Below are 112,304 nucleotides of genomic sequence, written 5' to 3' on the forward strand. Positions count from 1 at the left end.
GGACTGTGCCGTGGTCACAGTGGTTGAACGCCGCCGCGCACCACGGACGGTTCGGCCTGCTCAACACCCTGCTGATCCCGGCCCAGCGGCCCAACGCCACGCAGGTCCGTACCTACGACGAATGGAAGCGAGTGGGACGCCAAGTCGCAGGAGGTGAGACGGGAATCCGGATCCTGTCGCGGCGCGGAGCCCCCTACTCGGTGTTCGACCTCGCGCAGACCACAGGCACGGACCCTGACAAAGACCCCGTGGCAGATCCGGCGTACGCATGGGGACGGCTGCGTAGCCTGGCCGCCGACCTGGGCATCCAGATCGACCGCGGCGAACGGTGGACCTACACCGGACGTCCCGGTCGGCTCATACGCCTACCGGCCGACCTCGACGACACCGCCGCGGCTCAGCTACTCGCCCACCAACTCACACACATCCTCCGTCGCGGAGACCGCCCCGATGCCGATGCATCGGCTCCGGCAGCCGCCTGCCATGGCACTCGCCGAGTCATCGCAGACTCCACCGCCCATCTCGTCCTGGCCTATCTCGGCCTGTCACCTACGCCCCCGCCCCTGCCAGCGGTGATGAGCTGGGCCGGAGCCGACGCGCGCGCTCGCCCCATCAGCACGGTCACAGCCACCGCCGAGCACATCTTGGAGACGACCGCACGGATCCGCCGACGCCTCTCCCAGGTCCCACTCCCACCAGTGCACGCCAATCAGCACTCCGCGACAACAACGCCGGTCAACGCCGCCTCCGATGCGGTCGCCATCCAGCCGCACCGCGACGGCATCACTCCCGTCGAGGATGCCGCCTCCGCCGGACCACTCGCCGACCTGCTGAGCGTCATGACCGACGCGCACCGGATCTTCGTGGAAGCGCTGCCCGCCAGTTGGGTCCCGAGCTTCCTCTCCGGCCGAGGCTTCGACGCCGCTGCCGTACGTCACTGGCAAATCGGGTACGCGACCAAAGACGCCCACTGGCTGACCGAGCAGTTGCGCGCCCTCGGCCACAGCGACGACCACATTCTGACTGTCGGCCTCGCACGTCGCGGCAAGGACGGAAACCTCCACGATCTGTTCCGCGACCGCCTCATACTCGCGATTCGCGACGCCGAAGGAGCCGTCCGCGGCTTCATCGGCCGGCGCACCGACCAAGCCACCGGGCCCAAATACCTCAACACACCGGCGACCCCGCTCTTCCACAAAAGCGAGCTGCTCTTCGGACTGCACGAGATGCGCGAAGCCCTAGCCCAAGGTGCGCGCCCCACCTTGACCGAAGGACCCCTCGACGCCATCGCGATCAACATCGCCCGGCCCGCCGCCCACGCGGCCATCGCTCTGTGCGGTACCGCCATCACAACCGCACACCTGGACCTGCTCGCCGCCCACGCCAATCTCGACAAGACCGGCGTCGTCCTCGCCTTCGACGGCGACCACGCCGGGCAAGCCGCTGCAGTCCGTGCTCAACCGGTCCTCACCCAGGTCAAAGGACCCGTGACGGCCGTGCTCTTCCCCAAGGACCAAGACCCCGCCGACATCCTGAGACACCAAGGACGCACGGGCATACGCCAAGCGTTACAAGCCGACATCGACCTCAGCGAGCTGATTATCGACCTCGCCCTGCAAGGGAACGAGACGAAACTCCAGTTCCCCGAGGGCCGGGTAGCAGCAGCACGCGCAGCCGCAAAGGTGATCGCCACAGCGTCCTCCCTCCACGCCGCTCGACACGTCGCCATGCTCTCCAGCCGGCTCGACATGCCGGTCGAACTCATCAACCAGATCCTCATCGAGACCATCACCGCCGGGATTCCCGGCCATGACGCCCCAGGCTCTCAGGCTCCCCGTCTCGCCGACGAGGACTTTCCCGATCCCAGTCCCACCGCGCCCACCGCCGGCGCGGGAACCAGCCCCCGCCCCAGTTCGGACAAGCGCCACCACCGACCGTCCCAGGGACCGCGCAGGAGGACACCGTGACCGACCAGCACCCCGACCCCATCGCCGAAGGACTCGCCCAAGGCGGCCAGCGCATCGTCCAGCTCGCCGCCCTGGGCACCGCATTCCAGCAATGGGACTCCCAACGCAGGCAACATCAAAAGGCCGTACGCCTAGCCCAAGACAAATCGGCCAAGGCGCAGGCCGAACAAGAACGGCAAGCCGCGTACAACCAGGCCCGCGCCGTCTGGGCCCCAGCACACGACCGCCAATGGCTCCGCCAGGCCGACCTGTCCAACGTGGCCACGGCCTGGTGCGCTGCAGTCCCGTACGCCAGGGATGGTGACGCCGCCGCCGCCTCAGCCGTACGCAAGTGCGAAAAGCGACTCCGTGACCTGCACCCACACGCGATGAGTCACTACGACCGCCAGCGCGCCAACGGCCTCAATCCCCTGGAAGCCATGCGACACGCGGTGCCCTTCTTCGACCGCGACCCCAACGTCCGCGAAGGAGACCCAGTCCAAACCCGCCAGCTATGCCCCGGCGACGGAACACGATGGGCCGCCAACCCACAGGGCCCCAGCCGCGAGGAATGGGAAACCGCCCGCCAAGAACACAGAGCCCACCGCATCCTCGATGAATTCCAAACCAAGCTGACCCGCCAAGGCCGCACCCACATCCCAGCATCCGAGCTGCACACGCTCCTGGACGTCACGACCAACCTGCCAAACCACATCATCGACAAGGTCGTCCAAGCCCGCACCATCACGCCATCCGCAACAGCCGACATGTCCCGCACCGCAGCCGAAGTCTCCGCGGACAACTTCCCAAACCCCATCACCGAAGCCATGGCACAGACGCAGTCGCCCGGCCCCTCATCAACCGCCAAGCCTGCCGCCCCGAGCACCCACCACCGACCGCGCCACGCCCCCTAAGAGAGGCGATCATGAGTCAGTCCGACATGTGCTTCTGGCTGCTCCTCCTCGCAGCCCTGATCGTCCTATTCACCGGACCAACAGTGATCGCGCTGTTCCGCGGCGTGGACGACATCGGCTTCATCATCCTGCTCAACGCAATCGCGTTCGTCACCTTGATCGCATTGCCGGTGGCCTACTTGGCCGCGATCCGCGCGGTGCCGCAATCTCGCGGGCCGTATCCCCCAACGACGCACCACCAGTGATCAAAACGGCGTACTGACAAAGCCGCAGCATGATGTGCCGTTCAACACGATCGGAGGAGCGAGTACCAATATCGAGGCTTTCGAGCATGCGGGGCCGACTCCGTGGACTGCCGGGGAGCGCGGCAATGCGCGGGATGATTCCCGCGAGCGCCTGGCGACGAAAGCTCAACGACTGCCTTCCGCCCCGCCCGGTGACTATCCCCGGTGAGCACGCGTCGACGATCGGCTAGTACGGGATCACCGGGATAGGAGGAACCATTCCCGGATATGTGGAGCCGACGGGATCATCGTCACCATGCACGGCCGAGGCACGGGACCATCCCCGCGCGTGCGGTGCCGACTCGGGTCCCTCCTACGACGCCAGCTACTCGGCGGGATCGTTCCCGCGCGTGCGGGGCCGACGCGGCGGCGATGAGCCGGGCGATCTCCGGACGCGGACCATCCTCGCGCGTGCGGGGCCGACCCGAGACGTCGACGTCCCCGAAGGCCTCATCGACGGACCATCCCCACGCGTGCGGGGGCCGACTCGAGCTCGCCGACGCGATCAGGCGGTACCGGAGGACCATCCCCGCGCGTGCGGGGCCGACGGCGTCGTCCGGTTCGCCGTCGGTCTCGCCCGCGGACCATCCCCGCGCGTGCGGGGCCGACACTTGTTGACCTGAGGGTCCGCGCGGCGGAGGGCGGGTTCTTATTTAGTTCGACATCAAGACCAGTTCGCTTTGTCGGGACCCTCTTTGTTCATCACGAACCGATGCTACGAGGCGTCCCTGACAGCGTCAGTGCTAACTTCACTCGAGGGGCAATTGTCGAACGCCTACCAACGAGCTCTACGCCGCTACACCGAATGAAAATAGTCCATCCGCGAGGTAACGCCGCAGGTCGCGAAGTGTCGGCCCCGCACGCGCGGGGATGGTCCCTGGTCAAGACCCCGGGCCAGAGGCCCGAAGGGGTCGGCCCCGCACGCGCGGGGATGGTCCCCTGGACGGGCCGTACACCCGGGAATCGGCCACGTCGGCCCCGCACGCGCGGGGATGGTCCCTTCACCACGAACGACTTGCATTGCTCGGTGGTGTCGGCCCCGCACGCGCGGGGATGGTCCGGTCAGCCACATCGAAGGCGGACGCAACAAGCCGTCGGCCCCGCACGCGCGGGGATGGTCCCCGAGTGTGAGAGTCGGCGTCGCGCGAGAGGATGTCGGCCCCGCACGCGCGGGATGGTCCCTACGCCGAGGCCTACGGGAGCGGCGTGCGCGGGTCGGCCCCGCATCGCGCGGGGATGGTCCCGACTCACCGGGCAGGATCGGCGCCCACGACCCGTCGGCCCCGCAGGTGCGGCGATGATCCGGCCGCCACGGCCGATGAGATGCGTCGGCAGGTGTCTGCCCCGCACGGGGATGGCGGCTTGTTCGTGACGCCTTGAGAGGTGCGCCGGTCGGTCCTGCACGGGCAGAACGGTCTCTCGGTCACGTCGCTGTCCAGGGGCTGGTGCCTCTGTCGAAGTGATGGCACTATAGAGCGCAAAGGGAGTTAAAGCTTGTCATCGATATTCGGCCGAGGTCGGTGTGTCGACCGGAAGGGGACTTCCGGATGACGGAGCGCGCACCACACCTCGCGGGGTTCGCGCACGAACAGCGGTGCAGCGGGATGAGAGATGACGAAGCACGGCTGACTGTGCCCGCAACGAAGGTCCGTAGCGCCCAGTTCGTCTCGCGGAGCGGGGCTAGCAACGCGACCTTGCTCTGGGCATGACGAGAGGCACGACGGCCTGCTGGCGCGGAGCAAGAAATGGAAAAGGTGCCCTTTCGGTGTGGGACCGAGCGCGGTCCCACAGGTGAAGGATCGAGCGCGATCCGACAGAGGAGGCCAAGCTTGGGCGCAGGTGGGTGCAGACCGGGTGCATCGAGGAACCGCCGCTCGCATGTGAGTCCGCGGCGTTCTCGTGTGGTGAAGCTGCGGTTGTCGGAGGAGGAGTATGCGGTCTTGTCGGCGGCGGCTGAGCGTGAACGTCTCGCTAACGGTGCGTTCGCCGCTCAGGCCGCGTTGGCGGCGGCGCGTGGAACTGCCCGGCCGGAGTACGCGCTGTTGCGCGAGTCGCTGATCGCCGTGATGCATTCGGCCGGTCAGGCCCGTCGCATCGGCATCAACTTCAATCAGGCGGTCGCAGCCCTGCACTCGGGTGAACTCTCCGACCAGCTTCGTTGGTACGCGGAGGTGTCTGCGCGCACCGTCGGCAAGCTCGATGACCTCGCCGAGGAGATCCGGGCCAGGCTTCCGTGACCAGCCGCCGCCGTGCACCGGCTCGTCGGGCCTTTCCTGCTGATGGTGTTGAGCGATGATCGGGAAGGTGCTGCGTGGGCGACGCGTGCAGGGCCTGATCAGGTACCTGTACGGGCCGGGGCGCAACGAGGAGCACCGCAATCCGCGGATCGTGGCGGGATTTCGCAGCCCGGTCGAGTTAGAGCCCGGCGTCCGCAGCGATGGCGCTCTCGACTTCCGGCAGTTGGAGGGCCTGATGACTCAGCCGCTTGCGGCGTTGGGGGAGCGCAATTACCGCAAGCCCGTTTGGCACGTGCCGGTTCGCGCCGCGCCCGAGGACCCTGTCCTGACCGATCAGCAGTGGGCCCAGATTGCGGCCGGCATCATGGCGGGCACTGGGCTCGCGCCTGTCGGCGACGATGATGCGGTGCGTTGGATCGCTGTGCGGCACGCCGACGACCACATTCACATCGTCGCCACGCTGGCCCGTTCCGACGGCGTACGGCCCGAGGTGTGGAATGACGGCTACCGCGTGCGTGACGCCTGCCGTGCCGCGGAGATTCGATATGGCCTGCGCCGGACCGCGCCGGCGGACCGGACCGCCGCCCGGCGAGCCAGCCGCGGCGAGACCGAGAAGGCGGCCCGCCGCGGACGCAGCGAGCCGCCCCGCGTCATCCTGCGCCGCCACGTCCAGTCCGCCGCGGCCGGAGCGCGGACCGAAGGTGAGTTCCTCGCTTGTCTGCAGGCCGAAGGGTTGCTCATCCGCCGCAGATTCAGCCAGCGACATCCAGACCAGCTGACCGGGTACGCCGTCGCCCTCCCTGATGACCACACGGCGGACGGTCAGCCCGTCTGGTACGGCGGCGGGAAACTCGCCATTGACCTCACCTTGCCAAGACTGCGGCACCGCTGGTCCGGGAACAGTCCGGACTCTGGTCCGCGCGGTCCGCAGTCCGCGGACTACCAGCCGGTATCCGGACGGCACCTGTCCGGTCGATCCGCGCAAGCGGTGTTGCGGACCATCGTCGGCCAGGCGGCGGACCAGGCACGGACCGCCGAGGAGTTCTTCCAACGACTCCACCAAAGCGGGCTGCTGATCCGACAGCGCATCAGCAGCATCAACCCGGGCCAGATCACCGGGTATGCAGTCGGATTGCCCGAGCACTCCGGCAGCGACGGAGATCCCATCTGGTACACCGGCGGACGTCTCGCCGACGATCTCACCTGGCCGCGCATCCAACGGAGATGGCGCGAACATCCACGCATTCCGAGCCCCCGCCTCGCCGGTACGACCTTCAGTCACGAAGAACGCCAGGCGATCTATAACGATGCCGCCCGCGCTGCCGCACACGCCACCGCTCAGATCCGCCGCTGCACAGTCATCGACCCTCACGCGGCACGAGATGCCTGCTGGGCAGCCGCCGACATCCTGCACGCCGCCGCCCGAGCCACCGGCAACCAACATCTGCGACGAGCCGCCGACGCCTACGATCGCGCCGCCCGAATGCCCTATGGCCGTGTTCCACCGGCGACGCCGGCAGGAAATGGCCTGCGGACTGCCGCACGCCTTATCGCCCTCGTCGGCCAACTCCAATCCGGCACCACCGGCGTGGTCACCAATCTCATCAACTCGCTCGTCGCCCTCACCGACGCCATCGGCCTACTCCACGGCAGACAACGCCGCGACGCTCAGGCAGCAGCCAGCGCGTCGACCAGCGAGCACCTCCGAAACCTCCGCCATGATCCAACGGCGAGTTGGATCACCGGATCCGTCCCTTCGGCGAACCCGTCCGACCTCGCCCGCAGCGACTTCCCCGTCCCACCAAGCCCGCTCCGCTGGCCCGGCACCCCCGGTACACCGCGAACATCCCGATCGCAGCGGAGACCGCAATCCCCGAAGGTCTAAGGAAATCTCAGAACGTTAGGTGGCCCTGGGAGCTCGCTGGTGGGAGAATATAGAGCGCAAACAAAGTCAAACAACTCCATGTGCTGCCGAGAGCGAGTGGATCCATGAGGCTCCGAGCGGAGCGTCCCACGTCGATGAGAGGCAGGTGACGTGTCCGAGATCGATAAGCGGATCGCTGTGCTGGTGTCCTGGAGCAGGACGCGTGACAGGAGGAAGAGGACGTCGCCGGCGAGGGATGCGTTCCTCGCCCGGTTCGAGCGAGAGGTCGACCCCGACGGCGTTCTGGCGCCGGAGGAGCGGCGAGAGCGTGCCGAGCTGGCCAAGCGGGCCTACATGCTGAAGCTGGCGAAGCGGTCGGCGCAGGCTCGCAAGCGGAAGTGAGCTGACATGTCGAAGCCCCGGGCTGGTGCCCGGGGCTTCGGCTTGGTGGGTCAGTCCTCCATGATGCGGTCGTAGGTGCGGCGGGCTCTGGTGCTTGCGGCGCTCTTGCCGTAGCGGCGCAGCATGAGAGGTGAGGACCAGCCGTTGAGTTCCATCAGGTCTCCCTCGGCGCCGCCCTTGTCGAGCCAGGTGTGGGAGAAGTGGTGCCGGAACTTGTGCGGGTGGACGGTCACGCCGCACTCTTCGCCGCGGCGGACGACCATCTGGTAGATGCCGTTGGCGGTCATCGGTGGGCGGTTGTTCATGCCCAGCCAGAGGTGTCGGTTGGAGGCGTAGGTGTGCTTGCTGCGGACTCGGGTGTAGCGGTCGATGGATCGGGCGGCGTTGTGCCCGAAGCGGACGATGCGTTGCTTGTTGCCCTTGCCGGTGACCAGGACTTCGCGGCGCAGCAGGTCCAGGTCGCTGCGGTCGGGATCCTCGGGGTCGTACTTGATGCCGGCCAGCTCGGAGAGGCGCAGGCCCGTCTCTTTGAACAGGGTGAGGATGGCGTGGTCGCGGCGCTGGACGAAGGTCTTGCCTTCGCAGGTCTTGAGGAGCTTGTTGAGCTCCTCTGCGGTGAAGACGGGGACGACCTTCTCGCTGACCGAGGGCGGGCGGAGCTTGGCCATCGGGTCGGGCAGCTCTTCGTCGGTGGACCACCACTTGAAGAACTGCTGGAGCGCCCGGTACTGGTTGTTGGCGTAGCTGTCGGAGTAGGTGAGCAGCCAGACCATCCAGGCGCGGACGTCGTCGGCGGTGACGTCTTCCCAGTCGTCGTGGTCGGTCTTGCGGAGGTGCTCCGCGGCGAACCACTGCGCTGCTTCGGCGTAGGTGCGGACGGTCTTGGGGGACTTGCCTTCAGCGTTGAGATGGAGCGTGAAGGAGTTGATCGCAGCCTGGAAGAACCCTGCCTTGAGGTTCTTCGGCCGCCGGGTGGAAGTACCCATCGCCAGAAAGTTTTCCTCTGTTCCAGCGGTGTACACCGGGGCTATGAACCCGTTATCGACATAACCGCTGGTCAGAGATCCAGGTGGGCAGGGGCGGGGTCGAACCGCCGACCTTCCGCTTTTCAGGAGTAGCAACCACCCTGCGGCCACCCCTTCGACCGAGGTCAGACGGTGCCCGACGTGCGCCCGTGGTGTCGGTCGGTTGCCCTTGTTGCCGTCAACGTTGCCGTCATTCTCGCGTGCGCTGGGTGGGACCTCAGCCTCTGCTAGCTGGCACCCTTTCCAAAAACACGCCGCTTCTGCTCCTGCTGGATGGCAGGGGGCCGCTTCCCGTACGCCGAGCGGTCGATGGGCGGCAACTGCTCGACGGCCGGCGGCAGGCCCTGAGCTTCGTGCTCGGCGGCCCAGCCACGAACCCACCGCAAGACGGCGCCCCTGCGGAGTCGGAACTCCGTGCTCATCTGTGACAGAACGTCTTCACAGAAGTCTTCCCGCAACCGCTCAGATGGCTTCTGGCCGAGTGCATCGGCCAGGATCTCGTGAGCTGCCGCGCTGGTACCGCCACCGTTGTAACCCCATCCGAAGCGGTTGCCGCCTACTTCCGCTGACTCCTCCAGCGTGCGCAGCACGTAAACGCCCGTGCGTTCCGTGGGCCCGAACTCAGCCAACTCCACATCAATAAGCGAGCCGCCATCCTCGCTGCGGAAGCCGTGATAGACGCGATCTTCGTCGTATGTCCAACTGACCATGAACGGTCCTCCAAGCGAGCGCAACTGCGATGGCAAGGGTACGTCAAGTGACTGGATGATCACAGAGCAACCAGCATCACGGTCCCGCCCACAAAGGGGTATAGCTCCGAACCGGAGCAGCACACTGCGTCGACACCGTCTGATCCGTAGCAAGATCAGAGGCATCCAGGTCCATCCACATTCATCCTCTGACCAGCGGCGCAGCCTCCCGCACGTCCACGCCTGTCCAAGGTCATTCAGGACCGTTGTTAGCACTCGCGTTAGCAGGCACGCCGTACCGGAGGGTGCGCCCGCGCGAACGGCGAGACGGTGTGACAGACAGTTTCGCGCGGGCGTACCCTCCGGCCCGCGGGGGGCTGGGGGCTGCGAAGCCCCCGCTTCGGGCACGCCCAGTGGGTAGCCGAGCCGAGCATCCTCCGCCGTGATCAGTAGGAGACCCCGAGGGCACACTTTCCAGACCGGCCCGCTTACCGCCAGTGGGATGGACGTGCATAGGACTGGCTGCCAGCAGTGACCTGCTCAGGAAGCTGCGACTGACGGACCTTCGCCATACCGATCGGAATGGTCGCATCACAGAGCCCCTGGAGGGCAAATGATCTCCGCTTTGGCGGCAGCGCTGCAACTACCCTGACGGAGGGACGAAGGCGCTTGATCGCCCGCACCGCAGGACACATGTCGCTGTCGGCCGAAACGATCAGGGCCGTGTCGTACAACCCGTTAACACCGTCTTCCACGAGAGAGACAGCCAGTGAGACGTCAGTCTCCTTCTCCTCGTACTCTGACCAGGACGACCGACATGCTCGACACTGCTTGGTCTTCTCCTGGAAACGCCCCAGCCTGATCTCAACCTTGCTGCTGTGGGCCGACAGAGCGTTGAGATAGAGCTGCTGGCGCTGCTCAGCCGGGGGGTCGTTGCGCACACTAGCCGTGAAGTACCTTATGGCAACGAGTTGCTGCTGAGACGAGAGGAGGCTCTTGACCAGGGCCTCCAGATCGAGCCAGAGGTGGCGACGCCCCTTCGCGCGTATACCAAAGTAAAGGTTGAAGCCATCAATATAGGCAACAACACGTTCTGTGGCGCTCACCGGTCTCAGCCTTCTTGCTAGACGGCCCTGAGGACCGTATGATGTGGCCATACCCCGCCAGGGGTTCACGCCCCTGGCCCGACGACCCTCGGCTTCGCCGAGGGTCGTTTCTTTTGGCGCTGCCGCCATAAGCTGGCCACAGCCCCCCGTCACTAGGGCTACTCGCTCACCAAGAAGCTACTCCCGCAAAGCCAAGTTACGCAACCGTAGCTCGACATATAGCTCCGGACCTGGAGCTATATGGATGCTAAGCTCGAACTATGGCAGCTACCGAATCTCCTTCGGGAGGAGTCAAGCGCAGCAGGAGCCCAAGCTACCCGGGGATTTCGCTGGATGTAGCCATCCAGCGAGCGAAGAAGCTCTACGACATCGAGAAGCGTCATGCTGCGCCTGTAGCGACGATCGCGGCGCACTGGGGCTACAAGTTCGGCACCTCCTCGTCCAACACCAGCATCGCGGCCCTCAAGAAGTTTGGCCTGCTAGCTGACGAGGGGGCGCGCGACAGACGTATGGCTCGGCTTACCGATTTGGCTCTGGAGATCCTGCTAAACCCGCAGCCAACTGGGTCGATCCGTATGGCTGCGCTCCTGCCACGTATCCATAAGGAGCTGTACGACAAGTATGGGGCTTCGCTGCCCTCCGACGCTTCGTTGAAGCATGAGCTGATCATGACGAGGAACTTCACCGAGTCGGGGGCCGATGACTTCATAAGTCAGTACAAAAAGACTCTCGCCTTCGCTGGATTGGATGAGGAACCAACGGCCCCTGCTGAGAGCGTGGCTCCGCTGCGACACGACGAAGCGGCTGTACAGGAACGATCTCCCAGCCCGACGCCCTCCGCATCCACGGTGACCCCGACTGCCGTTGACGGCACCACCATCCCAATTCCGCTGGTAGGCGGGATGTCCGTGGCAATCACCGCCCAGTTCCCGATCAGCGAGGCTGCTTGGCAGCAATTTATCCGTGTGCTCGATGCTATGAAGCCGGGCCTAGTCGTGGAGTCGGAAGACTCTTAGAGCTAGAGGGCCACGAGCGGACGGTCGGCCCGGCGCGGCGGGACCGGACGGAACAGGCCGCACGCCCGGCGCGCCGGGGCGGGCGGCCGCCGGCGCGGCGGAGCGGCGCCCTTGAAGACGTAATGAAAGTTCTCATCCGGGTGGCTTGGCCGGTGTCTGGGCTACCGGCTTTGGACTGCTAGGAGGGCTCGCATGGTTTCGGCTGGGGTGACGCAGCGGAAGCCTGTGTCGTCGTCGAGCATGTCGGCGGCTGCGTCGTTGAAGGTGGATGGGGTGCAGCGCAGGAACGGGCTGGTGAAGGCGCTGCCCTTGAGTTCGTAGCGGCCTGGTTCGGACTCGGTGGAGCACCATTCCCAGGTGTTGCCGCACATGTCGTAGACGCCGTAGGGGCTTACGCCGCTGGCGTAGCAGTCGACGGGGGTGGTGCTGCGCTTGCCGCCCTCGCGGCAGTTGCACTTGGCCGGGGTCCGCTGGTTGCCCCAGGGGTAGATGTCGCCTCGGGTGCCTCGGGCGGCCTTCTCCCATTGCTTGCTCGTCGGCAGGCTCTTGGCTGACCACTGCGCATAGGCGTTGGCGTCGTGCCAGGTGACGAAGACCACGGGGTGGTCTGACAGCGTCGCGGGCATCTCGCCGTTCTCCCAGTGCTGCGGCGGCTTGGCGTCGGTCGCTGAGAGGAACCGGGCGTAGTCGACGTTGGTGGTCGGGAACACGTCGATGTAGAACGCGGGCACGTAGGCAGGTTCGTTGTCCGGGCCTGCGAAGTAGACGCCGGCGGGGACGAGGGTCATGAGCTTGCCGTCTACGGGGTGCCTGACTTGGTCTTCGTCCCCGACGGGGATGGACTCTTCAGACTCAGGCTGTGCTGACTGCTCGGAGGTCACGCCCGGATCTTGCGGGGACGCGGGCGACGGAGTCAAGCCGACCATCTCGGCGAAGCGCGTCTGAACCTCGATGCTGGCTGCCGCAAGGATGTCGTCAAGGGCTTGCTGGTTTACCGGGCGCGGGATCATCTTCTCGCCGCCCTTCTCCCACTTGGCTATCAGGCGCTCGCTAACACCGACCTCTGCGGCGAAGTCTCTCTGACTGGCTCGTTTGGCCTCACGCAGTGCACGGGCTTCCAGGCCGGACCAACGCTGAACTGTGGGGGGCATCTCGTGAGTCTCCGTGGGTGCGCTCAGACGGCTTCGGCGGGGATCTCTTCGTACTCCTTGCGGAGCGTCTCCAGGATCGGATGCTCGCCGGGAAACTCGACGTCGTTGATGGCCGTTATCGCACGCACGCCGATGGCGGTGTTGGTGGCGAATGCTGCTTCCATGCGCGGGAGGTCAGAGATGTTGACCGGTGCGAGGGACGTCGCCTCGTGGACCTGCTGGATCAGGCGCATCGTGACGCCGAGCAGAATCTCGGCGTTGGGCCATACGACCTGGTGACCGTCGAAGAATCCGACGTTCCACGTGGCGCCCTCAGACACGAATGAGTCGGCATCGGTGAACAGGCAGTCGTCGAATCCGTCGAGCTGGGCGTTGCGGCGGTGCCAGAGTGCACCGAACAAGCCCACATGCTTGACCTCGGGCAGATCCCTCACGTAGGTGGCGGTCTGCACGCGCAAGGGCGATGCTGGAAGTGACCCTGCGGGGCGCGTGGTGACGAGCACGTTGGGTTCGGCCGGGCCGCCGGGGCGCCCCAGTTCGAGGGCCGGGTCAAAGACCGTCACGCGAACGACGAACGCTCCTTCTCGTCCTGAGATGGCCTGGCGAACGTACTCGCGCACCTGGTCCCTGTTCAGGTCGGCGCCGAAGAGGGTCCGGCAGTCACGAACGAGGCGCTCAATGTGGTGCGAATAGCCACGTATCCCCTGATTCTCCACGCGCATAGAGGTGAAGTGTCCATAGTTCACCAGGGCGAGAGCCTTGAGTTCGTCCTGACTGACTGGTGCACCGTTCAGTTCGGCCATGGCCTTGAGTCTGTCAGCACCGATTGCCTGATCACAGGGGTGGGTGCAGTGAAAGTTCAGTGCTGAGGCAGTGCCAGGACATTGGTAAGGGCGCTGCGGGTGAGCAAGCTCGGACTATGACCAGCTCACCGCGCTCAGACACCAACGTTGTGAAACTTGTGCGCCCTCGCACCGTCAACCAGGTGGGAACGAGGCCCATCAGTCTGACCGAAGAGGAACGCCAGCTTCTCCTAGAGCAGCTTGCCGAGGTCACGGCAGAGCTGCATGAGCTTCAACACCGGACGGTCGATCTCGCTGCTCGGATCCTCGGTCCGACCTACGCGGAGCAACCCCGGTCAGCGTGAGAAGCGGCGGGGCCGGTGACGAGTAGGCGGCCAGTCTCCCGGCTCGGGTCCCCGTGCGGGCTGTGAGGAGGACGGCTACACCCCGCATCACCGGTCCCGCCCCCGGCCCTGGAGGAACGGATGAAGAAGACGGCGGACCTGGGGCGTGCAGCTCGCAAGGCCAAGGATCTGGCGGATCGCCGCACCCTGGACGAGCTACAGGCGGAGTTCTCTGGCTGGAAGATCTGGCGCTCTCGGCGAAGCAGCGATGGCCGTCCGGGTGAATGGCTCGCGACGCTCCATGACCCAGAGGTCGGGGTCTCTCCCACGCTCATGGAGCGCACTTCGGACGACCTGCGGGCGGCGCTGGTGAAAGAGGCGGGCTTGCACAGTCCCCTAGGCGAACGCACGCGCACATGCGCCTGTGAGCTTTCCCGAACAGACGGACGACGATCAGGAATCAACATGAGCTTTGAGCGCAGACGAGGAACGACGGCTGATGCACCGGCAGTCACCAACCCTCGACGGCAGCACCTGGAAGCGCTGTGCCTGAGAATCAACGCGCATCCGAAGTTGGCTGCTGGCCTGGTGGAGCAGTACGGCGTCGCACTCGTGAACGTGACCTATGTCGGCGCGGCCGGCGGGCGCGGCCTGACTCAGAACATCGGCTGCGATCGGCTCGGTGAGACCTGGTGGTTCATCTGGGCGAACGACGGCATGAGGATCGCCCCGGTCTCGGCCTCTGGCGCGGCGGTCGTCGAGATCGCTTACGAGATGGGGGCTGACTCGTGAGCGGCCTTCTCCCAATGGCGCTGACACTGACCGGCTATGGGGCGGCCTGCCTGGTGTTCGGGCTGGTCTGGGGCTTCCTGCTGGGCGGCGGCTGACATGGAGCCAGCAACATGACGAGGTCAGCCCGGCACAGGAGAGCACAGGGATCTAGGCGCCGGAGCGCAGAGCCACCGCAGAGCCTTGATGGGACGCTCGCACTTCTGTGCGGCATCTCCAAAGGCATACAGGGCCTGAACCCATCGAGCGGGTTCCCCTTCTTGCATCTCTTCGCCGTGCCGTACTCACCCGCCGAAGCCCGCCATGCAAGGAAGTTGATGGCGCGTTACCTGGCCGTCCCCGGGATGCTGGTGGGCACGGTGAACCGGCATCCGGACCTGGATCGGCTGCCCTTCGCGGTGGACTTGGTCGGCTTGGACAGGATCGTGTTCACCCTGGAGGGGCACCGCTTCGAACGCCGGTCTCATCCGCGCTGGGTCGAGTTCGCCCGCGAAACCGGGGCCTGCTGCCTGGAAGTCATCGGCCGTCCCTGGCCCTGGGAGTACGAACTGCGACACGACCTCAGGTACACCGATCCGTTCCTCAACGATCCCGAGACTCGACCTCGCGCTGGGGTCGTCATCCCGATCCCTCGGCCGTGAGCGGCGGCGAGATGAGGGCCGCGGCTTCCCTCTTCGCTGACACGGTCGGGGTCGGCCGATGGCCGTAGGCCACCCCGAAGGGGCGACCGAAGGGAGTCAGCCGGCGCCGTTGCGGCAATTCCGTCTCAAGCGTCATCGCGCCTAGAAGCCGCTGCCCGGCCCGGAACAGCGCTACGAACCCTTCGTACGCTCGTCGATCTCGTCGAGCCGCTTGGAGAGACGGCGAACCTGGGTCCGTATGTCTTGCAGGTGCGAGAAGAGGAGGTTGAACTCCTCGCTTCGTTCCTGCGGGCCGCCTGTCTCGGCACCTACGTCCCCTGGCGTGGCGATCACCGTCGCCCCTCGGGCTCCCTGGCGCGTCATCACTAGACCCTCTTCCTTGAGCACCGCGATCGCGTTGCTCACGGTCATCCCGGAGACGCCGTACTGGTCGGCGATCTGACCGGCCGGAGGAAGCGTCTCCCCCACCGGATACCGTCCCGTTGCGATCTCCTCCCGCAAGCCATCAGCGATGCGGACGTACGGCTTGCGTCGGTCAACCGGGCCTTTTCCCATGTCAGCCAGTGTACGCCCGCTCCTAGGTCTCTAGGTACCTGAGGAAATTATCGGCCACTCGCTTGACTTCACAACATACCTAGGTATCTTTGTATGTAGGCAAGGAACCTCGACCCCTGGAGGGGCAATGCGCAACATCCCCGTCGACACTTCGGCCCTGACCTTCGTGTGTGTCTCCCCGCCACGCCCCAAGTTGATCAACCAGGACACCGGCGAGATCAAGCGAGACAAGGAGGGCAACGACGTCTACCAGGTCGGTCTGTCGGCCGCCAACGAGATGGGCCGCGTCGACCTGGTGAACGTCGCTGTGACCGGTGACCCCGGTGTCACCATCGGCCAGATCGTCAACCCGGTCGGACTGGTCGGCTTCTATTGGGAGCAGACCATCAACGGCGAAAAGCGCGCGGGCGTCTCCTTCCGCGCCGAGCAGATCGTTCCGGCGACCGTTGCGGCGGCTGCCTGATGGACGTGCAGACCGGTTACCTGGTGCTCGGGGTCCTGGCCGCTGCGGCGGCCGGGCTCTGGGCCTGGCGCCACTGGCACCCGCTGTCGTTCTGGTACGGCATCGGCTACCCGCTCCGCGTCGTGCACGTCTACCTGACCTGGCGTGCGGTCACTTCAGGCTGCAAGCTCACCCGTAGCAAGCGCGCCTTCCGCGTCACCCTGGACGCTCTCCCGGTCGTCGGTCCGGCGGCGCGGTCAGCCGCGAACGTGGTGGAGTACAAACGGCGCGTCCGGCGCGTGGATGTCGAGCAGGCGCCACGGCTCGGGCTGGTGCTGCCGACGCCGTACGGGTGGCGGGTGCGGGTCAAGCTGCACGACGGGCAGATCCCCGACGACTACGCCAAAGCCGCCGAACGCCTCGCCCATGCCTGGCGTGTGCACGGTGTGCGGGTCCTGGCGCGCAAGCCGGGGAAGATCACGCTGCTGGCCACGCGCCGGGATCCGCTGGTGCACATTGCCCCGTCTGGTGGCTGGTCGGGGGAGCTGCTGGTGGTGCGGCTGGGCAACCTGGAGAACGGTGAACCGTGGGTGATCGACTTTCGGGCGGTGCCGCACTGGATCAACGTCGGCGCCACCCAATCGGGCAAATCCAACCTGTGCAACGCCATCATCAAAGAACTGGCGCCCCAGCCGGTCGCGCTGGTCGGGTTCGACCTCAAGGGCGGCGTGGAGTTCACCCCCTACGCGCCGCGCCTGTCGGCGCTGGCCACCAACCGCAAGGAATCGGTCGACCTGCTGGAAGACCTGCTCGGTGAGGTGCACAACCGGATGGCGCTGTGCCGCACCCACGGCGCCCGCAACGTCTGGAAGCTGCCCGAAGAGCTGCGGCCGATGCCGATCGTCGCGCTGGTGGACGAGGTTGCCGAACTGTTCCTCATGGCCGACAAGTCCGAGAAAGACGAGGTCGCGCGCACCGGAACGGCACTGCTGCGGATCGTGCAGCTCGGCCGCGCGTTCGCCGTCTACCTCATCATCTGCGGCCAGCGCATCGGCTCCGACCTCGGCCCCGGCGTCACTGCCCTGCGTGCACAGCTTTCCGGCCGCATCTGCCATCGAGTGAACGACCCCGAAACCGCCAACATGGCGCTCGGTGACCTCGACCCCGCCGCCCTCGACGCGGCCCGACTGATTCCCGCCGAAGCACCCGGCGTCGCCATCGCCGCCGGACAAGACGGCACTTGGCATCGCGCCCGGTCCGAGTACGTGAGCGAAGAGGCCGCCGAAGCCGCCGCCTACGCCTACGCCACGCTCGCCCCGGCCTGGGATGAGTTGATCGGCCGCGACCTCACCGCCGCCGCATAACCCCTCGCTTTCCTTCGGGCCTGGCGCCCCGTGATCGCGCCACGTCCCTACCCGACCCATGCCACAAACCGCCCTGGAGGCACTCGTGACCACCATCGTGATCGCGCTTCGTCCCCGTCCCGTCCTGCCGTCCTCGCCGTCCTCGCCGGTCGTTCCCGTCCCGGACGTGGAATGGGACGACTTCCGGGGACTGCACATCGCGCACTGCGCGCGCTGCACCGACACCTACACCTCTCCGCTGCTTCACCGCGCCGACTGGTGGGCCGACAGCCACCGCTGTGACCTAGAGCTGGTCGCGCTGCTCGACCAGACCACCTCTGGGCGGGCGGCATGACCCGCCGCCTTGCCGGGACGGTCGCTGACTCCGGGCCGGTCCTGGTGCTGGCCGCCATCGCGGCGGCTGGGTCGTTCACCCACATCCGTGACACCGCTGACGAGCACGGCCAGCACGGGTGGATGGCCTGGGCGATCGCGGTCTGCATCGACCTCACGTGTGTCATGGCCGCTCGCGAACGCCAACGAGACAAGCGCCTGGAACGTGAGACCGCACGGTTGTCGTGGCCGACGCTGGTCCTGGTCGGCGGCATCCTGCTCTCCCTGGCCGCCAACCTGGCCCAAGCCAACCCCACCGCTTGGGGCTGGATCACCGCCGCCACCCCCGCCGGCGCCTTCCTGGTCGCCGTCTCCATGCTCGAACGCCGCTCCACCCGGTCCGAACGGACTGAGTCGGAATCCGCGGTGCCCTCGGTCGCGATGGCGGCGCCGCCGTCCTTCGGCCACCACGCCGAGCCCGGCTCGTCCCGGCAGAAGCAGGACGGTCCTCGTCCTGAACTTCCCGCCGTCCCGGCCACCGGACGGCAGGACGAGCAGACCAGGTTGCCCGTCCCCGACTCCACGCCACCGTCCTCGGCGGGATCGACCCCGGCGCCTCAGCTCGTCGCCTTCGCGCGGCGCGTGGCCGACGAACACCAGACCAAGCACGGACGCCCCATCACCCGCGACACCCTGCGCGCGCGGCTCGGGGTGTCCAACCAGCTTGCCTCTGACCTGCTGCGCCACGTCCGCACCGACACCGCCGCCTGACCCAAGGAGAGACCCCCATGACCAACCCCACCACCCCCAACCGCCCCGTCGTCCCCGGCGACCTGTTCGCCCGCCACCAGATCATCAACGGCCTGGTCGACCTGGCCGCCTTCCTGGAAGCCAACCCCCAAGTCCCGGTCGACGAGTACGGCGAGAACTTCACCGTCTACGTGCGCAACGACTGCGATGCCGCTGCCCGTACCGAGGTAGACCGGCTGGCCGCGCTGCTCGGCGTGCCGGTCGAAGACGACACCGCGCGCGATGGCCACTACACCGCGACCAAACGATTCGGCCGCATCCGCTACCGGGTCGTCCACATCCCCACCCGCGCCAAGCAACGCCACGACGCCGTGTACAGCTACGCCAGAAACATCCAGGTCGACGGCCCGGCGGAGGGGCGGGCCGCCTGATGACCACTCAAACCTTCGCGTGGCGGCTGCGGTGCCGAGTGTGCAACGCCTCCGCTGACACCAACTGGACGGTCATGCTGGCCCGCCGCGTCGGCCCGTCCTGCGCCGAGTGCGGGTCGGCTGAGGTCACCGCCCAAGAGACCGGAACCGGGGTGTCGGTGGCGTTCCCCCGGCCGCTGGTCCCGCCGGTGGAGTGGTGGCAGTGCTGCAACTGCGGTGGCGGCGGCCTGGACTCCTACGGCGACACCTGCCCCCACTGCAACGGCTACGGCAACTGCTGACCCGAGGAACTGCGATGCGCCGCTACTGCCTGCTCGCCTGCTTCTGGATCGTCCTGTTCCTGTTCCTGCTCCGCCACCCCACCGCCGCCGCCACCACCGTCAATGCCATCTTCGACGGCCTGACCCTCATCGCCGACGCCCTCGCCGCGTTCGCCTCCGCCCTCTGACGCCACCGCCAAGAGCCCGCCCCGCCGTGGTCGCACACCAGCCCTCGCTTGCGGCCACGTCGGGTCGCACCCCAGAAACCACCTCCGAGCAAAGGAGACCTGTCGACCGTGTCGAGCACCCTGGTAACTCCAGAAGACGCCCGCCTGATGGCGGGCATCCTGGGCCGCTTTGACTTCGACCAGTGGGCCGCCCGTGCCCGCGCCACCGGAGGATGCGCGCAACCGGTCTACCTCAAGGGCACCGTCGACCACGTTCACGCCACCACCGGCGAAAGCCTGCACCACTACACCACCGACTCCGAGCCAGACGGCGCGCTACCGGTCGCATGCAAGACCCGCCGGGCCTCCCGCTGCCCGGCCTGCGCCGAGATCTACCGCGCCGACACCTACCAACTCATCCGCGCGGGCCTGGTCGGCGGCAAAAACGTCCCCGACACCGTCACCGCCCATCCGGCCGCATTCGTCACCCTCACCGCACCCTCCTTCGGCCCCGTCCACACCCGCCGCATCAAAGACGGACGCATCCAGCCCTGCCACCCCCGCCGCGACGCCACCGCCTGCCCACACGGCGTCACGCCCTCCTGCACCACCCGGCACACCACAGATGACCCCCGCCTCGGCGAACCGCTGTGCGCCGACTGCTACGACTACACCGGCTCGGTGCTGTTCAACGCCCTGGCGCCAGAGCTATGGCGGCGCTTCACCCTGGCACTTCGCCGCCACCTGGCGCGCGCCGCCGGACTCACACAGCAAGAGTTCCGGGACGCGCTGACGGTGTCGTTCGCCAAGGTCGCCGAATACCAGCGACGCGGCGTCGTGCACTTCCACGCCGTCATCCGCTTCGACGGCCCGGACGGGCCTACCTCCCCGCCACCCGCATGGGCGACCTTCGACCTTCTGCAGGACGCCGTCCGCCACGCGGCCGGAGCGGTCTCGATCACCTCACCTGGCGCCCCTGACGCGCCTGCCCGCGCGCTGGACTGGGGCGCTCAGGTCGACGTACGCGCCATCACCACCTCCGGCGACCTCACCGAGACGGCGGTCGCGGGCTACATCGCCAAGTACGCCACCAAAGCCACCGAATGCCTGGGCACCCTGGACCGCCGCATCACGCCGAGCGAAGACCTTGAACGGCTGCCAGTCACCGGACACGCCCGGCGACTCATGCTGACCTGCTTGCGACTCGGCGCACTGGAAGAGCTGGCCGAACTGCGGCTCACCGCCTGGGCTCACATGCTCGGCTTCCGGGGCCACTTCTCCACCAAATCCCGCCGCTACTCCACCACCCTCGGCGCGCTCCGCCAAGCCCGCATCGACTACATCCGCCAGCAACAACCCGGCTGGCAACCACCAGGCGACATCGACCCCGCCCAAGTCCACGTCGTCGCCGAATGGCGCTTCCACGGCCAAGGACTCACCCGCGCCGAAGCACTCGTCACCGCCGCCCTTACCGGCAGACAACTCCCCGCGCCCGACTCCACCCGCGTCGGCGCCAAGTTCCCCGACTCGCTGTGACCTCGGACGAAAGGTCTCGATGACCCCTCTCCTGCTCACGGTTGACGAGGCCGCCGAAAGGCTCCGCGTGAGCCGGTGGTCCCTCTACAACCTCATCCGCTCCAACCAGCTCCGGACGGTCAAGATCGGCCGTCGTCGTCTCGTACCTGTCGCCGCACTTGATGAATGCCTCGAACTGCTCTCGGAGGTTGCCGCCTGATGGCCGTCGTTGCTCTCGCCTTCCCCGAGGAACCGGAAGACCCGAAAGACGCCAAGCCCCGTCGCTCCCGCTCGCGCAAGCGAGCTAACGGGGAAGGAACGATCTACCAGCGCAAGGACGGCAGGTACGAGGGTGCAGCCTTCGTGCCCACCACGGCAGGCACCTTGAAGCGTGTCCGGGTGTACGGGCGCACCCATGCGGAAGTCCGCACGAAGCTGACGAAGGTCCTGGAGCAAGCCGACCAGGGCATCCCGGTCGCTGCGGAGAGCTGGACCATCGCTCAGTACCTCACGTACTGGCTGGAACACGTGGTCCGTCCCGAACGAAAGCCCAAAACGGTCCAGGGGTACGAGAGCGTGATCCGGCTCTACCTCATCCCTGAACTGGGCACCAAGAGGCTCGGCAAGCTTGCTGCACGTGACGTGAGGGCCTTCGTCTCCCGCGTCCGTGCGCAATGCCTGTGCTGCAAGCACGGGGTGGACGCTGCCCGCGACGTTCCGCGCTGCTGTGCTCGCAAAGGCGGGGAGTGCTGCGAGTCGCTCATGTCCATCCGCATGGTCCAGTCGATCCACGCCGTACTCCGCAACGCCCTGGAATCGGCCGTCCGAGAGGAAGTCGTGCCCCGCAATGTTGCCAAGCTGGTCAAGGTCTCCACACCTAAGTACCGGGTCAACCGGGGCCTCTCGGTCGACCAGGCGCGCGCAGTCCTCCAGGCCGCTAAGGACGAACGCCTCCACGCGCTGTACGTCCTGGCGCTCTGCCTCGGCCTCCGCCGTGGCGAACTGCTTGGCCTCCGCTGGGACGACGTCACCCTTGTGACATGCCGAGCCTGTGCGGGGGAGGGCGGCGAGATCGACGGCCCCGACTGCGAGAGATGCTCTGGCCTCGGAGTTGAAAGCGGCACTCTGGAAGTCGTCCAGACGCTCCAGCGGGTCGGCGGAGGTCTCCAGTTCGTCCGGCCGAAGACCGTCGACTCAGAACGCACCGTCCCGTTGCCGGCGCTCTGCATCGCCGCCCTGGCCGAACACCGTGCCCGGCAAGCGGAGGAGCAGGCGGACGCGTGGCCGAACTGGCAAGATCACAGCCTCGTCTTCCCGTCACGCCTCGGCACGCCCATGGAACCGGACAACCTGCGCCGTAGCTGGGGCCGGGTACGCGAAGCGGCTGGGCTGGAGGCGGTCCGGTTCCATGACATCCGGCACACCTGCGTGTCGCTGCTCCTGCACCTGGGCGTGGCTCCCGATGTCGTCCGGGAGATCGTCGGGCACTCGGACATTGAGGTCACGATGACGATCTACGCCCACACGTCGCTTGAGGAGAAGCGGGCAGCGCTCGGGAAGCTGGGGGATGCCCTCGGCTGAGGTCGTTGCCCGACGTTGCCGTCAGGGTTGCCGTCAAAAGGCCCCGGAGCATGAATGCTTCGGGGCCTTTTGGCTGCTTGGAGAGGTGGGCAGGGGCGGGGTCGAACCGCCGACCTTCCGCTTTTCAGGCGGACGCTCGTACCGACTGAGCTACCTGCCCATGACGCGCGTGCGCGCCTGGCGGTCCTGACGGGATTTGAACCCGCGGCCTCCACCTTGACAGGGTGGCGAGCACTCCTAACTGCTCCACAGGACCTTGCTGGTTAGAGCTTAGCTGCTCTGGGGGTGTCTCCTGACCGGCTGGGCCGTTCTTGGCGACGTCCGAGAGCATACGCGATGGCTGAGGTGGGCGCCAACTTGATTCGGGGGTGGGGGCGTGGAGGGTGGCTGGCTGGCATGAGGGGTGGTTGGGGGTGTTTTTCGCTTTTGGGGTGGAAGTTTCTACCATGGCCGAGGTCGCGCTACCCGCGTGATCCGGCAGTGGAACGCTGTCCCGATCGGACGGCGTGGGACGTGAAAGGCGTTTATGTCTGAGGGGTATCAGCGGGGGCTCGGCACCCGGCAGATCCAGATGCTGGCCATCGGCGGGACGATCGGCACCGGGTTGTTCCTCGGGGCGGGGAAGAACATCGCGAAGGCGGGTCCCAGCCTGATCCTGACGTACGCGGTGGCGGGGTTGATGCTCTTCTTCGTCATGCGGGCGTTGGGGGAGCTGCTGACGTACCGCAGGGCCGAGGGTGGGTTCGCGGGGTACGCCCGGGAGTTCCTGGGGCCGTTCTGGGGCTACGCCACGACGTGGACGTACTGGATCATCTGGGTGACGACCGGGATGGCGGAGCTGACGGCGGCGGGGCTCTACATCCAGAAGTGGTGGCCCGGGATCGAGCAGTGGCAGACCGCTCTGGTCGCGCTGGTGGTTCTGTTCGTGGTGAATCTGATCTCGGTGAAGCTCTTCGGTGAGCTGGAGTTCTGGTTCGCCATGATCAAGGTTGCCGCGATCGTGATGATGATCTTGGTCGGGGTGGCGGTGCTGGCGTTCGGGTTCGGGGACGCGGGCGAGACCGCCAAGGTGAGCAACCTGTGGTCGGACGGCGGGTTCTTCCCTGAGGGCGTCAGCCCGACGTTGATGACTCTCCAGATGGTGCTTTTTGCTTATCTGGGCGTGGAGTTGGTGGGGGTCACGGCCAGTGAGGCCAGGGATCCGGAAAAGAATATCCCCAAGGCCATCAACGCGTTGCCGGTGCGGTTCGGGCTGTTTTACCTGGGGTCGCTGCTGGTGATTTTGTCGGTGGTGCCTTGGGGCGAGTTCATGGGCGGGGCCAGCCCGTTCGTGCTGGCGTTCGACAAGATCGGCATCCCGGGCGGCGCGGACATCGTCAACTTCGTGGTGCTCACCGCGGCGCTGTCCTCGTGCAACGCGGGCGGTCTCTACTCGACGTCGCGGATGTTGCGGACGGCGGGTGTGAACGGGGACGGGCCGAAGGCGCTGGGTCGGCTGAACGGGCGGGGTGTGCCGGTGCTCACGGTTGTCATTTCGGCGTTGGTGATGGGCATCGGTGTGGTGGTGAACGCGATCGTGCCGGAGAAGGCGTTCGAGTACATCACCTCGGTCTCTACCGGCGGTGCCATCCTGGTCTGGGCGATCATCGTGATCTCGCACCTGGTCTACCGGCGCAAGGTACGGGCAGGGGAGATCCAGGGGTCGGCCTATCGCATGCCTGGCGCCCCGTACACCAACTGGCTTGTGCTTGGTTTCTTCGCGTTCGTCACGGTGACGATCGCCTGGGAGCACGACACGCGGATCGCGCTGTATGTGATGGCCGGCTGGATGGCGCTCATCGTGATCGGCTGGCTGTTGCTCGGTGGTTTCGGCCGGAAGGCGGAGAGCTCTGCGGGTGAACGCGCTGTGCAGCGTTGAGAAGGGCGCCCCGTCTGGGCGCCCTTTCTCGGTGGCCCGGGCAGGGCGTCCTTCTCGGCGGGGTGGCCTTCTCGGTCAGGCGGTCAGGCGGCCGGCTTGGAGTTCCGCGCGGGTGCCGGTGAAGGTGGTGCGGAAACGTCGGTCATGTGAGACCACCAGTAGCGATCCCTTGTACGAGTCGAGGGCCTCTTCGAGTTCCTCGATCAGGGCCAGGGAGAGGTGGTTGGTGGGCTCGTCCAGGATGAGGAGATCCGCTGGACGGGTGACCAGGCGGGCCAGCTCTAGGCGGCGACGCTGCCCGGCCGACAGCGCCGAGACTGGACGGGAGAGGTCCTCTTCGCGGAAGAGCCCCAGTTTGAGGAGGGTGTCGGCGTGGTCGGCGGGTGTGCCTGGGAGCCCTTCGGCGAAGAGCGTCAGCACGGTGCGCCGGGGTTTTTCGGTCGGTAGTTCCTGGCGTAGGTAGCCGATTCGCTTCGGGCGCTTCACTGTGCCGTGATCTTGGGCCAGGTCCCCGGCCAGAACGCGCAGGAGTGTGGTCTTGCCTGCGCCGTTCGGGCCGGTGAGGAGCATGCGTTCGCCTGGCGAGAGCTTGAACTCCTCGATGTCCAGCCGCCCGGAGACCTTGACGTCGGTCAGCTCGGCGGTGAGGCCGTTGCCTTCGATGTGCGCGGTGAAGCGGAGGGGATCTGGTGGACGCGGTACGGGGTTGTCGTGGAGGCGTTGCAGGCGTTCGCGGGCGTTGCGGATCAGCGCGGACACGCCGCCTTCGTGGGAGCGGCGGTGGCGGCCTGACATGCGCTGTTCCCGAGTGACCGGGCCTAGCGAGGTGAGGCGTTCGGCGCCGGACTCGGCCAGCGCGGTCTGCCGGTCGATCTCACTGAGCCAATCCGCGTACTCCTGTTCCCAGCGCCGCCGGGCGGCGGCCTTGCGGGTCAGGTAGCCGGTCCAGCCGTCGCCGTAGCGGGTGACCGTACGCCGGTCCCGGTCGACTTCGAGGATCGCCGTCGCGAAGGCTTCGAGGAACGCCCGGTCATGCGTCACGGTCACGACGGTGCCTCGGTGTGCCCGAAGCTGCCCTTCGAGCCACGTCACTGCCTGCTCGTCGAGGTGGTTGGTCGGCTCGTCCAGTAGCAGGAGCTCGGGCGAGGCAGCCAGAACGCAGGACAGCCCTAGCCGTGACTGCTCGCCGCCAGACAGGCTGCCCAGCACCCGATCGCGGGTGATGTGCGCCAGCCCGAGGCCGTGCATCGCTGCGTCGACGCGGGCGTCAGCCTCGTAGCCGCCGCGCGCCTCGTACGTCGTGAGCAGGTCGCCGTAGGCGGTGAGCTCCTCCGGGGACGCGTCGGCCAAGGTGACCTCCGCCTCCCGCATACGCCGTTCGAGGTCGCGCAGGTCGGCGAGGGCGTGGTCGATCGCGTCGGCCACGGTCAGCTCGGGCGCCAGGTCGAGCGTCTGCCCGAGGTGGCCCACGCCGCCCGCGGCCATGACGGTGATCTCCCCGGCGTCGGGTCGCTCCTCGCCGGCGAGCATGCGGAGCAGCGTGGACTTACCGGAACCGTTCTCCCCGATGACGCCGATCTTTTCGCCGCTGCGTACGGAGAACGAGACCTGTTCGAGCACGGGACGGCCCTCGTACGCCTTCGCGACGTCCTTGAGGCTGAGCTGTGAGGTTTCGGTGTGAGGTGGGCGGTGGCGGGTCATGGTGTCGACCTCCAGATGCTTACTCCTGGCCGCCTCCGGACTCGGGCGGTGCGGAGGGGAGGGCGCAGTGCGCATGGCAGCAGCGCCAGGCAGGGCCAGAGGCAGGCCGGGCAGGGCCAGAGGCGGCGCCAGGCAGGCCGGGCAGGGCCAGAAGCAGCGCCAGGCAGCGCCGGGCAGGGCAGCGCCGGGTACGGCCGGGTACGGCCAGGAAGGGGTTGATCGGGACTGGTCCCGCTCACCGGGGTGCCATGCGGCGGCGCGTGTCCGTATGCGTCATGTGGCGCGGTACGGGTGGCGCCGCCTGGGCGTACGCACGCTGCTCGAACAGAGGCGACGAACGCGTCTGCTCAGGAGGTGCGGATCAAGGAACGAGGTTCCGGCAGCGGGAGGCGAAGGGGGCGCGACACGTGCGTGGGCATGCTCGACCGCGCCCGACGCGTGCGATCAGAACGCTGCGTCAGCGTGGGAGATCAGAGAAACCAGATCCCCACGGGACCGATGCCAGAACGACTCACGTGGGCGATTATAGCCGCAATCGTCCTCTACTCTCTGTGACGGTGGTCATATCACCAGGGAGTTCATGGGTTCGGCGGGTTTCGCGTCCTATCGTGAGATCGTCCTGTGTTGTGACCGGCGTGGTGTGACGGGCAAGGCGGTGACAGTGACGGGCAAGGCGGTGGCACGCAGTCTCAGTGCCCGGTTGGACACTCTCCCCGGCGTCCCGCGCACGATGCTCGAAGTCCGTGTGCGGTGGGTGCTCCTCTTCGTCGTTGGGGTCGCCAACATCGTCGGCGCGCTGGTGGTGCTGCTGTTCGCGTTGTTCGTGGTGCCCGACCCGCCGATGGGCGATGCCGAGCTGGCGCGTGCCCGTCTGGTCAACGTGATCGCGTTCTTCAGCTATCCGGTGTTCGCCGTCCCGGTGGCGCTGGTGCTCGGGTTCAGGCTGTGGCGTCCGGTCGTACGGCTCGTCCGCGAGGGCGGCACGCCGGACCGGCTGCAGCGGCGCGCCGTGCTGCTCGGGCCGCTCCGGGTGACGCTGGTGATGGGCGCCTTGTGGGCCCTCGGGGCCCTCGGCATCGCGGTTCTGGACCTCGCGATGTTCACCGTGCGGCTCGCGGTCAAGCTCGGCCTCACGTCCCTGCTCGGCGCGCTCACCACCTGCACGATCGTCTATCTGCTGTCCGAACGCCTGCTGCGCCCGGCCGCCGCGCTCGTCCTGGCCACCGAACACCCGCGCCGGATCAGGCTGCCCGGCGTCACGACGCGGGTGATGCTCGCCTGGGCCCTCGGCACGGCGATCCCGGTCTTCGGCCTGGTGTGCGTGGCCATCGGGGCCCTCGCCGCCGGAGGCATCGGCACCACCCAGCTGGCGATCACGATCCTGGGGCTGGGCGGCACGGCGCTGCTCGTCGGCATGGCGGTCACGTATCTGGCCACGCAGGCGATCGCCGACCCCATCAAGACCGTGCGCAAGGGCATGGCCATGGTCGAACGCGGCGATCTGGAGACCGAGATCGAGGTGTACGACGCCAGCGAGGTCGGGCAGCTCCAGTCCGGCTTCAACCACATGGTCGCCGGGCTGCGGGATCACGAACGGCTGCGCGACCTGTTCGGGCGGCATGTGGGCGAGGAGGTGGCGGGCCTCGCTTTGGAGAACGGCCACATCGAGCTGGGCGGCGAGACGCGTGAGGTGTCGGTGCTGTTCGTCGACCTCACGGGTTCGACGCGGCTGGCCGAGACGCACACGCCGGGCGAGGTGGTGACGTTGCTCAACCAGTTCTTCGGCGTCGTGGTCGAGACGGTCAACGGCCACGGCGGATGGATCAACAAGTTCGAGGGCGACGCGGCGCTCGCGATCTTTGGTGCGCCGACCGATCTGGACGACTCGGCCGGTGCCGCGCTGGGCGCCGCCCGCGAGCTGTCGTTCCGGTTGGGTACGGAGGTCCCGCAGGTGGACGCCGGGATCGGGGTCTCGGCCGGGCCCGTCGTCGCGGGCTACATCGGCGCCGAACAGCGCTTCGAGTACACGGTCATCGGCGATCCGGTGAACGAGGCCGCGCGCCTCAGCGACCTGGCGAAGGTGGCGCCGGGCCGCGTCCTCGCCTCGGGTACCGTGCTCGAACTCGCGCACCTCGCCGAGGCCGACGAGTGGGACCTCGGCAAGTCGGTGACCCTGCGCGGGCGGAGCCGTCCGACCCGGTTGGCCGCGCCGCGCCTGCCGCTGGTGCCCAAGGTCATCGAGGCCGCCGCCGCCGACGGCGAACGCATCCGGCGGCGGTTCCCGAGACCGCGCGTCCGCAGGCGCCTGCGCCGTGCGATCGGCGCAGGGACCAAGGCGTCACCCGAGCCGGCGGATTCCGCGCCCGACCTGCCCGACGTATAAGGTCACCGACCGTACACGGCCTGCCATCGAGTTGTTACTTCACCTTCATCTGCGGCCTCAAGGCTTGGGAGGGACAATCCCCCTGCCTGTTCGAGGTGACCATGTTCCGTCGGCTCGGTCTTCCCCTCGCCGCCGCCGTGACCGCCACGACCATCACACTCCCGACCGCGGACGCCGCTCCCGCCCACGCCCCCACCACGCCCGCCGCCCCGGCGAAGCCCACCAAGGCCACTCAGACCGCGAAGGCGGCGCGTAAGGTCGCCAACATCGCGCACCGCGGTGCTTCCGCCGCCGCTCCCGAGAACACGATCGTCGCGTTCAAACTGGCCCGCAAGAAGCGCGCCGACCTGTTCGAGATCGACGTGCAGCAGACCAAGGACCGCAAGCTCGTCCTCATGCACGACACCACGCTGGCCCGCACCACCAATGTCGAGTCGGTGTTCCCTGGCCGGTCGCCGTGGCGGGTCTCCGACTTCACGCTGGCCGAGATCCGCAGGCTGGACGCCGGCTCGTGGTTCGGCTCCAGGTACCGGCGCGAGCGCGTGCCCACGCTCGACGAGACGCTGCGCGCCATGAAGCACAGCGGCCTCGGGCTGCTCCTGGAGATCAAGGCACCCGACCGCTATCCCGGGATCGAACGCCGCGTCGCCTCCGACCTGCGCCGCAACCCGTCGTGGCTGCGTCCCGACCCACGGGAACGGCGGCTCATCGTCCAGTCGTTCGACTTCGGCTCCGCGCGCCGCTTTAACCGGCTCCTCCCGAAGGTGCCGGTCGGGTTGCTCGGCAAACCGTCGGCCGCTCAGCTGCCCGCGCTCGCCCGGTGGGCTGACCAGGTCAACCCGCCGTACGCGGGCCTCACCGCCTCCTACGTGAAGAGCGTTCATCGCTACAAGATGGACGTCTTCGCCTGGACCGTGAACGACCCGGCGATGATGCGGCGCACGCTCAAGACGGGTGTGAACGGCGTCATCACCGACAAGCCCGACGTACTCGACCGGGTATTGCGCGAACGTTAGACCGGCGACACGACGGCGGGCCTTCCGGTAAGCGATCTCGGCGGTTAGCGTCGGGGCCATGAGCAGGGTGCACGACATGGGCGGGCAACTCGGCTTCGGCCCCGTACCGGTGGTCGTCGGCGGCGAACCCGGGTTCCACGCCGACTGGGAGGCCCGCGTCTTCGCGTTGAGCTCCGCGCTCCTGCGTGCCGGCGCGTACAACGTGGACGAGTTCCGGGACGCCATCGAACGGATTCCGCCGGAGACCTATCTGCGGACGTCCTACTACGAGCGCTGGCTCATGGCCATGGAAGGCCTGCTGGAGGCGAAGGGCCTTGCCTGACTCCGAGGCCCGATCCCGACCGCCCGTCCAGCAGCCCGGGCAGCAGGGCGTCCAGCGGCCCGCGCAGCAGGCCGCCGCGTTCGCGGTGGGCGACAAGGTCCGTGTGCGCGCCCTCGACCCCGAGCACCACACCAGGGCTCCGCGCTATGTGCGAGGCCAGTCAGGCGAGATCGTTCATTCGCACGGCGCCGCGCCGCTGCCGGACGACCGCGCGCGGGGGATCGATCCGCCCCGCGTGGAGCCGGTCTACGTCGTGCGGTTCGCGGCCCGCGACCTGTGGGGCGTCGGTGATCACACCGTCGCCGTCGACCTCTGGGAGTCCTACCTTGAGCCATGCTGAGGGCCACGCCGAGGGGCATGTCGACCTGCCGGTCGCGGCGCGGGTGCGCAGGCTGGAGGAACGCGTCGTCGCCGCGGGGCTGACGACCGACGCGGAGCTGGACGCGTTCCTCGCCAGGTTCCTCGAACGCGCCTCGCCCATGAACGGGGCACGGCTGGCGGCGCGTGCGTGGACCGACCCGGCGTTCAAGGAACGGATGCTCGCCGACGGGAACGCCGCCGTAGCCGAACTCGGGCTCGGCCCAGCCGACCCGGCCCGCCAGGCCTACCGCCTGATGGTCGTCGAGAACACCGGCACCACGCACAACGTGATCGTTTGCACGCTCTGCTCCTGCTACCCCGTAGCGCTGCTCGGCCCGTCCCCCTCCTGGTACAAGAGCCACGCCTACCGCGCCCGCGTGGTTCGCGAACCGCGGGCCGTGCTCGCCGAGTTCGGGCTGGAGTTGCCGGAGAGCACGCGGATCGCGGTCTGGGACTCCAGCTCGGAGGCGCGTTACCTGGTGCTGCCGCGCAGGCCGGAGGCCACCGCCGATCTGGACGAGGACGCCCTCGCCCGGCTGGTCACCCGCGAGGGACTCATTGGCACGGCACTCGTCTGACGCCTCGCGGGCGGCGATGCCGAACCGGTTCTTTGCCGTCTCCTGGTCGCTATGTGAGGACGTCGGGGTGCGGGCCTGCCCACCAGGTGGTTGTCTCGGCCACGGGAGGTCGAGTGGTCGGAGAACGGCGATGGTCCATACGGGTGCGCATGACCCTGACGGCCGGGGCCATCGCGGCCCTGGTGTGCTTCGGTGTCAGCCTCCTGGTGCTGCTCGGCGTCCGCGGCCAGGTGGAGGACTTCGAACGAGAGAAGACGATCTCCGCGGCCCTTGAGGTGGTGCACCTCATCAAGCGTGGCCGGCTGCCTCCCGTGCTGCCCCGGGACGAGACGGCCGCGCTCCAGGTCCTGAACGCCGAGGACCGGGTCCTCTCGTCGTCCGCCGAGATCAGGGGCCGTCCGCCGATCGCCTCGTTCAAGCCCACCGAGCAGAGCGTCTACGCGATCCGCAGGCTCTGCCCGCCGACCGGGCTGGAGGGCTGCATGAGCGTGGTGGCGTTCCGCGTCTACCAGATGGACGGCGACTGGACCGTCTACGCCGCCGACGACGTCATCCCCTGGTACGTCAGCTCGCACCTGGTCATCTTCCTGCTCTGCCTCTCGCTGCTCCTGGTGCTGATCACGATCGTCGGCTGCTGGCGGACGGTGGACCAGACCCTCGCCCCGGTGGAGGCGATCCGGGCGAAGCTCGCGGAGATCACCGCGACCGACTCCGGCCGCCGCGTGCCCGTGCCGCCCAACCGGGACGAGCTCAGGGCGCTCGCCGAAGCCGCGAACGCCACGCTCGACCGTCTCGACGCCGCGCTCGAACAGCAGCGCCGCTTCACCTCCGACGCCTCGCACGACCTGCGCAGCCCGATCACCGCCGCGCGCGCCCAGGTGGAGGACGCGCTGCTGCATCCCGACGACACCGACTGGCGCGAGGTGGGCGAGGCGGTGCTCGGCAGCCTCGACCGGCTCCAGGACATCGTCTCCGACCTGCTCGAACTGGCCAGGCTCGACGCCGGTGGGGCACGGGAGGGCACCGATCTGGTCGAGCTCGCCGACCTCGTCCGGGCCGAGCTGGCGCGATCGCCGCGTACCAAGACGCTCGACACCGATCTCGCACCGGGCGTGACGGTGCGCGGTGACCGGCTGCGGCTGGCGCGGCTGCTGACGAACCTGCTCGACAACGCCGAACGGCACGCGACGAGCCGCATCCAGATCGTCGTGCGGGCTGAGGGGGACTCGGCGGTCCTGGAGGTGATCGACGACGGCGCGGGCATCGCGCCCGGCGAGCGTGAGATCGTCTTCCAGCGTTTCACCCGGCTCGACGCCGCCCGCAACCGCGACGCGGGCGGTACGGGTCTCGGCCTCCCGATCGCCCGGCAGGTCGCCCGTGCCCACAACGGCACCCTCGTCATCGAGGACAGCGCCAGCGGTGCCCGTTTCGTCCTCCGCGTCCCGCGCGCCGGCTGAACCCGGCCACCGCCCCTTGACCGGCCACGACCGGGGATGGTGGTCTCTGACCATGCCTGACAGCCCCACAGCCCAGGAACTCTTCGACGAGCTCGCGGCCGAGCAGCTGGCGCGGCCCGACATCAGCCGCGGAAAGATGCTTCAGAGTGACTCGCTGCGGCTCAACGGCAAGTCGTTCGCCTTCGTGTCCAAGGAGCGGCTCTTCCTCAAGGTCCCCGCGGCGCGCGTGAACGAGCTGGTCGGCTTGGGCGAGGGAGAGAACTGCGAGCTCGGCGGCCGGCGCATGCGCGAATGGGTCGTGGTGCCCGCCACCGGCTCACCCGAAGACCGCACACGCTGGCGCGCGCTGCTCGCCGAATCCGCCGCGTTCATCGCCACCCTGACCGACCCGGCACACAAACCCCACTGACCACCCCGGCACGCGGGCGGGCGGGTGGGTCACTGGTGTGCGAGACGGTAGGAGTCGCCTTCGCGCCACAGGAGCAGGTCGCCTGCGGCCCAGGCCTCGCCTTGCACGATCGACCGTTTGCCGCTGCGCAGGTCGTAGACCAGCGAACGGGCAGTGTCGGTGTCCTCGTGTGTCGCGGAATAGACGACGATGTGATTGCCCACGGTGATCCGGGGGCTGTACTTGGAGTGCCGTGCGTGGGGCAGTCCGTGGACGACGCGCCGCTCGCCGGAACGGAGGGCCCGCACGGTCAGCGTGTCGCCGGAGACCCAGGCCAGCCTGTCAGGGCCCGCGCCGAAGGCGGTGGGCGTGTCGGTGCCCGTCTGGATCGGGGTCTTGGCGCCCGTGCGCACGTCGACCTGATCGATCCGGCCACCGGGCTCTGGTCGGACGAAGGCGTAGGGGTGGGAGAACGCCTCCAGCGTGGCGTTCACCGGCAGCGTCCGGACCCGTCCCTGGCAGCCGTTCGTCACGATCAGTTCGCCCCGGCCCGGATCGCTCCAGACGATCACGTCCGTGCCGACGAAGAACGGCTCCTGGCCGTTCCAGCCGTCCTTGAGCGTGTGCGCGGCGTCGTGTTCGCCGGGCGGCAGGCACTTCAGTCTCCCGCCCTCAGGCCAGACTCGGCCGGATCCGCCCACCGCCATGAGCCAGAGGAACGGCAGCGATCCGGAGGGGGTGTCCGCGATGAGACGCGCAGGCCTGGCGCCCGGCCCGACCTGCCACACACCCTTGCGCGGCGTGACGAACCCGTCGGCGCCGATCGCCACGGCACCGCCGAGCACCGTCCCGTCCGGGCCCAGCGCCATGGCCTTGAACCGCTCGCCGCCGGGGAGCCGACGCGAGAACGTCGTCGCGGGCGGCAGCGGCGCCACGGTGACGGCCGACGAGTCCGGCGCGGGGGAGGGGCGGTCCACCGTGGAGATCACGGCGACCGGGACGGCGAGCGTGGCGCCCGCTCCGACCGCCGCGGCGGCGGTGAGGCGCCTGCGCCTGCGGCGCCGTGCACCGGCCCGGGACACGATCCGGGTGCCCAGCGCGGACGGCGGGCGCTCGTCGCCGCCTGCGGTCCGCAGGTGCTCGGCGACCCGGAGTTCGAACTCATCCACGGGACTCCTCCTCGGCGGTCACGGTGGTGCGCAGCTTGGCGAGAGCTCGGGCCGCCTGGCTGCGTACGGTGCTGGCAGAGCAGCCGAGCACCTGCGCGATCTCGGGATCGCTGAGCTGGTCGACGTAGCGGAGCACCAGGACGCCGCGCATCCGCGGCCCCAGCCCGGCCAGGGCCGCCGCGAAGCCGACGTCGCCGGTCACCCGGTCGAGGCCGTGGTCGGCGACCGCGCTGTCCGGCGGGTCGGGCGTCAGCTCCTCGCGTCCCCACCGCCGCCGCTGGTTCGCGACGAGCCGCACCATCGTCATGCGCACATAGCCCTCGGGGTCGTCCTTGCGCCGCACCCGGCGCCAGCTCGCGCCCGTACGGGTCAGCGCCTCCTGCACCAGGTCCTCCGCGTCGTGCCGGTTACCGGTCAGCACGCGCGCGTACCGGTAGAGCGCGGGCAGTCGGTGTTCGACGAACTCTTCGAACGGCCCCAGATCGGGCTGCGGCACGGCTTACCTCCCTATAGCCAGGGACACCTGACACCGCCGTTCTGCTGCATCCCATCTTCCGCCGATTGTGGTCCCTGGGCGGGGGGTCTCAGAGCGCGACGACCGTACCCGCGCCTTTGGCGCGTGCTAGCTCGACGATCCTCGCCGCAGCCGCCGTGTCCTGAACGCCGAGCCCGACGCTGTTGAAGAAGACGATGTCCTCGGGCGTACGCCGGGCGGTGACCAGGCCCGCGGTGACCTGGCCGAGGGGCAGGAGGTCGGCCTCGGCCAGCGCTCCGTCGCGCAGGGCGCTCACGATCGGGCCTGCCTGCTCGGCGGCGGTGGCGACATCGTCGACCACGATCGCGGCGGCACGTGCCAGGACCTCGGCGTCGACCTCGGAGTGCCGTGGAGTGAACGATCCGATGCTGACCACGGTGCAGCCGGGCGCCAGCCACGCGCCGCGCACCACCGGCTGCTCGCTGGTCGTGCAGGCCGTGACGATGTCGGCCCCTTCGACGGCCTCTTCGCTGCTGTCGGCGACTCTGAAGGAGAGCCCCAGTTCTTCTTCGAGGTCGGTCGCCATCGCCGTGGCCGATTCGGGCGTACGGGAGTGGAGGCGAACCTCGCTGAGGGCACGCACGGCGGCGATCGCCCGTACGTGCGCCCGCCCCTGGACTCCGCAGCCGATGACGGCCAGGCGCGACGCGTCCGGGCGGGCCAGCCGGTCCACGGCGACCGCGCTCGCGGCGGACGTGCGCAGCGTCGTGACCGACGTGCCCTCGATGACCGCGACGGGACGGCCGGTGGTCTCGTCGAGCACGGTCACCATCGCCGAGACGCTCGGCAGGCCGCGCTCGGCGTTGCCGGGATTGACGCTGCCGAACTTGGCGACAGGCCCCGTTCCCGGCAGCCGCGAGACATAGCAGAACGCGACGTCGTCACCGGCGGGCAGCAAGGCCCGTGGCGCGAGGAGCGCCTCCTCCCGGCCGAGGGCGGTGAACGCGGCGCGCTGCGACTCGATCGCCGTGCCGACGTCGAACACCGCGTTGACATCGGCCGCTGACAACAGCAGGACTTCAGACATGCACCCTCATCCTCATCAGCCGCGCAACAGCGTGCGGGCGGCCTGTTGTATGTCGGTCTCCGACAGGAGGACGTGGTACGCGGCGTCACCCAGGGGGATGATGCTGTCCTCGCTGGTCACGCGTGCCGTTCGTCCCTCGAAGCCGGCGTCGTTCAGGGCCGCGAGCACGCCCTCCGAGACCCCGCCGCTGCGCCGGGTCTCGTCCGCGACGAGCACCCGCCCGGTGGCGCGCGCCTCCCGGAGCAGATCCTCGATCGGGAGCGGAGCCAGCCACCGAAGGTCGAGCACACGAGCCCTGATCCCCGACTCGGCCAAGGTACGGGCGGCCCGCAGGCTCATCGGCACCCCGTTGGCGAACGTCACGATGGTGAGGTCCGTCCCCGACCCGTAGGTCCGTCCGCGCCCGAGGTCGACGGCCTCGGCCCGCGGCGCCGCCGGCCACTGCTCGTCGCCCTCCTCGTACAGGTCACGCGTGTGATAGAGCGCGATCGGCTCTAGGAAGACGCAGACCCGCCCGTTCGTCTTGGCGGCGGCGACGCACGTCCGCAGCATGCCCGCGGCGTCGTCGGGCCGGGACGGCGACGCGATGATCAAGCCGGGGATGTCCCTGAGGGCCGCGATGGCGTTGTCGTTGTGGAAGTGCCCGCCGAATCCCTTCTGGTAGGCGTAGCCGGCGATCCGTACGACCATGGGGTTCCGGTACTGCCCGTTCGAGAAGAACGACAGGGTGGCCGCCTCGCCCCGCAGCTGGTCGGCGGCGTTGTGCAGGTAGGCCAGGTACTGGATCTCCGGCACGGGCACGAATCCCGAGAGGCCCGTTCCGAGCGCGAGCCCCAGGATGGCCTGCTCATCGAGCAACGTGTCGAAGACGCGAGCGGCTCCATGCCGCTTCAGGAGCCCGCGCGTCACTCCGTACACGCCGCCCTTCCGCGCGACGTCCTCCCCGAAGACCAGCAGCTCCGGAACGTCCGCCAGCAGCTCGTCGAGGCTGCGGTTGATCGCCTGCGCCAAGGTCAGCGGCTCGGGTGCGGGCCGCCCGGCGAGGGGTGGCACCGCCAAGGGCCGGTGGGACGGCACCAGCGGGGCCATCACCTCCCGCGCGGAGCCCAGCCGCGCCGTTTCCGCGACCTCGGCCGCGATCGCCATGACCTCGGCGCGCTTGGCCTCGTACAGGGCGATGACCTCGTCCGGCGCGAGGACCTTGTGATCGGCCAGCAGCCGGGCCGTTCCCACCAGCGGGTCGCCGGCCTGAGCAGTCGCGATCTCCGCTGGAGTCAGATAGGCGGACTCGACGTCCGACCCCGCGTGACCCATCAGCCGGACGGTCCTCAGGTGCAGGAAGGCGGGCCGTCTGCGCTCCCGCACGAACGCGGCGGCCCGCGCCGCGACCGTGTAGGCGTCGGCCAGATCGCATCCGTCGGCGGCGAAGTACTCCAGCCCTTCCCGAGACCCGTACGCGGACTCGATCCAGCCCTCCGGAGTCCGCACGCTGATCCCGATCCCGTTGTCCTCACAGACGAACAACACCGGCATCGGCAACCCCTGATAACCGCAATGCACAGCCGCGTTCACGGCCCCGGTCGCCGTCGAGTGGTTGGCCGAAGCGTCCCCGAAACCACACACCACGATCGCGTCGTCGTCCCAGGGGCTTGCGACGCCGACCCGTCCGGCCCGTTCGATCCCGAACGCCACGCCCACCGCCCGAGGCAGATGCGACGCGATCGTCGACGTCTGCGGCACGACGCCCAGCGCATGACTCCCGAAGACCTTGTGCCGTCCGCCCGCGATCGGCTCCTGGGCCGCCGCGACCACCCCCAGCAGCACGTCCCGCAACGGCCGGTGCCCCGGCACCTGGCGGGCCCGCTCCAGGAAGAACGCCCCGGAGCGGTAGTGCAGCAGGGCCGGGTCTCCCGGCTTCGACGCCGCGGCCACGGCCACGTTCCCCTCGTGCCCCGCCGACCCGATCGTGTAGAAACCCCGGCCTCGCGCCTGCAGCCACCGGGCCGCGAGATCGAGATGCCGGCTCCCGAGCTGCGCGTCGAACAACTCCAGGCAGCGTTCATTCGAGAACGGAAGCTCAGGAAGCTCACCCGTCGGCATGCCGGGCGTCAGCGCGGCGACCGTCTCCAGGAACCAGGCGTCGGTGGTGTCGGTGGCGTCGGTGGACATGATCCCGAGCATCGACCCGATCCCCGCGCGAGCCAAGAGCCCCAAGACCCCGATCTTCTTAACGTCCCGGTAAGAAACCGTGGTCCGTCCGATCTTGGCGGAAGCGGCCCGGGGGCGCAGGCTGGGGACATGACGCTCTTTTCCATCATCGCCGGGTCCCGCGCGGAGCCGGGCGCGGATCGTTATGTGTCGACGTCGCCGGCCCGGCCGGACCAGGTGGTCGCCGAGGTGTCGCTCGGGGACGCCGGGGCGTTCGTGGCGGCCTGCCGGGCGGCCCGGCGGGCACAGGAGACGTGGCGGGACGTGCCGCCGCCCGTCCGGGGACAGGTGATCGCGGGCGCCGGGCGGCTGGTCGAGGCCAACAAGGAGCGGCTCGCGGAGATCGTCTCGCGGGAGGTCGGGAAGCCGTACGGGGAGGCGCTCGGCGAGGTCCAGGAGATCGCGGACACGTGCGCGTTCTTCCTGGGCGAGGGACGCCGGCTGTACGGGCAGACCGTGCCTTCGGAGATGCCCGACAAGCAGCTGTTCACGTTCCGGGACCCGGTGGGCGTGGTGGCCGTGATCACGGCGGGCAACTTCCCCGTCGCGGTGCCGTCCTGGTACATCGTCCCGGCGCTGTTGTGCGGCAACACGGTGGTGTGGAAGCCCGCGGAGTACGCGGCGGCGTGCGCGGAGGCGTTCTACGAGCTCTTCGCTCACGCGGGGGTCCCGGAGGGCGTGCTGAACGTGGTCTACGCGGAGGGCTCGGAGACGTTCCGGGGCCTGGAGACCGCGCTTGGCGAGGGGCTTGTCGACAAGGTGGGGTTCACCGGCTCCACGGAGGTCGGGGTACGGATCGGGGAGCTGTGCGGGCGGCACCTGCAGACGCCGTGCCTGGAGCTCGGCGGCAAGAACCCCATGGTCGTGACCGAGGACGCCGAGCTGGAGCTCGCGGTGGAGGGCGCCCTGTTCGCCGGGTTCGGGACGGCGGGGCAGCGGTGCACGTCGCTGGGCACGGTGATCGTTCACGAGTCCGTGCACGAGGAGTTCGTGCGGGCGCTCGACACGGCCACGCGGGAGGCGACGATCGGCGATCCCATGACCGAGGGCATCCTCTTCGGCCCGCTCATCAACGAACGTTTCGCGGACGGCTTCGAGAAGTACCTCGGCTGGATCGACCCGGGACGGCACCGGGTCCTCGGATCGGACGCGGTCGGGCGGATCAGCGAGAAACAGCCCCGGGACGGCTTCACCGGCGATCCGAGCGGCCTCTACTACCATCCGGTGATCGTCGACGGGGTGGCGGCCGGGGACGAGCTGTTCCTGAACGAGACGTTCGGCCCCATCATCGGGGTCACGACGTACCGGACGCTGGACGAGGCGGTCGCGCTGGCGAACGCGCCGGGCTACGGGCTGTCGTCGGCGATCTACACCACGGACCCGAAGAAGGCCTTCACGTTCCGGCGCGGCGTCCGGGCGGGGATGGTCAGCGTCAACAACTCGACGTCGGGCGCCGAGGCGCACCTGCCGTTCGGCGGCAACGGGCGGTCGGGCAACGGGAGCCGGCAGTCCGGGATCTGGGTGCTCGACCAGTTCACCCGCTGGCAGTCGATGAACTGGGACTACTCCGGCCGCTTGCAGAAGGCGCAGATGGACGTGGTGGAGATCGACGCCGACCTCGGCTTCCGGCTGTAAGGGGTGGCCGTGGAGGTTCCGGCATCGGCCGGCGTGGTGGTCGTCGGCGGGGGCGTGATGGGAACGAGCATCGCGTTCCACCTGGCGGAGGCCGGGGTGGACGTGGTGCTGGTCGAACGGGGCGAGCTCGGGTCCGGCTCGACCTGCAAGGCGGCCGGGGGCGTGCGGGCGCAGTTCTCCGACGAGGTCAACATCCGGCTCGGGGCGCGCAGCCTGGAGGCGTTCGGGCGGTTCGGGCGGCGTCCGGGACAGGAGATAGACCTGCACCGTGTCGGCTATCTGTTCCTGCTCTCGGCGGCCGAGGACGTCGCGGCGTTCGAGCGGAGCGTCGCGCTGCAGAACGAGCTCGGGGTACCCAGCCGGATGATCTCGGTGGCCGAGGCGAAACGGCTGTCGCCGCTGATCGAGACGGACGGCCTGCTCGCCGCCGCGTTCTCCCCGGACGACGGGCACTGCACGCCTGAGTCGGTCGTCCTCGGGTACGCGACGGGTGCCCGGCGGCATGGCGCGCGGGTGCTGACTCACTGCGAGCTGCTCGACGTCGAGGTGGGCGACGGGATCAAGGCCGTGCGCACATCCCGGGGGCGCATCGAGACGTCGACCGTGGTGTGCGCCGCGGGAGCCTGGTCGTCGGCTGTCGGAGCCATGGTCGGGGTGGACCTTCCGGTCACCCCGCTGCGCCGGCAGATCGTCTTCACCGAGCCCATGCCTGACCTGCCGAGGCCGGTCCCGATGACGATCGACTTCGCGACGACGTTCTACTTCCACGGTGAGGGCCGGGGACTGATGATCGGCATGTCGGATCCGGACGAGCGTCCCGGGTTCCGGCTGGAGCGCGACGACGCCTGGCTGCCCCGGCTGGGCGAGGCGATGGCCACGCGGGCGCCCGGCCTGCTGGAGGTCGGCCTCACCACGGGCTGGGCCGGGCTGTACGAGGTGACCCCGGATCACAACGCCCTCATCGGCGAGGCTCCCGGAGTGAGCCGCTTTCTCTACGCGACCGGGTTCTCCGGGCACGGGTTCCTGCAGGGCCCGGCGGTCGGCGAGATCGTCCGCGATCTCTATCTCGGCCGCGAGCCGTTCGTGGACGTGTCGCCTCTCGACGCCCGGCGCCTGGAGGGCGACCGGCTGCGACCCGAGCACAACCATGTCTGATCAGGTGGCTTCCGGGGCCGGGTGACTGCGCTGGTCCAGCGCCATTTCGCCCATACCGGGATCATGGAATCGCCAGGTCGCGGTATGTTCACCCCGTTGTGTAACGTCCTGGCCCCTTACGGCGCTGAGTTCCATAAGGATCGCAGCCGCTTCGGGGCCGGCACGATCGCGGCCTACATGAACGGGTGGCTTCATGTCAGAGCAAGACTCGCGGCCTTATGGCCGCGATCCCGACGGCGTCATCTGGCCCGACGTCCTGGTCGTCGCGCCTCCCGGCTCTCCGGCCGGTGCGCCCGCCGTTCCGGCTGGGATGGCGTCCGGACCGCGCCCTACAGGCCCGGACGGTGCCGCTGGGGCCGCTGGGGCCGCTGGGGCCGCTGGGGCTGCTGGGGCTGCCGGAGTTGCTGGGGCCGCCGCAGCTGCCGGAGTGGGCGGAGGCGCCGGGCGGCAGGGCGGGGCGCGGCGGAAGAAGGACAGGGGTAAACGACCGTCCTCGCGGCGGGCCGTGGTGGTCGGCGCGGCAGGCGTGGTGACCTTCGCGGCCACGCTGGTGGGGATGTACACGGTCTTCGGGAGAGAGGACGGGCCTCCCGTCCCGCAGGCGTTGAAGGCCTGCGAAGCGCCCGGATGCGTGGCGCCGGAGGCCCTGCCGACCACGACCACGCCGTCTGGGGGGACCAGCCCTCTGCAGCCCAAGACCGCCAAGTCGACACAGCAACCCAGCGGGTCACCCTCGCCGTCGTCGTCGTCGCCGACCGGCAAGCCGGACGGTTCGGCCCCGCCCACGACCCCGGGCCGCCCCGCGCCGCCGTCGCCCACACAGCCGCCGCCGCCTTCGCAGGCGCCGAAGGCCGCTCCGCCGGGCCCCGTCACCGTCAGCTACTCCGGCTCCGACAGCGGCTTCTGGGAGTACCGCGGTTCTTTCACGGTCACCAACAGGACCGGTGACACGCTCTCTTCCTGGCGTCTCGGCTTCGAGCTCTCAGGACGCAGCAGGCTGCGCACGCTGTGGCCGCTCCCATGGCACCGCGAGGGCGACGCCATCGTGGTCAACGGCGGACCGCTCAGCAACGGCGCCAGCTACACCGTGACGTTCGTGGCGCGCGGCAGGGGTGAGCCGCCCACGGGCTGCACTCTCAACCACAGGCCCTGCGTCTGGGGCTGAGCCACGCCCTAACCTGGAGCGATGGCCGCCGCAACTGACTTCGACGCGATCCGGCGAAGGCTGTCGGAGGCCGGGTTCTTCCGTACGGATCTGACCACCCGCGCGGCATACTCCTCGGACGCCTCGATCTACCGGCGGGTCCCGGTGGCGGTCGCGGAGCCGCGGACCCGGGACGAGCTCGCCCGGACGCTGGAGCTCGCGGCCGAGACCGGGCTGCCGGTGACGATGCGCGGCGGCGGCACGTCGATCGCGGGCAACTCGATCGGCCGCGGGATCGTGGTCGACACCTCCCGGCATCTCCACCGGATCACGTCGATCGATCCGGCGGCGCGGACGGCCGTGGTCGAGCCCGGGGTGGTGCTCGACGACCTGAGGGCGGCGGCCGGGGTGCACGGGCTCACGTTCGGCCCTGATCCGTCGAGCCATTCGCGGTGCACGCTGGGCGGGATGGTCGGCAACAACGCGTGCGGGGCGCATTCGGTGGCGTGGGGCATCACGGCCGGCAACGTCGAGGCCCTCAGGCTGCTGCTGCCGGACGGCCGGGAGCTCGCGGTCGGCAAGGGCACGAGCGGAGACGCCCGGATCGACGCCGAGTTGACCCGGCTGCGCGACGCTCATCTCGCGCCGCTGCGGACCGAGCTCGGGAGGTTCAGCCGGCAGGTCTCGGGCTACGGCCTGCATCACCTCCTGCCTGAGAACGGCTTCGACGTGGCCAAGGCGCTCGTGGGCAGCGAGGGCACCTGCGGCGTGGTCACGGAGGCGACGGTACGGCTCGTTCCGGTGCCGGCCGTGCGGGCGCTGGCCGTGCTCGGCTTCCCGGACGTCTACACGGCCGCCGAGGTCGCGCCGTTCGCCGCCCGGACCGGTGCGCTGACCGTCGAGGGGATGGCGGCCGACCTGCTGACGGCGCTCCGCGCGCAGCCCGGCCGGGGCGACGCCGGGTCGGCGTTGCCGCACGGTGGCGGCTGGCTCTACTGCGAGGTCGGCGGCGACTCGCTCGCCGAGGCGCGGGAGGCGGCCCACGCGCTGGTCGCGGCCGTACGGGAGATCGTGCCGGAGACGAGCGCGGTCGTGGTGGACGAGCCGGCCGAGATGCGGGCGCTGTGGTGGATCCGTGAGGCGGGGGCGGGAATCGTGACCCGGCTGCCGGACGGCGGCGAGGCGTGGCCCGGCTGGGAGGATTCGGCCGTTCCTCCTGAACGGCTCGGCGTCTACCTGCGCGAGCTGTACGGGCTCATGCGCGGGCACGGCCTGAGGGGCGTCCCCTACGGGCATTTCGGGGAGGGGTGCCTGCATCTGCGGCTCGACTTCGGCCTGGACACCCCGGGCGGTGTGGCGGCCTACCGGGAGTTCATGGAGGCAGCCGCCGAGCTGGTCATCTCGCACGGCGGGACGGTCTCGGGCGAACACGGGGACGGCCGGGCGCGGTCGGAGCTGCTGCCCAAGCTGTACTCGCCGGAGCTGATGGCGGCGTACGCCGGGTTCAAGGCCGTCTTCGACCCGGCGGGGCGGCTCAACCCCGGCGTGATCACCGATCCGGCGCCGATGGACGCCGGCCTGCGGCCGGGGCCGGGCCGTGACGCGCTGCTGACCACGCTGCCGATCACGCCGGTGCACGCCCTCACCCGTGATCGCGGATCGTTCGCGGCGGCGGTGCACCGCTGCGTGGGCGTGGGCGCGTGCCGGAACCTGGAGACCGGCGCCATGTGCCCCTCGTTCAAGGTCACCAGGGACGAGGTCCACTCGACACGAGGCCGCGCCCGCGTCCTGGCGGAGATGCTGCGCGGGGAGTCGATCACCCGCGGGTGGCGGTCGGAGGAGGTACGGGAGGCGCTGGACCTGTGCCTGTCGTGCAAGGCGTGCGCGGACGACTGCCCGGTCAATGTCGACATGGCGACCTACAAGGCGGAGTTCCTGCACCGCCACTACGGCGGGCGGGTCCGGCCCGTGACGCACTATTCGATGGGCTGGCTGCCTCTGTGGTCGAGGGTCGTGACGGCCGTCCCGGGTGCGGCACGGTTCGCCAACGCGGCGTTGCGGCGACGCCCCGTGGCGGCGCTCGCCAAGCGGCTGGCGGGCGTCGAGCCGCGGCGCGAGATGATCTCCTTCGCCGAAAAGACGCTGGCGGCGTGGTTTCGCGGGCGGCCCCGCCACGACGGCCCAAAGGTCGTGTTGTGGCCCGACACGTTCACCGCCTTCCACACGCCGGAGACCGGACGGGCGGCGGTCGAGGTGCTGGAGGCGCTGGGATACCGGGTGCTCCTGCCGCCCGGTCCGGTCTGCTGCGGCCTGACCTGGCACTCGACCGGGCAACTCAAGATCACCAAACGGGTCCTCGCCCGTACCCTCGACGTGCTGGAGCCCGCGCTGGCGGCCGGGCTGCCCGTCATCGGGCTCGAACCGTCCTGCACCGTGATGTTGCGCGACGAAGCACCCGAACTCCTGCCGGACGACCCGCGGGCCCGGCTCCTCGCCGAACGCGTGACGACGCTCGCCGAGGTCGTCGCGGGCCATGACGGCGAGTGGCCGTTCCGGCGGCTCGACGCGGCGGCCGTGTCGCAGGTGCACTGCCACCAGGAGGCCAAGGGGTCGTACGACGCCGACCGGGCGGTGCTGGAGCGGCTCGGCGTCGAGACCGACGTCATCGGCGCCGGATGTTGCGGTCTGGCGGGCGACTTCGGCTTCCAGCGCGGCCACTGGGAGGTCTCGCAGGCGTGCGCCGAACGGGAGCTGTACCCCAAGGTCCGCGAGGCCGCGGACGGGACGCTGATCCTCGCTGACGGCTTCTCGTGCCGGACGCAGGTGGCGCAGGGCACCGGGCGCCGCGGGCTTCACCTGGCCGAAGTCCTGCGCCGTGCCCTCCCCTGAGCCTTCCCTGAGCCGACCCTGAACCACCCCTGAGAACGGTTCCCAGCGCCCGATCACGGACCTAGCGTGACGAACGCCCCCAAGATCCACTCAGGAGGACGTTCATGCTCAAGGCCAGCTCCGCCGCGCGCCGTGCCGCACTCTGGTGCACGGGCGCGGCGACAGCGATCACCGCGGGGGTCGTCGTCCCGGCCGCCGGGACCGCCTCCGCCGCCGCGTCGACGGCGACGCCCGCGCCCGCCACGGCCGTCCAGTGGTCCCCGTGCAAGCCGGACACGCCGGAGTGGGCCGCGTGGAAGGGCTCCGAGTGCGCGACCCTGCGACTGCCCGTCGACTGGGCCCGGCCGGACGGCCCGACGTTCGAACTGGCGATCGCCCGCCGGACGGCCGACCCGGCGGTCCGGGCCGGCACCCTCGTGTTCGGCCCCGGCGGTCCGGGCGACTCGGGCGTCGAACGGGTCGGGAAGGGGCACGCCCGCTTCAGCCCCGAGGTGCGCCGCCGGTTCGACATCGTCAGCTTCGACCCGCGTGGCGTGGGCGGCAGCAGCCCGGTGACATGCTCACCCGAACTGCTCGCCGAACGGCCGTCGCCGAACCTGACGAGCCAGGCCGACTTCGACGCCACCGTCGCCTACAACAAGCGCCTGCGCGCCGACTGCCGGGCGAACACCAAGCCCGTGGGCATCGTCGACCATCTCGATTCGGGCCAGACCGTCCGCGACCTTGAGGCCATCCGCGTCGCGCTCGGCGAGAAGAAGCTCACGTTCCACGGCAGCTCGTACGGCACGATGCTCGGCGCGCAGTACGCCGAGACCTATCCCCGCAATGTCCGGGCGATGGTGCTGGAAAGCGTGATGGACCACAGCGTTCCCACCACGCGCGCCTTCCTGAAGACCGGCGCGGCCGCTGGCCAGGACCTGTTCGACGAGTTCGTGAAGTGGTGCGAGGCAGATGCCGGCTGCGCGCTGCGAGACCGCGACGTGCGGGCGGTCTGGAAGGAACTGCGTGCCAAGGCCGACCGTGGCGAGCTGGCCACCCCGCCGAGGCTGGCCGGCCGGCTCGGACCTCGTCTGACGTCGAGCGACCTGGTCAACCTGGTCGCCTTCCGGGCCTTCTACCAGGCCGACTTCGCCCTGCTGGCGAACGACATCGTCGACATGGAGACGCGCGAGGCGTCCGGCCCGCCTCCGCGGTTGTCACCGCTTCCGTCCGCGGTGCCGGTGTTCTGCGCTGACTGGCGCCTGCCGGTGCGCGACCACCGGGAGTACGCCTCGCTCGTGCGGAGGATGAACAGGACCGCGCCCGACATGCCTAACCTGTTGCCCCTCCGTCTGATGGCTTCGTGCCTCGGCGTTCCCACCGCCAACCCGCAGCACCGCCTGAAGCCGCCGGCGCGTATCGGCCCGCCGGTGCTGCTGGTGAACGCGGCGCACGATCCGGCGACGCCGCACCGCTGGGCCGCGTCGGTCGCCCGGCAGTTCGGCCGCAAGGGCGTGCTGGTCACCTACGACGGCTGGGGGCACGGCAGCGCCACCGACGGTCCCTGCATGACGAACGCCGTCGACGACTACCTGATCGACCTGAAGGTGCCCGCGCGGGGCACCCACTGCCCGGCCGTCTCCTGAGGCAGGCGTCACACGGCCGCCCCGGTCCCGCCGCGTGCGCAGCGGCGGGACCGGGGCGCACGTGGTCCTTTAAGGGGTGCACGTGGTCCTTAGGGGGTGGCGAGAGCCTCCGTGGGGGCCAGGCGGGCGGCGCGGATCGCCGGATAGAGACCCGCGATCCCGCCGATCAGCAGGGTCGCCGCGACACCGCCGACCATGGCCCAGGGCGGGACCACGGTGGGCCAGCCCTGGCTCAGCGCGTAGACCGCCGTGACGACGATCCCGAGCGCCACCCCGCCCACGCCGCCCAGGGCGGCGAGCAACTGCGACTCGGTGAGGAACTGCAACCTGATCTGGCCTCTGGTGGCGCCCAGCGACCGCCGCAGGCCGATCTCGGCACGCCGTTCCAGTACCGAGATGACCATGGTGTTGGCGACGCCGACACCCCCGACCAGCAACGCGACTCCGCCCAGCCCGAGCAGCAGCCCGGTGAACGCCTTGTCCGTGGCCTGCTCGGCCGCCAGCGCGTCCGAGGGGCGGCTGACCTTGACCTCTGTGGGCGACTCGGGATTGGCGGCTTCGCCGACCACCGCCCGTACGTCCTCCACCGCGTCCTTCTCCGCCCGGGTGTAGACCGTGGTCGGGTGGCCGTCGAAGTCCAGGCGGGTCTCGGCGACGTCCCAGCCGACCAGGGCGGCCGAGTCCAGCTCCGGCGCGAGCGCGTTCGGGCTCAGGACCCCCACCACGGTGAACCACTGCGAACCGAGCCACACCTGCTGATTGGGTTGCGCGACCCCGAGGCGCTCCGCGGCCGACCAGCCCAGCACCACGGTCGGATAGCGGCTGGTGCCGGCGTTGAGCCAGGCGCCGGTGGCCATCCGGAGCCCGATGGCGCCGGGCAGATCGAGGCGCGCCGCCTGCACGCTGATCCCCCCGCTCTCCCCTTCCGGGATGTGGTCGTTGCGGTAGACCTTCGCGTCGGACACCTTGCCGGTGGCGGACGCGGACAGCACGCGCGGGATTCTGCCGATCATGCCGACCGAGTCCTTGGGCAGCCGGGCGTCGCCGCCGAAGAAGTCGTTGCCCGGCGTGACGGTCAGCAGGTTGGTCCCCAGACTGTCCAGGGTCGCCTGGAGCTGTGCCCGGCTGGACGTGGAGATGCCGACCACACCGATCATGGCGGCGATGCCGATCGCGATGCCCAGCGCCGACAGGAACACCCGCATCGGGCGGGCGCGCAGTCCCGCGCCGCCGACCTTGAGGACGTCCCGCGGGCCGAGCCGGGCCGGAACGTCCTCCTGGGTGACGGGACGCCCTCGGCGGCCGGTCATCGCGCCACCTCCGCCCACACGTCGTCGTGCTCGATGCGTCCGTCGCGCATCTGGACCTGGCGGGGGAGGAGGCCCGCGATCTCACGGTCGTGCGTGATCAGGATGACCGTGGTGCCGCCCCTCGCCAGCTCCCGGAGCAGGTCGATCACCCCGGCACCGGTCGCGGAGTCCAGCGCGCCCGTCGGCTCGTCGGCGAGCAGCATCGCCGGTTCGCCGACGACGGCCCGCGCGATCGCCACCCGCTGCTTCTCGCCACCGGACAGCTGGTGCGGCCGGTGCCCGAGCCGGTGCGCGAGCCCGACGCGTTCCAGCGCCGTGCGCGCGCGGCGACGCCTCTCCGCCGGGCCCACGCCCCCGTAGAGCAGGCCGTCGGCGACGTTGTCGAGCGCGCTCACCCCGGCGGCGAGATGGAACTGCTGGAAGACGAAACCGATCCGGCGACCGCGCAGCGCCGAGAGCCGCCGGTCGGTGAGCCGGGACACGTCACGTCCCTGGACCAGTACCGTGCCCCCGCTCGGCCGGTCGAGCGTGCCGAGCAGGTGCAGCATCGTCGACTTGCCGGAGCCGGAGGGCCCGACGACCGCGACCAGTTCGCCGGCCTCGACCGTCAGCGAGACCCGGTCCAGCGCGGTGACCTCGCCCGGGTAGGTCTTGGTGACCTCGCGGAGCTCCACGACCGGTGTCACTTCGGGATCCCCACCTTCATGCCCTCGGCCAGCCCGGCGCCGGAGATCTCGACCTGGCCCTCGGAGAACAGGCCGGTCTCGACCTTGACCGTCCGTACCGCCGAACCCTGCACGACCTGCACGCCGTAGCCGCCGCCGGGCTGCGCGACCAGCGCGCCGACCGGCACGACCAGGACGCCCGAGTGCTTGTTGGCGGTGAAGCCGACGTCCACCGGCGCCTTGTCGTAGGAGGCGAGGGCCCCCGGCCTGCTGACCGCGATGGTCACCTCGATGCTGGCCGGGTTCTCCCCCGACCCCTCCTTGGCGACCTTGCCGACCTTGGTGACGACGCCCTTGGTCGTCTCGTCCTCGGTCAGCTCGATCGTCACCTGCGCGCCCTTCTTGACGAGCTTCTGGTACTTGACGTCGAGGTCGACGGTCACCACCCGGGTGGTCCCCGTGTAGGTGAACGCGGGGCCGCCCGCCTTGTCGCCGACGGCGGCCTTCCGCTCGGCCACCCTGATCGCGCGGGGCACGACCAGGACCGAACCCGGCTCGACCTTGCCCGTCTCCCGCACACCGAGATCCTCCTGCCACTCCTTCACCGCGGTGGCCGTGGACGAGCTGAAGGTCTCGTCGACCGTGAAGCCGGTGTAGCCGAGGGCCCGCAGGTTCCGTTCGAGCTGCTTGACGTCCGGCCCCTCGATGCCGGTGGCGAGCGTCCGGTAGATCGGCAGCCTCCCGTACAGCAGCGGCACGGGCCTGTTGTCGATCTTGAAGGCGGACCGTCCCCGGGTGAGGACGGTGCCCGGCGACGGCAGCCAGGTCAGCGTGCCGCCGCCTGCGGTGGACGCGTTGCTGGTGGCGCCGTACGAGAGCGTGCCGCCCACCGCCTGGGTCTCGACCAGGTCGGTCCGCTGGATCGTCGCGGTCGCCGGCGGCAGCGAACTGTGGGCCACGGGGGCCTTACCGCCGTCTCCGCCCAGTCCGGCGGTGGCGAACCCGGCACCGCCGATCACGATCACTCCGGCGATGCTCAGGAGCGCCGCCCGCTTGCCCTTCAAGTTCAGTTGCCCTTCTCATCGGGGCGCTTGGGCTGCAGGTGACCACACGCCTTCTCCGCCGCCTGGAACTTCGGGCTCTCCGGGTTGGCGCCGATGGACTCCTCCTTGGGGCCGCCGCCCTTGCCCTTGTTCTCGACCTTGCGTTCGATCCGCCCGTTGTCGTCCGGGTCGGGCATGTCGATGCCGCGTTCGCGCATGCACTTGGCGAAGGCGCGCATCTTGGCGATCTCCTCCGGGTTGCGCTTGGGCGGCTTGCCGCCGTCCGGCTGCAGGTGGCGGCACTTCGCCTCCGCGGCCTTCATCTTGTCGGGGCTGTCGCCCTTCTCCTTCGAGCCGCCTTCCACCTTGGTCATGACGCCCCCGGAGCCGTCCGTTTGGGGGTCGGACATGTTGATCCCGTTGTCGCGCATGCACTTGGCGAAGGCGCGCATCGCGGTGAGCTCGTCGGTCTTCTTGCTGGAGGGCAGCGCGTTCGCGCCGCCGCCGCCGTCGCCGCCGCAGGCCGGCAGGCAGAGGGCGAGCATCGGCACCATGGCCAGCGCCGCAAGGGTTTGTCGTCGCATCGCTAGATCTCCTTGTCGACTCCGCCGGGGCACGTCCCGGCGGACGACCAGAAGTTCAGCGTCCGTGCGTTAAACCTCTCGTAACCACTTCGCGTTATGCCGACGTTACGCCCGTTGCCGCAGGCTGGCCGCTGGACACCGGTGGCGCGAACGCGTTCGCATGGCATGAGGGACGGGGAACGTGCGGGTACTGATCGCCGAGGACGAGCGCATGCTCGCCGACTCGATCGCCGAGGGCCTGCGGGCCGAGGCGCTGGCCGTGGACGTGGTGTACGACGGCGACGCCGCGCTCGAGAACCTCGGCGTGAACGACTACGACGTCCTGGTGCTCGACCGGGACCTGCCGGTCGTGCACGGCGACGACGTGTGCCGCGCCGTGGTGGAGTCCGGGGCCCCGGTACGGGTGATCATGCTCACCGCCGCCGTCACCGTGCCCGCCCGGGTCGAGGGGCTGCGGCTGGGCGCGGACGACTACCTGACCAAGCCGTTCGCGTTCGAGGAACTGGTGGCCCGCGTCCACGCCCTCGGCCGCCGGGCCAGGCCCGCCGACCCGCCGACCCTGGAGCGGGCGGGCGTCCGGCTCGATCCGGCGCGCCGTGAGGTGTACCGGGACGGGCGGTACGTCCAGCTCGCGCGCAAGGAGTTCGGGTTGCTCGCCGAGCTGCTGCGGGCGGACGGGAAGGTCGTCTCGGCGGAGCGGTTGCTGGAGAAGGTGTGGGACGAGCACACCGATCCGTTCACCAACACGGTCCGCGTGACGCTGATGAAGCTGCGCCGCAAGCTCGGGGAGCCGGCCGTCATCGAGACCGTTCCAGGAGTGGGGTACCGCATTCCATGACCATGTCGACAGGGACGCTCACCGAGAGGTTCCGGCTCACGGTCCGGGTCCGCCTGACGCTCGTCTATGGCGGGCTCTTCCTGGTCGGCGGCATCGTGCTGCTGGGACTGACCTACCTTCTGGTGGACGCCAGCCTCCGTCCGGACGGGCCGATGCGGACCGTCTCCGGTGGCCTGGAGCTCGATCTCGAGCGCGGCGGGAGGGAGACCATCAGCGAAATCGAGAAGGCTCCTGGCGACTCGGTCTCGAAGGCCCATCTCATCAAGGAGGTCAAGGGCGACACCCAGCGCGAGACGCTGAACGCCCTGCTGACCCAGGGCGGCATCGCGCTCGGCGTGGTCGGGGCCGCCGCGCTCGGGCTGGGCTGGTTCTTCGCCGACCGGGCGCTGAGCCCGATGCACAAGATCACCGAGACCGCGCGGCGGGTGGCGCGCAGCCATGACCTGGGCGAGCGCATCGCCTACGACGGCCCGCGCGACGACGTGAAGGAGCTGGCCGACACGTTCGACACCATGCTGGAACGGCTGGCCAGGGCCTTCGACGGGCAGCGGCGGTTCGTCGCCAACGCCTCGCACGAACTGCGCACCCCGCTGGCGATCAACCGGACGCTCGTCGACGTCGCCGTGCGACGGCCGGACGCGACCGACGACGTCAAGCGGCTGGGCGAGTCGCTGCTCGTCGTCAACGGACGGCACGAACGCCTCATCGACGGGCTGCTCACGCTGGCCGGCACCGAGAACACCGTCGTGGACACCTCCCCGCTCGACCTCGCGTTCGTGGCCGGGCACGTGCTCGACCAGGCCGCCGCCGGGGCGGCCGAACAGGGGGTCACGGCGCACCGGCACCTCGGACCGGCGCCGACCGAGGGCGATCCGATCCTGCTGGAACGCCTCGTTCAGAACCTCGTGGAGAACGCCGTCCGCCACAACCACGAGGGCGGCGAGCTCTGGGTCTCGACCGGCCATGCCGGTGGCCGCGTCGAGCTCACGGTCGCCAACACCGGCCCGGTCGTCCCTCCCTACGAGGTTGAGACGATCTTCGAGCCGTTCCGCCGGCTGGGCAACGACCGGGTGCGTTCGGACCGGGGCACCGGGCTCGGCCTGTCGATCGTCCGGGCGACCGCGGGCGCGCACGGCGGCACCGTCAAGGCCGCGTCCAGGCCCGCCGGGGGACTCATCCTCACCGTCAGCCTCCCGGCCCGATCTGTCCAGAATGTCCGGAGGCGTCCTCAATCTTCAGGAACATTGAACCCTGGCCGGGGTGGCGTCCGTACTGCGGACTGAAAAGACCATCGGGGCCGATCGCGTCACAACACCTCGTTGGGGAGGCGCCGAGAGCGACGTGGCCTCTCGATCTCGACCGCGAGGGCGGAGAGATGGCGATCATGACCGGACGGCGGGGGCTCGACGGACAACGCTTCGAGCAACGGGTACGGGCGGTGCCGGCGGCGGTCGGGCTGCTGCGCGACCTCACTGAGTTCCACCTGTCGAGGTGGGGGATGGCGGCGCACAGCCCGGATCTCGTGCTGATCGTCAGTGAGCTGGCGACCAACGCGGTGAACGCGGCGCCGGGCGCGCAGATCGATCTGCGGTTCTGGGCGGCGGAGGGCGTGGTCGGCATCGAGCTGGCGGATCCGGCCGCCGACCTGCCGTCCCGGCGGATGTCCAGGCCCGAGGAGGTCGGCGGCCGGGGACTGGAGATCGTGGACCTGCTCGTCGAGGAGTGGGGAACCCGGCCGGAGCCGCGGGGCGGCAAGGTCGTCTGGGCCCGCTACCGGGTCGGCGGGGACGCCTGACCGAGCCGTTCGGCGTCGGCGGGGTCGAGCGGCACGTCGAAGACCTCGGCGAGCAGCTTCGGCAGCTCGGACCGTTCGACTTCGCGGGTCTCCGCCGAGCCGTCCGGGCGCGTGGTCGTCCAGGTGGTCCCGTCCAGAACGTGGTGGACCTCCGCGCTGAACCGCTGGGCGAACGGCCGGGCGGTGAACGGCGAACGCGGGCTCGTGGAGACGTAGTGGCTGCCCACCACGTAGTCCAGCGCGTACTGAGGATTGAGCGTGAAGGTGTGGCGGTCGACCCACCCCTCCGCGCCGTACTGGTGGAGCACCCACAGACCGGTGTCCAGCGCGCCGGTCCGGCGTTCCAGCCGGAACCGCCAGCCGTCCTGCACGACCTCCGTGCCGTCCGCGAACTCGATCGGCTCCAGCGGGCCGCCGCCGAAGCCGACGTCGCACAACCACACCCGGTCGTCGCCGGGCGCCGTCACCCGCAGGACCGCGTGGGTCGCGGGCCTGATCCCGTCCGCGCCGAGGGTCACGCGCGCCGACAGGGCCGTCAGCCCGAACCCGAGCCGTTCGAGCACGGCGGCGAACAGGGTGGTGTGCTCGTAGCAGTAGCCGCCGCGGCGGCGCCGGACGAGCTTGTCCTGGAGCGTCTCCAGGTCCAGCAGGATCGGACGGCCGAGGATGATCTCCAGATTCTCGAACGGGATCGACGTGGTGTGCCCGCGGTGCAGCGCCCGCAGCGTCGCCGGCGTGGGCGCCCGGTCACCGTCGAACCCGATCCGCGCGAGATAGGCGTCGAGGTCGAGCTCGGCGCCCTTCCATCCGTACCCGTTGTCCGGCATGTCAGCGATCGTACGAGAGGACGGTCACGCCGCCGTCGAGCGTGCGCGTGCCGGTGAGCCGGAACGGGATCGGCGAGAACCCGGTGCCGAACATCGGGATCCCGCTGCCGGCGACGACCGGATACACCTTGACCACGAGCTCGTCGATCTCCGGCAGCAGCGATCCGGCGAGCCGCCCGCCGCCGAGCAGGAAGATGTCCTTGCCCTCCTCGGCCTTCAGCGCCCTGACCTTGCCGGTCACGTCACCCGAGATGATGTCGACGGCCGGGTCGGGGCTCGTGGTGAGCGTCTCGGAGACCACGTACTGGCGCAGGTGCGGGTACGGGCTCGTCACCCCGGCCTCGGCCGCCGGAGCGTAGGTGGCACGGCCCTGGATGACGGTGTCGAAGCGCCGGTTCGCGGCCTTGTCGATGCCGAGCTGCTCGCGCACCTGGACGGGGAGCGTCTCCGGGTAGTCCGCACTGAGATACGCGATGAGGTCCTCGGTGATCGGGAAGAACGTCAGGTCTCCGTCCGGGGCGGCGATGTAGCCGTCGATGGTGGTTCCGATGAAGTAGACGAGCTTCCGCATGACGAAATTTCCTCATTCTCTGGGGTATACGGGGAGAGTACGAAACGATCGCTTGATCGCCGATGAGTTTTCGAAGTGGGCACGGTCTACCTCGATGACACCACGATCCACGTTGGGCTCAGTGCAGCCACGAAGGAGATGACCATGGCCGGCAGCATGATTTTCGTGAACCTCGCCGTTCGGGACCTGGAGCGGAGCAAGGAGTTCTGGACCAAGCTCGGCTACTCGTTCGACCCTACGTTCACCGACGAGAACGCGGCCTGTCTGGTGCTCGCCGAGGGGCACAACTACGCGATGCTGCTCACCGAGAAGTTCTTCGCCGGTTTCCTGCCCCAGGGCAAGACGACCGCCGACGCTTCGACGACCACCGAGACCATGATCGGTCTGGCCGCGGAGAGCCGGGCGGAGGTCGACCGACTCGTCGACACCGCGCTGGCGTCAGGAGGCTCGGCCGCCAGCGACACCATGGACATGGGGGCGATGTACGGCCGCAGCTTCCAGGACCCCGACGGCCACCACTGGGAGGTCATGTACATGGACATGGCCGCCATGGAGCAGGAGGGGCAGGAGGGGCAGGCATAGGGGAAAGCCCGTGGCCGCCGGTCAGAGCGGCCACGGGACCTTCGCCGTGACCCGGGGTCAGCGCACGTAGACGCGGAAGCCGACCGGGATGATCTTGAACATCAGATCGGCGGTGTGCTTCATCGGCAGGCGCGCGCAGCCGTGCGAGGCCGGGTAGAGCGGCACGCTCGGCGAGCCGTGCAGCGCCCAGCCCCGGTAGAAGTAGATCGGCTTGTAGAGGTCGCCGAGCTTGGCGTGCCGCCAGCCGTTGATCTTGCGGGTGACCTTGAAGTTGCCGCTCGGCGTGCGCGCGACGTCGCACTCGCCCTTGTAGCAGTAACGCTTGTTGTTGCCGGTCGAGGTGTGGCTGATCAGATAGACCCTGTTGTTCTTGTACACCACGACCAGCTGGCGCTTCTTGGAGATCTCCACGCGGTTGGCGGCCGGCTTCTTCACGATCCGCACGGGCGACTTGGGCCTGGCCAGCGCCCGCCACGTCCCCTTGCCGACGGTGCCCTTGCCGCCGGGCTTGAGCCCGTTCACCTTCTGGAACGCCCAGACGGCGTAGAGCGTGTCCTTGCCGTACCTTCCGTCGACCGAGCCCGGGTCGTAACGGAGAGCGCGCAGGCGCTTCTGCAGGTAGGTGACGTACTTGCCCTTGGAGCCGTAGTGGAGCGTGGGCGGTGCCGCGGCGCTCGCCGCGGGTGCCGCCGCCACCGTGCCCGGAGCGTTCGCCGAAAGCGCGGCGGCCTCGGCCGGCGAGGAGATGAGCGGTGCCGTCACGGCCCCGGCGACCAACGCAAGTCCGGCGATCTTCAAGCGCATGCCTACCGGCCCCCTGTCCTTGGATTGTCAATTGACCCAAGGGCACCTTAGATCACCCAAGTCGCTCTCGGGGGCGCGCTGCGCCGTTTCAGCGGACGCCGCGCGGGCGGAACTGCACGCTGATCCGCGGGCCGGTGGCCTTCGCGCTCTTGGGGATCGCGTGCTCCCAGGTGCGCTGGCAACTGCCGCCCATCACCAGCAGGTCGCCCGGACCCATGCCGTAGCGCCGTGTCCCGCCGCCGCCGCGCGGGCGCAGCAGCAGCGAACGCGGCGCGCCGAACGAGATGATCGCGACCATGGTGTCCTCGGCCCGGCCGCGTCCGGTCCGGTCGCCGTGCCAGGCGACGCTGTCGTGCTCGTCGCGGTAGAGGCACAGGCCCGCCGTGCGGAACGGCTCGCCGAGCTCGCCCGCGTAGTGCGCGCTGAGGGCGGCCCTCGCCTCGTCGAGCACCGGATCGGGGAGCGGCGCGTCCTCGTCGTAGAAGCTCAGCAGCCGCGGGACGTCGACCACCCGGTCGTACATGCGCCGCTGCTCGGCACGCCAGGGGACCTCGTTCAGCAGCCGTTCGAACAGCGCGTCCGAGCCGGAGACCCAGCCCGGCCGGACGTCGATCCACGCACCGTGCTCAAGGCGTGTGCGCCGCACGGAGCCGCCGAGCGCGCCGACGCCCGTCTCCTCGGTGCAGTCGAGCAGGAGGCCTTGGATCGGTCCGTTCATACCGCCCAATGTATCCAGCGTGTCAAACATACGTTCGAACGGCGCTCCTGGGGCGGCCGACTCCGGAGAGGTCGCGGTGCACGACGCTGTTGCGGTCGGTGACCCGGTTGCCGAGCGAGAGCTGAGGCCACAAGCCGGACAGTTCCTGCCTGCTGCGCTCGCTCCACGCCCGCGCGAGGTCGCCGCGTGTTTTGTAGAAGTTCAGCGCGCACCCGCCGGTGTGAACGCGCAGCAGGGTGAAGCCGCCGGGGTACTCCTTGACGGCGCCGACCTCTTGTTGCACGACCCGGGGCGCGAGCGGGAACACCGAGCGCTGGTTGCGGTGCGTGTGCCCGGCGTGGTGCAGGAAGACGCCGGGCGTGCGGTCGTAGGCGCGCAGGATCGAGATCGCTTGGCCGGCCTCGATCGACTGGCCACCGGTGATCGCCAGTGGTGAGTTCTCGACGAAGATCGGATGGTGCCCGAAGACGAGGGTCGGCTGGTCGCGGTTCTCCTTCAGCGTGTTCTCGAACCAGGCGTACTGCTCCTTGCCCAGCCCGCCCGCGTCCCCGCCGTCGCCCGCCTTGTCGTAGGTGTCGAGCCCGATGACGCGCAGGCCGTGCAGGTCGTGCGAGAAATAGGCAGGACCGTCGCCCGTGAAGAAGCCGTCGCGGAAACAGTCGCGTCCTTGCCACTGCCCGGGGCTGCACGAGGCGTAGGCGGGACCCTCATGGGCACGGTCGTGGTTGCCGCGCGCGACGAGATAGTCCCGTCCGTGCGTCCCGAACCCGTCCAGCAGAGCCTTGGCGCGCCCGACGTCGACCGGCTCCGCCTCGCTGGTGACGTCGCCGGCGGCCAGCAGATAACCGGCTCCGCGCGCCCGCGCGTCCTCCACCAGGGCCCTGGTCATGACCTCCGGGTACGGCGGATGGCCGGGCACCTGCTCGATTCCCTTGATCCAGGGCAACTGGCCCACGAGGCCCGCCACCGTCTCGCCGAGGTGCAGGTCGTTGCAGAGCGCTACCGAGAAGAGGAACGAGCCGGGTGGCGGTTGCGGCGTCGTGAAGCTGTGGACGCCGTCTGCGTGGGGCGTCCCGGCGGCTTGCCCGAAGGCCAGCGGCGTAGCGCTTGCCGTCTTTCCCTGGGAACGGGCTCGGTAGTAGTAGGTGCGTCCCGGTTCCAGTCCGGTCAGCTCTACATAGTGGTACGGGGTGTCCGCGGGTCGGATGGCGGTGGCCCGTTGTGTGAGGCGTGCCGGGTGCGTCCCATACTCCACCTCGCCGTCCGCTGGGGCGGGCTTCATCCGGCCCAGCCCGTCGTCGGTGCCCGGGACGCCGGTGTACCAGGTCAGGATCGCGCTGGTCTCGGTGAGCGTGACGAGTTCCAGGTCGACGGGCCGTACGACCCCGGACCGCGCCGCCGCCGCGTACGCCCGCTCGGGATCGGCCACGGGAACGAGCGACGCGCCTGCCACGACGGCGCTCCAGCGCATCAGGTCCCGCCGGCTCGGCCTGCAACAGATCATGTGCGTCAGCGTCCCAGCGGTCCCGGCACCCGGCCAGACCCAAAGGCTCTTTAGGCCCGCTTTAGGCCTCACCTCGTTAGGTGCAAGACGGGATCAGTGCATCGGAAGTGCTATCCGGGAAGTAAGCCCCGGAACGGTTCAATTCGGGAACATCGACGTACGGTGGCAGACGTGAGCGTGGTCCGCGGTGAAGCGCGGCGCCGGTGGCTTCTGGTCGCGGCGCTCGTCGCGGTGTTGTGCTCGGCCCCGTTCGCGATCGCCGCCTGGCCGGTCGCCGGGACCGGCGTCGAGCCGCAGCGGCTGCGCGGGCTGATCCTCGGTTCGGCCGACCGTCCCTACCAGGGCCTCGTGGAGAGCAACGGCTCGCTGGGCGTGCCCGACCTGCCGGGCCTGGACGAGGCGACCGGGCTGCTCGGCGGCACCTCGCGCATGCGGGTCTGGTACGGCGCGCCGGAGAGCTGGCGGGTCGCCCTCATGACCGCCACCGGCGAACGCGACTTCATGCGGTCGAAGGACGGCCTGGCCATCTGGGACTACGAGGGCGAACAGCTGACCAGGATCGAGGGCGCCCCGGCCGTCCGGCTGCCGAACGCCGCCGATCTCATGCCGCCCGATCTCGCCCGCAGGCTGCTGAAGCTGGGCACGCCGGCCGACCGTCTGACCGGCCTCGACACGCGCCGCGTCGCGGGCCGTACGGCCGCCGGGCTGCGCGTCACGCCCGCCGACACCGCGACGACGATCGGCGCGGTGGACATCTGGGCCGATCCTGAAACGGGGGTTCCGCTTGAGGTACGGATCGTTCCGCGCGGAGGGAGCCGGGCCGTGCTGACCACCCGGCTGCTCGACGTGCGCTTCGCGCGGCCCGCCGCGTCGGCCGTCGCGCCACGGTTCGCGCCCGGCGTCCGCAGGTCGGAGGTCGACACCTTCGACCTGCTGTCACGGCTGGCCTCGCGGACGGCCGAGCGCCTGCCGCGCCGGCTGGCGGGACGTCCCGCCCTGGAGTCCACGCCGTCCATCGCCAGCGTGCGCGGCTACTCGGGCGGCTTCTCGTCGTTCGTCGTGGCGCCGCTGCCGGGCCGCTACGGGCGCCGGGTCTTCGAGGCGGCGCGCACGGCCGGCGCGGGCGTGCTCGCGGTGTCGCACGGCGAGGCGCTCGCGGTGCAGACCTCGGTGCTCACCGCCGTCCTGGTCAGGGACGAGGAGCTCGGCCGGGCGTTCCTGCTGGCCGGGCCGGTACGGCCGGAGCTGCTGCGCACCGCCGCCGACGAGCTGATCTCATGATCGTCACACGGGCGCTGACCAAGCGGTTCGGGCGGGTCACCGCCGTGCGCGAGGTCGATCTGAACGTGCGCGAGGGTGACCGGTACGGGCTGCTCGGGCCGAACGGCTCGGGCAAGACGACGCTCGTGCGGATGATCCTCGGGCTGGTGTACGCGACGTCCGGCGAGATCGAGGTGATGGGGAAACCCATCCCACGCCGGACCAACGAGGTGCTCCGCGAGGTCGGCGCGCTCGTCGAGGGGCCCGGCGCGTACGGGCATCTCTCCGGCCGGGCCAACCTCACCTTCCTCGACGCCGCCGGACCCGGGGGCGGCGGTTCGCGCAAGGCCCGGCGGCTGCGAGTGGAGGAGGCGCTGACGCGGGTCGGGCTCTCCGGCGTCGACGACAGGCCGGTCAAGACGTACTCGCTCGGGATGCGGCAGCGCCTCGGGCTCGCCGCCGCGCTCCTGCACCGGCCCCGGCTGCTGGTGCTGGACGAGCCGACCAACGGCCTCGACCCGCAGGGCATCCGCGAGGTGCGCGACCTGCTGGAGGAGCTGAACGCGGACGGCACGACGATCTTCCTGTGCAGCCATCTTCTCGCCGAGGTCGAGCAGCTGTGCACCCGCGTCGGCGTGATGGACCGCGGCCGGCTGGTGCTGGAGCAGGAGATGGGCCAGGTGCGGTCGCCGACCGGCCGGGTCGTCGTCCACACGCCGGACGCCGACCGGGCCGTGGCGTTGCTCGACGGCGGTGTGGAGCACCGGGACGGCGCGCGGCTGCTGGTCCGGGCGGCCGACGCCGCGGAGCTGAACGCGCGCCTCGTGCGTGCGGGCCTGCGGATCGACGAGATCCACCTGCAGCGCCGATCACTTGAGGACGTCGTGCTGGAGGCCACCGGCCCCGGTTCCGACCGGCTGGACGCGAACGCCGCCGCCGAGTTGGACGAACCCGGCGTGCACGTGGACGGGGTGCGCAAGGTCGAGGTCGGCCAGGCCCAGGGGCGGAGCCAGGCCCAGAGCCGAGGCCAGGGGCAGGGGCGGGGTCTGAGCCCGGGCTCGGAGCAGGATGCCTGGCAGGGTACGTCGCGGGAGTTCCTCGAATGATCGTCACCGAACTGGCCAAGCTGGTGCGGCGCCCGCGTACGTGGGTGTCGCTGGCCCTGCTGTGCGGCCTGCCGGGCATCGTCGCGATCTTCCTCGGGGTCACCGAGGTCGCGCCTCCGCCGGGGGAGGGCCCGACGTTCCTGTCGGCCGTCCTGACCAACGGCTCGCTGTATCCGGCCGCCGCGCTCGCCATGGTGCTGCCGCTGTTCCTGCCGGTCTCGGTCGCGGTGGTCGGCGGCGACTCCATCGCGGGCGAGTCCGGCTCGGGCATGTTGCGCTATCTGCTGCTGCGGCCGGTGGGGCGCACCCGGCTCCTGGTGGCCAAGCTCATCGCGCTCACGGCGTACGTGATGCTCGCGGTGGTGGCCGTCGCCGTCACCTCGTACGTCATCGGGGTGGCGACCTTCGGCACCGAGCCGGCGTCCGCGCTCGCCGGATCAGAGCTGATCACCTCGGTGTCGGGGACGGGCCTGTCGGACGCGCAGGTGGCCCTCCGCATCACCTATGCCGTGCTCTACATCGGCATCTCCATGCTCGGCGTGGGCGCGCTGGCGCTCTTCCTGTCCACGTTCACCGACTCGCCCCTGGCCGCCGCCCTGGGCGCGCTCGCGGCCCTGGTGACGAGCCAGGTCCTCGTCACCCTGGACGCGGCCGCGTCCGTCCAGCCCTACCTGGTGACCCGCTACTGGCTGAGCTGGGTCGACTTCTTCCGCGACCCGATCCTGTGGCGGGACATCGAACGCGGCCTGGCGCTGCAGGCCGTCTATGTGGGCGTTCTGCTGGCGGCCGCCTGGGCCAACTTCGCCACCCGCGACGTCACGAGCTGAGCGCGCCGCAGGCCTTCGGGGACTCGAACGGGCCGGTGCCGAGAGCACGCAGCACGATCCCGACGACCATGGGATCCGACGGCAGCTGCCCGTGCCCGGTGCGCGCGCCGGGACAGACGCGCTGGAGCTCCACGTTGACGGCGTCGCCGTTGAGGCGCGACGAGTCCGGTGGCGTCACGGTCTCGTCCTGCGCGGTCCACAGGGACATGAGCGCGGGCCGTCCGGGAGCCTCGTCGCCGAGGCTCCGCAACAGCGAGCTTCCCGGCACGAGCTGCCGGCAGGCGGCGGGGCACGCCACTCCGAGGGCCGATCCGGCCGTGGCCAGCTCGGCTCCATGGTGGGGAGAGCCCAGCGTGATGATGCGGCGGGCCTTGCCCGCGCCCTCGTGCTCGCGTGCCCAGAGCCGCGCCACGACCCCACCGGCGGAGTGCCCCACCAGATCAACGGAGGGAGCGCCCCCGCGCAGGGCGTCGGTGACGTATCGATCGACTGTCCGGGCCTGCTCGCGCAGATCGCCGCGACCGTCCTCGGGGAGCCGCACGAGCTCGGTCTGGCGGCCCTCACTCCGCAGCCGTTCGGCGAGCACGCGCATGCCGGACGAGCCGCCGCCGTAGCCGGGAATCAGCACCACGGGGCCGGGCCGGTCCTGTGGCACCGCCCGGACCTCGTCACCGGGCACGAGGGCGCGGACGGCCACGACGACCGCGACGACGAGCACCGCGAGCGCGACCACGCCCACGAGCAGGCGCCGCCGGGGGCTGAGCCGCCGGGGGCCGAGCCGCTGGGGGCCGAGCCCGCTCCAGGACCGCATCAGGCGTTCTTCACCGTGCTCGTCGGACGTCTCACATCTACCGGTCTACCCGATGATCGCCGATCTGGTCAGGGGCGCGTCCGGGATGTTCGATTTGGGGGGTTTTGATCCTTTGCCTAGATTGGTATTGACCAGTTCGGGACGGCCGCATACGCTCGCAGCCGTCGGTACAGGTGGCAGAGGAGGTGATGGGCATGCGAACCGTCGGCGATCCGGGGGCGGTGGAGACGAAACGGCGGGCAGTGCGCCGCGAGCTCCTCGCCATGATGGAGGGCCTGGAGCCCGGGGAGGCGCTGCCGCCCGAGCGGCGGCTGGCCGGGACGCTGGGCGTCTCGCGGCCGACGCTGCGTGCGGCGATCGACCTGCTCGTGGCCGACGGGCTGCTCGAACGGCGCCACGGCAGCGGCACCTACGTGGCCGAGCCGCGCATCGCCGTGCCGCTGACCATGACCTCCTTCACCGAGGACATGATCCGGCGCGGGATGAAGCCGGACGGCCGGGTGCTGTCGTTCCGTGCCGGGCCCGCCGGGGCGAAGATCGGGCGCCGGCTGTCCCTCTCACCGGTCGAAGAGGTATTTACCATTCGCCGTCTCCGGCTGGCGGACGGGGCGCCGATGGCGATCGAGACCCTCTACATGCCGAAGGACCTGCTCCCGGAGCTGTGCCGTGACGACCTGGAAGGCCGGTCCTTCTACGACCTGCTGCGGGAGAACGGCGTCGTCGTCGCCGCGGGCCGGGAGACGATCGAGCCGACCGTCACCACCACCGAGGAGGCCGAGGTGCTGGGCGTGCCCGTGCACGTGCCCGCGTTCCTCTTCGAACGGGTCGCCCATACCGAGGAGGGCAGGCCCGTGGAGTACGTCCGTTCCCTGTACCGCGGCGACCGATATCGGCTGGAGCTCGACCTCCGGCCGCCGCCGCACTGATCCCCGCCGCTTCGTCATCGGTGACCGCGCCCGAACCACCACGAGGTCCGTGAAGGTCGCCGGCAACCCTCCCTACGTCCCGAAGAACTGAGGTGACGGCATCGTGGACATCATCAAGGACATCCTGACGTTCCTGGCCGACAACGTGTTCGGCCAGGTGCCGATCCTGATCGGGTTGATCACCCTGACCGGGCTGCTGCTGCAGCGCAAGCGGTTCGAGGACACGCTGGCCGGGGCGCTGCGCGCCACGATCGGCGTGGTGATCCTCTTCATCGGCATCGAGATCTTCACCGGTGGGCTGAGCAGCTTCCAGACCGTGCTGGCGAACGCGATGGGCACCGATCCGCCGAAGGCCGACCGGACCCTGACCGATTTCATGACCTCGCAGGGCGGCACGGTCGCGCTGGTCATCACGGTGGCGTTCCTGGTCCACGTGCTGATCGTGCGGCTCTTCCCGGCGGCGCGGTATCTGTACCTGACCGGGCACCTGATGTTCTGGATCAGCATGGTCACCGTCGCCTCGCTGGTGACGATCGCGCCGGACGCCGACCAGCTGACACTGGTGCTGTGCGGCGCGGGCTTCGTCGCCGCGTACTGGACGCTGCAGCCCCTGTGGATGCGGCCGCTGATGCGCAGGATCCTGCCGGACGACCGGTTCGGCTTCGCGCACACCAGTTCGCTCGCGGCGGTGGTCACGGGGTTCGTGGCACGGCCGTTCGGTGACCGGGACAAGCACGACACCGAGAAGCTGAAGCTGCCGCGCCAGCTGTCGTTCTTCAAGGACATCAACGTCTCCACCGCGCTGATCATCTCGATCATCATGCTGGTGTCGGTCGGGTTCGCCGACAAGGACGTGGTCACCAAGCTGGCCGCGGAGATGGACCCGAAGCTCTCGCCGTGGGTGTGGGGGCTGCTGGTCGGGCTGCGCTTCGCGGGCGGCATCGCGATCCTGCTCTTCGGCGTGCGGATGTTCCTGGCCGAGATCGTGCCCGCGTTCAAGGGCTTCAGCGACAAGGTCATCCCGGGCACCCGGCCCGCCCTCGACGTGCCGACCGTCTTCCCGGTGGCCCCGACCGCTGTGATGCTGGGCTTCGTGTCGGCGACCGTGGTGTTCCTCGGCTGCCTCGGCGTCTTCGCGGCGGCGGGCTGGTTCACCCTCGCACCGCCCATGATCATGCTGTTCTTCGTCGGGGGCGCCGCCGCGGTGTTCGGCAACGCGGTGGCCGGCTGGCGCGGCGCGGTGATCGGCGGCGTGATCAGCGGACTGATGCTGGCCGTGGGGCAGGCGGTGACCTGGAGCCTGTTCGACAAGACCGCGCCGGAGCTGGCCACCCTGGCCGACCCCGACTGGTACGCCATCGCGTGGCTGCTCAAGGCCCTCGACCCCGTCGTCGGCGGCGCCGCCGTCTGGGCCGTCCCCATCGCCGCCCTGGCCGTCACGACCGCCACCCTGCTCATCCTCGGCCGCCGTGAGAAGGCCAAGGAGCTCAAGGAGCTCAAGGACGCGGACAAGGACGACGCCCCCGCCGAGCAGACCGCGTAAAACCTGACCACAGGGCAAGCAGAGCAGAGCAGAAGGAGAAGACCATGGCATTGGACCGCAGACTCGACGTACTCGCCGTCTGTGGCGTCGGCATGGGGTCCAGCCTCATGCTGAAGATGACGGCGGAGGACGCGCTGAACGCCCTCGGCGTCGACGCCCGTGTGGAGAACACCGACGTCTCGACCGCGCGCGGCATGACCGCCGACGTCATCATCGGCCAGGGCATGCACACCAGCGAGATCACCGACCTGGCCCCCATCGTCATCACGATCAGCGACTTCCTCGACAAGGAGGGCCTGGAGGACAAGCTGCGGGCGGCGCTGAGCGAGAAGGGATGGCTGGCATGACCGAGATCGGGGCGCGCGACGCCGTGGTGGCCGCCGACTGGCGGGCCGCGGTCCGCGAGGCGGCCGTCGCGCTGGTCGAGCTGGGCGTCGCGGGACCGGGCTACCCGGACGCGTGCGTCGAGGTCGTCGAGCGCAACGGCCCGTACATCGTGCTCACCAAGGGGCTGGCGCTGGTCCACGCCCGTCCCGAGGACGGCGGGCAGGGGGTGGGCGTCGCCGTGACACGGCTGGCCACGCCGGTGGAGTTCGGCCACCCGGACAACGATCCGGTCGACCTGCTGCTCGCGTTCTGCACCACCGACCCGGACGCGCACGTGGCCTCGCTGTCGCGGCTCGCCCGGGCGCTCTCGGCCGGGCTGGCCGATCGGCTGCGCGCGGCCGCCGACCAGGACGCGCTGGCCACCGAGCTGAAGGAGGCCCTTCCTGATGCCTGAGGTCTTCCCCGAGCGGGTCCGCGCGCTGCTCGACGAGCTCGACGCGCGCTCCGCGAAGGCGATCTCCACGGCGGCGGGCCTGCTGCTCGACGCCGTCGAGGCCGACGGGATCGTGCACGTGGCCGGTGCGGGGCATTCACTCGCGCTCGTCTTCGAGACGTTCTACCGGGCGGGCGGGCTGGCCCCGGTGCGGCCGATGTGGGACCCGGCGGTGCTTCCGCTGCGGGACGCCCTGCGCAGCACCCGCGCCGAACGGCAGGAGGGGCTCGGGCGCACGGTCGTGCGGGCCGCCGCGCCCGCACCGCCGGACGTCGCCGTGGTCTTCTCGACGAGCGGGCGCAACCCCTACCCGGTCGAGATCGCCCAGGAGTGCGCGGCGCTGGGCGTGCCGGTGATCGCGGTGACCTCGCCCCGGGCGTCGGTACGGGCGGCGGCGCGCACGGAGACCATGCTGGCCGACCACGCGACGGTCGTGATCGACACGGGTGTGCCGCCGGGCGACGTCGTCCATCCCGCCGAGGCGCCGCGTACCGCCGCGGTGTCCACGATCCTGGCCTCGTACGCCTGGTCGCGGCTGCTGGCCGACCTCGACGACCTCGCCGGAGAGCGCGGCGTCGAACCGCCGCGCTGGGTCAGCGCCAACGTCCCCGGCGGCGACGCGGTCAACCGCGGCCTGCTGGAGCGCTACCGGCACCGCGTCCCCGAGCTCACGGGCGCGGCCGAGGTGCTCTCGTCCTTCCGTCAGTAGTCGGGTAGCGCGAGCATCCGGCTCAGCAGGTGCGAGAGGAAGACCGTCTGGCGGTGCATGAGGTCCGGGTCGATCTTGTCCAGGTGACCGTCGGGGGCGACCTGGACGAGATAGGCCGGACCGCTGATCAGCGTGGCGGTCGGGATGCCGAGCCGGTAGGGGTAGGTGGCCTCGCCGTAGAGACCGTTGTCGAACGGCTTGAGCACGACCGTCCGCTCCAGATCGTCCCGCCTGACCTGGTCGATGGCGAGGGCGGTCAGCGCGGCGCTGTTGCCGGTGCCGACGACGGCGGGCTCGGAACGCCCGGTCGGGCGGAACGCGCCGGTCGCCGGATCCTCCGACCAGCCGAGCGCGCCGAGGTGCTCCGGCACGAGGGCCGCCACGATCCGCTCTCTGATCCCGGCGTTGCGGGTGAGCCACGCGGCGAGATCGGGCGTGTCCCGATGCGAGTTCATGTGGTTGGGCGAGAAGACGAAGACGAGGTCGCGCGGGCGTTCGGAAAGCGGCACGCGGGCGAAGTACTTCGCGAGCGCGACGATGGCGGGCACCCCGTTCTCCTCGATCGCGTTCTGCCCGTCGGTGTGCGTCCCGACCAGCACGGCCCCGGGCAGCGTGCCGCTTCCCCTGAGCTCGGCGGTCAGGTAATCGATCGTGCTGTTCTTCTTCGCGGCGGTGAGCGTGAGGGTGGCGGTGACCGGTCCGGCCTTCATCAGCTCGCGGAGGCGGCGTCCCTGGACGCGGTCGAGGTGAAGCGCGGGCAGGCCGGTCTGCGGCTGCTGGTGCGGGGAGAACTGCCCGCGGGCGTGTTCGGGCGCCAGGTCCATGACGTCGACCATCGCGATCGCGCCGTTCCGCTTGGCGAGGTCGAGGCTGAGCTGCTCCGGTACCGCCCTCCAGACACGCGTGTAGTCCTCGGTGGCGAACTGCGCCGCCTGCTCTGGACGATGGACGTGCTCGACGAGCGGCGCGATCGCGCTCCCGCCCGTCCGCGTCATCGGGTAGTCCGCCACGACGATCCGGCCGCGGACGTCCTTTCCCTGGTAGTCGGCCGCCTGACCGGCCCTGACGTCGACGAGATCACCTCGTACGCCGCGCGCGGGCGTCTCACCGGAGTACGGGCGGTAGTAGGCCACCGGGATCGTGTGGGTACGGCCGTCGGCACCGGTCGCCTTCAGAGACCACGTTCGGGCTTCCCACTGGTCGAGGGGAACGGGATGGCGCCGCACGTTCAACCCGTACGACTGCAGCCGCCGTACGACCAGGCTGAGGTAGCGGCGGTGGGCACGGCTCCCGGCGAACCTCGGGCCGAGCTCGGACATCTCCTCGACCCAGCCGAAGAGCGTGCGAGCATCGACCAACTCCGGTGCCCGCCCGCCCGCCGCTGCGGCGCTCGCGTCCGAGGCGCCGAGCCCTCCGGCGAGGGCGGCCCCGGCCGTGGTGCCCATCACGCGGGCCAGAAACCGTCGACGATCGTAAGCCGCCATCATCCGCCCCCCTCCGCTGACGCCGACGGTACCGTTCGCCTGCGGCCCGCCGGCCCCTTCACCACGCCCACGACCTGGGCAAATTGTCGTAGGTACCAGGCATTATGTGGTCATGACGAACGCTCCGGGCCTCACCGAGATCGACGACCAGGCCGCGTACGCCGCGGCCGTGCAGACCGCGGTCAGCGCGGCGGCCGCCTACTACGGCGAGGGCGACTCGCCGCTGGACGACGACGCGTTCGACCGGCTGGTGCGCGGCATCGCCGCCTACGAGCAGGCGCATCCGGAGCACGTGCTGCCCGACTCGCCCACCGGCAAGGTCGCGGGCGGAGCGGTGATCGGCGCGCCCCTCATCGACAAGCTCGTCGCGGCGGGCCTCACGATGACCGAGCCCGGCGCGACGGCCCCCGGCCCCGCCACCTCCGCTGAGGAGCCATCGGCCGACCTGCCGCTTGCCGGCCTGTCCGTCGTCGTCACCGGTGCCATGTCCGGTCCGCTGGCCGATCTCTCCCGCAACGAGATGAACGAGCTCGTCGAACGCGCCGGCGGCAAGGCGTCCTCCTCGGTCTCCGCCCGCACGTCCTTCCTGGTCGCGGGCGACAAGGCGGGCTCCAAGAGGGCCAAGGCGGAGAAGCTCGGCGTCGAGATCAAGACTCCCGAGGAGTTCGCCGCCCTCGTAGCCGACCACCTCCTCTAGGACGAAACGGCGTAGCAGGTGAGGAGAAGGCTGGAGCCGTCCCAGGTGCGGGTGTCGACGAGCCGGAGTGAGACGTCCGGGCGGCTCTCGAACGCGGGGACGCCGTCACCGACGACTCCCGGACCGATCATGAAATGGAGCTCGTCGACGAGGCCGTGGGCCAGGAGGTCGTTCCACAGGATGTGGCTGCCGAAGACCAGGATGTCGCGGCCCGGCCCGTTCTTGAGCTCGGTGATCCGCTTGTGGGCGTCGGCGCGGGGCACGATCCGGGTGTTGTGCCAAGGCCCCGTCTGGTCGGCGGTCAGGGTGTCGGACACGACGACCTTGTCGATGGCCCCGTTCAGGCGCGAGATCTCGCGTTCCAGCGGCGGGGCTTCGGAGTCGTCCGCGACCGGGGGCCAGTAGTCCCGGAATCCCTCGAAGGACGTGCGGCCCAGCAGCATCGTGTCGGCGGCGCGGAGGCGCTCGGCGTTGTACTCGCTGAATCCGTGGTCGAACGGCATCACCATGACGTCGCCGTCCGGACCCGAGTAGCGGCCGTCGAGCGACATCAGGTTGCAGACGATCAGCTTGCGCATCTTCCTCGACTCCCGTTCGGAGGTTCTGTCACTGTCACCAGGAAGAGAGACAGGGCGCACCGCGAACTCATTGCCGGCGAACGGATTATTTCAGGATCGAGGAAGGCGCACGTCAGACGGCCGCCGCGCTGTCGGGACCGGCTCCCTTCATGCGGTCGGCCAAGGCCCCGTCCGTCCCGAAGAGCCGGGTCTTCCACTCGGCGATCAGTTCGGAGGTGTCGTGGTCGTCGGGGTGGAAACCGCGCCGGTTGTAGTCGCGCACGTGCTGGATGACCTCGCGGCGCAGCCATGGTGAGCGCGGCAGCTTGCGCAGGCTCGGGAAGAGGCGGAGCGGATTGTAGGTAGAGCGGTCGAGCAGCAGCGACAGGATGGTGCCGGCGATGATCGCGCTGAGCAGCCCGAGGGTCGTGGAGTGCATGACCCACGTGCGGATACGGTGGTCGCCGCTCACGGTCTCGTACACGTCGAACGCCACGGACTTGTGCTCGTTCTCCTCCAGCGCGTGCCACTGGAACATCGAGCGGACCTCGTCCACGTCGAACATCGCCTGCGCCTCGGGGTCCTTGAGCAGGACCTCCGCCAGCGTCGCGGTGTAGTGCTCCAGCGCCGCGGTGACGGCGAGCTGGACGCTCTTGGGCAGGACCTTCTCGTTGAGGGCGAGGCCGTACCTGGTCAGCCGGTCGATGAGCCGGGTCGGATAGCCGTACGAGGCGAGCCGCTCGTTGAACTGGCGGTGTTCGCGCCCGTGCGTCACCTCCTGGCCGATGAAGCCGGCGACCTGGCGCTTGAGTTCGGGATCGTCGATCTGGTCGCGGTAGTTGCGCACCGTCCGGACGAAGTAGTCCTCGCCTTCGGGGAAGAGCGAGGACAGGACCGTGACGACGTGGCTCATCACCAGGTCGCCGTTCACGTAGTGGCGGGGCAGTTTCTCGGGCGGATACTCGAACGCGATCCGGCGCGTACGTACGTTGCGGGGCGGAATCGCAGGCCGTGGGCGGGAGGCGGCCTTCTTCATGTGGCCCTCCAGTTAGTCCGTAGACACCCCGACGCTACGAAGCCACATACATGCAATCAAGCCTGCATGTATGTGTCCCTCATCACAATTAGACGAAAAGTCCAGTTATCAGGCCTGAGCGCGGCCGGCTTCCCAGCCGGCCGCGCTCAGGCCTCCGGTCTCAGGGGCGCGTCGCCGGGGCGGACGGCCCGTGATAGATGGAATTGACGACGATCGGCCAGGTCACCCGGGGCCAGCTGCGGAACGTGATCTCGCTTCCGGCGATGGTGGCGTGGCCCTCGCCGACCTTGAACGTCGCGACGTTGGCGAGCCCGCCCAGCGCCTCCGTACCGGCCGCGTACCCGCTGGCCAGCAGGTCGCCGTCGCCCGGATAGGTGGACGCGACGTCGGCCTTGCCCTCGATCCGGAACGCGGCGTCCCGGTTGAACCAGACCGGCCAGCTCTCCGGCATGCCCCAGGCCGCGGGGACCCCCGGTGCGTACGAGGCGCGCAGCAGGGCGCCCGGGGCGTTGACCGACCGGGGAACGGCGTTCTCGATCGGCAGCTCCAGCAGCTCACGCGCGGTCTGCGAGGCGCTCCCGACCGCGACCAGGTTGCCGCCGCCGGAGACGAAGCGGGCCAGCGCCGACCAGCCCTTCTCGCCCACGCCGCGCGCCCACGCGAACTCCGGCGGGTTCTTGGCGGGATCGAGGCCGTCGACGATCGTGGCCTTGGAGACGCCGTCGGCCAGGACGATCGTGTCGTACCGGCCCCGCAGGTCCGCGTAGTCGTCGGCGCCGACGACCTTGTAGTCGATGCCGTACTGGTCGAGCATCCACATCATCCAGCCGCCGGGCATGTTGTTGGCGCCCCGGATCAGCCCGACCCGCGTTCCGGCCTTCAACTTGAAGCCGTCCACCTTGGGCAGCGTGTCGGTCCCGTACACCCGCAACCCCGTCGCCGCCGAGATCGCCTCCAGCGTCTGGCGGGCCGCCGTGGACGGCGGGACCACCACGGTGCCGGGCGCGAACGTGCGCCCGCCGGCCTCGAACTTCCCGGCCGTCCGGAAGACCGGCACGTTCGCCTTCTGCAGCCGCGACAACACATGCGCCACGCCGTACGACTCGGGCGGCATCAGATAGGCCCCGCGCGGCACGTTCGGCATCCGCACCGCCTCCGGCACGACCTGCCGCACCCGCCGCAGGCCCGCCGAGAACGCGGTGTCCACGGCGTCGACGTCCACGCCGAACAGCAGCCCGACGTTGTCGGTCGTCTCGCTGTACGGCATGATCAGCGGGCAGTCGGCGCACTTGCGGGCCGCCTTCTCCGGATACTTGTCGATCTTGAGCAGCTGGTCGATCCACCGGCCCAGCGGCTGCCGCGTCCGCAGCACGTACGACCCCGCCGCGTACCGCTTGCCGCCCGCGGTGAACGGCGCCGACGCCTGCTCGATCTCGACCCGCCCGAACTCGAACAGCCGCATCATCTCCAGCACCGCGAACGGGTCGCGCTGACCCGCCGGCACCACATACGCGTACGGCGTGCCCGGCACCACGTCCGGCAGCGCCACACCGTTGCGGGCGACCTGGTACAGGTTGTTGAACAGCCACGACTCGCCGTTCTTCGCGACGTTCTCGATGCCCGCGTACGCGGCGGTCTTCGCGTACGCCACGATCTGCTCCAGCGTCCAGGTCGACCGGTCGTACGGCTGCACCATGCGCATCGTCATGTTCTGCGGGCCGAGCGGCTTGCCGTCCGAACTCGTGAACGGATAGGCGAGATCCTTCGCCGACGCGATCTCGGTCAGGAACAACGACGTGCCGAGGAACGTCGAGAACCCCATGACGTCGGCGTTCCAGAAGATCCCGTACGCGTCGTCGGTCCCGACACCCTTCTTGCCCTCCGCCGTCAGCGCCCGCGCGGCGTGCGCGCCCTGGAGCGTCGCCGACTGCAACGTGATCGGATCGACCCCGCCGCCCAACGGCTCGTCGTACGGAGGGGTCCACAACCGCGGGCCACCCGTACCGGCCTGGTGCATGTAGTGCCCGACGACCGGCCGGTACGTCTGCTCCAGCCTGACCCGCGTCCGCGTCTCCCGCTGCGTGAACATGAACCAGTCACGGTTGTCGTCATGCCCGACATAGCGGTGGTAGAGGTCCGGATAAACACGGTTGTACGCCGTGCCCGCCGTCTTGTTGAAGTGGTCGACCACCAGATGCTGGCCGTCAGGATTCGCCGACGGGATCACCAGCAGCACGGCGTTGTCGAGCACCGCCCGCGTGTAGTCCGAATCCTCGGTCGCGAACCTGTGCACGATGTCGACGAGCGCCTGCGTGTTGCCCACCTCGGTCGAGTGCAGCGTGCCCTCGATCAGGTAGATCGGCTTGCTGCGGTGCGCCAGCCTGCGCGCCTCCTGCTCCGACAGCCCCCGCGGCTCGGCGAGCCGCTCGTTGTCCCGCACGATCTGGCCGAGGTTGCGCAGGTTCTTGGGCGAGCTGACGAACATCACCGGGTACTCGTTGCCCATCGTGGTCCGGTCGACGACCCGGTAGTCGACCCGGTCCGACCGGTCACCGACCAGCCGGAAGTACTGCTTGATCTTGTCGAACCCGGCGAGCCTGCCGGTCGTGCCCATCGCGAAGCCGAAGTGGTCCTTGGGATCGGGAATCGTCTTGCCCGTGCGCACAGCCGTACCGACGGCCCGGGACGCGTCGGCGTGCGGGGGCACGCCGACGAGCACTCCGATGGTCGACACGGCGGCCAGCACGCGGGCGGTCCGCCGCGGCAGCATCCGGTCTCCTGTTGGGGTGGAGGGACGGGAAAGCCGACCGGTCGGCTGAGCCCACTGTGAATCTTGCAGCCCGAAACGTCAATCCTTGATCGTCACCAACCCACCTGCTAAAAGCCGCCACCTCGTCTTCAGGGATGGGGGGCGGGTGGGGTCAGGAGGAAGACCTTGGGGGTCACTCGTTCCATGGCGCCGCCTCGGCCGACTATCAGGCCGGCGGCGAAGTCGACGAGGGGGAGGGCGTCGGCGTCGGTCATCGCGGTCAGGTCCATGATCACAGCGAAGCCCTGGCGGAAGAAGTGCCCGACGTAGTAGACCTCGTTGTAGGACGTGGGGTGCAGCGTCTTGACCACGGACTCAGTGTGCCTGCCTGATCTTGAACGTCAAGGGCGGGGTGGAAAGACCAGACCTGTTTCGTAGGCGATGATGACCAGGTGGACGCGGTCGCGGGCGCCCAGTTTGGTGAAGAGGCGGGCCACGTGGGCCTTGACGGTCGCCATGCTGATGGAGAGTTCGGCGGCGATCTCGGCGTTGGCCAGGCCGCGTCCGACCAGGGTGAGGACCTCGCGTTCGCGGTCGGTGACGCCGTTCAGGGGGCGTTGCCGCGGGGTGGGCTCGGGACGGTCGGCGAACTCCTCGATCAGGCGGCGGGTGACGCTCGGCGCGATCAGCGCGTCGCCCGCGGCGACGACGCGGATGGCGTTGAGGATCTCTTCGAGTGCCATGTCCTTGACCAGGAAGCCGCTCGCGCCCGCCCGGAGCGAGCCGTAGACGTACTCGTCGTCGTCGAACGTGGTGAGCATGACGACGCGGGTGTCCCGGGAGATCGCCCGGGTGGCCTCGATGCCGTCCATGCCGGGCATGCGGATGTCCATGACGACGACGTCCGGACGGGTCGTGCGGGCGAGTTCGACGGCTTCGGAGCCCGTGCCCGCCTCGCCGAGGAGGGCGAGGTCGGGGGTGTCGGCGATGAGCACGCGCAGGCCCGCGCGGATGAGGGGCTGATCGTCGGCGAGGACGACGGTGATCGTCATACCGGGAGCCGGGCCGCGACGCGGAAGCCGCCGCCGGGACGGGGACCCGCGGAGAAGTGGCCGTTCAGGAGACTGACGCGTTCGCGCATGCCGGTGATCCCGTAGCCGGTGCCCGGGGAGGCGTGGCCGGGGCCGTCGTCGGTGATCTCGATGGCCAGCGCGTCGTCCTGGTAGTCGACGAGCACCCGGCAGCGGGGCGTGTTCGCGTGACGTACCACGTTGGTGACGGCCTCCTGGATGATGCGGAACGCCGAGAGGTCGAGGTCCGGTGGCAGGGGGCGCCTGCTGCCGCGGTACTGGAGGTCCACGCGGACACCGGCGTCGAGCGTCGTCGAGGCCAGCCGGTCGAGGTCGGCCAGGCCGGGCGCGGGGGTCAGCGGGGCCGCCTCGGACCGGCGGAGCGCGACGAGCATGGCGCGCAGGCCGGTCAGCGTCTCCCGGCTCGTGGCCTCGATGGCGGCGAGCGCGTTGCGGGCCTCGCCGGGCTGGGTGTCGATCACCCGGTTGCCCACCCCGGCCTGGATGGCGATGACGCCGATGCTGTGGGCGACCATGTCGTGCAGCTCCCGGGCGATGCGGAGCCGTTCGGCGGTGACGGCCTGGTCGGTCGCCTGGGCGGCGAGCTCCTCGGCGTGCACGCGGCGTTCGCGGACCGAGCTGCCGGCGACCCAGACGGCGGCGACCGCCACGGCCGCGAGGGCGATGACCAGGTCGATGGTCCCGGGCACCGACACCGCGGCGGAGGCGGTGTGGGTCGTGAGCGCCATGACCGAGGCGGTGATCGAGACACGGGGCGGACGCGTCGCCGCGATGAACCCGACGGCGAGATCGGTGACCAGCAGCTCCAGATAGCCGACCTCCGTGTTCGGCATCTCGTTCAGCGCGATGAACCAGCCGGCGAGGAGGAGCGCGAGCGCGGGCAGCGGCCGGCGCCGCAGCAGGTCGAAGACCACCGCCGTGAACGCGGCGATCGCGAGGATCTCCAGCGCCGTGAAGCCCTGCCTGCCGCTGGCCATCGCGGCGTGCATGACCGCGGGATAGGGGAGGGCGAGGCACCAGATCAGCGCTCCCCGGACGCGCGGCGGCAGACGGCGCGGCAGCGAGGGGCGTGACGCGACGAGCATGTCCCGATCGTAACGGTGTGATCGCCGGTGCGAACATTGGCCCGTGGGTGTACGTCCGTGGGCTTATGTCCGTGGTGTTACGACCGTGGGACGGTGCCGGGCGCGCCAAATGTGATCAGTGGTATGACGCGGAACGCGGGCCTTTCACAGCACCGTTGTCACGTGATCGGAACAAAGAGGTGCGGGTGGCTAGTCTTTGCCGTGCTCGCGGTCGAACTGGTGGCGATCGTGTGCTTCGCCGTGATGTACGACTCGCTTGATTTCCATATCTATATGTGGGGCGGAGAGGCCGTACTCGACGACGAACGTCTTTACGAGGAGCAGGGACTCGCGCACTGGTTCACGAATACGCCTTTCGCGGCCGTCACGTTCGCGCCGTTGGCCACGCTGCCGTTGGTCGTCGCGCGGGTGCTGTGGCAGCTGACCTCGGTCGCGGCGTTCGCCGTCGCCTGCGTCGTGGCCATGAGACTCGCGGGCTGGCGGGCTTCCCGAACCTCTGTCGGCGCTGTCGTGGCGGCCGGGCTGGTGATCCAGCCGATGTACCAAACGTTCTTTCAGGGTCAGGTCAACCTGATTCTGCTCGCGCTCGTGCTCACTGATGTCGCGCGGGCCTCGCGGAGGAGTGGCGGACGTACGGTCGGCGTCGGCATCGGAATAGCCGCCGCCATGAAATTGACTCCCGCGATCTTTATTGTTTTCCTTTTGTTGGCCGGTCGTGGCAAGGCGGCTGTGACGGCGGGCATTACGTTCGCCTGCTGCACGGCTATGGGTTTTGCTGTTGCCCCTAAGGCGTCCTGGCTCTATTGGACGGAGACCTTTTACGACACCAGCCGTGTTGGCGTTCCCTATATTTCCAACCAGTCTCCCAACGGCATGTTCGCTCGGCTCCTTGGCGGACCTGACAACGTCGGCGCCTGGTATCCCGTTCTCCAGGTCACGCTCGCGGTCATCGGGCTGGCCGCTGCGGCGGTGCTGGCGCGGCACGACGACTGGCTGGGCGCCGTGGCGGTGACCGGCACGACCGCGCTCCTGGTCTCGCCGATCTCCTGGGCGCATCACTGGGTGTGGGTGATGCCAGCACTCGTGCTACTCGTACGTAGTGGACGCAAGGCCCGGGTCGCCGCTGGCGTCGCCTACGTCATCTTCGTTCTCGCGCCGTTCTGGTGGACGCCGCATGACGGAGGGCCGCGGGAGTACGGCTTCCACGGGCTGATGACGCTGGTCGCCAACTGCTACCTGGTGGCAGGGCTTGCCTTCCTCGGCTACACGGCCAGGCGCGCCTATCTAGCCGGTGCGCGCGCCAGCGCCAGGGGCGCCTACACGGTCCTGTCACCGCCACGTCGGTGGAGCCTGAAGGCGGGGCGCCGGACCGGGGGCTCCCTCGGTGAACGAGGCGGCGGCGTGACAGGCTCCCCGTCCCTCGGCGTACGCGGTGATGCGGCCGGATTCGACGCGGACGGCGGCCTCGGTCGCGTCGCTGACGGCGGCCACGCCGGCCGCGGCGGCCAGAGCACCGGCCGGGTCGTGCACGATCCGCAGTCGCGGCCATGTCGAGGGCGGGAACGACCGCACCAGGCAGGCGCGCAGGTCGGCGACGGTCAGACGAGCGAGGGCACCTAGTTCGTCGGGGTCTCCCGTCACCAGGACGGCCGTGACCTCGACGCCGGGCGGCACGGCGCGTACCGCCTCCTCGATCGCCTCCAGACGGTGCGGTCCGAGCACCGCCACCACGCGGTCGCCCGCGAGACGCGCGGGCTCGGCTCGGACGGCGTCCGTCGCGGGCGGCGGTGTCCACGGCCGTGGCCGGTCCGCGGGCCGCGCCGGCGCGATCCAGGACAGGTGCGGGGGTGGCCATCCGCCGCCCGGCTCCAGCTCCGCCAGCCGCTCGCACACGCCGATCGCGTCGAACGGTTCGACGAACCCGGGTGCGGCGGCGGCCAGCCGGCTCACTCCGTGCAAGGTCGTCAGCACGGCCTCGGCGACCTTGACCATGCGGCGATCCGTCCGGGCGAGCGCCTCCAGGGAGAGCCCGAGCAGGATCGCGTTCAGCTTCATGAGCTGCGCGAACGGCAGCCGGAGGCGCTCCTCGGCGGCGATCTCCGGTACGAGGTCCACGCCGAGCCGGGCCGTCCCCTCCGGATCGCCGGTGGCGAGCGGCAGCCGCGCGACCCAGGCGCGAGCGAACGCGCCCAACGCCTCGCGAGGCGTGCGGCCCGGGTCAGGTGCGGAGGACGGCGATCCGGCCTCATGGGCGAGGTCGGCCAGGACCGCGAAGTAGAGGGCCCGCTTGCCCGGGAAGTTGGAGTAGACCGCGCCACGGGTCAGCCCCGCGCGTTCGGCGATGTTGTCGATCTTGGCGTCGCGGAAGCCGCGCTCGGCGAACTCCTCGCGGGCCGCCGCCAGCACCCTGGCGCGGTTGCGCTCCTGCGTCTCCGCCCGCGTCAGCCGACCCATCGCCCCGCTCCGAATTGCCGCATCATCGGAACGAAGATAACGTCATCATCCAGATGTTGTGACCATCTGATTGGACCATTCGGTATGAGCAGCCCGCTGAGGTGCACGTTCTGCGGTAAGACCCAGGAACAGGTGAGGCGCCTCATCGCGGGCCCCGGTCACCTCTTCATCTGTGACGAGTGCGTAGGGCTCTGCAAGGAGCTCCTGGAGGAGGAGCAGAACGACTCCGCGCTGGACGACCACTCGCGCGACCTCCCCAAGCCGAAAGAGATCCGCGCCCACCTCGACCAGTACGTCGTCGGCCAGGACCATGCCAAGCAGACACTCTCGGTCGCCGTCTACAACCACTACAAGCGCCTCCGCGCCGCGAGCCCGGGAGGAGCCGGGGGAGACGTCGAACTGGGCAAGTCCAACATCCTGCTCATCGGGCCGACCGGTTCCGGAAAGACCCACCTCGTCCAGACGCTCGCCCGGGTGCTCGACGTCCCGTTCGCCATCGTCGACGCGACCGCGCTCACCGAGGCCGGTTACGTGGGCGAGGACGTCGAGAACGTGCTGCTCAAGCTGCTCCAGGCCGCCGAGTACGACGTGGCGAGAGCCGAGCACGGCATCGTCTACCTCGACGAGATCGACAAGCTCGGCCGCAAGGGCGAGAACACGTCGATCACCCGCGACGTCTCCGGCGAGGGCGTCCAGCAGGCGTTGCTGAAGATCCTCGAAGGCACCGTCGCGAACGTGCCGCCGCAGGGCGGGCGCAAACATCCCGGCCAGGAGTTCGTCCAGGTCGACACGGCCAACATCCTCTTCATCGCCGGCGGCGCGTTCGGCGGGCTGGAGCGGATCATCGAGGAGCGGACCGACCGGCGCGGTGCCGGCTTCGGCGCGGTCCTGCCCGCCGCCGCCCGCGCCGAGGACGCGCTGGCCGCGGTCATGCCCGCGGACCTGCGGACGTTCGGCCTGATCCCCGAGCTGATCGGCCGGCTTCCGGTGGTGACGACCTTCCGGCCGCTGGACCGCGCGGCGCTGGCGCGCATCCTCACCGAACCCCGGAACGCACTGGTCAAGCAGTACCAGAAGCTCCTGGCACTGGACGGCGTCGAACTGGAGGTCACCTCAGGCGCGGTCGAGGCGATCGCCGAACAGGCCCTGCTCCGCCGCACCGGCGCCCGCGCCACGCGTGCGATCCTCGAAGAGGTCCTGCTCCAGGTGATGTACGAGGTACCGAGCCGGAACGACGTCGCACGGGTCGTGATCACCCGGGAGACCGTCCTGCACAACGTCAACCCGACCCTCGTACCCCGCGGAACCCCCGGCGGTCACACCGACGACGAGGGCAGGGAGAAGTCCGCCTGACCCTCGCGCAACGCGTGCTCCTGAGGTGGGGTGAGCACCGATGGTGGACGACGCGTTCGGTGCCTTACATGGGCACGGCTACCAGGGACCCGCCTGGCCCTTGTGCAAGTGCACAAACCCGTGAGTCCGCTCCGTTCAGCCGTCGGCCGGACGCTGGGCGAGCCGCAATGCCCGTACGGCGGCGTAGAACGCGGCGGTGTCGGTGGGCTGCGCCAGGTAACGGCCGGTGAGCTGCTCGACCCGGTCGAGGCGGTTGCGGACCGTGTTGCGATGGCAGTAGAGCCTGGCGGCGACCTCGCTGGTCGAGCCCGTCTCCAGCCACGCCGACAGCGCTTCGAGCAGCGCCTTGTGCTCGGGGTGGTCCAGCACGGGGCCGAGCACCGACGTGACCAGCCGCGCCGACAGGTCGGAACCGGCCGCGACGAGGGCCGCGACGGGATCGCGGTCCAGTGTCGTGGCGCCCCGGACGTCGTGCGGTAGGGACGCGCGGGCGACGGAGGCCAGCCGCAGCGCACCGGCGGTGTCGCCGAGCGCCTCGTACGGCGGGCTCACCCCGGCGCGGCCCGCCACGGCCTGGTCGATGGCGGCGAACGTACGTTCCGCGTCCCGCGCGCCCGGCACCGCGACGATCCCGGCGAGGTCGTCGGTGCGCGGACGCCATGCCGACCGCAGTCCGAGCCGTGCCAGCGCGCGTTCCAACGTGGTGGCCTCGTCGCGTCCCGCCGCGACGCTGAGGTACGGCCCGCGCCCGGGAAGGCCGAGCGCCTCGGCGGAGCCGCCCAGTGTGCTCCAGTCGGCCACGCGTCCCTCGAACAGCGCGTCCAGCAGAACGAGGCGGCGGCGTTCGTCGTCGCGGGCGAGCCCGACGAGCGTCTCCCGGTAGACCTCGTTCACCGTCTCCGAACACGCGTCGAAGAGCGCCCAGACGGTCATGGCGGCGTGCGCGACCTCGCGCGTCGAGGAGTCGGGCCAGGTCCTGGCCTCGTCCATCAAGGCCTTCCACATCACCCGGTAGCCGATGCGGAACGCGTGGAGCAGCGACGCGATCGGCACGCCCTGGGCGGCACGGAGGCGCGCGTTGGCCCGCGACATCTCGGTGCTGACCGGGCGGCCCTCGGCCATGCAGGTGAGCTGCTCGCGCAGATTGCGCTCGTTGAAGTCCCGAACGTCCGCGCGGCGCTCCGGCCCCATCTGCGCGTACAGCTCGTCCTCGCTCGTGATCGCTTCGAAGATCTCGTCCGCCAGCTCGTCCGCCCGCGCCAGCAGCGTCGCCGCGCACTGGGACAGCAGCGAATCCACGACGATCTCCCGCGCCCGCCCGCCCATGCGCGGCAGTCTAGAACCGCGCGATCTCGTGCGTGGCAGACTCGTGACCATGACCTACGCCGCCGCAGACGATCGTTACGACCGGATTCCGTACCGCCGCACCGGACGCAGCGGGCTCAAGCTGCCGGCCGTGTCGCTCGGGCTGTGGCACAACTTCGGCGACGACCGGCCGATCGACACTCAGCGGGCCATCCTGCGCAGGGCGTTCGATCTCGGTGTCACGCACTTCGACCTGGCCAACAACTACGGCCCGCCGTACGGCTCCGCCGAACTCAACTTCGGCCGCCTCTTCCGTGAGGACTTCGCTCCCTACCGAGACGAACTCGTCATCTCGACGAAGGCCGGCTACGACATGTGGCCCGGCCCGTACGGCGAATGGGGTTCGCGCAAGTACCTGCTAAGCAGCCTTGACCAGTCGCTTAAGCGGATGGGCGTGGACTACGTCGACATCTTCTACAGCCACCGTTTCGACCCGGAGACGCCGCTCGAAGAGACGATGGGCGCGCTCGACCAGGCCGTACGCTCGGGCAAGGCGTTGTACGCGGGCATCTCCTCGTACCCGCCGGACCGGACGGCCGAGGCGGCGGCCATCCTGCGAAACCTGGGCACACCGCTGCTCATCCACCAGCCGTCGTACTCCATGCTCAACCGCTGGATCGAGGACGGCCTGCTGGACACGCTGGAGGCCGAGGGCGCCGGCTGCATCGCGTTCTCGCCGCTCGCCCAGGGCATGCTCACCGACAAGTACCTGAACGGCATCCCCGCCGGATCGCGGGCCAGCCTCGACAGGTCGCTGAGCCCCGACATGCTCACCGACGAGGCGCTCGGGCACATCCGCAGACTGAACGACCTGGCCGCCTCGCGCGGGCAGTCGTTGGCGCAGATGGCCCTGGCCTGGGCTCTTCGAGACCGGCGCGTCACCTCGGTCCTGATCGGCGCCAGCAGCGTCGCCCAGCTGGAAGACAGCCTCGCCAGCGTCGACAACCTCGCCTTCAGCGACGAAGAACTCCAGGCCATCGACAAGGACGCGGTCGAGTCAGGCATCAACATCTGGTCGACCTCAAGCGACGACTAAGGGTGGGGTGCGCGGCTCGTTCAGGAGAGGAGGGTGTCGCGGGGTGAGCGGCCGTAGCGCTTTCGGTAGGCGTTGGCAAAGCGGCCGTGGTGGGCGAAGCCCCAGGTGTTGGCGATGGCGGCGACGGTGTCGCCTTTGGTGGGATCGGCCATCTGCAGGTCGAGGTGGGCACGGTCGAGCCGGACCTGGCGGAGGTACGTGGTGGGCGTGAGGCCCAGATGGCGTTGGAACGCGGACTGGAGGGCGCGCGGACCGACCCGGGCGGCGGCGGCCACCTCGGCGACGCCGATGTCGGTGTCCGCGTGGGCGTCGATGAACGCGATGGCGCGACGCAACGCGGCCGGCCTGACCGTTCCTCGCGACGGCGCCTGCTCCATGGCGATCGGGAACGTTTCGAGAAGCGTGGTCGCGAGCAGCCGGAAGATCTGCGCGCGGATGAGCGGACTGGCCAGCGCCGCCTGGTCGCTCAGGAAATCCCGCGTGACGTGCCTGACCACGGACCGCCAGTAGCGCGCCCGCGTGGCCGACACCGGGCGGGAGAGCGGGAAGCGGACGCGGCCGTCGGTGAGCTCGCTCGCGACCCGGATCACCGCGGCGGTGTCGAGCCGGAGAACGCCCAGCTCCGAGCCCTCCCACCGCAGAGCGAGCCGGGAGTCCGGCGAGACGAGGAGTTCCTCGCCCGCGCCCGCCCGCACGTCGTCGTTCAACCCGGCCATGACCAGGCCGCCGTTGAGCACATGCGGGATCAGCAGGTCGCCGAGAGGTTCGACCACCGTCCGCAGTTCCATCGAGTGCGCGACGAACTCGACGCCGAACCGGTCCTCGCGCGTGGAAGTGGCCCGGAAGCGGAAATGGTCGCGGTCACCGGACAGACGCGGCGCGTGGTCGGCGTAGGCCGAGCGCAGATAGTCGTGTGCCATGTCCACGTCGGCGGTAGTGAACTCTGTATGCACCATCGGAATTGTCGAAGTCGCGGCCACGCGCGCCACCTCCCGATCCGGCGTTGACTCACACCCGTAGATTGACCGGTCGCCGGGGCGGTCGTCCAGTTGTCCGCCCTGCGAACGGGTTGTCCCCAGGGCGAATCCTTCCGCTTGCCACCGCCGCCCGCCACTCGTATCCATGGGCCAGGGCTCGCGCGATGCCCCCGGTCGCGGGAGCCCAGCGGCGGAGGGTGCCGCGGAGGGGTCGAAACCCATGGGGAGCCGCCGAGCGCGCCCCCGGGGAGACCTTCTTCGGGGAGGGGCGAACGCCCTCCGCCGCGTGTGGATCAAGTTTCGAGATCAGGACTGTCGTGGGCCTGGTCGCCTGGCGTGGCCGCGTGATAGATCCAGGTGCCATGCCGAAGCTCCGTGGTCTCTCCGCGTCCGTAGTGGCAGTGCTGGCCCTGGGCACCGCAGCCCCGGCCGCCTCGGCTGCCCCGGCCGCCTCGGCTGCCCCGGCCGCCGCGGCTTCCGCGGCTTCCGCGGCGAAGCCAGAACCCAAGGCGCCCAAAGAATTCGTCGCGTTGCGCGACATCGACCCGACGATCATCCAGGAGATGCGCTACAAGACCAGGCACAACTTCGTCGGTGAACGCATCGACGGCTATCGCCAGCCGATCTGCATTCTCACCCGGCCCGCCGCGCTGGCCCTGCGCAAAGCCCAGCGCCAGCTGCTGCGCAAGGGCTACACGCTCAAGGTGTACGACTGCTACCGGCCGCAGCGCGCCGTCGACCATTTCGTACGGTGGGCCAAGGATCTGAACGACCAGGCCATGAAGCGGGAGTTCTACCCACGGGTCGACAAGTCGCGCCTCTTCATCGACGGCTACATCGCCGAGAAGTCCGGCCACAGCCGCGGCAGCACGGTCGACCTGACCATCGTGAAGCTGCCAGCCCGCCACACACGCCCGTACCGCCCCGGCGAGCGACTGGTCCCGTGCTACTTCCCGAAGCACAAGCGCTTCCCAGACAACTCAATCGACATGGGCACCGGCTACGACTGCTTCGACACCCTGTCACACACCCTCGACCCGCGCATCAAAGGCCGCCAACGCGCCAACCGACTCCTCCTAAAGAGCACCCTCGAAGGCCTGGGCTACGTCAACCTTCCCGAAGAGTGGTGGCACTTCACCTACAAGCCAGAGCTCTTCCCCAACACCTACTTCGACTTCCCAGTAACCCGCCGCTCCCTAACCCACCACTAACTCGCGGCCTACCGTTCGCCGACTGCGGTAGTAACCGAGTGCGGTCGTAACCGTACGGGCGGCAGACCGCGCGGTGGTGTGCCGCGCGGTCTGCCCTTGGGAATGCCGGTTGTCGGTCAGGTGATGCGGGCGGGGTCGCTGGCGGGCAGGGCGGCGCACGCGCGTCCGTTGGACAGGACGACCGCTCCGGCCACCACGGTGCCGCTGTGGATGCCGCCACGGGGCACGGTGCTCTCCCGCGAGCCCTCCCACGACTTACGCCACCACAAGCCGCCGTTCCACGAGTGCCGCTTGCTCCAGCGCCGGGGACCGTTGACCTGGACCCGCCAGCTGTAGGAGACGGCCCGGCGCGCTCCGGCCAGCTCGAAGCCGGTCCTGACCTTGTACTTGCGCCGGCCCACGTCGCTCAGCCACAGCCACGCCTTCCCGCAGTTGCCGCGGACGACGTTCATCGGGGTCACCACGCCGGCCTCGGCCTGCTCGACCGAGTCGACCTCGACCAACGCGACCTTCACCAGCCGGCTCGGCGCCGCCCCACGTACGTCCGCCGCTGATACCGAGGCGGATGCCGCCGTACCCGACACGAGCGTGACCCCGGCCACCGCCAGCGGCACCAGCGCCTTCATTGCAGGCCTCATCGAGGCTCCTTTCGAGGGATGTGCCGTCGCATGCTCTTGCGGCGCGACGGCCCGACGGCGACCAGTGCAGCGAGCGTGGACCCCGGCCCGGAACCCGGACGCTCGGCCCGGACAGTCCCGGCCACGGCCGTCCGCGCTGACCTGCGCGGACAGCCGGCCCAGACGGACGGGACGACCGCCCGGACGGAACGGGGCGGTCGGGGTTGTGCTGGCAGGGACTGGACGACAACGTCCGGGCCACCGGAACGGAACGCCTTGGCCCTCGTACACGACCCCCTAGGCACCAACCGACCCAAAGCTCCCGAAAGATCCACCCTCGCCCGTTATAGTCCCGCGCAAAGATCAACTTCTGGGAGGGCTCGTGCGGCTGCGTTCTGGAAAGACGGTCGCCCTTCTGGCGGCGCTCACGGTCGCGGCAGGGGCACCTGTCGCGGTAGTCCTACAGCCGTCAGACGAGGTGTCGGCCAAGGGCACGTCGGGGGCCAAGCCAGCCGCCACAGCCGCCGTGAAGCCGCTCCCGTTCGACCTCCCCGCGACTGCCACCCTGCGCAAGTCGTCACGCAAGGTCTTCGCGCACTACTTCACGCCGTATCCCGTCTCGCTCGACAACAAGCCGGCGGCCAGCGACTACTACACCCGCAACTACCTCAACCCCGCCGGTGAAGGCGGCAAGCACAAGGCCTACGGCGGCCTACTGCGCGACCGCCCCCGCCCCCGCGCACCCCTGGCGGGCGACTGGCAACTCAAGGACATGGAGACCGAGGTCCGTACGGCCAAGGCCGCGGGTCTCGACGGCTTCACCGTCGACCTGCTCAACCTCGACCCGTCCAGCCAGCACCGCAAGCGCGTCGACCTCCTCATCAAGGCCGCCCAGCGCGTCGATCCCGGCTTCAAGATCGTGCTGATGCCCGACATGACGGCGACGCAGATCAAGTCGCTCAGCCCTGCCGGCCTCGCGACCGCCCTGGCCAAACTGGCCGCGTCACCCTCGGTCTACAAGCTCAGCGGCAACCGCCTACTGGTGTCCCCGTTCAAGGCCGAGAACCGTGCCGCGTCCTGGTTTTCGTCCCTCATCGCAGCTCTGCGCCAGAAGGGCTACAACACCGCCCTGGTCCCGGTCTTCCTCAACTTCAGCGCGCACTACAAGTCGTACGTTCCGATCAGCCATGGCTTCTCGAACTGGGGCAACCGCAGCCCGAACCAGCAGGGCGGCATCGCCGGCAACGTCTCCAAGTCGCACGCGCTCAAGAAGATCTGGATGCAGCCCGTCGCCCCGCAGGACGAACGCCCCAACCAGCGCGTCTACGACGAGGCGAACAACACCGAGAACCTCCGTACCACCTGGCAGAACGCCATCTCCGCCAAGGCGGACTGGATCCAGCTCACGACCTGGAACGACTTCTCCGAGGGCACCCAGATCTCCCCGTCCACCCACAACGGCAGCGTCTACCTGGACCTGACCTCGTACTACCTGACCCGCCTCAAGACCGGTAAGTGGCCGGCCATCGTCCGGGACACCCTCTACCTGATCCACCGCACCCACCGGGTCAGCGCTAGGCCGACCGCCGCAGGTCAAACGAAATTCATGTCCCCCCGCCCCGGCACCAGCACACCGCGCGACCGTGTGGAGGTCCTCTCCTTCCTCACCGCGCCGGCCGCCGTCAAGGCGTCGATCGGTGGCCAAGGCCAGGCCTACCAGGCCGCCCGCGGCGTCCAGTCCAGGCTCTTCCCGCTCCGCTTCGGCACCAACAGCGCCTCGGTCATCCGGGCAGGCAAGACGACCACGGCCGTCACATCCCCCTTCAAGGTCACCCAGACTCCTCGCGTCCAAGACCTCCAGTACTGCGCGGTCTCCAGCCGTCGCGCACAAACCCGAACAACAACTTCCCCTTGAGGAACCGCACGTTCCGCAAGGCTCCGTAATGTACGGAGTACCAGCAGGAACGAGGGGAGCACGAAAATGTTGCGAGGATTCGCCACCATCAACTTCTGGGTCGACGACATCGAGGCCGCGGCCGACTGGTACACCGAGTTCCTCGGCATCAAGCCGTACTTCAACCGCCCCGGACCCGACGGCCGCCCGGCCTACCTCGAGTTCCGCATCGGCGACTACCAGGCCGAACTCGGCCTCATCGACAGCCGCTTCGGCCCGCCCGACGCCAAGGGCCCCGGCGGCAGCGTCATGCACTGGCACGTGGACGACCTCGAAGCCACCCTCGCCAAGCTCATCTCCATGGGCGCCACCGAGTACCTGCCCATCACCGAGCACGGCCCGGGCTTCATCACCGCCTCCGTGACCGACCCGTTCGGCAACATCCTGGGCATCATGTACAACCAGCACTACCTGGACATCCTCGCCACCGCCGCACAGCCCACAACCCCGTAAACGACCAACCCGACAAACGCACACGGGCGGACCCCCAGGGGGTCCGCCCGCAGCTTTTCGTCCCAGACGCCACCCCGCGACGCGCACTTCATTTTCGGACGTGGTGGCTTGCGAACCTCTATAGTTCGGTTCGTGATCGAGGATCGTGGTGTTGAGCTCCAGGACGTGTGGGGGACGCTTCTGCCTACCGGGTTCCTGCATGGCTTGCGGGAGGCGCACACCGAGGCGACGCTCGTCGTCGCGGGTGCGCTGGACCGAGCGGCGGGCTTCAAGGAACGGTCCTTCGGCTTCACCGCGTTCGACGTTCTGGAGTCCCACCTTGACCGGGTCTTCGGAGTGGGCGAGGCGGGTGGCCCGTCCGGCGGGGAGCCGTCCGCTGGCGGGGCGTCTGGTGGGGCGTTCGGTGGGGAGCCGTTCGCGGGGACGGTCGTTCGCGATGACCTCAACGGGTCGCCGGGCTGGCGGCTGGGGCGTTACCGGGTGTTGCTCAAGCGACACGAGTTCGGCGCGGTGCGGTCGATCCGCTGGGATCGGGAGAGCCCGACCAAGCAGGCGGTCGCTCGGCAGCAGTTCAGCGGCGACCCCCAGCTGACCTTGGACATCGGGCTGGACGAGTCGCACGACACGCCCGGGGCGGTCACGCTGGTGCTGGCGCACAGCGCCACCGAGGAGCCGCTGGAGATGGAGCTTTTCCTGGGCCTTCCCAGGCTGAACGCCGACGGTGGCTCGGCGTGGCACTGGCTGCACCCTTTGGACGATGACACGCTCGGGCCTGATCCGCGCCGTAGGCTCGTGGAGCCCACCCTGCCGCTGTGGAGCGATACCGAGGCCGATGTGCCCGTCACGCTGCACCGCCGCTCGGCTCGCACCAACACCATCGTCGAAAAGGCCTAGTGAACACCTTCGATGACCGCGCGGAACAGACGGCCAGGCGACTCATCGAGGCCCGGCTGCTGTTCGACTGTGAACGGCTGACCCTGGCCCGGCGCCTGCGCGGATTGCGCAAGAACCAGCTCGCCCAGGCCATCGGCACGACTCCGACCGCCGTCGGCCAGTACGAGGCCGGGGTGCACCGTCCCTCGGAGCGGACGCTGTCCAAGCTGGCGATCGCTCTGGGCGTTCCGGTGGAGTTCTTCCACGCAGGTCGCGGTCCCGTCCGGATGGACACCGCCCACTTCAGGTCGCTGCGTTCCACCACGCAGATCGAACGTGACCAGGCGCTGGCGTACGGCAGGATCGCCGCCGACATCGTGACCGCCGTCGAGGAACTGGTGGAGTTTCCCGTCGCGGAGCTGCCCGAATACCCCGTACCGCCGGACGAGATCGCCGGACCGGGACCCGTCGAGGCCGCCAGGCAGGCCCGCAAGGCCATGACCGACCGGCCCGGCGCGATCACCCACCTGGTGCGTCTGCTGGAGAAGCACGGGATCATCGTGCTGGTCCTGCCCTCGCACACCGAACGCGTCGACGCGTTCAGCATCGGCGCGCACCCTCGCCCGATGGTGTTGTTCAATCCCGCCAAGGGCGACTACTGGCGCAACCGTTTCGACGGCGCCCACGAACTCGGCCACCTGGTCATGCACTCCGACGCCGAACCCGGCAGCAAGATCGTGGAGGATCAGGCGCACCGCTTCGCCGCCGAGTTCCTCATGCCCGAGGCCGACATCGCCGACCACCTTCCCCGTACCGCGGACTGGTCCCGCCTCGCGGAGCTGAGAGCCGCCTGGGGCGTCAGCATGGCCGCGTTGCTCTACCGCGCCCGGACGTTGGGGATCATGCCCGAGACCACGTACCGCAACGCGATGAGCGGCATGAGCGCCCGCGGCTGGCGGCGCCGCGAGCCGGGCCCCGCCAAACCGCTCGAACGTCCGACCATGCTCACCCGGGCCGTGGAACTCATCGCCGACACCGGCGTCGACCGCGATCAGCTGGCAGGCCGCGCCGGCGTCACCCGGGCCGACCTCGATCTCCTGGCCCCGGCACGTGAACGCCCTGCACTGACCTGACCGCGTCCGGGATTACCGTCAGGCCGTTTGAAAATAAGGTGCGGCCCGATTAAGTCGGCGAGCTGCGGCGGCGTTCTGTTTACTGCAAGATGTGCCCATCGAATTGGGTGAGCATCACGCTCTCGCATCTCAGTGATGGCCCCCGCAAAGCTCGGTGACAGGTAATCAGGAGCGGCGAGATGGCAGAAAGCGACGAGGGATCGGCGGCACGCGGGCCGCGCTGGAAAGAGTCCGACGCGTACGAGATCGCATGGCGGGATGTGCGGCCGGCCGTCGACCTCATTTCCGCCCCGCAGGTGCTGACGGTCATCCGTGAACTGACAGCCGGCCCCAAGAGCCACGACGAACTCCTACGGTCCACGGACGTGGAGCCCATCAGCGCTCTCCAGCAGCTGACCGACGCCGGAGTGGTCGAACAGGAGCAACCCGGCGTCGATGACACGACCGTGCGCTACCGCCTGACCCGGTACGGTCGCGAGGTCCTGATCCCGCTCACCGACCTCGGCCACTGGCAGGAACGCGGACGGCTGGAGCGGGAACGACGGCAGGCGCAGGGCCTCGGGGTCGACGTACAGACGCCCACCGTGGCCCGGATCTGGGACGCCATGCTCGGCGGCAAGGACAACTACGCCGTCGATCGGGCCGCCGTGGAGAGGCTGCTGGAGATCGAGCCCTACGCCGCCAGGTTCGCCCAGGAGAACCGGAAGTTCCTCGCACTGATCGTCGGCCGTCTCATCGAGGCGGGAGTCCGGCAGTTCATCGACATCGGGACCGGCCTGCCCACGATGGACAACGTCCACCAGATCGCCCACCGGCTGGCGCCCGAGACGCGCGTGGTCTACGTCGACAACGACCCGGCCGTCTGCGCGCACGCCCGGGCCCTGCTGGCGCCCGACCCGGAGACGGTCACCGTCATCCAGGAGGACCTCCGCCGCCCGACGGCCATCCTGGCGCATCCGGAGACCCGTCGCATGATCGACTTCACCCGGCCCGTCGGGCTGCTGGCGACGGGCATACTCCACTTCATCCCCGACCACGATGACCCGGTCCGCGCGCTGAAGGTGCTCAAGGACGCGGTGCCCTCGGGAAGCCATCTCGTGATCACCCATCTCACCGACGACACCGTACGCACCAGCAGACCCGAAGACGCGCAGGCCGGCCTGGCGGTGTTCGCACGGAGCAACGCGCCGCTCAATCTGAGGAGCCGTGCGGAGATCGAGACCTTCCTCGAAGGGGTCGAGCTCATCGAACCCGGGCTGGCCTGCCTGACCGAGTGGGGCCTGGACACGCCACCCGAAATCAGATTGAAGCTACGAGACGTCTGGATCGGAGCAGCCGGACGTAAGCCATGACCCTCACATGACAGCCACGGGAAGTGTCGCGAAGCCACGAACGTACGGCGACTGGCGACGGCTAGCGCGCGACATGTCGAGATCGAAGTCCGTTACCCGGGCCGTGAACTCCTCTAGCGTCACCCTGGCCTCCAACCGGGCGAGCGAGGCCCCCAGGCAGAAGTGGGGCCCGCTACCAAAACTGATCACCGGGCCGAACTCTCGTTCCAGGGCATAGCGGTCAGGCTCCGCGAAGACCGCCGGATCTCGGTTGGCCGCGCCGGGAAGCAGCACGATCCGTGATCCGCTGGGGAGCTTCACCCCGTGCAACTCGGCATCACACGTGAGCGTACGCAGCAGCGTTGGCGCGACCGTGTCATAGCGCAACGTCTCCTCAACCCACTCCCTGGCACGCCCTTCAAAAGCCAAGGCCTTCTGGTCCGGATGCCGCCAAGCCCAATACACGGCGTTGCCGAGCAAATTGGTCGTGGTCTCGTTTCCGGCACCGACCAGCAGATGCAAGAACGCGACGACCTCCTCGTCCCTGAGCCGGTCCCCCTCCACCTCCGCCTCGAGGAGAGCGGACACCAGATCGTCCTGCCGCCGCAGCCGCCGGTCCGACACCAGGTCGGCGAAGTGCCCGATGAGCTCCATGAGCGCCGCCAGCCCCTCCGCCGTCATCTCGCGCCCGCCCGGCTCCCGGTGCATGGCGAGGTCGGCCAGCCGGCGCAGTTCCCCCCGTTCCGCCTCCGGAACGCCGACCAGCTCCGAGATCACGTCCGTGGGAATCCTCGCGGCGATGTCGCCGACGAAGTCGACCTCGCCCTTCGCCAACGCCGTGTCGACATGCCGCCGGGCGACCTCGCGAATATGCGATTCGAGCTCAGCGACCCGCCGCGGAGTGAAACCGCGCGAGACCAGCCCCCGCATCCGCGTGTGATCCGGTGGATCCATAGCGATGAACGACAACGCCCGCCTCGCCGCCGGCCCCCACACCGAGGCCTCCAGCAACGGCCCGTTCGCACTGGAGAAACGACGAGAGTCCCGCAGAGCCGCGACGACGTCCCCATGCCGGGACAACGCCCAGAAGTCGAGCTCCTCATTCCGATAAACCGGCGCCTCCGCCCGCAACCGCGCATACACGGGGTACGGATCAGAGTCGACGCCGTAGAAGTCGTAAGGACTGAACTCCAGGTCCGCCATCAGGCCCGCCCGCCCTCGCCCTTGTGATCTTCTGACCAAGACAAGTGTCCACACAACAGTCCAACGAGTCCATAGCCCCCGACACCCAAAGCCGGCCAAGGCGATCGGCGCAAGAAAACCAGACGTGAACAAGCCCGCTGCCCAAGATCATGCACCCACCGGGGGCCTTCACGGCCACCAAACTCCCACCCCCACGCCAAAACTGACGTGGGAAAACTCGTCATCACAGCTGCCACCCCACCCCAGGTCGTCTTCACGAGAAACAGGGCGACAAAACAGAAGCCCCAAATGACAGCCCGCAGCAATCGCCTAGTCCGAGCAACCACAACAACCTCTGTGGTGCTCGTTGCCCCCCGTCGCCGCCGTGGTCTCGCATCGCCCCATGCACGAACGCGCCCTAGCTCACCGTGAGGCCCCATGGGCCGCAGTCCTCATTCCCAGCTCCGAGGACTGCATCATCGTCGCGCCCTCGATGTCAGTTCTCCTTGCCACCCCAGCCGGCGACCGAGGCGGCTGGCTCGGTTGGCCCCTTGTCGCCGCAGGGCAGCCAGGCCTCTCTCGCCGCCGCCCAGGCGCGAGATCGCGGCCGCGTACGCGGCCGGAGTCAAGGTGGGGACGCATCGCCAAGCAGTCCGGAATGGCGGGTGGGTTCAGTCGTCCGCAGACCGACGAAGACGTGTCGCTCACGAGCCTGCGTTCGAAGCAGGCTCATGCCGGAGGCCTCAGCCTTCGATGTTGGGCATTCTGACCCATACCTGTGGTGATTCCAGGCAGTCACTCGTGTTTGGGCTCAGGCCGGCGTACACCATGCAGTGGGCGATGGCGCTGAATTCGCAGACGTAGCTGGCGAGGACTTCGCGCGCGGTGGAGTTCTCACGCGGGTCGTATCCGGGGTGTAGGTCCCAGGCCTCGGCCTGGCCGTTCCGCCAGATGCTCCCTTGGTTGCCGCTCTTGGGGTTGGCGTACATTCCGTAGCCGAACGTCCCAATGGTGACCGGACCGGCCACGGCATCGTTGTCCGCTGCGTAAGCCCATGGCTGGGTGATCACGCATCCGCCCGGCACGCTCGTTAGCCCTACCACTGAAAGGTCCAGGTCCTCCCAATTCTCGGGTTCCGCAGGGGCGTCGACCTGGATCGCTCCGTCGAGGCGACGAAAAGCCTCGTTCAGCCCGACACCCGCAACGCAGAGCAGGCTGTACCCGTCGTAGTGGATGCCGGAGAACACCTCCGCCAGCTGCGGTCCGGCATCGGCCATCGCCTGTTCGCCGGCACTGAGCCGGATCCCCTCGGGCGGCGTGCCGAACAGGTCGAGGTGCGGTCCCGCCAGGGCCAGCCGTCCCGGCGACCAGCCGTCCATCATGTCCAGCCAAGGATCGGCGCCGGCTTCCACCAGCACCCGGGCGATCTCGGAGCGGTCACGGAACACCGCTTCCCACAGGGCGCTGCGCCCGTCGTTGAGTCCGTCGAGCTCACCATCGCGGACATGGGCGACCAGCAGCGCCACCAATTCCGGTGAGCCTTCCTTGGCCGCCTCGTGAAGCGCGCTGCCGTAGGTCCACAGCGATCCAAGCGGGTCGGCACCGGCCTGCAGCCGGGCACGGATCTTGTTCAAATCGCTGAAGTCACCATGGACGATGCCAGTCCAGTCGGACGTACCCACCAAGGAGATCCTCCGTCCCGTCAATCGTGAGTCGAGCCTGGAGCATAAGGACCGACACCGACAAACGAGCGCAGCACCGAAGTGCCTGCCGGCTCCCAAGGCGCTCGCCACATTCGGTGCCCGCTTCCTCGACGGCGTACGAGTGGGTCTGCCTTCCGGGCAGGAGCTTGCAGGTAAAAGGTCACCTGCGACCCTCCCTGTCGCTTCTTCAAACGGCCGAACCGGACGAATAATGATTCGCCACGACCGATCAGCAACCCGGGAGGACCTGGATACAGGCGAGGTATGGATCCCTGTTCATCAGAACGACCTGCCGCTGGTGCTTGGCCTGGACGACCGGGCCGCGGTTCTCGCAGTGACCTCGGCGCGGGATCTCCCCCCACAGCCGGCGAGTGGCAACGGATACCGCTGGGCCAGTTGGCAGGGATCCTCTCCGAGGAGGTGTCGGTCTACCTGTATCCGGAACGTGAGGTCCTTGGTGCTGAAGAGCTCGACGGGCTCAGCGGCAGGCGGCTGGTGCGCGCAGCGGAGCGTGTGCATGCAGACCATTTCACGTCGCATGAACTGTACGTGGAATTCCTTGGACCAACGGTCTACTGCCTGGCCACCGAAGGCCAAGAACCATCGCGAACGACTCCGGTCGGCCGACCGTTCCAAAGGGGCGCGGATAAGGTCTGTTTCCCGCGAACTGGTGTGGCGATGGGCCGTGATGCAGAGGACGACGGTGCCGGATCAGAAGAAACCCGTACCAACGGAGGCCGTCGATGAGCCGGCGCCCACCACCTAGCCCATGCGGCAACGAGTTCGCGTCCGCACGAGAGCAATTTGCTCGCCCTGCCCCAAATCGTACGGCCGGCCCGCTGCGCCACCTGCATCGCCGCTTCTGGAATCAGAGTTCCCACGTACCGGTGGGCACTTCCTGGCACCTCCGCTCGTCCGCCGACGGCTCCGCCTACCTCACTTCACCGCATGCCGAGAGGGGTCACCGGCGCGGCCTTGATCTGCGCGGTCATACCGGTCCAGCCATCACGTTGGCAGCACCTGGCACCGCCTGCGCACACCATGCGTCCAGATGAATACACATGGCCACGGGGCTGTCCGCTAATGGACAGCGGCACTGCTATGACCAGGACTCTTTCCGGACATGACTCAGGGCATTACTCTCTCCACCTTGAGAACCTTCCGGTGCCTGTGCGAGAAATTGTTGTGATCGGCCGATCGCCCCTTTACCCGATCACCTGGAGGTGCCATGCGTTTGCGCGCACTTGGTTTCACCACGGCAGCGGTCGTGGCGATCACACTGGTCACGGCCCCAGTGCACGCTGTCGAACCCCCAGCGCCGAAGTCCTTCACGTTCTTCTGGCCGAGCGACAAGCCCGTCCCGCACAAGATCTCACGGGCCGAACTGGACAAAACCGAGCGCCAGGCCACCGTAAGAACCATGGAGGAGACCGCTCCCGGCTTCAGGCTGCGAGGAAACCGCAAACAAAGTGACTACGTGTTTGTCACCAATCGGCAGCCGGTCGTTAAGGGCGGCTGCAATGGATTCGACTGCCAGATCACCGACCTCGGGTGGGTGCAGATCAAGCAGACGATCTTCGGTGGCGGTTCCGACCGGTGGGAAATGGAGGTATCCGCTGGCCACGACAGGGGCATGGACTTCTCCGTGGACACCTGGTATGCGTGTGCTGTCAACATCCCCAGCGCAAGGGACGAGTACTGCGAGGACTATCGCGACGACGGAGCCGACATCCGCGGCGAGGCCGGGAGCATGCCCACAGGGGTGTACTACCCCGTGTTCATCAACCGCGGCTTCGGCTCCTGGCGGCCGATCAAGAAGTTCCCCATGGTGCATCTGATCGCCACCTGGGAAGACGGATCGCAACCCAAGGGCGACGACGGCGATCCTGGTCTCAAGGCCCGGATGTGGGATACCTGCATCGAGGCCGACAGCACCAAGCTCTGCCCCGTTACCGGCACCGGATGGTGAGACCCTGAACGTCTTCGGCTACGTCATCGACGGCTGCGCCCGCCATCAAATCACCCTGATGGGGGCGCAGCCCCTGACGGTCAATGCAGCCTGTTGGGCGGAACCCGACGGCGCGCGTCCGGACTCGATCATTGCCGCGTGGGCGATCCCCGCTGCCTGGCGCGACCAGCCAGGGGAGCTGTTTCACTGGGTGCCCGGCGCCTTGCAACGGGCCGCAAGCACCTGGGGCGCCGTCGCTCATCGCGATGAGCCCGTAGAGGACCTGGGCTGGCATCTGTTTCCTCCCGACCGGCCGCTTGCCGAAGACCTGACCGGATTGCGCAGCACCTGCTTGGAAGTCGATGGGCACGCCCTCAGCGGCCTCGCCAAGCAACACCGAGGGGTCACATTCACGGCAACGCTGGTCCCTGCCGCGCTCACCTCGCCCCTGCACGCCGCGCTGTCCACAGCCCCCGCACCGCTGCTCGTGGGAATCGCCGAATCCGCCACCGAATGCACGAAGATTCTTCGGCTTAAGACCGCGCAGCAATGACTTGTCCATACCACCGCCTCAGCCGCCGAGCGACCGTCCGCGATGTCGCCGCCGACCCCGCGACGGCATGGCCGCTGAGCCGGACTGGATTGGCCGTACGATCCGCCGCTGGGAGGCCTACGGCCCCGCCCTCGAATGGGCTTGTCGAGCAGGATCGCGGCGTCGACATGCCGCACTCGACCCAGATGAGCCCGCCGGGCCGGGGTCCGTGATCAAGTAGTTCCACGGTCACTGCGGGAGTGGTAGACGCTTTCCACAGCGAGATCACCGCGCGAGTCGGAAGGCTGGAGCCGACGATCCTCGGCTGCTGCGGAAGCTTCTCGGAGCCTTCCGGATGTTCCGCAGATCGCGCCAAGGTGGGTGACCTTGTGAAGAGCATGGTCGCCGACGTGTACGACGTCATGGAGTTCCGGCGGATCTTCGGATCTGTACCCCCTACCGGATTCGAACCGGCGCTACCGCCTTGAAAGGGCGGCGTCCTAGGCCGCTAGACGAAGGGGGCCCTGGTGTGGTGGGTGGTCGCCCACTTGACCATGACCAGCATAGGGGACAACCAGCCTGGACGCATAAATGGTTAGGGGGTTGGGGTGCGTGGGGGTGTCGAGGTGGGCCATTGGGAGGGGAAGGTCGGGCTGGTGGGTGGAGGGGTCGGGGGTGTGGTGGGTGGGGTGATGGGACGGTCGGGCTTGGGTTCCAGGTGGCGTTCGATCTGGGCGGAGGTCAGGCCCAGGCCGCCTAGGCGGAGGTCGTCCCAGCCTTGGAGGCGGTGGGTGGCACGGCTGAAGTAGAGGACGGAGAGCTCGATGGGGGTGGGCTTCTCGTGCTCCAGGCCGCGGAGGCCGGCGCCGCCTGTGGAGCCTTGGACGAAGAGGCGGGTGCCGGTGGGGAGCAGTTTGGTGGAACGTTCGTGGGAGTGGCCGGAGAGGGCCAGGGGTGTCAGGCCTGAGAAGCCCTCGGCCTGGTTGGGGTCGTGGATGACGGCGATGTCCGGGGTTGTACCGGTGGCTCGGAGCTTCTGGGCTTGGGCGGTGCCGAGGGCGTGGAGCTGGTCGGCGCCCACGTTGTCGTCGCGGGTGGACTTGTCCGGGGTGAAGCGCGGGTCGCCTACGCCGTAGATGCGGAGACCTTCGACTTCTTGGAGCTTTCCGTCCAGGACGACGGCGTTCTTCTGGGCGGCTACGGCTTTCTGGGTCGATTTGGAGTCGTGGTTTCCGCGTACGAAGACGTAGGGGACCTTGAGGCTTGCGATGTCGGAGGCGAAGCGGTCTTCGGGGCCGCTGCCGTGGTCGGTCAGATCGCCGCTGTCGATGATCAGGTCGATCTGGAACTGGGTGCTGACCGAGCGGATGACCGACCAGGCGGCGGGGTTGAGGTGGATGTCGGAGACGTGGAGCACGCGGAGGGTCGAGGGGTCTGGTTCGTAGGTGGGGAGGGTCGAGGTGGCCGCATAGAGGCGGGAGACGTTCCCGACTAGGCGGGCCAGTTGAGCTCGGTAGGCGGAGAAGCGTTCGACGATGCTGCGTGCGTCGCCCACTACCTGGGGTGCGTTGGCCAGTAGGCCGGTGTAGCGGGGTTCGGCCAGGGCTTGGGGATTGAACGTGGCCCACGTCAGGACCGTGATGGCGATGACAGTTGCGAAGGTCGTAGTCAGGGCTAGGACGGCTTTGCGGAGTGAGCGGAAGACGATAAGGGCTGCCAGGAAGGAGAAGCCTAGGCCTAGGGCTAGGGCGCGTAGGAGGAGGATGACAACGCCGTGCCGTAGTTCTGTGCCTACCTGGTTAGTGAGCCGGTCCACTTCGTTGTCGGACTCGATCAGTGCTCGGGCCTCGTCTGGGCGGAGGTCGGTGACGCTGGCCTCCAGGGCGATCGGGCCCCAGTGCGTGTCCAGGCGGAGGGCGCCGAGGGGCGGGATCTGGATCGTGGTGCCGCCCGTCCAGGACGGACGTAGGGCCAGGGAGACATCGGTAGGGCCTACCGGGGTGACCACGTGACCGCCGAGGGTGAGGCCTAGGAGGCCTCCCAGGAGGCCTACGGCGATCACTAGGAGGACCCGGCCGGGGCGGCCGCGCAGGAACTTGGCAAGGGGCGCCGTTAGGCGGCGGAACGTGGCCCGGATGCGGGGCACGGTGCCTCCTTCTGTCGAGCAGAATGACTTACGTGATCGAGATTTCGCGTGAGAGCTTCGAAGACCTGGTCTCTGAGGCCCTCGACACCGTGCCCCCCGAGCTGACCCGGCACATGCGCAACGTCGTCATCGTGGTCGAGGACGACGCCCCCGAGCCCGGTCTGCTCGGCCTTTACCAGGGCGTACCCCTCACCGAGCGAGGTGACTGGTACGGCGGCGTACTCCCCGATCACATTTCGATCTACCGCAACGAGATCCTGCGAATCTGCGAGACCGAGGCGGACGTGGTGGATGAGGTGAGGATCACAGTCGTCCACGAGATCGCCCATCATTTCGGGATCGACGACGAGTGGCTTCATCAGCACGGTTACTGACCTCAGGGGTAGGCCGGGCAAAGCGTTCCGCCAATTGGGCACGGTAGGTTACACAACTGCCACGCAGCGTGAGTTAATAGGGGAGACCACCCAGTGGCGGGTGGACGAACTGGAGCGCGAGGCAGATGGGCCGGCATCGGCGTCCCCCGGAGGCACAGGCCACGTACCGCGAGGTCTTCGCGGTAGGTGAGTTCCGCGCGCTCTGGCTCGCCCAGGTGCTGTCGTTCGTGGGCGACCAGCTGGCCCAGGTCGCCTTGGCGGTCCTCGTCTACCAGGCCACCGATTCGGCCATGCTGACGGCGCTGACGTATGCGCTGACCTACATTCCGCCGATCGTGGGCGGTCCCGTGTTGTCGGGACTGGCCGATCTGTTCCCGCGGCGTACCGTCATGGTCGTCTGCGACCTGCTGCGTATGGGGCTGGTCGGCCTCATGGCGCTCCAGGCGATGCCGTTCTGGACCTTGTGCGTGGCGGTCTTCCTGACCGTGCTGCTCGGTGCGCCGTTCTCGGCGGCGCGCGCCGCGTTGCTGCCGGACGTACTCGACGGTGACAAGTACGTGGCGGGCTCGGCGATCAACAACATCACCCACCAAGCGACGCAGATGCTCGGTTTCCTGGCGGGCGGCGCGATCGTGGCCGTCGTGGGCACGTACGAGGCGCTCGCGATCGACTCGGTGACCTTCGGGGCCTCCGCGCTGGTGCTGGTGATCGGGCTGCGGCGGCGTCCGGCGACCAAGGAACGGGAGAAGGAGTCGCTGGGGCTCTGGCGCGGGACGCGCGACGGCGCCCGGCTGGTCTTCGGCGACCCGAGGCTGCGCTTGCTGGTCCTGTTCGCCTGGCTCTGCGGGTTCTATGTGATCCCCGAGGGGCTCGCCGCCCCTTACGCGGCCACCTTCGGGGGCGGCGCGCTGACCGTCGGGCTGCTGATGTCGGCCATGCCGACCGGAATGGTGATCGGCGCGTTCCTGTTCAGCCGCTTCGTCCGGCCGACCAACCGCATCCGCGTCATGGGCTGGATGGCGATGCTCGCGTGCGCCCCGCTCATCGGCGCCGCGGCGCACCCGCCGTTGTGGGCCGTGATGCTGCTGTGGGCGGTGTCGGGCGTTGGCAGCGCCTACCAGCTCGCGGCGAACGCGGCGTTCGTGGCCGCGGTGCCGCCCTCCGGCCGCGGCCAGGCGTTCGGCCTCGCCCAGTCCGGGATCCTCGCCGGGCAGGGCGTCGGCATCCTGATCGCCGGCGCGGGCGCCCAGGTGCTCGGCGTCGAGGCCGTGGTCGCCCTGGCCGGCGCCCTGGGCCTGTCCGTCGCCGCCATGCTCTCCCTGACCTGGAACAAGGTCCGCGGCAACGTGATCGCCGAAATGCACAACCGCCCCGGCCAACGCGCCCCCGACCCGGCTCCGGCCTCCCCAGACCCGGCTCCTGCCACCTCGGGCGCTGCTCCTGCCGTCTCCGACCCGGCTGCTGCTGCCTCGGGCTCGGCTCCTGCCTCCGACCCGGCTCCCGTCTCTGGCCCGGACGCCGCCGTCTCCGGCTCGGCTGCTGCCTCCGGTCTGGACGCCGCCATCTCCGTGCCGGACGCCGTCTCCGGTTCGGAGGCCGTCTCCGTGCCGGACGCCGCCGTCTCTGGTTCGGACGCCGAGCCTGACGCGGCTGCCGATTCCGAGACCTCCACCCCCGCTGACAGCACCTCGTCCGACCTCATCGTCGCCCCCCGTGACCCGACTGAGCAGCCCAACCGTTCACACGTCAACGGCCATTCCCTGAACGGATCGAACGGCCGCTCCACAGGAGTCCGCCCCTCGGCCCCGGCCCCTTAGGGCTTACGAAGGCGCTTTGGAGCGGGCTGCCGCTTCGTTGCGGCAGCCTGGTGCGGCGGTCAGGCTTACCTTGAGACCCGGGTCTTGTGCATGGCGTCCTTGGTCTTCTGTGTCACGTCCTGGACGACCTCCTGGACCTTCGGGTTCTCCTTGCCCTTCTGCACCAGGTCCTCGGCGATAGAGGAGGGGGCGCCCTCCTCGGGGATCAGGACCCACGCGGCCGCGTAGAGCAGGACGCCGGCGCCGCCGAAGATGCTGAACGTGGCCAGGACCAGGCGGATGATGTTGGGGTCCACGCCCAGGTACCGGCCCGCCCCGGAGCAGACTCCGGCGATCATTCGGCCGTCGCGGGTGCGGCGTAGCTGTTTCGAGCTGACGGTGTTCTTCTCCATGTCCATGCTTCGATCATTCCCGCCAGACGGCCTCCGCCACATCGGGATTCGCCCTGATTCCACCCTGAGACCGGCCCTGCCCCGGATGCGGGGCAGGGCCAGGGGGTGTTGGCTAGCGGACGACGACGCCCTTGCTCTTGGAGAGCGACTTGTACCAGGTGGCGTTGCCTGCGTAGCCGGCGATCCACCAGCCGCTGGCCTTGGCCTTGAAGCGCTTGGTGAACTTGCCGTTCCGGGCCGTGGTGACCACCGCGTAGCGCACCCACTTCTGGGTGCCCTTCTTCTTGAAGTAGATCGTGACCTTCTGGCCCCGGAACGGGACGTACTCGCCGTAGGAGTTGAGGCCGCGGAGCTGGCCCGCCACGCTGATCGCCTTGCCGCGCCGCACCTTGGACGGGGAGGCGCCGAAGCCCGCGAAGTACGTGCCCCGCCGGACCTGGAAGGTCTTGCTCTTCTTCGTGTCGTTGTAGTCGGCGTCCCAGGCGGTGACGTCCACCGTCCAGGTGCCCGCCGCCTCGTAGTTGTACAGGTAGTCGGTCGCCTCCCAGAGACCGTCACGGATCTTCTTCGGGCTGAAGACCAGACCGCCCGAGCCGCGCACCGGGATCGCCGACGCGTCGACGTCGGCGGCGTTGGTCTGGATCTGCACGGTGATCTTCTGCCGGTTGTGGCCGGTCTGCACGGCCAGCGACGGCTTGACGGTGATCGCCGTAATGCTGGGCGCGTCGGCGGCGTGGGAGGTCGTCGGGGCGACCAGGACCAGACCCGCGGCCGTGGCCGGGGCGAGGGCGGCGATCAGGAGACGCTGCACTGAAGCTCCAAGGGATCGAAGAAAGATCGACATAGAGGAGACGCGCCGTTCCACCGCGAAGTTGGCAGCCCGCGCCCAGAAGATCCTTTAGCGGCCGGCGCGGCTCGGTTTGAAGCGTTGCTTAAGTATCCTCGGTAGGAGTATTGATTGGACGCCCGGCGCGGGCCTGGGCAGACTCATTGCCGCAGGTCACGCGAATCAGTGAGGGAGCGGCATGAGAATCGGGATCGTCGGGGCCACCGGCCAGGTGGGTGGCGTCATGCTCAGGATCCTGGCCGAGCGCGAGTTCCCGGTGGACGAGTTGCGGCTCTTCGCTTCGGCCCGTTCGGCCGGAAGGACCATCCCGTGGCAGGACGGCGAGGTGACGGTCGAGGACGCGGCGACCGCCGACTACGCCGGTCTGGACATCGTTCTGTTCTCCGCGGGCAAGACCAGCTCCAAGGAACTGGCGCCCAAGGTCGCCACGGCCGGCGCCGTCGTGATCGACAACTCCTCCGGCTGGCGGATGGACCCCGAGGTCCCGCTGGTCGTCTCCGAGGTCAACCCGCAGGCCGCCGCCGTACGGCCCAAGGGCATCATCGCCAACCCCAACTGCACCACCATGGCGGCCATGCCGGTGTTGCGGCCGCTGCACGAGGAGGCCGGGCTTGAGGCGCTCGTGGTCGCCACCTACCAGGCGGTTTCCGGTAGCGGCCTGAGCGGCGTCGCCGAGCTGCACGAGCAGGCGCGCAAGGTCGTGGAGGGCGCCGACAGGCTGACCCACGACGGCGCCGTCGTGGACTTCCCGGAGCCGCGGGTGTACGCGCGCCCGATCGCGTTCAACGTCCTGCCGATGGCGGGCTCGATCGTGGACGACGGGCTGAACGAGACGGACGAGGAGCAGAAGCTTCGCAACGAGAGTCGTAAAATCCTCGGCATTCCCCGCCTCAAGGTGTCGGGAACGTGCGTCCGCGTGCCCGTCTTCAGCGGCCACTCGCTCCAGATCAACGCGCGCTTCGACCGGCCGATCAGCCCCGAACGCGCCGCCGAACTGCTCTCGGCCGCGCCCGGCGTGGTGTTGTCCGACATCCCGACGCCGCTCCAGGCCGCCGGTCAGGACCCCACGTTCGTGGGCCGCATCCGTCGGGACGAAACGGTCGAGAACGGCCTCGCGCTCTTCTGCTCCGGCGACAACCTGCGCAAGGGCGCGGCCCTCAACGCCGTCCAGATCGCCGAACTCGTCGCCGCCGAGCTGGCCACCGCCTGAGCCGAGGCGGCCACTGCGTGAGCCGAGCTGGCCACTGCGTGAGCTGAACTGGCATCGCCTGCGCCGGGCTGGCCATGGCTTGTGCCGGGCCGGCCACCGGTTTGCGCCGGGGCGGCCACTGCTTGCGCCGGGGCGACCACCGGCCGCGCCGGGCTGGCCACCGCTTGCGCCGGGGCGGCCACCGGCCGCGCCGGGCTGGACGCTGCCTGAGCCGGGCTGGCCACTGCGTGAGCTGAACTGGCATCGCCTGCGCCGGGCCGGCCATCGCTTGTGCCGGGCCGCCCGCCGGTTTGCGCCGGGCCGGCCACTGCTTGCGCCGAGGCGGCCACCGGTTTGCGCCGGGCTGGCCACTGCTTGCGCCGGGGCGGCCACCGGCTGCGCCGGGCTGGACGCTGCCTGAGCCGGGCTGGCCACTGCGTGAGCTGAACTGGCATCGCCTGCGCCGGGCCGCCCATCGCTTGTGCCGGGCCGCCCGCCGCTTGTGCCGGGCCGGCCGCTGCTTGTGCCGGGTGGCCACCGGCTGCGCCGGGCTGGCTAGCGGCTGCGCCGGGGCGGCCACTGGCTGCGCCGGGCTGGCCACCGGCTGCGCCGGGGTGGTCACTGCCTCGTGGGGGTTTGGTCAGGTTGAGCGGGTGCCTCGGACCTGGAGGGTGTCCAGGAGGCGGGCGGTGCTTTCGGCGATCTCCTGAACGGCGCGTTCGAACGCCTCGGCGTTGTGGGCGGCCGGGGCGCGGAAGCCGGAGATCTTGCGGACGTACTGGAGGGCGGCGGCCCGCATGTCCTCCTCGGTGACGTCCTCGGTGAACGGCGGGCGAAGCGTCTTGATGCTGCGGCACATGCCCCCATTGTCGCCCTTGAGCGGCCGTGTAGCGGACGATGTCTGATCGTTCGGGCCGGGGCCCAAGGAGAACGGCCCGTCCCCGGCGCGGGAGGCGGGCCGTTCTCGGCGTCAGGACGTCAGGGCGTCAGCCGGACTTGGTGATCTTGATGTTGTCGATGCCCGCCTCGACGAGGCTGGCCGTGCCGGCGTCGGCGGCGTCGACGAGGATGCGGACCGACTGGCCCGCGTAGGCGGAGATGTCGGCGGTGGCCGTCTGCCAGGAGGCGGAACGGTTGGACGCCGCGCCCGCGGTGTTGAGCACGGTCGTGGAACCGCCGGAACCGACGACCCGTACGCGTACGTAGTCGGTGCTGGAGGCGTTGTTGAGGTGCCCCAGGTACCACGAGAACGACAGGCTCAGCGTCCCGGCCGGCAGCGTGATCTCACCCGACTGGATGCTGGTGACGCCGCCGTCGAGGTCGTTGTCACCGACCGCGGCACCGGCGGAGGCGCCGGTGACCAGGGAGTTGCTGCCACCGGCGGCGGCGAGCTGGAGGCTCGTGCCGGAGCTGGTGGTCGCCTGCGACGTGCCGCGTTCGAACCGGCCGGCGGTGGCGGTGTCCGAACTCGCCGGGTTCGCCGTCCAGCCCTTGTCGGTCTCGAGGTCATCGGTGTAGACGGTCTCGCCGGGCGGCTGGCCCGCTCCGGCCAGGGTCCACACCGTGTAGGCGAGCGCGTCGCCGTGGCGGTCGAGGGCGGGGTCGTTGATGTTGGCGGTGGTGTCGCAGGACCGGTGGTAGCAGCGGTCGAACGCCTGTCCGGCGGTGCCGCCCCACAGCTGTGCCTGGGCCGAGCTCTTGATCCCTTCGGCTCCGGTGAACATGCCGCCGGCCGCGATCCCGTACCGGATGAATCCGCCGTAGTCCGAACGACCGTCGAACGCGGTGTCGCGCACCGGCACGTTGATCGAGGTGAAGTACGCGCGGAAGGTGTTCTCGATCTCCGCGGAGCCGGCCGGGCCGCCGCTGCCGCTGGAGCCGTCGCCGTCATAGGTGAAGTAGCCGGGGTTGGGCGACCCGACCATGTCGTAGTTCAGATACCCCTTGATCTTGGCGCGCTCCGTGGCGCCCAGGTTGCTGGTGTAGTAATTGGAGCCGATGAGACCGAGTTCCTCGGCACCCCACCAGCCGAAACGCAGGTGCTTGGAGGGCTGGAGGTTCTCGCGGGCGACGGCCAGGGCGACTTCGAGTACGGCGGCCGAGCCGGAGCCGTTGTCGTTGATCCCGGGTCCGGCGGTGACGCTGTCCAGGTGTGATCCGGACATGAGCACCTGGTTGGGGTCGCCGCCGGGCCAGTCGGCGATGAGGTTGTATCCGGTGGCGCCGTTGTAGGTGAACGACTGGATGGTGGTCGTGTAGCCGACGGCGTCCAGCCTGCCCTTGACGTAGTCGAGCGAGGCCCGGTAGCCGGGGCGCCCGTGCGCCCGGGTGCCGCCGTTGTTGTTCGCGATGGTCTGGAACTGGCTCAGGTGAGCCTTGAGGTTGGCGAGCGAGATGTCCGGCGGTGCCGCCGTCCTGGCCTGGGCGGCCGGGGCCGCCGGGGCGGACGCGGTCGCCGCGCCGCCGCCGCTGAAGAGCGTGGCGAGGGTCAGCGTGACCGCCCCCGCAGTCGCTAGTACGCGCGATCTCATGGTTCCTCCGATGATCCCAAGAGGTTCGAGAAGTGCGAAATTGCGAGAGGTGCAAGGGTGTGCCGGCTCGTGGCGGGAGCCACCTGAGGAGGTGGTGCGCCAGGAGGGGGGCCTTGGGCGTTACGACCCGCCACGAGCCGGCGATCCGGGGCGATCAGGAACTGGTGATCCTCACGTTGTCGATGCCCGCCTCGACGAGGCTGGCCGTGTCGGCGTCCGCGGCGTCGACGATGAGGCGGACCGTCTGGCCCGCGTGGGCGGAGATGTCGGCGGTGGCCGTCGCCCAGGTGGCGGCACGGTTGCTGGCCGCGCCGGTGGTGTTGAGAACGGTGGTCGTGCTGCTGCCGACGACCCGTACGCGTACGTAGTCGGCGCTGGAGGCGTTGTTGAGGTGCCCCAGGTACCACGAGAACGACAGGCTCAGCGTCCCGGCCGGCAACGTGATCTCGGCCGACTGGATGCTGGAGACGCCGCCGTCGAGGTCGTGGGTGCCCGCGTCCGTTCCGGCCTGGAGGCCGGTGGCCAGGGCGTTGCTGCCGCCCGCGGGGGCGAGCTGCAGGTTCGTGCCCGAGTAGGTCGTGGCCTGCGTGGTGCCGCGCGCCCACTGGCCGGCGGTGGCGGTGTCCGACCCGGACGGGTTGACCGTCCAGCCGGTGTTGCCCTCGAAGTCGTCGGAGTAGACCGTGCCCGGTCCGCCCGTGCCGACGGTGAGCGTGTACGTGGCCGTACGGTCGACGGTGGCGCCGTCACCGAGGACCGTGATGGTGTACCTGCCGTCAGCGGTGCCGGCAGGCACGTTGACCGTCATCGTGGACGTCTGCCCGGAGGTCACCGAGGCGGGCGAGAACGACACGGTCGGGCCGCCGGGGCTGCTGGTGCCCGACAGCGCCACGGTCTGGGCGCTGCCCGCGGTCGTGGTCGTGGTGACCGTCGCGGTCGTCGATCCTCCGGCCTGTGTGCTGCCGGAGCTCGGGTTGAGCGAGAGCGAGAAGTCGTTCTGCTGTGTGCCGCACGCGGCCTCACCGGTCTGCGCGGGAACGCTGACCGCCGCCCACGCCGCCTTGACCGCGTTGCACTCGGTCGCCGAGCCCGGGTAGAGCTGCAGCGCGGCGTTGATCGTCTCGACCCGCGCCCGTGCGTGGCTCCACGCCGTGACCTTGCGGTTCAGGCCGCCCATGAAGATGGCGCCGGCCTTCTGCACGCCGATGCCGGTGACGGTCGAGCCGTTGCAGGTCGGGCTGGTCGGCTTGCCGCCGCCCGGGTTCGAGCCCTCGGCCAGCAGGTAGAACCAGTGGTTCTGCGGACCGGCGGCCGCGTGCACCTGGGTGCTGGGGATCGAGGAGGAGTAGCAGTTGGGGTGACCCTCGGCGGCCGGGTTGTACATGTTGCGGATCTCGCCGCTGCCGACCAGGTCGACCTCCTCGCCGACCAGGTAGTCGGGCGGGTCGAGGTTGGCGGGCTCGTTCAGGTAGAACTCGGTCAGCGCACCGAAGATGTCGCCGGCCGACTCGTTCATGCCGCCCTTCTCGTTCCCGTTGCCGCCGCTGGAGCCGCCGGGGGTGGTCTGGAAGATGGCGTGGCCGTACTCGTGCGCGACGACGTCGGTCGGGGTGACCTGCCGGGTGCCGGCCGAGTTGCGGCCGAAGTTGGTGTAGCTGCCGTTCCAGAACGCGTTGGCCTGGGCCAGTCCGACGCGCGCCGGGAAGCCGCCGCCGTTGCCGTTGATGCCGTTGCGCCCCAGCCAGGCGCCCAGCATGTCCCACTGCTTCTGCACGCCGTAGAGCGCGTCGACGCACGCGGTCTCCAGGTTGGTGCCGCTCCCGTTGCCCCACGCGCTGTCGGGACCGGTGAACGTGGCGCCGTTCTGGCCGCCGCAGCGGATGCCGGGACGCGTCGGGTCCGACATCTCCGTGGCCGCGGTGGTGATGTCGACGGTGCCGTGGTAGTAGCTCACGTCGTCGGCGACGTCGGCCACCTCGTCCCAGGTCTTGGCGACCTTGCCGGTCTTCGCGTCCACGAAGACGTGCAGCTTGGTCGGCGCCTTCTTCTGGAAGCCCTCGACGACCGTCTCGTAGGCCAGCCGGCCCGAGCCTTCGGCGATCACGGTGAGCCGCGGCGTGCTCGCCGAGGTCACCTTGGTGATCTGGGTTCGCGACGTCCTGGCCGCCTGCGCGGCCGTCACCGTGGCCTTGGTGCCGACGTCGAGTCTCTGGCTCTGGGCGACCGAGGTGCTCAGCACCGAGCCGGTGGAGTTCGTCGTCACGACGAAGTCCCCGCCGTACACCGGCAGGCCGTTGTAGGTGCGCTCGTACGCGACGTACTGCAGGCCGCCGAGGCCCGAGACGACGTTCCTACGGACGATCTTGTCCTTGGGGGCCTTGCGGAACGCCGTCGGTTTGGCGACGACGAGCCGGTCGGCGGAGGCGGCCGCGACCTGCTTGGGGTCGGGCTTGGCCGCGAGGGTGAGGGTGGTGGCCGTGCCGGGTGAAGCATGGACGGGCGCGGACATCGCCACGGCGAGGCCGGCGGCGGTGATGGCCGCCGGCCAGAGCGCGGTCAAACGTCTCACAGGGTGCTCCTTCTACGGGCCGGGCAGGACGCGGCCCTCGGGAGGTCCTTGTGGGATTGCTCCGCGAGGCCCCGAGCACCCGGCAAGGGCTGGAGGAGATTCCCGCAGGGGGTGTGTCGCGCGGATGCGGCCAGGCGGGGGACGGCCGCATCCGCGAGCACCCGCGGCGGGGAACGCGGGTACCTGGCGCGGGGATCGGAAACCCGCACCACACGGGGGAGGGGATAGGGATAACGGGCGGTTCATCCGGATGAGCTGTCGAGAAGTGCACCCTCTGTGCCGCTTCCCGTCAACGCATCCACGAAGGACTGGATTTTCAACTTTTGTGAAAACTGCCCTGAATGTCCTGAAGACCGACCCGGACCAGCGCAAACGACCGCGCCGCCACGGCCGGAAAGCGGTGACGGCGCGGTCGCTCCGCGTATTTGTGAACGGCGAGATCGTTCCCGCCGGCTTGTCAGGACGATCTGTCAGGGATCGCGCGGGTCTCGCCGGGTGCGATTCGACGGCAGAGCCAGGCGAGTGCCAGGGGATAGCGGTATTCGATGCCGCCGTGCGCCGCGTCGAACAGCTCGAAGTGGATCACGTCCTCCTTGACCCCGGCGTCCAGCAGCGCCTGCCGGAACGCCTGCGCGCCCACGTCGAGGTACCACTCGTCGCGGGTGCCGCCGTCGATCCAGATCGCCCGCTGCGAGAGCATCGCGTCGGCGTGGCGCGGCACCATCCGGACGGGGTCCAGGTCGAGCCAGCGCTGCCAGACCTCCGGCCGGAGCACCCCGGTGACCGTGTCGAACGGCAACTCCAGCGACCCGTCCTCCCGGGCCGTGTAGGAGGCGGTGTAGCCGAGCAGTTCGAGCAGCTTCCCGTCCTCGGCCTTGGTGAACGCCACCCGCGAGCCGAAGTCGCTCCACCACTTCATGAGGTCGCCCTCGTAGGCGCGCAGATGGCGCACGGCGTCGCCGAAGTCGCTCATGTAGCAGTACTCGAACAGCGCGTCGCCCGCGTGCGTCGCCAGCGCCCCGAACAGGTCGGGCCGGAGCATCGGCGTGATCATCGCTCCGTAGCCGCCGCTGGACTTGCCGCTGATCGCCCGGTGGTCGCGGTCGGCGAGCGTACGGTAGTGCGCGTCCACCCACGGCACGAGCTCGTCGCAGATGTACGAGTGGTAGCGGCCGGTGCCCGGGGAGTCCAGGAACTGGCTGCCGCCGTACGAGGTCCACGCGTCGACGTACACGACGATCGCGGGAGGCGCCTCGCCGCGCGCGAACACGGCGTCCGCGAGCTCCGGGAACGGCTGGCGGAACGCCGTGCGGTTACGCCACATCTCCAGGTGCCCGGTGAAACCCTGGATCACATACACCACGGGGTAGCGGCGTTCGGGCTCGTCGTCGTATCCGGGTGGCACGTACACCCAGAGCGGACGTTCGTAAGGGTCGCCCAACGGGTTGTCGCGCAGCAGGTCGCTGCTGAACACGTGTTCGTCGAGGCGTCCGGCCAACTCGGCAGACCATGGGAGCATGCGTTCTCCTTGTTTCGTCGGGTTTTGCCAGTATCGCCCTTTTCGATCAATCGCTACCTTGGGGCCACATGAGAACGCGCTGGATGGTCCCCGCCCTAGCCATCGCCCTTGCCGCCACGCTGCCCTCGGGCGTCGCCAACGCGGCCGCCCCGAACGCCGCGGCAGGCAAGCCCGCACCCGGCAAGCCCGGTCATCACGGGAAGCCCGGCAAACCCGGCAAGCCCGCACCTGGCAAGCCCGCACCTGGCAAGCACGGTCATCACGGCAAGGTGCGCTGCGAGTTCATCCCGACTCCGGAGAACCCCGCCGCCAAGCCCGTCCGGCCGCCCCGTCCGTGGGCGAAGAAGCGCGGCGCCGCCGAGGTGACGCTCAGGACGAACTTCGGCGACATCAAGATCAGGATGGATCGCCGGGCGACGCCCTGCACGGTCCACAACTTCGTCAGCCTCGCGCGGCAGCGCTTCTACGACCGGACGCGGTGCTGGCGGCTGACCAACTCCGCGCGGCTGGGCGTGCTGCAGTGCGGTGACATCTACCGCGCCGAGGAGGGCGGGCCGGGCTACAAGTTCGACGACGAGCTCACCGGCAAGGAGACCTACCCGCGCGGCACCGTGGCCATGGGCAACTGGGGCCCGGACACCAACAGCAGCCAGTTCTTCATGGTGCACTCGCACGCCAACATTCCGCCCGCCTACACCGTGTTCGGCCGGGTCACCAAGGGCCTGCGCGTGCTCGACAGGATCGTCGCGGGCGGGATCATCCCCGGGCCGACCAACCCGCAGGACGGAGCGCCCAAGCACCCCGTCAAGATCCACCGGGTGCTGGTGCGGCACTGACCGTCAGCACCACGGCCCGACCGACCGTTCCGCTCTGAATGTCACACCGCGGCCGGCTGATCAGTCGTTCTGATGAGTGCCGTCTACCGGGGAGTGATCTGGATGAACGAGCGTGAGGCGTTGAAGGAGCGGGCCGCGCGGCTGCGCGAGCTGCATCGGCCGGGTGACCCGCTGCTGCTGCCGAACGTGTGGGACGCGGGTTCGGCCAAGGTCGTGGCGAGGGCCGGGTATCCCGCGCTCGCCACGGCCTCGGCCGCGATCGCTGAGATGCTCGGATACGACGACCACCAGGGCGCGCCGCCGGAGGAGATGTTCGCCGCCGCGGGCCGGGTCGTCCGGGCCGTCGAGGTCCCGGTCACCGTGGACGCCGAGGCGGGCTACGGCCTGGCGCCCCGCGACCTCGTGGACCGGCTGGCCGGCATCGGCGCGGTCGGCTGCAACCTGGAGGACACCGACCACGCGAAGGGCGCGCTGACGCCCGTCGACGAGCAGGCCAGGTTCATCGCCGCCGTACGCGCCGCCGCCGACGCCGCCGGGGTCGATCTGGTGATCAACGCACGGGTGGACGTGTTCCTCGGCGGCGCGGACGGGCCGGAGGTGACGCGGGAGGCGATCGAGCGCGGGCGCCGCTACTTCGAGGCGGGCGCCGACTGCGTGTATCCCATCCTGGTCTCCTCCGAGAAGACGATCGCGGCCCTGGTCGAGGGTCTGCCGGGCCCCGTCAACTGCGTCTGCCTTCCCGACGGTCCCGATCTTCGTCGGCTGGCCGAGCTCGGCGTCGCGCGCGTCTCGTTCGGCCCGGGGCCCTACCGCCTGGCGCTGGGCAAGCTGAAGGCGACGGCGGTGCGGATCGCCGCGATGGAGAACCCGTACACCTGACGCGAGCCGAGCCCAGCCGAGCCGAGCCGAGCCGAGCCCAGCCGAGCCCAACCCAGCCGAGCCCAGCCGAGCCCAGTTGCACAGGGCCAGGGCCAGGCTTGCCACCGCCTTTCCAACCGAGACCTCTCTTCGACGTGACCAGCCGAGAGAGGTCTCGGCTCTTCACGCCAAGGTTTGACGGGCCTCGTGCGGCCATATAGCTTTGCAATCAAAGCTATTTGACTTGCAAAGCTAAACGAGAAGGAGGCCATGATGCCGCACTTCACCGTGCGACTGGTCGAGGAGACCGTGGACGGCAAGATCGAAGGTCGCCTCATCCGGGCGCTCACCGAGGCCGTGGTCGAGGTCGCCGGCGAGTGGGCGCGCGAACTCGTGGTCGTGGAACTGTTCGGCGTTCCCCGGGAGCGCTGGGGCGTGGGCGGCGCGACGCCCGCGACGCCCGAGCAGGACCCGTACGTCGTCACGCTCAACATGCGCGAGGGGGCCCTCGACGGATCGCGGATTCCCGATGCCCCCGCGCGCCTGATCGCGTCGATCACGAACGCGGTCGGCGAGGTCGTCGGGGAGGCCGCGCGGGCGGGTGTGAGCGTGCTGCTGGTCGGTGTCCCGCCGGGTCGTTCCGGTGTGGGAGGCGAGGTCGTCTAGCCGCAGCCGGTCGAGCCTGACTTGTTGGTGATGCCAACGAAATGGTGTATCGTTGGCATCTCCAACGTTGGCAATGCCAACTAAGTGCTCGACGTGAAGGGCCACGACCATGATCAAGCCGTTCCGTATCGACGTCCCGCAGGCCGATCTCGACGACCTGGCCGATCGGCTCGCCCGGACCCGCTGGCCCGACGAACTGCCGGACGCGGGCCACGACTACGGCATCCCCCTCGCACGTGTCCGGGACCTCGCCGAATACTGGCGCACCGGCTACGACTGGCGCCGGCACGAGGCCGAGCTGAACGAGCTGCCCCAGTTCACGACCGAGATCGACGGGCAGAACATCCACTTCGTGCACGTCCGGTCGGCCAGGCCGGACGCGCTCGCCCTCATCCTCGTCCACGGCTGGCCGGGCTCCTACCTTGAGTTCCTGGACGTGATCGAGCCGCTGTCGCAGGACTTCCACCTGGTGATCCCGTCCATTCCGGGCTTCGGCTTCTCCGGCCCCACCCGCGAACGCGGCTGGGACGTCCGCCGCGTCGCCCGCGCCTTCGCCGAGCTGATGGACCGGCTCGGGTACGACCGGTACGGCGCTCAAGGCGGCGACTGGGGTTCGGCCATCGCCCAGGCCCTGGGCGCTGACGCTCCCGATCGCGTGGTCGGCGTTCACGTCAACTACCTGCCCACGCCTCCGCCGGGGCCAGGTGCCGAGGACGCGCTGTCCGGCGACGACAGGGCGCGCCTTGCCAAGATCAAGCAACTCGTCGCCCAGCGTCCCGGCTACCAGGTGCTCCAGGCGACCAGACCGCAGACCATCTCCTACGCCCTGACCGACTCACCCGTGGCGCAGCTGGCCTGGATCGTCGAGAGGTTCGACGAGTGGACCGATCCGGGCTCGGACATCGCGCTCGACCGCGTCCTGACGAACGTGGCGCTGTACTGGCTGACGGGCACCGCGGGCTCGTCGGCCCGTCTCACCCGGGAGAGCGGCATCGGCGGACGGCTGGACTGCACCGTGCCGTTCGGGGTCGCAGTCTTCGCCCACGACATCACCCGGTCGATCCGACCGTTCGCCGAACAGAGCCGCGACATCAGGCACTGGAGCGAGTTCGGCGACGGAGGGCACTTCGCCGCCATGGAGGTCCCCGAGCTCTTCGCCGCAGACGTGCGGGAGTTCTTCAAGGGGCTCGGGCTCGGCTGATCCGGTGATCAGAGCGAGAAACGGGCCTGGATGGTGGTGCCATCCGGGCCCGTGTGGGTGCGCAGCAGGTCGGCGATGTGGTTGACCATGAGCAGGCCGCGGCCGCCGTTGCCGCTGAGCCCTACCGGCTCGCGGCCGGCCAGCGGGTCGGTGAGCCGGCCCGCGTCGCTGATCTGGCATACCAGGGCGGTGTCGACCCAGACCTCCAGCGTTCCCCGGCCGCCGCCGTGCCGGACCGAGTTGGCGGCCAGCTCGTTGACGGCGATCTCCAGGTCGCCGACCGCCGCGGTGCCCAGCCCGGCGCGGACGGCGATGTCGGCGGCCACCTGGCGCGCCTGGACGAGGTTGTCGACGTCGAAGTCGAGGATCACGTGGTGCCGGGCGTCCGGGCCGGGGCGGGGGAGCGGCACGTTGTAGGCCTGGATCACGCTGCCCGGGTCGTACGCCGTGCTCACGGTGGACTTGGCGTTGTCGATGACGGTCGGGTGCGTCAGCGCGGCGTCCTCAAGCACGCGCGGGTCGAGCTCGATCGCGTCGTACGGGCACAGGATGGTGACCGGCCGGCCGGTGAAGGCCAGGTTGATCAGGGCTTCGTGCTGGGCGCACGCCGGGTACTCGGTGGCCGAACGGCCGGCCCAGATCGGCTCCCCGATGATCCGTACGTGGTCGGCGTCGCGGTGGGAGTCGGCGAAGGCGCGCAGCACGCCGGGGATGATGCGGCCGGGGTTGCGGCCCGCCACCGTCATGTCGATCAGCCGTACGGAGCCGGCGGACGCCCCGAGCTCCGCCCGCAGCAGCTCAAGGCGAGGCCCCGGCACGGCCACGGCGACGGGCTGACCTGCCCGGAGGCCTTCTTCGACGAACGGCACCGTCCCGGCGAGGTACTCCTCCGCGCCGCGGTAGAACAGCGCCGGATGGGAGAAGGGCTCGGCGGCGTCGAGGGTTGCGCTCATGACTGGACCTTGATGTTGGGCACTCGCGAGTACAGCACGTCCATGATGCGACGCATCGAGGCGGGCGGGTGTTCGAGGTGGACGTTCTTGCCCGCGGGGAGGCGTCGCGCCGCGTTGACCAGGACGGCGACCCCACCGGAGTCGCTGAAGACGACCTTCGAGAGATCGAGATGAACGTCGGTGCCACGGCGGACCAGTGACGTCAGCTGTGACTCCAGCGTGTCCCGCGTGACCACGCTGATCTCCCCCTCCATGCGCAGTCCCA

106 protein-coding genes, 3 tRNA genes, 2 pseudogenes and 1 CRISPR repeat array (2 of these 112 only partly in view) are annotated in these 112,304 nt (G+C 69.4%); of the genes and pseudogenes, 65 read left to right on the plus strand and 46 right to left on the minus strand.

Annotated features, from left to right (window positions below):
• From ABD333_RS27885 to ABD333_RS27910, 6 genes are all read left to right on the plus strand, one after another.
• Positions 1-1,967, plus strand: the 3' portion of a protein-coding gene (locus tag ABD333_RS27885; RefSeq protein WP_344545473.1) for a toprim domain-containing protein. 88 nt of this gene lie to the left of the window's left edge; 1,967 of the gene's 2,055 nt are visible here — the last part of the coding sequence; the start codon falls outside the window, past its left edge; the stop codon is at positions 1,965-1,967.
• Complete coding sequence (locus ABD333_RS27890; RefSeq protein WP_344545474.1) at positions 1,964-2,860, plus strand: hypothetical protein; 897 nt, start codon at positions 1,964-1,966, stop codon at positions 2,858-2,860. The genes ABD333_RS27885 and ABD333_RS27890 overlap by 4 nt, the downstream gene beginning before the upstream one ends.
• Positions 2,861-2,871: 11 nt before the next feature.
• The gene (locus tag ABD333_RS27895; RefSeq protein WP_344545475.1) at positions 2,872-3,105 is read left to right on the plus strand and encodes a hypothetical protein; all 234 of its coding nucleotides are present in this window, start codon (positions 2,872-2,874) and stop codon (positions 3,103-3,105) included.
• 888 nt (positions 3,106-3,993) lie between these two features.
• A CRISPR array of direct repeats spans positions 3,994-4,326; the repeat unit is 28 nt; unit sequence GTCGGCCCCGCACGCGCGGGGATGGTCC.
• A gap of 719 nt (positions 4,327-5,045) precedes the next feature.
• Complete coding sequence (locus ABD333_RS27900) at positions 5,046-5,381, plus strand: hypothetical protein (protein ID WP_344545476.1); 336 nt, start codon at positions 5,046-5,048, stop codon at positions 5,379-5,381.
• 55 nt (positions 5,382-5,436) lie between these two features.
• Positions 5,437-7,266 (plus strand): relaxase/mobilization nuclease domain-containing protein, encoded by a 1,830-nt coding sequence (locus tag ABD333_RS27905; protein ID WP_344545477.1) that lies wholly within the window; start codon positions 5,437-5,439, stop codon positions 7,264-7,266.
• A 150-nt stretch (positions 7,267-7,416) separates the two neighbouring features.
• Positions 7,417-7,647 (plus strand): hypothetical protein, encoded by a 231-nt coding sequence (locus tag ABD333_RS27910; protein ID WP_344545478.1) that lies wholly within the window; start codon positions 7,417-7,419, stop codon positions 7,645-7,647.
• Between the two features lie 50 nt (positions 7,648-7,697).
• Here ABD333_RS27910 and ABD333_RS27915 read toward each other — a convergent pair whose 3' ends face one another.
• The 3 genes from ABD333_RS27915 to ABD333_RS27925 all read right to left on the minus strand — a co-directional run bounded on the left by ABD333_RS27915 (position 7,698) and on the right by ABD333_RS27925 (position 10,467).
• On the minus strand, positions 7,698-8,633 hold the full coding sequence (locus tag ABD333_RS27915; protein WP_344545479.1) for a tyrosine-type recombinase/integrase: 936 nt from the start codon (positions 8,631-8,633) through the stop codon (positions 7,698-7,700).
• A gap of 266 nt (positions 8,634-8,899) precedes the next feature.
• Complete coding sequence (locus tag ABD333_RS27920; protein WP_344545480.1) at positions 8,900-9,382, minus strand: DUF6166 domain-containing protein; 483 nt, start codon at positions 9,380-9,382, stop codon at positions 8,900-8,902.
• 467 nt (positions 9,383-9,849) lie between these two features.
• Positions 9,850-10,467 carry an NYN domain-containing protein gene (locus ABD333_RS27925; protein WP_344545481.1) on the minus strand — a complete coding sequence of 206 codons (618 nt, stop codon included), beginning with the start codon at positions 10,465-10,467 and terminating at the stop codon, positions 9,850-9,852.
• A 260-nt stretch (positions 10,468-10,727) separates the two neighbouring features.
• Here ABD333_RS27925 and ABD333_RS27930 point away from each other — a divergent pair, with 260 nt between their 5' ends.
• Positions 10,728-11,483 (plus strand): hypothetical protein, encoded by a 756-nt coding sequence (locus tag ABD333_RS27930; RefSeq protein ID WP_344545482.1) that lies wholly within the window; start codon positions 10,728-10,730, stop codon positions 11,481-11,483.
• 161 nt (positions 11,484-11,644) lie between these two features.
• On the opposite strand, the gene ABD333_RS27935 is transcribed toward ABD333_RS27930, so the two are convergent.
• Positions 11,645-12,634, minus strand: coding sequence for an SUMF1/EgtB/PvdO family nonheme iron enzyme (locus tag ABD333_RS27935; RefSeq protein WP_344545483.1), 990 nt, complete (start codon positions 12,632-12,634; stop codon positions 11,645-11,647).
• A 23-nt stretch (positions 12,635-12,657) separates the two neighbouring features.
• Positions 12,658-13,437 carry an aminotransferase class IV family protein gene (locus tag ABD333_RS27940; protein ID WP_344545484.1) on the minus strand — a complete coding sequence of 260 codons (780 nt, stop codon included), beginning with the start codon at positions 13,435-13,437 and terminating at the stop codon, positions 12,658-12,660.
• Between the two features lie 464 nt (positions 13,438-13,901).
• Between ABD333_RS27940 and ABD333_RS27945 the strand changes: the two genes are divergently transcribed.
• Together ABD333_RS27945 and ABD333_RS27950 are read left to right on the plus strand one after the other, a co-directional pair.
• Entirely contained in the window at positions 13,902-14,552 is a 651-nt protein-coding gene (locus tag ABD333_RS27945; protein WP_344545485.1) for a hypothetical protein, read from the plus strand.
• A gap of 314 nt (positions 14,553-14,866) precedes the next feature.
• Positions 14,867-15,190, plus strand: coding sequence for a hypothetical protein (locus ABD333_RS27950; protein ID WP_344545486.1), 324 nt, complete (start codon positions 14,867-14,869; stop codon positions 15,188-15,190).
• Positions 15,191-15,361: 171 nt separating this feature from the next.
• Here the strand turns inward: ABD333_RS27950 and ABD333_RS27955 are convergent, their stop codons facing one another.
• Entirely contained in the window at positions 15,362-15,745 is a 384-nt protein-coding gene (locus ABD333_RS27955) for a GntR family transcriptional regulator (RefSeq protein ID WP_344545487.1), read from the minus strand.
• Positions 15,746-15,872: 127 nt separating this feature from the next.
• Here ABD333_RS27955 and ABD333_RS27960 point away from each other — a divergent pair, with 127 nt between their 5' ends.
• The 10 genes from ABD333_RS27960 to ABD333_RS28005 all read left to right on the plus strand — a co-directional run bounded on the left by ABD333_RS27960 (position 15,873) and on the right by ABD333_RS28005 (position 22,567).
• The gene (locus ABD333_RS27960) at positions 15,873-16,208 is read left to right on the plus strand and encodes an SCO3933 family regulatory protein (RefSeq protein ID WP_344545488.1); all 336 of its coding nucleotides are present in this window, start codon (positions 15,873-15,875) and stop codon (positions 16,206-16,208) included.
• Positions 16,208-17,551, plus strand: a complete 1,344-nt coding sequence (locus ABD333_RS27965; protein ID WP_344545489.1) for an FtsK/SpoIIIE domain-containing protein — start codon at positions 16,208-16,210, stop codon at positions 17,549-17,551. Before ABD333_RS27960 ends, ABD333_RS27965 begins: the two co-directional genes overlap by 1 nt.
• 85 nt (positions 17,552-17,636) lie before the next feature.
• Entirely contained in the window at positions 17,637-17,885 is a 249-nt protein-coding gene (locus ABD333_RS27970; protein WP_344545490.1) for a hypothetical protein, read from the plus strand.
• Positions 17,882-18,634 (plus strand): DUF2637 domain-containing protein, encoded by a 753-nt coding sequence (locus ABD333_RS27975; RefSeq protein WP_344545491.1) that lies wholly within the window; start codon positions 17,882-17,884, stop codon positions 18,632-18,634. Before ABD333_RS27970 ends, ABD333_RS27975 begins: the two co-directional genes overlap by 4 nt.
• Before the next feature lie 17 nt (positions 18,635-18,651).
• Positions 18,652-19,044 carry a hypothetical protein gene (locus tag ABD333_RS27980; RefSeq protein WP_344545492.1) on the plus strand — a complete coding sequence of 131 codons (393 nt, stop codon included), beginning with the start codon at positions 18,652-18,654 and terminating at the stop codon, positions 19,042-19,044.
• Entirely contained in the window at positions 19,044-19,325 is a 282-nt protein-coding gene (locus ABD333_RS27985; RefSeq protein ID WP_344545493.1) for a hypothetical protein, read from the plus strand. Before ABD333_RS27980 ends, ABD333_RS27985 begins: the two co-directional genes overlap by 1 nt.
• A gap of 14 nt (positions 19,326-19,339) precedes the next feature.
• The gene (locus ABD333_RS27990) at positions 19,340-19,492 is read left to right on the plus strand and encodes a hypothetical protein (protein ID WP_344545494.1); all 153 of its coding nucleotides are present in this window, start codon (positions 19,340-19,342) and stop codon (positions 19,490-19,492) included.
• Between the two features lie 108 nt (positions 19,493-19,600).
• Positions 19,601-21,007, plus strand: coding sequence for a replication initiator (locus tag ABD333_RS27995; RefSeq protein WP_344545495.1), 1,407 nt, complete (start codon positions 19,601-19,603; stop codon positions 21,005-21,007).
• A 19-nt stretch (positions 21,008-21,026) separates the two neighbouring features.
• Positions 21,027-21,206 carry a helix-turn-helix domain-containing protein gene (locus tag ABD333_RS28000; protein WP_344545496.1) on the plus strand — a complete coding sequence of 60 codons (180 nt, stop codon included), beginning with the start codon at positions 21,027-21,029 and terminating at the stop codon, positions 21,204-21,206.
• Positions 21,206-22,567 carry a tyrosine-type recombinase/integrase gene (locus tag ABD333_RS28005; RefSeq protein ID WP_344545497.1) on the plus strand — a complete coding sequence of 454 codons (1,362 nt, stop codon included), beginning with the start codon at positions 21,206-21,208 and terminating at the stop codon, positions 22,565-22,567. The genes ABD333_RS28000 and ABD333_RS28005 overlap by 1 nt, the downstream gene beginning before the upstream one ends.
• Before the next feature lie 86 nt (positions 22,568-22,653).
• On the opposite strand, the gene ABD333_RS28010 is transcribed toward ABD333_RS28005, so the two are convergent.
• Positions 22,654-22,727 (minus strand) — tRNA-Phe (locus tag ABD333_RS28010).
• Positions 22,728-22,745: 18 nt separating this feature from the next.
• A tRNA-Asp gene (locus ABD333_RS28015) sits at positions 22,746-22,823 on the minus strand.
• 315 nt (positions 22,824-23,138) lie between these two features.
• Between ABD333_RS28015 and ABD333_RS28020 the strand changes: the two genes are divergently transcribed.
• Complete coding sequence (locus ABD333_RS28020) at positions 23,139-24,485, plus strand: amino acid permease (protein WP_344545836.1); 1,347 nt, start codon at positions 23,139-23,141, stop codon at positions 24,483-24,485.
• A 75-nt stretch (positions 24,486-24,560) separates the two neighbouring features.
• On the opposite strand, the gene abc-f is transcribed toward ABD333_RS28020, so the two are convergent.
• Positions 24,561-26,186 (minus strand): ribosomal protection-like ABC-F family protein, encoded by a 1,626-nt coding sequence (abc-f, locus tag ABD333_RS28025; RefSeq protein ID WP_344545498.1) that lies wholly within the window; start codon positions 26,184-26,186, stop codon positions 24,561-24,563.
• Between the two features lie 700 nt (positions 26,187-26,886).
• Here abc-f and ABD333_RS28030 point away from each other — a divergent pair.
• From ABD333_RS28030 to ABD333_RS28060, 7 genes are all read left to right on the plus strand, one after another.
• Positions 26,887-28,569, plus strand: coding sequence for an adenylate/guanylate cyclase domain-containing protein (locus ABD333_RS28030; protein WP_344545499.1), 1,683 nt, complete (start codon positions 26,887-26,889; stop codon positions 28,567-28,569).
• Positions 28,570-28,670: 101 nt separating this feature from the next.
• The gene (locus ABD333_RS28035; protein ID WP_344545500.1) at positions 28,671-29,585 is read left to right on the plus strand and encodes a glycerophosphodiester phosphodiesterase; all 915 of its coding nucleotides are present in this window, start codon (positions 28,671-28,673) and stop codon (positions 29,583-29,585) included.
• A gap of 58 nt (positions 29,586-29,643) precedes the next feature.
• The gene (locus tag ABD333_RS28040) at positions 29,644-29,907 is read left to right on the plus strand and encodes a hypothetical protein (RefSeq protein ID WP_344545501.1); all 264 of its coding nucleotides are present in this window, start codon (positions 29,644-29,646) and stop codon (positions 29,905-29,907) included.
• The gene (locus tag ABD333_RS28045) at positions 29,900-30,247 is read left to right on the plus strand and encodes an SH3-like domain-containing protein (RefSeq protein ID WP_344545502.1); all 348 of its coding nucleotides are present in this window, start codon (positions 29,900-29,902) and stop codon (positions 30,245-30,247) included. Before ABD333_RS28040 ends, ABD333_RS28045 begins: the two co-directional genes overlap by 8 nt.
• Entirely contained in the window at positions 30,234-30,845 is a 612-nt protein-coding gene (locus tag ABD333_RS28050; RefSeq protein WP_344545503.1) for a nitrile hydratase subunit alpha, read from the plus strand. The genes ABD333_RS28045 and ABD333_RS28050 overlap by 14 nt, the downstream gene beginning before the upstream one ends.
• A 149-nt stretch (positions 30,846-30,994) precedes the next feature.
• On the plus strand, positions 30,995-32,302 hold the full coding sequence (locus ABD333_RS28055) for a sensor histidine kinase (RefSeq protein ID WP_344545837.1): 1,308 nt from the start codon (positions 30,995-30,997) through the stop codon (positions 32,300-32,302).
• 52 nt (positions 32,303-32,354) lie between these two features.
• A complete protein-coding gene (locus tag ABD333_RS28060) occupies positions 32,355-32,711 on the plus strand; it encodes a hypothetical protein (RefSeq protein ID WP_344545504.1) in 357 nt (118 codons plus the stop codon).
• Positions 32,712-32,740: 29 nt separating this feature from the next.
• Here the strand turns inward: ABD333_RS28060 and ABD333_RS28065 are convergent, their stop codons facing one another.
• The 4 genes from ABD333_RS28065 to ABD333_RS28080 all read right to left on the minus strand — a co-directional run bounded on the left by ABD333_RS28065 (position 32,741) and on the right by ABD333_RS28080 (position 37,590).
• Positions 32,741-33,859 (minus strand): hypothetical protein, encoded by a 1,119-nt coding sequence (locus ABD333_RS28065; protein WP_344545505.1) that lies wholly within the window; start codon positions 33,857-33,859, stop codon positions 32,741-32,743.
• Positions 33,852-34,355, minus strand: a complete 504-nt coding sequence (locus ABD333_RS28070; RefSeq protein WP_344545506.1) for a SigE family RNA polymerase sigma factor — start codon at positions 34,353-34,355, stop codon at positions 33,852-33,854. The genes ABD333_RS28065 and ABD333_RS28070 overlap by 8 nt, the downstream gene beginning before the upstream one ends.
• Before the next feature lie 88 nt (positions 34,356-34,443).
• Positions 34,444-35,421 carry an ornithine cyclodeaminase family protein gene (locus ABD333_RS28075; protein ID WP_344545507.1) on the minus strand — a complete coding sequence of 326 codons (978 nt, stop codon included), beginning with the start codon at positions 35,419-35,421 and terminating at the stop codon, positions 34,444-34,446.
• Between the two features lie 15 nt (positions 35,422-35,436).
• Positions 35,437-37,590, minus strand: coding sequence for a thiamine pyrophosphate-dependent enzyme (locus tag ABD333_RS28080; RefSeq protein WP_344545508.1), 2,154 nt, complete (start codon positions 37,588-37,590; stop codon positions 35,437-35,439).
• Between the two features lie 129 nt (positions 37,591-37,719).
• Between ABD333_RS28080 and ABD333_RS28085 the strand changes: the two genes are divergently transcribed.
• From ABD333_RS28085 to ABD333_RS28110, 6 genes are all read left to right on the plus strand, one after another.
• A complete protein-coding gene (locus tag ABD333_RS28085) occupies positions 37,720-39,264 on the plus strand; it encodes an aldehyde dehydrogenase family protein (RefSeq protein ID WP_344545509.1) in 1,545 nt (514 codons plus the stop codon).
• 9 nt (positions 39,265-39,273) lie between these two features.
• Positions 39,274-40,419, plus strand: a complete 1,146-nt coding sequence (locus tag ABD333_RS28090; protein WP_344545510.1) for an NAD(P)/FAD-dependent oxidoreductase — start codon at positions 39,274-39,276, stop codon at positions 40,417-40,419.
• A gap of 287 nt (positions 40,420-40,706) precedes the next feature.
• Positions 40,707-40,952 carry a hypothetical protein gene (locus ABD333_RS28095; RefSeq protein WP_344545511.1) on the plus strand — a complete coding sequence of 82 codons (246 nt, stop codon included), beginning with the start codon at positions 40,707-40,709 and terminating at the stop codon, positions 40,950-40,952.
• A gap of 23 nt (positions 40,953-40,975) precedes the next feature.
• Positions 40,976-41,584, plus strand: coding sequence for a cellulose binding domain-containing protein (locus tag ABD333_RS28100; protein WP_344545512.1), 609 nt, complete (start codon positions 40,976-40,978; stop codon positions 41,582-41,584).
• Between the two features lie 21 nt (positions 41,585-41,605).
• Positions 41,606-44,452, plus strand: coding sequence for an FAD-binding and (Fe-S)-binding domain-containing protein (locus ABD333_RS28105; protein WP_344545513.1), 2,847 nt, complete (start codon positions 41,606-41,608; stop codon positions 44,450-44,452).
• Positions 44,453-44,556: 104 nt separating this feature from the next.
• Positions 44,557-46,077: an alpha/beta hydrolase gene (locus ABD333_RS28110; protein WP_344545514.1), complete on the plus strand. Its 1,521-nt coding sequence runs from the start codon at positions 44,557-44,559 to the stop codon at positions 46,075-46,077.
• 89 nt (positions 46,078-46,166) lie between these two features.
• Here the strand turns inward: ABD333_RS28110 and ABD333_RS28115 are convergent, their stop codons facing one another.
• Genes ABD333_RS28115 through ABD333_RS28130 form a run of 4 tightly spaced genes read right to left on the minus strand, consistent with a single transcriptional unit; the run spans position 46,167 to position 49,679 of the window.
• Positions 46,167-47,387, minus strand: coding sequence for an ABC transporter permease (locus tag ABD333_RS28115; protein WP_344545515.1), 1,221 nt, complete (start codon positions 47,385-47,387; stop codon positions 46,167-46,169).
• Complete coding sequence (locus ABD333_RS28120; RefSeq protein WP_344545516.1) at positions 47,384-48,073, minus strand: ABC transporter ATP-binding protein; 690 nt, start codon at positions 48,071-48,073, stop codon at positions 47,384-47,386. Before ABD333_RS28120 ends, ABD333_RS28115 begins: the two co-directional genes overlap by 4 nt.
• Entirely contained in the window at positions 48,070-49,116 is a 1,047-nt protein-coding gene (locus tag ABD333_RS28125) for a peptidoglycan-binding protein (protein ID WP_344545517.1), read from the minus strand. Before ABD333_RS28125 ends, ABD333_RS28120 begins: the two co-directional genes overlap by 4 nt.
• 2 nt (positions 49,117-49,118) lie before the next feature.
• On the minus strand, positions 49,119-49,679 hold the full coding sequence (locus tag ABD333_RS28130; RefSeq protein ID WP_344545518.1) for a hypothetical protein: 561 nt from the start codon (positions 49,677-49,679) through the stop codon (positions 49,119-49,121).
• Between the two features lie 181 nt (positions 49,680-49,860).
• Between ABD333_RS28130 and ABD333_RS28135 the strand changes: the two genes are divergently transcribed.
• The 3 genes from ABD333_RS28135 to ABD333_RS28145 all read left to right on the plus strand — a co-directional run bounded on the left by ABD333_RS28135 (position 49,861) and on the right by ABD333_RS28145 (position 52,312).
• On the plus strand, positions 49,861-50,517 hold the full coding sequence (locus ABD333_RS28135; protein WP_344545519.1) for a response regulator transcription factor: 657 nt from the start codon (positions 49,861-49,863) through the stop codon (positions 50,515-50,517).
• Complete coding sequence (locus ABD333_RS28140; protein WP_344545520.1) at positions 50,514-51,800, plus strand: sensor histidine kinase; 1,287 nt, start codon at positions 50,514-50,516, stop codon at positions 51,798-51,800. The genes ABD333_RS28135 and ABD333_RS28140 overlap by 4 nt, the downstream gene beginning before the upstream one ends.
• Positions 51,801-51,901: 101 nt before the next feature.
• Positions 51,902-52,312, plus strand: coding sequence for an ATP-binding protein (locus ABD333_RS28145; RefSeq protein ID WP_344545521.1), 411 nt, complete (start codon positions 51,902-51,904; stop codon positions 52,310-52,312).
• On the opposite strand, the gene ABD333_RS28150 is transcribed toward ABD333_RS28145, so the two are convergent.
• Positions 52,288-53,139 carry an arylamine N-acetyltransferase family protein gene (locus tag ABD333_RS28150; protein WP_344545522.1) on the minus strand — a complete coding sequence of 284 codons (852 nt, stop codon included), beginning with the start codon at positions 53,137-53,139 and terminating at the stop codon, positions 52,288-52,290. The two genes, ABD333_RS28145 and ABD333_RS28150, sit on opposite strands and share 25 nt — an antisense overlap.
• Position 53,140: 1 nt before the next feature.
• Positions 53,141-53,710: a dihydrofolate reductase family protein gene (locus ABD333_RS28155; protein ID WP_344545523.1), complete on the minus strand. Its 570-nt coding sequence runs from the start codon at positions 53,708-53,710 to the stop codon at positions 53,141-53,143.
• Between the two features lie 144 nt (positions 53,711-53,854).
• Between ABD333_RS28155 and ABD333_RS28160 the strand changes: the two genes are divergently transcribed.
• On the plus strand, positions 53,855-54,292 hold the full coding sequence (locus tag ABD333_RS28160) for a VOC family protein (RefSeq protein WP_344545524.1): 438 nt from the start codon (positions 53,855-53,857) through the stop codon (positions 54,290-54,292).
• Between the two features lie 57 nt (positions 54,293-54,349).
• Here the strand turns inward: ABD333_RS28160 and ABD333_RS28165 are convergent, their stop codons facing one another.
• From ABD333_RS28165 to ABD333_RS28175, 3 genes are all read right to left on the minus strand, one after another.
• Positions 54,350-55,096 carry a L,D-transpeptidase family protein gene (locus ABD333_RS28165; RefSeq protein WP_344545525.1) on the minus strand — a complete coding sequence of 249 codons (747 nt, stop codon included), beginning with the start codon at positions 55,094-55,096 and terminating at the stop codon, positions 54,350-54,352.
• Between the two features lie 88 nt (positions 55,097-55,184).
• Positions 55,185-55,814, minus strand: a complete 630-nt coding sequence (locus ABD333_RS28170) for an alpha-ketoglutarate-dependent dioxygenase AlkB (RefSeq protein ID WP_344545526.1) — start codon at positions 55,812-55,814, stop codon at positions 55,185-55,187.
• Between the two features lie 22 nt (positions 55,815-55,836).
• Positions 55,837-57,318 (minus strand): purple acid phosphatase family protein, encoded by a 1,482-nt coding sequence (locus tag ABD333_RS28175; protein ID WP_344545527.1) that lies wholly within the window; start codon positions 57,316-57,318, stop codon positions 55,837-55,839.
• 171 nt (positions 57,319-57,489) lie between these two features.
• On the opposite strand from ABD333_RS28175, the gene ABD333_RS28180 reads away from it, so the two are divergent.
• The 3 genes from ABD333_RS28180 to ABD333_RS28190 are packed head-to-tail and all read left to right on the plus strand — an operon-like array spanning position 57,490 to position 60,511.
• Complete coding sequence (locus ABD333_RS28180) at positions 57,490-58,599, plus strand: hypothetical protein (protein ID WP_344545528.1); 1,110 nt, start codon at positions 57,490-57,492, stop codon at positions 58,597-58,599.
• A complete protein-coding gene (locus ABD333_RS28185; protein ID WP_344545529.1) occupies positions 58,596-59,684 on the plus strand; it encodes an ABC transporter ATP-binding protein in 1,089 nt (362 codons plus the stop codon). Before ABD333_RS28180 ends, ABD333_RS28185 begins: the two co-directional genes overlap by 4 nt.
• Positions 59,681-60,511 (plus strand): ABC transporter permease, encoded by an 831-nt coding sequence (locus tag ABD333_RS28190; RefSeq protein WP_344545530.1) that lies wholly within the window; start codon positions 59,681-59,683, stop codon positions 60,509-60,511. Before ABD333_RS28185 ends, ABD333_RS28190 begins: the two co-directional genes overlap by 4 nt.
• Here the strand turns inward: ABD333_RS28190 and ABD333_RS28195 are convergent.
• A complete protein-coding gene (locus ABD333_RS28195; protein ID WP_344545531.1) occupies positions 60,501-61,322 on the minus strand; it encodes an esterase/lipase family protein in 822 nt (273 codons plus the stop codon). The genes ABD333_RS28190 and ABD333_RS28195 overlap by 11 nt on opposite strands.
• A gap of 188 nt (positions 61,323-61,510) precedes the next feature.
• Between ABD333_RS28195 and ABD333_RS28200 the strand changes: the two genes are divergently transcribed.
• From ABD333_RS28200 to ABD333_RS28220, 5 genes are all read left to right on the plus strand, one after another.
• The gene (locus ABD333_RS28200) at positions 61,511-62,248 is read left to right on the plus strand and encodes a GntR family transcriptional regulator (protein WP_344545532.1); all 738 of its coding nucleotides are present in this window, start codon (positions 61,511-61,513) and stop codon (positions 62,246-62,248) included.
• Positions 62,249-62,351: 103 nt separating this feature from the next.
• A complete protein-coding gene (ulaA, locus tag ABD333_RS28205; RefSeq protein ID WP_344545533.1) occupies positions 62,352-63,791 on the plus strand; it encodes a PTS ascorbate transporter subunit IIC in 1,440 nt (479 codons plus the stop codon).
• Between the two features lie 44 nt (positions 63,792-63,835).
• Positions 63,836-64,138, plus strand: a complete 303-nt coding sequence (locus tag ABD333_RS28210) for a PTS sugar transporter subunit IIB (protein ID WP_344545534.1) — start codon at positions 63,836-63,838, stop codon at positions 64,136-64,138.
• The gene (locus ABD333_RS28215; RefSeq protein ID WP_344545535.1) at positions 64,135-64,572 is read left to right on the plus strand and encodes a PTS sugar transporter subunit IIA; all 438 of its coding nucleotides are present in this window, start codon (positions 64,135-64,137) and stop codon (positions 64,570-64,572) included. Before ABD333_RS28210 ends, ABD333_RS28215 begins: the two co-directional genes overlap by 4 nt.
• Positions 64,565-65,320, plus strand: a complete 756-nt coding sequence (locus tag ABD333_RS28220) for a sugar isomerase domain-containing protein (RefSeq protein WP_344545536.1) — start codon at positions 64,565-64,567, stop codon at positions 65,318-65,320. Before ABD333_RS28215 ends, ABD333_RS28220 begins: the two co-directional genes overlap by 8 nt.
• Here ABD333_RS28220 and ABD333_RS28225 read toward each other — a convergent pair.
• The gene (locus tag ABD333_RS28225; protein ID WP_344545537.1) at positions 65,314-66,807 is read right to left on the minus strand and encodes a zinc-binding metallopeptidase family protein; all 1,494 of its coding nucleotides are present in this window, start codon (positions 66,805-66,807) and stop codon (positions 65,314-65,316) included. The two genes, ABD333_RS28220 and ABD333_RS28225, sit on opposite strands and share 7 nt — an antisense overlap.
• Before the next feature lie 109 nt (positions 66,808-66,916).
• On the opposite strand from ABD333_RS28225, the gene ABD333_RS28230 reads away from it, so the two are divergent.
• Positions 66,917-67,501: a BRCT domain-containing protein gene (locus tag ABD333_RS28230; protein WP_344545538.1), complete on the plus strand. Its 585-nt coding sequence runs from the start codon at positions 66,917-66,919 to the stop codon at positions 67,499-67,501.
• Here ABD333_RS28230 and ABD333_RS28235 read toward each other — a convergent pair.
• From ABD333_RS28235 to ABD333_RS28260, 6 genes and pseudogenes are all read right to left on the minus strand, one after another.
• A complete protein-coding gene (locus tag ABD333_RS28235; RefSeq protein ID WP_344545539.1) occupies positions 67,498-68,079 on the minus strand; it encodes a dihydrofolate reductase family protein in 582 nt (193 codons plus the stop codon). The two genes, ABD333_RS28230 and ABD333_RS28235, sit on opposite strands and share 4 nt — an antisense overlap.
• Positions 68,080-68,191: 112 nt before the next feature.
• Positions 68,192-69,094 carry a metal-dependent hydrolase gene (locus ABD333_RS28240; protein WP_344545540.1) on the minus strand — a complete coding sequence of 301 codons (903 nt, stop codon included), beginning with the start codon at positions 69,092-69,094 and terminating at the stop codon, positions 68,192-68,194.
• A gap of 160 nt (positions 69,095-69,254) precedes the next feature.
• Positions 69,255-71,864 carry a M14 family metallopeptidase gene (locus ABD333_RS28245; RefSeq protein WP_344545541.1) on the minus strand — a complete coding sequence of 870 codons (2,610 nt, stop codon included), beginning with the start codon at positions 71,862-71,864 and terminating at the stop codon, positions 69,255-69,257.
• 146 nt (positions 71,865-72,010) lie between these two features.
• Positions 72,011-72,211: pseudogene (locus ABD333_RS28250) on the minus strand (cell division protein SepF); the annotation flags it as partial.
• A gap of 33 nt (positions 72,212-72,244) precedes the next feature.
• A complete protein-coding gene (locus tag ABD333_RS28255) occupies positions 72,245-72,895 on the minus strand; it encodes a response regulator (protein ID WP_344545543.1) in 651 nt (216 codons plus the stop codon).
• The gene (locus tag ABD333_RS28260; protein ID WP_344545544.1) at positions 72,892-74,019 is read right to left on the minus strand and encodes a sensor histidine kinase; all 1,128 of its coding nucleotides are present in this window, start codon (positions 74,017-74,019) and stop codon (positions 72,892-72,894) included. The genes ABD333_RS28255 and ABD333_RS28260 overlap by 4 nt, the downstream gene beginning before the upstream one ends.
• 273 nt (positions 74,020-74,292) lie before the next feature.
• Here ABD333_RS28260 and ABD333_RS28265 point away from each other — a divergent pair.
• Positions 74,293-75,048: pseudogene (locus ABD333_RS28265) on the plus strand (glycosyltransferase family 87 protein); the annotation flags it as partial.
• A 300-nt stretch (positions 75,049-75,348) separates the two neighbouring features.
• Here ABD333_RS28265 and ABD333_RS28270 read toward each other — a convergent pair.
• Positions 75,349-76,473, minus strand: coding sequence for a TetR/AcrR family transcriptional regulator (locus tag ABD333_RS28270; protein WP_344545545.1), 1,125 nt, complete (start codon positions 76,471-76,473; stop codon positions 75,349-75,351).
• Positions 76,474-76,557: 84 nt separating this feature from the next.
• Between ABD333_RS28270 and clpX the strand changes: the two genes are divergently transcribed.
• Positions 76,558-77,826 (plus strand): ATP-dependent Clp protease ATP-binding subunit ClpX, encoded by a 1,269-nt coding sequence (gene clpX / locus ABD333_RS28275; RefSeq protein WP_344545546.1) that lies wholly within the window; start codon positions 76,558-76,560, stop codon positions 77,824-77,826.
• Positions 77,827-77,961: 135 nt separating this feature from the next.
• Here clpX and ABD333_RS28280 read toward each other — a convergent pair whose 3' ends face one another.
• Positions 77,962-79,152 (minus strand): PucR family transcriptional regulator, encoded by a 1,191-nt coding sequence (locus tag ABD333_RS28280; protein WP_344545547.1) that lies wholly within the window; start codon positions 79,150-79,152, stop codon positions 77,962-77,964.
• A 49-nt stretch (positions 79,153-79,201) separates the two neighbouring features.
• Here ABD333_RS28280 and mgrA point away from each other — a divergent pair, with 49 nt between their 5' ends.
• Complete coding sequence (gene mgrA, locus ABD333_RS28285) at positions 79,202-80,227, plus strand: L-glyceraldehyde 3-phosphate reductase (RefSeq protein WP_344545548.1); 1,026 nt, start codon at positions 79,202-79,204, stop codon at positions 80,225-80,227.
• Between the two features lie 20 nt (positions 80,228-80,247).
• Here the strand turns inward: mgrA and ABD333_RS28290 are convergent, their stop codons facing one another.
• Positions 80,248-81,183, minus strand: a complete 936-nt coding sequence (locus ABD333_RS28290; RefSeq protein ID WP_344545549.1) for an AraC family transcriptional regulator — start codon at positions 81,181-81,183, stop codon at positions 80,248-80,250.
• Between the two features lie 383 nt (positions 81,184-81,566).
• On the opposite strand from ABD333_RS28290, the gene ABD333_RS28295 reads away from it, so the two are divergent.
• The gene (locus ABD333_RS28295; RefSeq protein WP_344545550.1) at positions 81,567-82,415 is read left to right on the plus strand and encodes a M15 family metallopeptidase; all 849 of its coding nucleotides are present in this window, start codon (positions 81,567-81,569) and stop codon (positions 82,413-82,415) included.
• A 116-nt stretch (positions 82,416-82,531) separates the two neighbouring features.
• Here the strand turns inward: ABD333_RS28295 and ABD333_RS28300 are convergent, their stop codons facing one another.
• Complete coding sequence (locus ABD333_RS28300; protein ID WP_344545551.1) at positions 82,532-83,053, minus strand: hypothetical protein; 522 nt, start codon at positions 83,051-83,053, stop codon at positions 82,532-82,534.
• Positions 83,054-83,414: 361 nt separating this feature from the next.
• Between ABD333_RS28300 and ABD333_RS28305 the strand changes: the two genes are divergently transcribed.
• From ABD333_RS28305 to ABD333_RS28325, 5 genes are all read left to right on the plus strand, one after another.
• Positions 83,415-84,947, plus strand: coding sequence for a glycoside hydrolase family 71 protein (locus ABD333_RS28305; RefSeq protein ID WP_344545552.1), 1,533 nt, complete (start codon positions 83,415-83,417; stop codon positions 84,945-84,947).
• Between the two features lie 66 nt (positions 84,948-85,013).
• Entirely contained in the window at positions 85,014-85,439 is a 426-nt protein-coding gene (locus ABD333_RS28310) for a VOC family protein (RefSeq protein WP_344545553.1), read from the plus strand.
• Between the two features lie 132 nt (positions 85,440-85,571).
• On the plus strand, positions 85,572-86,333 hold the full coding sequence (locus ABD333_RS28315) for a hypothetical protein (RefSeq protein WP_344545554.1): 762 nt from the start codon (positions 85,572-85,574) through the stop codon (positions 86,331-86,333).
• A complete protein-coding gene (locus tag ABD333_RS28320) occupies positions 86,333-87,445 on the plus strand; it encodes an XRE family transcriptional regulator (RefSeq protein ID WP_344545555.1) in 1,113 nt (370 codons plus the stop codon). Before ABD333_RS28315 ends, ABD333_RS28320 begins: the two co-directional genes overlap by 1 nt.
• A 179-nt stretch (positions 87,446-87,624) precedes the next feature.
• Positions 87,625-88,797, plus strand: coding sequence for an SAM-dependent methyltransferase (locus ABD333_RS28325; protein WP_344545556.1), 1,173 nt, complete (start codon positions 87,625-87,627; stop codon positions 88,795-88,797).
• Positions 88,798-88,800: 3 nt separating this feature from the next.
• On the opposite strand, the gene ABD333_RS28330 is transcribed toward ABD333_RS28325, so the two are convergent.
• Complete coding sequence (locus ABD333_RS28330) at positions 88,801-89,979, minus strand: cytochrome P450 (protein ID WP_344545557.1); 1,179 nt, start codon at positions 89,977-89,979, stop codon at positions 88,801-88,803.
• 364 nt (positions 89,980-90,343) lie between these two features.
• Between ABD333_RS28330 and ABD333_RS47605 the strand changes: the two genes are divergently transcribed.
• Positions 90,344-90,727 carry a hypothetical protein gene (locus ABD333_RS47605; RefSeq protein WP_410557588.1) on the plus strand — a complete coding sequence of 128 codons (384 nt, stop codon included), beginning with the start codon at positions 90,344-90,346 and terminating at the stop codon, positions 90,725-90,727.
• Here ABD333_RS47605 and ABD333_RS28335 read toward each other — a convergent pair.
• Positions 90,702-91,640 (minus strand): ankyrin repeat domain-containing protein, encoded by a 939-nt coding sequence (locus ABD333_RS28335; protein ID WP_344545558.1) that lies wholly within the window; start codon positions 91,638-91,640, stop codon positions 90,702-90,704. The genes ABD333_RS47605 and ABD333_RS28335 overlap by 26 nt on opposite strands.
• 1,249 nt (positions 91,641-92,889) lie before the next feature.
• Between ABD333_RS28335 and ABD333_RS28340 the strand changes: the two genes are divergently transcribed.
• Both ABD333_RS28340 and ABD333_RS28345 read left to right on the plus strand, forming a co-directional pair.
• Positions 92,890-93,630, plus strand: a complete 741-nt coding sequence (locus ABD333_RS28340) for a hypothetical protein (RefSeq protein WP_344545559.1) — start codon at positions 92,890-92,892, stop codon at positions 93,628-93,630.
• A gap of 58 nt (positions 93,631-93,688) precedes the next feature.
• Complete coding sequence (locus ABD333_RS28345) at positions 93,689-94,162, plus strand: hypothetical protein (RefSeq protein ID WP_344545560.1); 474 nt, start codon at positions 93,689-93,691, stop codon at positions 94,160-94,162.
• Positions 94,163-94,591: 429 nt separating this feature from the next.
• Here the strand turns inward: ABD333_RS28345 and ABD333_RS28350 are convergent.
• Positions 94,592-94,664, minus strand: a tRNA-Glu gene (locus tag ABD333_RS28350).
• Between the two features lie 72 nt (positions 94,665-94,736).
• A complete protein-coding gene (locus ABD333_RS28355) occupies positions 94,737-96,287 on the minus strand; it encodes a metallophosphoesterase family protein (RefSeq protein ID WP_344545561.1) in 1,551 nt (516 codons plus the stop codon).
• A gap of 32 nt (positions 96,288-96,319) precedes the next feature.
• Between ABD333_RS28355 and ABD333_RS28360 the strand changes: the two genes are divergently transcribed.
• A complete protein-coding gene (locus ABD333_RS28360; protein WP_344545562.1) occupies positions 96,320-96,661 on the plus strand; it encodes a metallopeptidase family protein in 342 nt (113 codons plus the stop codon).
• Between the two features lie 125 nt (positions 96,662-96,786).
• A complete protein-coding gene (locus ABD333_RS28365) occupies positions 96,787-98,478 on the plus strand; it encodes an MFS transporter (RefSeq protein ID WP_344545563.1) in 1,692 nt (563 codons plus the stop codon).
• Between the two features lie 65 nt (positions 98,479-98,543).
• Here ABD333_RS28365 and ABD333_RS28370 read toward each other — a convergent pair whose 3' ends face one another.
• Positions 98,544-98,876 carry a PspC domain-containing protein gene (locus ABD333_RS28370; protein WP_344545564.1) on the minus strand — a complete coding sequence of 111 codons (333 nt, stop codon included), beginning with the start codon at positions 98,874-98,876 and terminating at the stop codon, positions 98,544-98,546.
• A gap of 106 nt (positions 98,877-98,982) precedes the next feature.
• Entirely contained in the window at positions 98,983-99,681 is a 699-nt protein-coding gene (locus ABD333_RS28375) for a hypothetical protein (protein WP_344545565.1), read from the minus strand.
• Between the two features lie 214 nt (positions 99,682-99,895).
• On the opposite strand from ABD333_RS28375, the gene ABD333_RS28380 reads away from it, so the two are divergent.
• Positions 99,896-100,927, plus strand: coding sequence for an aspartate-semialdehyde dehydrogenase (locus ABD333_RS28380; protein WP_344545566.1), 1,032 nt, complete (start codon positions 99,896-99,898; stop codon positions 100,925-100,927).
• Positions 100,928-101,546: 619 nt separating this feature from the next.
• Here ABD333_RS28380 and ABD333_RS28385 read toward each other — a convergent pair.
• From ABD333_RS28385 to ABD333_RS28400, 4 genes are all read right to left on the minus strand, one after another.
• The gene (locus ABD333_RS28385) at positions 101,547-101,765 is read right to left on the minus strand and encodes a DUF2277 domain-containing protein (protein ID WP_344545567.1); all 219 of its coding nucleotides are present in this window, start codon (positions 101,763-101,765) and stop codon (positions 101,547-101,549) included.
• A gap of 127 nt (positions 101,766-101,892) precedes the next feature.
• Positions 101,893-103,437 (minus strand): M28 family peptidase, encoded by a 1,545-nt coding sequence (locus tag ABD333_RS28390; protein WP_344545568.1) that lies wholly within the window; start codon positions 103,435-103,437, stop codon positions 101,893-101,895.
• 154 nt (positions 103,438-103,591) lie between these two features.
• Positions 103,592-106,006, minus strand: a complete 2,415-nt coding sequence (locus tag ABD333_RS28395) for a M4 family metallopeptidase (RefSeq protein WP_344545569.1) — start codon at positions 106,004-106,006, stop codon at positions 103,592-103,594.
• A 457-nt stretch (positions 106,007-106,463) separates the two neighbouring features.
• Positions 106,464-107,525, minus strand: a complete 1,062-nt coding sequence (locus tag ABD333_RS28400; RefSeq protein ID WP_344545570.1) for an alpha/beta hydrolase — start codon at positions 107,523-107,525, stop codon at positions 106,464-106,466.
• 68 nt (positions 107,526-107,593) lie between these two features.
• On the opposite strand from ABD333_RS28400, the gene ABD333_RS28405 reads away from it, so the two are divergent.
• The 4 genes from ABD333_RS28405 to ABD333_RS28420 all read left to right on the plus strand — a co-directional run bounded on the left by ABD333_RS28405 (position 107,594) and on the right by ABD333_RS28420 (position 111,086).
• Positions 107,594-108,361 (plus strand): peptidylprolyl isomerase, encoded by a 768-nt coding sequence (locus tag ABD333_RS28405; RefSeq protein WP_344545571.1) that lies wholly within the window; start codon positions 107,594-107,596, stop codon positions 108,359-108,361.
• Between the two features lie 102 nt (positions 108,362-108,463).
• Positions 108,464-109,240: an isocitrate lyase/PEP mutase family protein gene (locus tag ABD333_RS28410; protein ID WP_344545572.1), complete on the plus strand. Its 777-nt coding sequence runs from the start codon at positions 108,464-108,466 to the stop codon at positions 109,238-109,240.
• 249 nt (positions 109,241-109,489) lie between these two features.
• The gene (locus ABD333_RS28415; protein ID WP_344545573.1) at positions 109,490-109,885 is read left to right on the plus strand and encodes a tautomerase family protein; all 396 of its coding nucleotides are present in this window, start codon (positions 109,490-109,492) and stop codon (positions 109,883-109,885) included.
• A gap of 109 nt (positions 109,886-109,994) precedes the next feature.
• Positions 109,995-111,086, plus strand: a complete 1,092-nt coding sequence (locus ABD333_RS28420) for an epoxide hydrolase family protein (RefSeq protein WP_344545574.1) — start codon at positions 109,995-109,997, stop codon at positions 111,084-111,086.
• An 8-nt stretch (positions 111,087-111,094) separates the two neighbouring features.
• Here ABD333_RS28420 and ABD333_RS28425 read toward each other — a convergent pair whose 3' ends face one another.
• Both ABD333_RS28425 and ABD333_RS28430 read right to left on the minus strand, forming a co-directional pair.
• Complete coding sequence (locus ABD333_RS28425) at positions 111,095-112,039, minus strand: anti-sigma factor RsbA family regulatory protein (protein WP_344545575.1); 945 nt, start codon at positions 112,037-112,039, stop codon at positions 111,095-111,097.
• A protein-coding gene (locus ABD333_RS28430; RefSeq protein WP_344545576.1) for an STAS domain-containing protein crosses the window boundary here: on the minus strand, positions 112,036-112,304 show its 3' portion. 124 nt of this gene lie beyond the right edge of the window; the window shows 269 of its 393 coding nt (coding positions 125-393); its start codon lies beyond the right edge, outside the window; the stop codon is at positions 112,036-112,038. Before ABD333_RS28430 ends, ABD333_RS28425 begins: the two co-directional genes overlap by 4 nt.

It is taken from the genome of Actinomadura fulvescens (assembly GCF_039533225.1).
GTDB lineage: Bacteria > Actinomycetota > Actinomycetes > Streptosporangiales > Streptosporangiaceae > Spirillospora > Spirillospora fulvescens.

Coding starts and splice junctions, on each gene's coding strand:
- ABD333_RS28035 (WP_344545500.1), top strand. CDS start 28,671: ATGTTCCGTCGGCTCGGTCTTCCCCTCGCCGCCGCCGTGACCGCCACG.
- ABD333_RS28260 (WP_344545544.1), bottom strand. CDS start 74,019: ATGCTCGTCGCGTCACGCCCCTCGCTGCCGCGCCGTCTGCCGCCGCGC.
- ABD333_RS28235 (WP_344545539.1), bottom strand. CDS start 68,079: ATGCGCAAGCTGATCGTCTGCAACCTGATGTCGCTCGACGGCCGCTAC.
- ABD333_RS28075 (WP_344545507.1), bottom strand. CDS start 35,421: ATGTCTGAAGTCCTGCTGTTGTCAGCGGCCGATGTCAACGCGGTGTTC.
- ABD333_RS28005 (WP_344545497.1), top strand. CDS start 21,206: ATGGCCGTCGTTGCTCTCGCCTTCCCCGAGGAACCGGAAGACCCGAAA.
- ABD333_RS28425 (WP_344545575.1), bottom strand. CDS start 112,039: ATGAGCGCAACCCTCGACGCCGCCGAGCCCTTCTCCCATCCGGCGCTG.
- ABD333_RS28210 (WP_344545534.1), top strand. CDS start 63,836: ATGGCATTGGACCGCAGACTCGACGTACTCGCCGTCTGTGGCGTCGGC.
- ABD333_RS27915 (WP_344545479.1), bottom strand. CDS start 8,633: ATGGGTACTTCCACCCGGCGGCCGAAGAACCTCAAGGCAGGGTTCTTC.
- ABD333_RS27955 (WP_344545487.1), bottom strand. CDS start 15,745: ATGGGAAAAGGCCCGGTTGACCGACGCAAGCCGTACGTCCGCATCGCT.
- ABD333_RS28290 (WP_344545549.1), bottom strand. CDS start 81,183: ATGGTGCATACAGAGTTCACTACCGCCGACGTGGACATGGCACACGAC.
- ABD333_RS28145 (WP_344545521.1), top strand. CDS start 51,902: ATGACCGGACGGCGGGGGCTCGACGGACAACGCTTCGAGCAACGGGTA.
- ABD333_RS28175 (WP_344545527.1), bottom strand. CDS start 57,318: ATGATCTGTTGCAGGCCGAGCCGGCGGGACCTGATGCGCTGGAGCGCC.
- ABD333_RS28340 (WP_344545559.1), top strand. CDS start 92,890: ATGCGTTTGCGCGCACTTGGTTTCACCACGGCAGCGGTCGTGGCGATC.
- ABD333_RS27945 (WP_344545485.1), top strand. CDS start 13,902: ATGAAGAAGACGGCGGACCTGGGGCGTGCAGCTCGCAAGGCCAAGGAT.
- ABD333_RS28165 (WP_344545525.1), bottom strand. CDS start 55,096: ATGCGCTTGAAGATCGCCGGACTTGCGTTGGTCGCCGGGGCCGTGACG.
- ABD333_RS28390 (WP_344545568.1), bottom strand. CDS start 103,437: ATGAGATCGCGCGTACTAGCGACTGCGGGGGCGGTCACGCTGACCCTC.
- ABD333_RS28385 (WP_344545567.1), bottom strand. CDS start 101,765: ATGTGCCGCAGCATCAAGACGCTTCGCCCGCCGTTCACCGAGGACGTC.
- ABD333_RS27985 (WP_344545493.1), top strand. CDS start 19,044: ATGACCACTCAAACCTTCGCGTGGCGGCTGCGGTGCCGAGTGTGCAAC.
- ABD333_RS28300 (WP_344545551.1), bottom strand. CDS start 83,053: ATGAGGCCTGCAATGAAGGCGCTGGTGCCGCTGGCGGTGGCCGGGGTC.
- ABD333_RS27965 (WP_344545489.1), top strand. CDS start 16,208: ATGGACGTGCAGACCGGTTACCTGGTGCTCGGGGTCCTGGCCGCTGCG.
- ABD333_RS28240 (WP_344545540.1), bottom strand. CDS start 69,094: ATGAAGAAGGCCGCCTCCCGCCCACGGCCTGCGATTCCGCCCCGCAAC.
- ABD333_RS28215 (WP_344545535.1), top strand. CDS start 64,135: ATGACCGAGATCGGGGCGCGCGACGCCGTGGTGGCCGCCGACTGGCGG.
- ABD333_RS28080 (WP_344545508.1), bottom strand. CDS start 37,590: ATGTCCACCGACGCCACCGACACCACCGACGCCTGGTTCCTGGAGACG.
- ABD333_RS28085 (WP_344545509.1), top strand. CDS start 37,720: ATGACGCTCTTTTCCATCATCGCCGGGTCCCGCGCGGAGCCGGGCGCG.
- ABD333_RS27990 (WP_344545494.1), top strand. CDS start 19,340: ATGCGCCGCTACTGCCTGCTCGCCTGCTTCTGGATCGTCCTGTTCCTG.
- ABD333_RS28020 (WP_344545836.1), top strand. CDS start 23,139: ATGCTGGCCATCGGCGGGACGATCGGCACCGGGTTGTTCCTCGGGGCG.
- abc-f (WP_344545498.1), bottom strand. CDS start 26,186: ATGACCCGCCACCGCCCACCTCACACCGAAACCTCACAGCTCAGCCTC.
- ABD333_RS28380 (WP_344545566.1), top strand. CDS start 99,896: ATGAGAATCGGGATCGTCGGGGCCACCGGCCAGGTGGGTGGCGTCATG.
- ABD333_RS28130 (WP_344545518.1), bottom strand. CDS start 49,679: ATGCGACGACAAACCCTTGCGGCGCTGGCCATGGTGCCGATGCTCGCC.
- ABD333_RS28280 (WP_344545547.1), bottom strand. CDS start 79,152: ATGGGCGGGCGGGCGCGGGAGATCGTCGTGGATTCGCTGCTGTCCCAG.
- ABD333_RS28295 (WP_344545550.1), top strand. CDS start 81,567: ATGCCGAAGCTCCGTGGTCTCTCCGCGTCCGTAGTGGCAGTGCTGGCC.
- ABD333_RS27940 (WP_344545484.1), bottom strand. CDS start 13,437: ATGGCCGAACTGAACGGTGCACCAGTCAGTCAGGACGAACTCAAGGCT.
- ABD333_RS28400 (WP_344545570.1), bottom strand. CDS start 107,525: ATGCTCCCATGGTCTGCCGAGTTGGCCGGACGCCTCGACGAACACGTG.
- ABD333_RS28150 (WP_344545522.1), bottom strand. CDS start 53,139: ATGCCGGACAACGGGTACGGATGGAAGGGCGCCGAGCTCGACCTCGAC.
- mgrA (WP_344545548.1), top strand. CDS start 79,202: ATGACCTACGCCGCCGCAGACGATCGTTACGACCGGATTCCGTACCGC.
- ABD333_RS28170 (WP_344545526.1), bottom strand. CDS start 55,814: ATGAACGGACCGATCCAAGGCCTCCTGCTCGACTGCACCGAGGAGACG.
- ABD333_RS28330 (WP_344545557.1), bottom strand. CDS start 89,979: ATGGCGGACCTGGAGTTCAGTCCTTACGACTTCTACGGCGTCGACTCT.
- ABD333_RS27935 (WP_344545483.1), bottom strand. CDS start 12,634: ATGCCCCCCACAGTTCAGCGTTGGTCCGGCCTGGAAGCCCGTGCACTG.
- ABD333_RS27950 (WP_344545486.1), top strand. CDS start 14,867: ATGGCGCGTTACCTGGCCGTCCCCGGGATGCTGGTGGGCACGGTGAAC.
- ABD333_RS28100 (WP_344545512.1), top strand. CDS start 40,976: ATGTACACGGTCTTCGGGAGAGAGGACGGGCCTCCCGTCCCGCAGGCG.
- ABD333_RS28255 (WP_344545543.1), bottom strand. CDS start 72,895: ATGACGATCACCGTCGTCCTCGCCGACGATCAGCCCCTCATCCGCGCG.
- ABD333_RS28415 (WP_344545573.1), top strand. CDS start 109,490: ATGATGCCGCACTTCACCGTGCGACTGGTCGAGGAGACCGTGGACGGC.
- ABD333_RS27920 (WP_344545480.1), bottom strand. CDS start 9,382: ATGGTCAGTTGGACATACGACGAAGATCGCGTCTATCACGGCTTCCGC.
- ABD333_RS28185 (WP_344545529.1), top strand. CDS start 58,596: ATGATCGTCACACGGGCGCTGACCAAGCGGTTCGGGCGGGTCACCGCC.
- ABD333_RS28060 (WP_344545504.1), top strand. CDS start 32,355: ATGCCTGACAGCCCCACAGCCCAGGAACTCTTCGACGAGCTCGCGGCC.
- ABD333_RS27960 (WP_344545488.1), top strand. CDS start 15,873: ATGCGCAACATCCCCGTCGACACTTCGGCCCTGACCTTCGTGTGTGTC.
- ABD333_RS28370 (WP_344545564.1), bottom strand. CDS start 98,876: ATGGACATGGAGAAGAACACCGTCAGCTCGAAACAGCTACGCCGCACC.
- ABD333_RS28155 (WP_344545523.1), bottom strand. CDS start 53,710: ATGCGGAAGCTCGTCTACTTCATCGGAACCACCATCGACGGCTACATC.
- ABD333_RS28405 (WP_344545571.1), top strand. CDS start 107,594: ATGAGAACGCGCTGGATGGTCCCCGCCCTAGCCATCGCCCTTGCCGCC.
- ABD333_RS28000 (WP_344545496.1), top strand. CDS start 21,027: ATGACCCCTCTCCTGCTCACGGTTGACGAGGCCGCCGAAAGGCTCCGC.
- ABD333_RS28270 (WP_344545545.1), bottom strand. CDS start 76,473: ATGGGTCGGCTGACGCGGGCGGAGACGCAGGAGCGCAACCGCGCCAGG.
- ABD333_RS28225 (WP_344545537.1), bottom strand. CDS start 66,807: ATGATGGCGGCTTACGATCGTCGACGGTTTCTGGCCCGCGTGATGGGC.
- ABD333_RS28345 (WP_344545560.1), top strand. CDS start 93,689: ATGGGGGCGCAGCCCCTGACGGTCAATGCAGCCTGTTGGGCGGAACCC.
- ABD333_RS28310 (WP_344545553.1), top strand. CDS start 85,014: ATGTTGCGAGGATTCGCCACCATCAACTTCTGGGTCGACGACATCGAG.
- ABD333_RS28055 (WP_344545837.1), top strand. CDS start 30,995: ATGACCCTGACGGCCGGGGCCATCGCGGCCCTGGTGTGCTTCGGTGTC.
- ABD333_RS28200 (WP_344545532.1), top strand. CDS start 61,511: ATGGGCATGCGAACCGTCGGCGATCCGGGGGCGGTGGAGACGAAACGG.
- ABD333_RS28220 (WP_344545536.1), top strand. CDS start 64,565: ATGCCTGAGGTCTTCCCCGAGCGGGTCCGCGCGCTGCTCGACGAGCTC.
- ABD333_RS28195 (WP_344545531.1), bottom strand. CDS start 61,322: ATGCGGTCCTGGAGCGGGCTCGGCCCCCAGCGGCTCGGCCCCCGGCGG.
- clpX (WP_344545546.1), top strand. CDS start 76,558: ATGAGCAGCCCGCTGAGGTGCACGTTCTGCGGTAAGACCCAGGAACAG.
- ABD333_RS28245 (WP_344545541.1), bottom strand. CDS start 71,864: ATGCTGCCGCGGCGGACCGCCCGCGTGCTGGCCGCCGTGTCGACCATC.
- ABD333_RS27895 (WP_344545475.1), top strand. CDS start 2,872: ATGAGTCAGTCCGACATGTGCTTCTGGCTGCTCCTCCTCGCAGCCCTG.
- ABD333_RS28365 (WP_344545563.1), top strand. CDS start 96,787: ATGGGCCGGCATCGGCGTCCCCCGGAGGCACAGGCCACGTACCGCGAG.
- ABD333_RS28115 (WP_344545515.1), bottom strand. CDS start 47,387: ATGACCGGCCGCCGAGGGCGTCCCGTCACCCAGGAGGACGTTCCGGCC.
- ABD333_RS28105 (WP_344545513.1), top strand. CDS start 41,606: ATGGCCGCCGCAACTGACTTCGACGCGATCCGGCGAAGGCTGTCGGAG.
- ABD333_RS28140 (WP_344545520.1), top strand. CDS start 50,514: ATGACCATGTCGACAGGGACGCTCACCGAGAGGTTCCGGCTCACGGTC.
- ABD333_RS27975 (WP_344545491.1), top strand. CDS start 17,882: ATGACCCGCCGCCTTGCCGGGACGGTCGCTGACTCCGGGCCGGTCCTG.
- ABD333_RS28420 (WP_344545574.1), top strand. CDS start 109,995: ATGATCAAGCCGTTCCGTATCGACGTCCCGCAGGCCGATCTCGACGAC.
- ABD333_RS27980 (WP_344545492.1), top strand. CDS start 18,652: ATGACCAACCCCACCACCCCCAACCGCCCCGTCGTCCCCGGCGACCTG.
- ABD333_RS28110 (WP_344545514.1), top strand. CDS start 44,557: ATGCTCAAGGCCAGCTCCGCCGCGCGCCGTGCCGCACTCTGGTGCACG.
- ABD333_RS28190 (WP_344545530.1), top strand. CDS start 59,681: ATGATCGTCACCGAACTGGCCAAGCTGGTGCGGCGCCCGCGTACGTGG.
- ABD333_RS28040 (WP_344545501.1), top strand. CDS start 29,644: ATGAGCAGGGTGCACGACATGGGCGGGCAACTCGGCTTCGGCCCCGTA.
- ABD333_RS28325 (WP_344545556.1), top strand. CDS start 87,625: ATGGCAGAAAGCGACGAGGGATCGGCGGCACGCGGGCCGCGCTGGAAA.
- ABD333_RS27930 (WP_344545482.1), top strand. CDS start 10,728: ATGGCAGCTACCGAATCTCCTTCGGGAGGAGTCAAGCGCAGCAGGAGC.
- ABD333_RS28230 (WP_344545538.1), top strand. CDS start 66,917: ATGACGAACGCTCCGGGCCTCACCGAGATCGACGACCAGGCCGCGTAC.
- ABD333_RS28160 (WP_344545524.1), top strand. CDS start 53,855: ATGGCCGGCAGCATGATTTTCGTGAACCTCGCCGTTCGGGACCTGGAG.
- ABD333_RS27905 (WP_344545477.1), top strand. CDS start 5,437: ATGATCGGGAAGGTGCTGCGTGGGCGACGCGTGCAGGGCCTGATCAGG.
- ABD333_RS28410 (WP_344545572.1), top strand. CDS start 108,464: ATGAACGAGCGTGAGGCGTTGAAGGAGCGGGCCGCGCGGCTGCGCGAG.